Here is a 110,854-nt window from a genome sequence, read left to right as displayed (position 1 = left end):
GGGGATCAACGATCTCGATCTCCTGACCGCCGTCGAGCAGACGCCGCGCTCCCTCTTCGTTCCGCCGCAATACGCAGATCAGGCCTATTCGAGCCGTTCGATCCCGATCGAATGCGGGGCTTTCATGGAGGGGGCCGACCTGGCGGTCCGCCTGCTCGCTCATCTTCACGTAAAGCCCGGCCAGCGGGTTCTAGAAATCGGCACCGGAAGCGGCTTCATGTCGGCCGTGCTCGGCCGCTTGTCCGAGCGGGTGATGTCTATCGACCGCTACAAGACGCTCGTCACCGCGGCGCAGCGCCGGCTCGACAATCTTGGACTTCGCAATGTCGTGTTGCGTCAGGCCGACGGCAGTCATGGCCTGACGGGCGAGGGTACCTTCGACCGTATCCTTTCGACGGCGGCCTTTCCCACCATGCCGCGCTTCTTTGCCGAACAGCTGGTTTCGGGCGGCGTATTGCTTGCGCCGCTGATGACGGGCGAGGAGAGCTGCATCATCGTCCGCCTGACCAAAACCGGCAGCCGCTTCGACCGGGAGGACCTGTTCGAAGTGCCTTATCTGCCGCTCGTTCCGAAGATGGCATCGTTCCTCTGATCGCTTGCGAACGGCCGGTCTGCGGGGCCGAATGTTCGCCCTCTCGAAAATAGTTCACGGCGATTCCAGTCGGTTAACTGACCAGTAACACTAACGCGCTTTAATCATAACCACATCAAGTTGCGTAATATGTGGGTCGAGTTATGCGTAAGAGTGTATCGCCGAAATCCGGAATGCCCGTCGCCCGAATCCTTGTGGCGATGTTGCTCGCAAGCGCGGCCACCGGCTGCAGCTCTGACGCCTCGCGCTTCAGCTCCGTATTCTCCACTGACAATATCTCCACCGCGTCCATTCCGCGGCGCAGTGTCGTGGAGCAGCCGGTCCCGTCCGCTACGATCGGTGGTGGCCAAGTCGCGAGCCAGCCGGACTACACGAATCGCCAGCAGGCGATGAACCAGCCTTATCCGAGCCAGCCGGGCTATCAGCCGTCGTCGGTTGCCCGCGGTGCCGCAACTCCGGTTTCCGTGCAGCGCGCCGAGCTCGCTGCCCCGACCGGTGCTGGGCCTGCAACAGACAAGACCGCCGAACGCGCCGCCGCCCTGGCGCAGCCGTTCCCGGCTGCTCCGTCCGGCCAGCAGACCGCCGCTCTGGCGCGCCCAACGGCTGGGGATGATCTGACGACCGGTTCCACCGCCACGCAGAATGGCTGGTCAACCGGCAAGGCCGCTGCCCGCGTCACGCTTCGTCCGGGTGAGACGATCGCCAGCCTTTCGAAGCGCTACGGCGTGCCGGAGCGCGAAATCCTCAAAGCCAACGGCCTGACCCATTCCTCCGACGCGGCGGCCGGCCAGCTGGTCATCATCCCTAACCTTTCCGGCCAGACCAATGCTGCGCGGGCCGCGGCCAATGCCTCCGGCCTTCCTGATGGCAACGGCAAGCCGATGCTGCCACAGTCGCCGGAACAGAACGTCGCCGTCCTGCCGACGGTGCCGACCTCGCGTGACAAGTCGCAGGCTCCGGCCTCCAGCGCAACCGGCAAGGCTGTTGCCGGGGCAGGCGAAGGTGCGGCTCCCGGCACCTATGTTGTGAAGCCCGGCGATTCGCTCAACAAGATCGCCAAGGCGACCGGTACGCCGATCGACAAGCTCAAGGCTGCGAATGGACTGACGTCCGCGAACATCCGCGTTGGCCAGGCCCTCAAGATCCCCGCTGGTGGCTCTGCCGCCCAGACGGCCTCCGCTCCGGCGACCGATCCTCTCAAGACTGCGACGATCCCGACGGCCAAGAGCGACAAGGCCCCCGCAGGCTACAAGGCGCCGGCCGCAACCCAGTCGGTCAGCGAAGTCGCCTCCGTCGACACCAAGGAATCGGCACCGGAAGCAACCGGAATCGGCAAATACCGCTGGCCGGTCCGCGGCGCGGTCGTCGCCGGCTACGGCGCCAATGTCGAAGGAAAGCGCAATGACGGCATCGATATCTCGGTCCCCGCCGGCACTCCGGTCAAGGCTGCCGAAAACGGCGTGGTCATCTATGCCGGCAACGGCCTGAAGGAACTCGGCAACACCGTTCTGGTTCGCCATGACGACGGCACCGTCACTGTCTACGGCCATGCCGATGCGCTTTCGGTTCAGCGCGGCCAGAAGGTCCAGCGCGGCCAGCAGCTCGCCACCTCCGGCATGAGCGGCAACGTCAAGCGCCCGATGCTCCACTTCGAGGTCCGCAAGGATGCGACCCCGGTCAACCCTATGACTTTCCTGGAATAGGTATTGCGTCCCAGGCAAGCGACGAAAAGGCCCGGAAACCCCGGGCCTTTTCTCGTTTTCAGGCGCGGTTCATCGAGATTCGGAGGCGACCGGCTAGATCCTGGATATACTGCCAGGCCACGCGGCCCGACCGGCCCCCACGCGTGGTCGCCCATTCCAGCGCCTCTGCATGCAGGCTTTCACGGTCCAGCGGCAATTCGAAATGCGCGGCATAGCCGTCGATCATCGCAAGATAGTCGTCCTGGCTGCATTTGTGGAAACCGAGCCAGAGCCCGAAGCGATCCGACAGCGAGACCTTTTCCTCGACCGCTTCCGACGGGTTGATCGCCGTCGACTGCTCGTTCTCCATCATGTGGCGGGGCAAAAGATGGCGGCGGTTCGATGTGGCGTAGAAGAGAACATTGTCCGGGCGACCTTCGACGCCCCCGTCGAGCGCGGCTTTGAGCGACTTGTAGGCGGTATCGTCATGATCGAAGGAGAGGTCGTCGCAGAAGACAATGACACGCTGCGGCGTGTCCTTCAGGATGTCGAGAAGGACTGGCAGGGAGGAAATGTCCTCACGATGCACTTCGATGAGCTTGAGCGACACACCGGTCTGTGCGCGGACATCGGCATGGACCGCCTTGACCAGAGACGACTTGCCCATGCCGCGCGCGCCCCATAGCAGCACGTTGTTGGCCGGAAATCCTTCCGTGAAGCGGAGCGTGTTCTCATGCAGGATGTCGCGGACATGGTCCACGCCCCTGATGAGCGACAGCGCCACGCGATTCGGCCGCTTCACCGGCTGCAGATGCATGCGGGCCGGAGCCCAGACGAAGCAGTCGGCCGCCGACCAGTCGTTTTCGATCGGTGCCGGTCCGGCAAGCCGCTCGACCGCCAGGGTCAGGCGGCGCAGTTCGGCGAGCAGTTGCGCGTTCAAGTCGTCGGACATCGAAACCTCCTCGGCGCGCAAGAAATGCAGTCCGGACACGCGCCATTTTACCGGCGGGTAGCATGGCCTTTTGGCAGCCGAAAGGGTAAGAGGCTCTAAATCGGTACGCAGGCCCGCTGTTTCTGTTGCATTCAGGGCCTTCGTCACTATATTCCGGCGACCTGATGCGGGGGCAAGGCTGCCCGCTCACTTTGCAGTCTAGGGAGTTTTCCATGTTCGTTACGCAAGCCTTCGCCCAGGACGGCGCCGCAGCAGCTGGCGGTGCCTTCGGTTCTGGCCTCGAGATGCTGTTTCTTTTCGCGCCGCTGATGCTGATCTGGTATTTCCTCCTGATCCGCCCGCAGCGTCAGCAGATGAAGAAGCGCACCGAGACGCTTGCCGCTATCCGTCGCGGTGACCAGGTTGTCCTCGGTGGCGGCCTCGTCGGCAAGGTCAGCAAGGTGATCGACGACAACGAACTCGAAGTCGAGCTCGCCGAAGGCGTGAAGGTCCGCGCGATGCGGAGCTACATTGCCGAAGTTCGCGTTAAGGGCGAGCCGGTCAAGACCGAAACGGCCGCTTGAGTGTTCCAGCGACCGGCACTGCCGGTCGCTTCTTTCTGATGGCCTTCATCTGAATTCGAGAGTTTCATGCTGTATATTTCGCGCTGGAAGACGATCTTCATTTGGCTCACGGTCTTCGTGAGCGTGTTGGTGGCGTTGCCAAACCTCTTCAGCGACGAACAGCTCGCAAAATTCCCGTCATGGCTTCCGACCAAGCAGGTGACCCTCGGTCTCGACCTGCAGGGCGGCTCGCACATCATGCTGAAGATCGAGCGGGCCGACATCGTCAAGGAACGGCTCGAAACGACTGTGGGTGACATTCGCGCCACCCTGCGTGACGCCGGCGTCCGCTACACCGGCCTGTCCGGCGTAGGCCAGCAGGTGCAGGTCCGCATCACGGATGCCGACAAGGTCGAGGCTGCCAAGGAGGCGCTCGCCAGCTTGACGCAGCCGGTCAGCGCCGGCGGCTTGACGGGCGGCACGATCCAGGAAATCACGCTCCAGGAAGACGGTACGCTTCTCCGCTTCAACCTGACCGACGCGGGCATCGACTATCGCTCATCGTCGGCATTGACGCAGTCGATGGAAGTCGTGCGCCGCCGCGTCGACGAGCTCGGCACCACCGAGCCCATGATCCAGCGCCAGGGCACCGACCGCATCATCGTTCAGGTTCCGGGTCTCCAGGATCCGCAGCGCCTGAAGTCGCTGCTGAACCAGACCGCCAAGCTTTCCTTCCACATGGTCGATGCGAGCATGCCGGTCACGGAAGCGATCAACGGCCGCCCGCCGGCTTCCTCGGAAGTTCTCTATTCGCAGGACGATCCCGCCGTTCCCTATCTCGTTGAGAAGCGCGCGCTTGTTTCCGGCGAAAATCTGGTGGACGCGCAGGCAAGCTTCAATCAGCAGACCAACGAGCCGGTCGTCACCTTCCGCTTCGACAGCAAGGGCGCCCAGCGCTTTGCCCAGGCAACGCAGGAAAATGTCGGCCGCCCCTTCGCCATCGTCCTCGACGATCAGGTGATCTCGGCTCCGGTCATCCGTGAACCGATCATCGGCGGTTCGGGTCAGATCTCCGGCAACTTCTCGGTCGAGGGCGCAAACGATCTCGCCGTGCTGCTTCGTGCCGGTGCTCTGCCCGCTACCTTGACCGTCGTCGAGGAGCGCACCGTCGGTCCGGGCCTCGGCCAGGACTCGATCAACGCCGGTATCTTCGCAAGCGGCATCGGTGCGATCTTCGTCGTGGTCTTTATGCTCGGCTTCTACGGCACCTTCGGCGTGATGGCCAATATTGCGCTCGCCGCCAACGTGGTGATGATCCTTGCTGTCCTGTCACTGATCGGCTCCACGCTGACCTTGCCCGGCATCGCGGGTATCGTCTTGACCATGGGCATGGCGGTGGACTCCAACGTTCTCGTCTACGAGCGTATTCGTGAAGAGGTGAAGAGCGGGAGGTCATTGGTCCAGTCGATCGAGACGGGTTTCAACAAGGCCTTCGCGACGATCGTCGATGCCAACCTGACGACGCTGATCGCGGCGCTCGTGCTGTTCTTCCTTGGCTCCGGTCCGGTTCGCGGCTTCGCCGTGACGCTCGCCGTCGGTATTGTCACCACCGTCTTCACCGCTTTCACCATGACCCGCTGGCTGATGGCTGTCTGGTTCCGCTGGCGCCGCCCGAAGCACTTGCCGAAGGGTATTCGCACCGGCATCTTCGATACGCAGAACATCCGCTTCATGGCGATCCGGCGCTACACATTCGCTGTCGCCGGTGCATTGTCTCTTGCCTCGCTGATCGCCTTCACGACCGTCGGCCTCAATCTCGGCATCGACTTCCAGGGCGGTTCGATCATCGAGGTCAAGGCCCGCAGCGGCGCCGCAGACATCGGCGATATCCGCGACCGCTTGAGCGAGCTCAATCTTGGCGAAGTGCAGGCCCAGGGCTTCGGCGATCCGTCGAGTGTGCTGATCCGCATCCAGGCCCAGGAGGGTGGAGAGAACGCCGAACAGTCGGCGATCACCATGGTGCGCGGCGAGCTCGAGGACGCCTATGAGTTCCGCCGCGTAGAGGTGGTCGGTCCGGCCGTTTCGGGAGAACTGACCCAGACGGCCACGATCGGTGTCGCCGTGTCGCTGCTCTTCATCCTGATCTACATCTGGTTCCGCTTCGAATGGCAGTTCGCCCTCGGCTCGATCATCGCGACGCTTCACGACGTCATCCTGACGCTCGGCCTGTTCGTGCTGCTCGGCATCGAGTTCAACCTGACGAGTATCGCGGCGATCCTGACCATCATCGGCTATTCGCTGAACGACACAGTCGTCGTTTACGACCGAATGCGTGAAAACCTTAGACGCTACAAGAAGATGCCGCTCGATGTGTTGATCGATACCTCGATCAACCAGACGCTGTCGCGTACCGTTCTGACCGGTTCGACGACGTTGCTGGCCCTCGTCGCGCTCTATCTCTTCGGCGGCGAGGTCATTTCATCGTTCACGCTCGCCATGCTCTTCGGCGTTCTCGTCGGCACCTTCTCGTCGATCTACATCGCCGCGCCGATCCTGATCGCCTTCAAGCTGCGTCCCGATGCCTTCCAGAAGGAAGAGACGGAAGCGGCGCGTCCGGTATCCGGCAAGGTCGAGGCCTGAGCATGGCGCTCGGGCCGTCCGGCAAGGGCATCGTCGTTCGGCAGGCGCATTTTCCGGGCCGGGCTCCGATCGATGCCTATGGCGACGGCGGTTTTCGCTTTGCCGACATGTCACATCGCGGTTCGCTCCTGCTTCTGCCCTCCGGCATCTACGGATGGGACATGGAGGAGGGGGCCGCGCTGACGGTCGACAAGTTCCTCCGGGTACTCGACGACTCCTCCGGCATCGAGGTCCTCCTCGTCGGCACGGGCAGGCAATTGCGTCCGATCCCGGCCGAACTGAAGGCAGCGCTCAAGGCCAGGGGCATCGCCAGCGATCCGATGGGCACCGGTGCGGCGGTTCGAACCTACAACATCATGCTTGCCGAGCAGCGGGCGGTTGCCGCCGCCCTGGTTGCCGTGTGAAGCCGGGATACGGGTCTTGAGCGAAGCCTTGACTGCCAACCAGCATCTGGCCCTTTCCGGCCTGCGCGACACGGATCGCGACCGCTATCTCGCCTGCCTGCTCACGCCGACGGAGAAGCGCGGCGCGGTTGCCGCGCTCTATGCCTTCAATGCCGAACTCGCCCGTGTCCGCGACGTCGTGCGCGAGCCCCTGCCGGGCGAGGTGAGGCTGCAATACTGGCGCGATCTCATCGCCGGCGCTGCGCATGGTTCGACCGAGGCGAACCCGATTGCCGCGGCGCTTCTGGAGACCATCCGTGCGCACCGCTTGCCGACGGCACCGCTGGTTTCCATGATCGACGCGCGGGTGTTCGACCTTTACGACGATCCGATCGAGACGACGGCGATGTTCGAGGGCTATGCGGGCGAAACGGCTGCGGCGCTCATCCAGCTGGTGAGCCTCGTTCTCGATCCCGGCGCGGCCGCATGCTCCGCCACGATCGCCGGTCATGCCGGCGTGGCTCAGGCGATCGCGGGCGCCATCCTGCTGATGCCGGTCCACCGTGCCCGCGGCCAGGTCTACCTGCCGCTTGAGATTCTCTCCGCCACCGGCCTTGACCGCGAGAGCTTCCTAGCCGGAGGGGACCGAAACCGGATCTCGGCGGCCGTCGAGGCGTTTGCCGGGCTGGGACGTGATCATCTCGCAAAGGCGCGTGCCGCCGGTCCGATCCCCAAGATCCTCGTGCCGGCCTTCCTCCCGGTCGCGCTTTCCGAGGCGGTGCTCGTCGCAGCGGGGAAACAGGGATCGTCCGTGTTTGACAGCCCGCCGAGGCTGGCCCAATGGCGCCGTCAGCTGAAGCTCCTCGGAGCGGCGATCACCGGCCGGATTTGACTGCCGCCAAATTCGCGCAAGCCTCGTATACTAGAAATGTCCGGAGGGCCGGGTTGGACCGATCCCCATGGGAGATAGAGTGTGGCTGCGATCACTTGGGCGCTGATTTTCGGACTGGTTGTTGTGTTCGCCTATTTCTCGACGCGCATTGCCAAGCGCTCGAACGACGAAGGCCTGCACGACACTGGTCTCGCCATCGTTGAATTTGGCCGCGCCTTCCCCAACGAAGCCATTCGCAGTCTGCATGTCACCGCGGACGGCCGTGCCGTGTTCGTGCGCCTGCATGACAACAAGGCCGGCTTCATGCGCAACATGCGCAGCCACTATGCCTGCCACCTGATCGAACCCGGTACCGTCCGGGTGCGCCAGTCGGCGAACGGTCGCGGCTTTGCCATCGAATTTCTCGATGCACCCTTCCACAATGGGGAATACACGTTCGCAAGCCCCGCGGAAGCTGCCGAGGTTTCGCTGTGGCTGCTCGGAAACTATGTGAGCAGTGCGGAGCGCGACTTCGCCGGCGCTCCGCCACAGCCCAGCGTCTGACACGCATCGGCGCGTCGTCAGGCGGGGTACCCGTTCAGGCGAGGTCGAGCCACGTCCGGCAATCGGAGAGCGCCCGTTCGGCCATCAGCTGGCGCTTCATGATCGTCTTGTCCTTGCCACGGAAGCGCTTGATACCCTCCGGCTTGACGATCGAACCGGGAGCAAGCTCCGGAAACAGGCCGAAATTGATGTTCATCGGCTGGAAGGAGCGCTTGCCCGGCTCCTCGTCACTGACGAGGTGGCCGCCGGTGATGTGGTTGAGGAGCGAGCCGAGTGCCGTCGTTGCAGGCGGCAGGCGAACGTCCTCGCCCTTGCTATCGGCTGCGGCGAAGCGGCCGGCGAGCAGGCCGATCGACGCACTTTCCACATAGCCTTCGCAGCCGGTGATCTGGCCGGCGAAACGCAGGCCCGGCCGGCTCTTGAGCTGCAGCGACGGGTCAAGCAGCACCGGTGAATTGATGTAGGTGTTGCGGTGCAGGCCGCCCAGCCGGGCAAATTCCGCGTTCTCCAGGCCGGGGATCATCTTGAAGATCTCCGACTGGGCGCCGTAGCGCAGCTTCGTCTGGAATCCGACCATGTTGTAGAGGGTGCCGAGCGCGTTGTCCTGCCTGAGCTGCACGACCGCATAGGCCTTGACCGTCGGATTGTGCGCGTTGGTCAGGCCCATCGGCTTCATAGGTCCATGGCGCAAAGTCTCGCGGCCCCGTTCGGCCATGACCTCGATCGGCAGGCAGCCGTCGAAATAGGGGGTGCCTTCCCATTCCTTGAAGCCGACGGTGTCGCCGGCAATCAGGGCGTCGATGAAGGCATTGTACTGCGCCTCGTCCATCGGGCAGTTGATGTAGTCCTTGCCGGTGCCGCCCGGCCCCACCTTGTCGTAGCGGGACTGGTACCAGCAGACATCCATGTTGATCGAATCGCGATGGATGATCGGGGCGATGGCGTCGAAGAAGGCGAGCGCATCCTCGCCGGTTTCGGCGCGAATGGATTCGGCAAGATCCGGCGATGTCAGCGGGCCGGTCGCTATGACGGAAAGGCCCCATTCCTTCGGCGGAAGCCCCGTCACTTCCTCGCGGACCACGGTGATCAGCGGATGACCGTCGATGGCCGCGCTGACGGCATCGGAAAAGCCGTCGCGATCGACCGCAAGCGCGCCGCCGGCCGGGACCTGATGCTTGTCGGCGCAGGCCATGATCAGCGAACCGGCGAGGCGCATTTCCGCATGGATCACGCCGACCGCATTCGATGTCGCGTCGTCCGACCGGAACGAGTTCGAGCACACGAGCTCGGCAAGGCCGTCGGTCTTGTGCGCATCCGTGCCGCGCACGCCGCGCATCTCGTGGAGGATGACCGGGACGCCGGCCTGTGCGATCTGCCAGGCGGCTTCCGAGCCGGCGAGCCCGCCGCCGACAACGTGGATGGGGGATGTGGAGATTTTCGTCATGGGCGGCTCATTAGCATGAGCAGGCCCGCCGGCCAATCATTTATGGCACCCGTCGGCCCGGCGAGAGGGGCGGGATCGTTGCGTATGGCCGGAATCAAAAACGGCACCCGAAGGTGCCGTCTCCAAACTTTGCTGCTCGACGTCCGCTATTAGCGGAAGGAGCGCGAAGCGATGTTGCGGATTTCGTAACGGGTGATGCCGATGTCGGAGAGGGCCTGGTTGGACAGGTTGCCCAGTTCGGCCAGCGTGCGGCGGTAGCTCATCCAGTTCTTTGCAATGCGGATCGGGTTCATGGTCGTTTCCTCGGGTCAAATCTTGTGCGCCGATCTTGTGGTTCTCTCCACATCAGCGATTGACCGCTTTATACGCTCGTAAAACAAGATTGTGCAGTGCAAATAATGAGCGACTGCTATGCAAATGTGCGAGGGTCTGGTGATTGTTTGGGCGAAGCTCAAAAAGCGGGCATTCGGTGCAGAACAGGGCGTTTGCCGTGGTCGCAACGAAAAAGGCCTCCCCGAAGGGAGGCCTTTCAGAAGGTCTGAGCTGAACCGGATCAGCCGGCGACAGCGTGCCGTGCGACGCGGCGGATGTCTTCGCGGCCGATGCCGAGGTCACGAAGTTCGCGGTCCGACATGCGGCCGAGTTCGGTGACCGTCTGACGGTACTTGCGCCAATTGTTGAGCGAGCGAGCGATGTTCATGGTCTTGCCTCTTTCTTTCCGCGGCAACCTGGGAGGTGGTGCCTGCCTGAATTCGATGATCGTAATATATGCTGCGGTGCGAAAAACTTGTAGTGATGATCTCGTATGACACCTATGCGAGCTACGCATGGGGCGATGGTTAACCTGCGGTAAACTGACGCAATTTGCGGCAGTCGCCTGATCCTCGGGCGGGTGTCTGCGCGGCATGTGTGCAGAGCGCAAAATCAGCTCCAGTCGGCGAAGAGGAGGCGTTCGTCGGGGAAGATTTGGCAGGAGGCCAAAAAAATAACGCTCACCGGGGGAGGAGGATCCGGTGAGCGTCATTTTGGGAGACCAACGACTGGGAGGAGGAGTGTCGTCGGTCAGTTCGATCCTGCACTGGGAGGAGGAGCGTGCAGGATCGAAGCTCTATGTGGCGGAAGCCGCCTGAAGCCAAAACAAATTCATTTCGTTCGTGCTTCGTTGAAAGTGACTATAGCGAAATTCGCGATCTTGTGCAGTGCAATATCATCATGGAAGCCATGCGCGTCTTGCATGGGCGCCCGGAACGTGACGAAAAACGGGTCTATCCGGCTGACCTCATTGTCTTTTTTGCGCACTCGGATCAAGAATGTCGCCGATGAAAGGCCGGTGCGCGTCCTTTGGCCGCGTCGGATGAGGGGAGTGGTGCATTCATGTATCGGGGCAGACTGAAACGGGACCTGGAAATCTGGGTCGAAAAGCGCCTGATAAGTCAGACGGTTGCCGATGCGCTGCTGAAGGATGTCGATTCGCGTCGATCCTCGTTCAGCATCGGCGGCGTGCTGATGGTGCTGGCCGCGGTGCTGATCGCCGCCTCGATCCTGCTGCTCGTCGCCGCCAACTGGGAGGCCATCCCGCGCCTCGTTAAGGTCGGTGGCATCATTGCCCTCATATGGGTCTTCTACCTTTTGGCTGCCGTGATGTTCTCCCGGGGTGCCGATCGGCTGGCCGGGGCCTTGCTCCTGCTTGGTGCGGCGAGCTTCGGGGGGGCTATCGCGCTCATCGGCCAGCTCTACCACCTTTCGGGCGATGCCTTTGACGCCATGCTGCTGTGGTTCGCCATGACGGCGCTCTCGGCCGCCGCCTTCCGCTCGCAGGCGCTGACCGTCATGGCCGGGCTGCTTTCCTTCGCTGTTGCTGCGGCTTTCCTCGACCAGTTCGACGCGGAGTGGCACGGGCTCTATTCCTGGTGGCCGGTCCTGGCCGGCGTGGTGATCGGCGTACTCAGCGTCTGGACAGGCGCCGACCGCGCCCGCCATTGCATCTATCTGTTGTTCATCGGCTGGTTCTGCTGGATCTATTCGCTGTCGACCGACATCGAGGTGGCGATTGCCTTCGTCATTGCCGGTTCGCTTGCCTTCGTGGTTGCGACCTTGCCGGTTTCTCCGGTCGCGGTGTTCCTGCGCCGTCATGAACCCGCCTTCGCCTTCTATGCATTGGTGCTCGCCCTGATCGGTCTCGCACTCCTCCACGCCGAGTGGCAGGAAGGTCTGCCGCTTGCCGTCCTGGCGGTGACGACCATTGCGCTTGCCCTCGTCGCGCTGGCGCTCGAGGGGCGGGACAACGGCGCCGTGCGCTTCCTGGCCTATGGCGCCTTTGCCGTCGAGGTTCTCTATCTGTCCTACGTGACCATCGATTCCATTCTCGGCACGTCGACCTTCTTCCTGCTGGCCGGCCTTGTCGTGGCCGTACTGGCGGGCATCGTCGTCAAGCTCGAGAAACTGTTTGCCAAGCGTGCAGGGGAGACGACGCCATGACCAATCAAGCTGCCCGACCCGGCGCCCTTCGTTATCTGGCCATCGCTCTTGGGCTTGTCATCCTTCAGACGGGTATTCTCGGCTGGATGATCGAGTCGCGGGCAAGCGTCCTGCGCTCCGGCGCCGAGATCCTGCTGAAGACCGCACCTGTCGATCCGCGTGATCTGTTCCGGGGCGACTATGTGATCCTGTCCTATGACGTCTCGGCGATCCCCGCGGCGCTGGTGACCGGGCAACGTCCGGCCGAAAGCGGCTGGCAGACCATGCAGGTCCGGCTGAAGCCCGGCACGGACGGATTCTGGACCGTGGCGGAAGCGTCCTTCGGCGAGCTGGCGCCCGAAGAGGGGAGCGTCGTTCTCACCACCCAGCGCTTCCGCTACTACGCAATGCCGGATGCCGCCGACAACGGCGAGCTGCGTGTCGACTACGGCATCGAACGCTATTACGTGCCGGAAGGCGAGGGGCGCGATATCGAGATGGCCCGCAACGAAGGCGTGCTGACGGTCGCGGTTCGGGTCGGTTCGAACGGCAAGGCTCAGATCCGTGAACTCCGGATGGACGGCAAGGCACTCTATGCCGAACCGCTCTATTGAAGCCTTGGCCGGAATGCCGAAGCATCGCGACAAGTCCCCGCGGAAATTCCCGCCGGACGGCGCGGGATGGCTGTCATTTTTCCTTTGCGTGAGGGAAAACGGGTGATATAGAGACGCGCGCTCCGGAGGGGGCATGCGCAAGGGCTGCATGCGTTTTCTTGGGACGCGGGTATGGTGAAATTGGTAGACACGCCAGATTTAGGTTCTGGTGCCGCAAGGCGTGGGAGTTCAAGTCTCTCTACCCGCACCAGATTGCCGAGCGGGTCGGTGCGAGACGGACCGGGTGACCATCCCGCCACTCCTTTCACCGTTTTGCCAGGCAGAATGCTTGAGGATTGCGACGCAGCCACGTCCGGGAACAATTGAGATTCCGGCGTCGTGCTCAGTGAAACAACCGGCTGTCCGAGCACGGCCGCCACGACATGAAGGTAAGAAGATGCAGGTTATCGAAACGCTCGCTGAAGGGCTGAAGCGCGAAATCAAGGTCGTCATTCCGGCCAAGGACATGGAAGCTCGCATGAACGAGCGCCTGGCCGACGCCAAGGACAAGGTCCGCATCAACGGTTTCCGTCCGGGCAAGGTGCCGGTCGGCCACCTGAAGAAGATGTACGGCAAGTCGATCATGGCCGAGCTGGTCAACGAGATCATCCGCGAGAAGCCGAGCGCGATCCTTTCGGAGCGCGGCGAAAAGTCGGCAACCCAGCCGGAAATCGCCATGACCGAGGACGAGGCCGAAGCCGAAAAGATCCTGTCCGCTCAGGCTGACCTCGAATTCAGCTTCTCCTACGAGATCATTCCGGCGATCGAACTGAAGCCGGTCGACGGCATCAAGGTTGTCCGCGAAGTCGTCGAAGTGTCGGACGAGGAAGTCAACGAGCAGATCGAGAAGATCGCCGAAAGCGCCCGCACCTACGAAACGAAGAAGGGCAAGGCCGCTGAAGGCGACCGCGTCACCATGGACTACCTCGGCAAGGTCGACGGCGTCGCCTTCGACGGCGGCAAGGACGAGGATGCCGAACTGGTCATCGGTTCGAACCGCTTCATCCCGGGCTTCGAAGACCAGCTGGTTGGCCTCAAGGCCGGCGACGAGAAGGTCATCACCGTGACCTTCCCGGCTGACTACCCGGCTGCAAACCTTGCCGGCAAGGAAGCCACCTTCGACATCACCGTCAAGGACGTTGCAGCCCCGGCTGCCGTCGAGATCAACGACGAACTCGCTTCCAAGCTCGGCGTCGAATCGGTCGACAAGCTGAAGGAAATCGTTCGCGGCCAGATCGAGAGCCAGTACGGCAACGTCACCCGCCAGAAGGTCAAGCGTCAGATCCTCGACCAGCTGGACGCTCTCTACAAGTTCGACAGCCCGTCGAAGCTCGTCGACGCCGAGTTCGACAACATCTGGCGCCAGATCAACACCGATCTCGCCCAGTCCGGCAAGACCTTCGCTGACGAAGACACCACCGAAGAAGAAGCCCGCAACGAGTACCGCACGCTCGCCGAGCGCCGCGTCCGTCTCGGCCTCGTCCTCTCGGAAATCGGCGAAAAGGCCGGCGTCGAAGTGTCGGACGACGAAATGCAGCGCGCGCTCTTCGCCCAGCTGCAGCAGTTCCCGGGCCAGGAGAAGCAGATCCTCGACTTCTTCCGCAACACCCCCGGCGCTTCCGCTTCGCTCCGCGCTCCGATCTTCGAAGAGAAGGTCATCGACAAACTGCTCTCCGAAATCTCCGTGACCGACAAGAAGGTCTCCAAGGACGAGCTGCTCGCTGACGACGAGGACGGCGAAGACAAGCCGGCCAAGAAGGCCTCCGCCAAGAAGAAGGCCGCTGCTGAAGGCGAAGAGGCCGCTCCGAAGAAGAAGGCTGCTCCGAAGAAGAAGGCCGCCGAAGGCGACGCCGAATAATCTTCAAGAGAAGATCGCATACGAAAAGGCCGCCCACCGGGCGGCCTTTTTTTGTTGTGAGAGGGACTCCGGCTTGGGCGTTCCTGTGAGTTTTTCCATGAATGTGGATCTTTGCCTTGATGCCGGCCCTTATCCACCACCCTCTTAATTGGCGAAAGATAGATATCGTCTAGTATCGATACTCCTCGCGACCCAAAAATGGTCGGGCTTTTGAAACTTGTCTTGTGGCGGTATCTCAAAAATTCTTGCTAACACCAAGGCGTGACGTGATTCACGGTTGTTGGGAAGCATGATGAGAAATAGTTTTACTTCACTGCTGTTGTTCGGATTCGGTTTTGTCGGGTTGGCCAACGAGGCCTACGCCATGTCCGCGGGATGCACGGCGGTTAACGGATACTCCGACGCGAGCGCTACCTACGGGCCATATTACCCGATCACGACGTCTCCGCTCGACGAAGGTGAGGTCATAACGGTTTCCGGTTCTTCCGCCTCGGCAACGTGGGAGTTCTCCACGGGGGCTCAGGATTCGATCGTGGGCGTACCCAAGTACGGAATCTCCGCAGGTTCCTTCTCCTACAGTTTCACGGTTCCCGCTGGCGGAATTTCGAAGCTGGGCATTTTTGACACGGATTACAGCGGCCCCGGCACCATCACAAACCTCGCGCTGACCTGTTCTGGTGCATCGTCCGGGACGCCGGCGGCTGGCACTATTGCCGATGACCCGCAACAGGCAATGGAGTACGTCGGTTCGGTGCTCGCGCTCGAAACGACGACCATGCACGCGACGAAGATCGGCAACGTGGTCAGAAACCGCCTGGGCGGACATTCGTCGTCTGCTTCGCCGTCGAGTTCGACGTCGGGTGCCTCGTCGAGCAATTCCGCCCTGCAGTATGCACCTTCCGCCAGCGCCGGGATCGCCATGAACACGGCTGCGGGGGTCGTGAACGCAATGGCGAACAATGCGCTCGAACAGGTCTCGACGGATCGGTTCGCATTCTGGTCGTCGATTGGGTTCAGCCATCTTGAGCAAAGCGTCACGGGCGGCTCCTTCGATGGCAACATCCTGGATTTTAGCTTCGGCGGCGACTACAAGTTCAACGAGGACTTCCTGGTGGGCCTCTCCGCTCTCGGAAGCCGTTCTGATCTCGACCTCGATTTCAACGACGGAAGTCTCGATGCGACCGAGATCGGCATTGCGCCCTACATCGGCTACGACATTGCGAACAGCGTGATCTTCGATGCATCGTTTGGCTATTCGAAGCTGAGCTATGACTTGACGCGCAACAGCGGTGCGATCTCCGGTGACTTCGACGCACGACGTCTGTTCGTGTCTGCGGGGCTGAGTGGAGATGTTGCGCTCGGCGAGGTGACCTTCACGCCTGGCATCCGCACTGTCTACGCACACGAGTGGCAGGATTCCTACACCGACAGTTCAGGTCTTGCCGTCGAAAAGAACGACTTCGATCTGGGTAAGATGACGGTCTCCAGCGAGTTTTCCTATGACTTCGCTTTGGGCGACGTTCCGATCACGTCCTTCATCCGTCTTGACGGCAACTGGATGTATGACCGGCCGGACGGTGTCGTGCTGACGACGGGTGACGTTTACCGACCGGATGTCCTCTCGGCCGATGTCACGATCGGTGTCAGTGCGCGCAAGGGGGGCGTGAGCACCAGTCTCGAGGTCAGCAAGACGGGCCTGTTTGGCGCCGATCTGACGAGCTTCGGTGTCAAGGGCTCGCTCGCAGTCGCGTTCTGATCCTCTGCCTGGAAAGACAAAACGCCCCCGCACATTCTGTGCGGGGGCGTTTTGTCTTCGCGAAACAGGAAGCGCCATTTCGATCACTCGGTCGCTAGGTCCGGCGACCTCTTTTCCCGAGGCTTGCGTCAGTCCTTGTAGGACGGGTCCTTCTTGTCGAGCGTCGATTTCAGATAGTCGAAATGGGCGTAGGACATGCCACGATAGGCGTGCCAGCCTTCTGCCGTCTTCTGCGCGACTTCGTCGGAAAGCACGTTGAGCGGCTGGCCGGAGGCATAGGCGAGCATCATGGTGGTCGCCGCTTTCTCGAAGAAGTAGAGATCCTCGAAGGCTTCCGCCACGGTATCGCCGGAGCAGGAGACACCGTGATTGCCCATCAGCAGGGTCTTGTGATTGCCGAGCGACCGGGCGAGGCGCAGGCCTTCCTCGGCTTCGTCGGCAATGCCCCCGAAGCCGAGATCGATGCCGACGCCGCCATAGAAGCGGGCCGTGTTGTTGTCGAGCGGCTTCAGCGACGGATCTTTCAGCGTCGACAGCGCCGTCGAATAGGGCGGATGGCAATGCAGCAGGACCCGCACGGAGGGTCGCTCGCGATGGATCGTTCCATGCACGGTCCAGGCCGACGGATCGGGCGCATCCGGACGCTTCATCACGTCCGGATCGTCCGCGTCGAGCAGCAGCAGGTCGCTCGCCTTGATCGACCCGAAATGTTTCCACTTTGGGTTCATCAGGAACTTCTTGCCGTCGGCCGAGACCGCGGCGCTGAAGTGGTTGCTGACCGATTCGTGCCAGCCGAACTCGACGGTCAGCCGGAAGGCCGCGGCAAGGTCGATGCGGAGCTGCTGCACTTCGTCGCCGGTGAGGTCGCGGGAAAGCACCTGCATGTTCATTTGAACCGTCCTTCCGTCGTCAACGCCCGATAGGTCGAACGCATCTCCTCGCGGTCGGCATAGCAGCCGCGCAGGTAGCGGTCGCCGCTGGTGGCGGAATAGGCGAGGCGCCCGTGCACGATGCGGTGATTGTCGAAAACCATGCATTCGCCGGCCTTCATCAGGAAGCGCATCATGTACTTGTCGTCCTGCAGCATCTTCCCGAAGCGGCAGAAGGCCGGATAATAGTCGTCGAGCACGGTCTGCGGCAGATCGAAGATGTCGGCCATGTGCTGGCTGATCGTCAGACCGGACACTTCGCCATGCTTGTCGAGCTCGATCACCCGCTGGCGCGAGCGCATGTCATAGGTGTCGTGTTCGCAATAGAAGGGAATGTCGATTTCCGACAGGAGCCGGAAGCCTTCGGGGTCGATCTTGCGGAAGTCGTTGGCGACCGCCACGCCGTCGGAATAGATGCTGAGACCGCCCTCGACCGAATTGGCGCGGCAGTGCAGGAACTGGATGCCCGGGGCATGCTCCTCCGCCGGCGTGTCGGTGTGCAGTTCGAGCGCCTTGGCCGTGTAGGCGGTGTTTGTCGGGTTGATATAGGTGCGCACGTCGAAGAACTCGCCGAAGAAGGTCGAGCGCACATGCCCCATCAGCTTGACGGTTTCGGTCAGGCCCTCATTGCTGTCGGGCATGTCGGTGACGATGGTCAGACCCTCGACGATCATCGCCTTGATCCATTCGGCGACCTTTTCGGGGCTCTTCATCAGCTCCGGCTGCGAGAAGCGCGCAATGCTCGGGTAGTGGTCGCTGAACCAGGCCTTGCGCGGCAGGTCGGCGGGATCCGGGCGATGTGTCCCGTCCGCATAGCTTGCCAGCATGGTGAGCGGATACTGCGAAACATGATTCTCGTTGGCCCAGGAAACCACCAGTTTGTCGCCCTCGACGCTCGCATTGGCCGGCCGGGGCGGCTGGGACAGGTGGAAGATGTCGAACTGTCTTTCGCGGGTCGCGCTGTCGAACGAAGTCGGGCAGTTGTCGCGCAGCCAGTAGTAGTTGAAATAGGTCGCCCCGCGATCGGGCAGCGCGACCTCCAGGCCCTTTTCCTGCAGGGTGACGCGCGATGAATTGAGGACGCCGGTGTCCATGTGATTACCCTCTTTGATCTTATGTTCTGTTTCGGCATAGTCTGGCCGCGAGGCCGATTTCTGGACGATAGAGCTGACGTTTGTTATTTCAAAGATCGAAAAGCCTTTGGTTAGTATAAGCTGAGAGTTATGAAATGGCCGAACGCATCCTGCCGCCCCTGCGCCTGCTGACGGTCTTCGAGGCGGTGCTGCGCACCGGCAGCGTCCAGAAGGCGGCAAACCAGCTTAATGTGACCCAGCCGGCGGTCAGCCAAGCCTTGCGCTCGCTCGAGGATTTCGTCGGCCTGAAGCTGCTCGATCGAACCAGCCGGCCAGCAACGCTGACCGAGGCAGGTCGGATCCTGCAGGCCGGCGTTTCCGAGGGACTGGGGCGGATCGCCGAGGCGGTCGCGCAGATCCGCGCGTTGCAGAACGGGATCGAAAGCTCCGTGACGATCGCCTGCACCGTCGGCACCGCGACCTATTGGCTGATGCCGCGGCTCGCCGATTTTTATAACGCCCATCCCGACATCGCGGTGAACGTGATGACGACGATCGGCGGGCCTGAGATCCTGTCGGGCGCCGATCTGCTGATCCGCTACGGGCGAGGCGAGTGGACGGACGGGGAGGTCGTGAAGCTGTTCGACGAAAAGGTCGTTCCGGTCTGCAGCCCGAAGCTGGCCGCGCAGCTCGAGGGCGAGGGCGGCCTGCAAGCAGCAACGCTGCTCCATGTCCGCAGCGACGACAGGAGCTGGCTGACGTGGAAGGACTATCTCGATCTGAACGGCCTGCCGGAAAATCGTGTGCTGGGCCGCTACTTCACCAACTATGTACAGGCCACCCAGGCCGCGCTCTCGGGCCAGGGAGTGATGCTGGGCTGGGAATCCAACACCGGCGATCTCGTACGGGAAGGACGGCTCGTCGCGATCGGCGGGGCGCCGCTCCGCCCGAAGGAAGCCTTCTATTTGGTCATTCCCGAGCGCCGCGAGGCAAAGCCGGCCCGCCATGTGCTGATCGAGTGGATCATCGGCCAGACGCGGGCGTCCGGGGAGCCGACGACGTCACCGCCTGCCTGAGCGCGAAAGCGCTGTGTCGCGCCGACGTGCAGGGCGGGCGTTTCACAGGTTCTCCGCCGTCACGGTCAGGAAGCGGACCGGTTCGGCTGCGGTCTCGACCTCGATCAGGCCGAGTTGGCTGAGCGTCAGGTCGATCGAACGGCGCGCTTGGACCTCCGGCGCCTGGTCGATGACGATCGACATGGTCCCGTCGGCAAGGGCGCTGCGGGTCTGCTCGGTCAGTTCGTGTCCCACCCAGACGACCGGTCTGCGTCCGGGCTGGCGCAGGACCGAAGCGACGGCGCGATTGTCGCCGCCGGCGGAATAGACGCCGATGATCTCCGGATCCCGCGCGAGTGCCCCGCTCAGCAGTTCCATCGTCTTCATCTCGTCGTCGAAGTCGAACATCACCTCGGTGAAGCTCTGCCGCCGATCCTCGTGCGCAGCGAGGTAGTCGGAGAAACCGCGAACCCGTTCCCGGTGATTTTCGTAGGCGCCGCTGTGGCACAGGGCGACGAAAGACCCGGCTTTTCCGGACAGCATGTGCGCCATGAACAGCCCGGCCGTTCGGCCGGCCGCATAGTTGTCGATGCCGACATAGGGCAGTTCCGGCGCCGGCCGCGTCATGATCTGCACCACCGGAATGCCGAGATCGGCGGCCGCCCGGACGCTCTGCACGACGTCGGGATGGTCGGGCGCCACGACGATCAGCGCCGAACGATGCGCTTTCGGATGGGCGATATAATGGGCGAATTCAACGGGGTCGTTTTCGCGGGCAAATGTCCGGTGTACCGTGATGCTCTTGTCGAGCAACGCCGCGATCCGTTCGAAAGCGTGATTGAGTCGTGAATAGAAGCTGGTCTCCGGCCGGACCAGGATGACCTCGATGCGCAGGATCCCGCGATGCGTGTCGGGCAGGGCGCGACGATAGCCGAGGCGCTTGGCCGCGAGCAGCACCTTTTCCGCGGTCGTGGGTCGCACGCCGCCACGCCCGTTGAGCACCCGTTCCACCGTCGCCGTACCGACGCCTGCCGCCTCGGAGACGTCCTTCAACGTGATCCTTGCCATCCCATTCTCCTGCCTCTGCGAGAGGAACACTGCCGGCCTGTCCGGTCAATGATCAAATTTGATCAACGTAGCATTGGCGAATGATGACAAGTGCGGACTAGCCTGACAGCAATTCGGGAGGACAACCGAAGCCTGACAATCGACCGAGCCAAGCAATGGATCCGCTGCCGCGACGGGCAGGGCGGATGACGGAGGAACACGGATGAAGATCGCACTCGACCCCCATATGCACCGGCATCTCGGCCTCAATGACCTCTGCCGCAAGGCCGCCGAACTCGGTTACGAATACATCGAGCTCTCGCCGCGCGACGATTTCCTTCCCTGGTGGGTGAGGCCGCGCGCCCACAAGGAGCGCATCGCCGAGTTCAAGAAGGCCTTGAAGGACCATGGCGTGCAGCTCGCCTCGATCCTGCCGATGTATCGTTGGGCCAGCCCACATGAGGACGAGCGACAGGCTGCCGTGCGCTACTGGAAGGAGGCGATCCGGATCTCCTCCGAGATGGGCTGCGACACGATGAATTCCGAATTCGGCCGCGGCCCGTCGCCGGATCGTGGCCACCGTTCCAGCTGCTGCGGCGGCATGCACAACCACGAACACAGCGAGGCGGCCTGGTGGCGCTCGATGGAGGAACTGGTCCCGGTCTTCGAAAAGGAGGGAGTCACCCTCAACATGGAGCCGCATCCGGAAGATTGGTGCGAGACGCTGCATCCGGCGATCGACATGCTGAAGACCATCGGCTCGAACAACGTCAAGTTCCTCTATTGCGCGCCGCATACCTTCTACTTCGGTGACGACATGGCGAAGATGATCCGCGATGCCGGCCCGCTGATTGCCCATGTACACGTGGCCGATACCTATAACCACAAGGCGTCCTCGGGGCTGCGCTATATCATCAATCCACCGGGCGCGAAGGTGACGATCCACCAGCACATGAACATGTACCAGGGCGAAATCGACTGGGATGTCTTCTTCTCCTCGCTCGCCGCGGTCGGCTTCGACGGCATCGTCACGGCCTGCGTCTTCGGCTGGGAGGACAAGGCCGACCAGTCGGGTCGCTTCATGCGCGCCGAGATCCAGAAATACGTCGACAAATACTGGGGCGCAAAGGGCGCCTGAGCGTGCACCCGCCGCAGCCGTCATCAACTGCTGGCCATCGTTGAAACAGGAACCCGAACCGTGAGCATCACGATCACGACCGCCCCCTGCTGCTGGGGCGTGGACGACGTCCGAAATCCGAACCTACCCGCCTGGGAACGTGTCTTCGACGAGGCCGCAGCCGCCGGTTATGGCGGGCTCGAACTTGGACCTTATGGCTATGTGCCGCTGGACAGCGCCCTGGTCGCGAAGGCGCTGTCCGACCGCGGTCTCTTCATCGTTGCCGGCACCATCTTCGACGATCTGGTCTCTCCGGCCAATCGCGACAACCTGGTGAGGCAGACGCGCGAGATCTGCGCGGTGACGACGCAGCTGCCGCAGCCCGAGCAGTCGCCGGGGCAGCGTTTCGCAACGCCCTATCTCACGGTCATGGACTGGGGCCATGACGAGCGCGACTTTGCCGCCGGTCATTCCGATCGCGCGCCGCGCCTGTCGGACGAAGCCTGGGCCGGCATGGTCGACAACATCATGGCGATCGCCACCTGTGCCCGCGACGAGTTCGGCGTACGCGCCGTCATCCATCCCCATCCCGGCGGCTATATCGAATTCGCCGACGAGATCGACAGGATCGCCCGCGACGTGCCGAAGGAGGTCGCCGGCTTCTGCATCGACACAGGCCACACCTGGTATGCGGGCATGGACCCGGTCGATACCCTTGTGCGTTACGCCGACAGGCTCGACTACGTGCATTTCAAGGATATCGACAAGGCGGTCTTCGATCGAGTGATGGCGAAGAAGATCCGCTTCTTCGAGGCCTGTGCCGAAGGTGTCATGAGCCCGATCGGTCGCGGCGTGATCGACTATCCCGCAATCCGCCGGACGCTCACGGCGATCGGCTATCACGGCTTCATCACGGTTGAGCAGGAGCGCGACCCGAGAAGCGTCGCCGGCAGTCTCTCGGACGTCAAGGAAAGCCGCGACTACCTGCGCTCCGTTGGTTTCTGAGAGGGAAGGACGTATAATGGCAGACACAAAAAGCGGCGCGATCCGCTGGGGCATGGTCGGCGGCGGGCGAGGAAGCCAGATCGGCTCCATCCACCGCTCGGCCGCCCTGCGCGACGATGTGTTCCGTCTGGTCGCAGGCGCCTTCGACATCGATCCGGAGCGCGGCCGGGCCTTCGCCGTCGATCTGGGGCTCGACGCGGAGCGCGGCTATCCGGACTATCTTTCCATGTTCGCGGCGGAGGCAAAACGCCCTGACGGCATTCAGGCGGTCTCGATCGCCACGCCGAACAACACCCATTTCGCCATCTGCAAGGCAGCCCTGGAGCACGATCTGCACGTCGTCTGCGAAAAGCCGCTCTGCTTCACGGTGGCCGAGGCGGAGGAACTCAAGACGCTTTCCGAGGAGCGGGGCCGGATCGTCGGCGTGACCTATGGTTATGCCGGCCACCAGATGATCGAGCAGGCCCGGGTCATGGTGCGAAACGGCGATCTCGGCGAGATCCGAATCGTCAACCTTCAATTCGCCCACGGCTTTCATTCCGCTCCGGTGGAGGAACAGAACCCTTCGACGAAATGGCGCGTCGACCCGAAATTCGCCGGCCCGAGCTACGTTCTGGGCGATATCGGCACGCACCCCCTCCACCTTTCCGAAGTGATCCTGCCGCATCTGAGGATCACGCGGCTGATGTGCGCCCGCCAGAGCTTCGTCAGGAGCCGCGCGCCGCTTGAGGACAATGCCGTCACCCTGATGGAATACGACAACGGCGCGATTGGCACCGTCTGGTCGAGCGCCGTCAATGCGGGTTCAATGCACGGCCAGAAGCTGCGCATCGTCGGCGAGAAGGCAAGCATCGAATGGTGGGACGAGCGGCCCAACCAGCTCTCCTATGAGATCCAGGGCGAGCCGGTGCGCATTCTCGAACGCGGTATGGACTATCTCTATCCCGAGGCGCGGATCGACGACCGCATCGGCGGTGGCCACCCGGAAGGCCTGTTCGAGGCCTGGGCGAACCTCTATCGGCGTTTCGCATACGCCATAAACGGCAGACGCGGTCTTGCGCCTGAGGGTATGGAGAAGCTGACGTTTCCGGGGATTGATGCCGGTCTCGAAGGCGTCCGCTGGGTAGAAAACTGCGTCCGGTCCGCCGATGCCGGTGCCGTCTGGGTGGACTACCGCTAGGTGGACTACCGCTTGACGGTTATTCCTTCTTCAGTTCACCCATGCGGTTCCACGCGTCGAGGCCTGCGATCTTGTAGGCCTCGGCGAGCGTCGGGTAGTTGAAGGTGTTCTCGACGAAATATTCGACGGTGCCCTTGAGGTTCAGCACGGCCTGTCCGATGTGGACAAGCTCGGTCGCCCCTTCGCCGACGATGTGGACGCCGAGCAGGCGTCGGGTCTTCAGCGAGAAGATCATCTTCAGGAGACCGCTGTCGAGCCCCATGATATGGCCGCGCGAGGTCTCGCGGAAATGGGCGACGCCGCATTCATAGGGAATGCCGCGCTGCTGCACTTCCTCTTCGGTGAGGCCGCAGGTCGAGATCTCGGGCACGGCATAGATGCCGTAGGGGAAGTATTGCGGCGGCTCGTGTGCCGGGGCACCGACGGCATGCCGGGCGGCGATGCGGCCCTGTTCCATCGAGGTCGAGGCAAGGGAAGGGAAGCCGACCACGTCGCCAGCGGCGTAGATATTCGAAACAGAGGTCTGGAAGGTGTCCGGATTGACCTTCAGGCGGCCGCGATTGTCGGCCTCCAGCCCGCAGGCCTCGAGATTGAGGCTGTCGGTGGCGCCGACCCGTCCGGCGGCGAACAACACCATCTCCGCGATCATGGAACGGCCGTTCTGCAGCGTCACGCGACACTTGCCGGTCGGCTCCTTTTCGACCTTTTCGACAGTCTGGCCGAAGACCAGCTTCATGTTGCGGTCGCGCAGCTGGTAGGCGAAGTCCTCGACGATCTCCTTGTCGAGGAAGTCGAGCATGGTGTCGCGCGGCTCGATCACGGTGACTGCCGTGTCGAGTGCGGAGAAGATCGTTGCATATTCGATACCGATGACGCCGGCACCGATGACCACCATCGAGCGCGGAACCTCCTTGATTTCGAGGATCTCGTCGCTGTCCAGGACAGCTTCGCCATCGAAGGGGATATGTGCGGGGCGGTAGGGCTTGGTGCCCACGGCCAGCAGGACCGCGCCGGCATGGACCCGGATCAGCTCGCCGTCGTCCTTCTCGACCTCCAGCGTATGCGGATCGATGAACCGCGCGGCACCCCGTAGTTGGGACACGCGATTGCGGGCGAACTGGTGCTCCAGGACGTCCACTTCGTGGTCCAGCGTGATCAGCAGCCGCCGGCGCAGGTCGTCGGCATTGATCTCCTGCTTCACGCGGTAGCTGCGGCCGTAAAAGCCGCGCTCGCGCCATCCGGTCAGGTTGAGTGCCGTCTCGCGAAGCGTCTTGGAGGGGATGGTTCCGGTATGCACCGACACGCCGCCGACGCGCGTACCCTTCTCGATCACCAGCACCTTCTTGCCGAGCTTGGCGGCCTGGATGGCAGCACGACGGCCTGCCGGTCCGCTGCCGACGACGACGAAATCATATTGGTTCATGCCGATGTCCCCGAATGACGCGCGCGAGAACCGCACACGCTGCAAGATGTCCCGGGGGTTAGACTAGCAGTCCATCCTAACCGTTTCGTTATCGATTCCGCATTGCGACATGGACAGAAGCGACATGTCAGATCAGCCTGAGGCCTCTGAGACTTGCATGACCGTCCCGGCCGATGATGATGTGGTCATGCACCGTGATGCCGAGGGGTTTCGCCGTGTCGACGATCATCTTGGTCATGTCGATGTCGGCCCGCGACGGTGTCGGGTCGCCGGAGGGATGGTTGTGGACCAGAATGATGGCGGTGGCCGACAGCTCCAGCGCCCGCTTCACCACCTCGCGCGGATAGACCGGCGTGTGATCGACGGTGCCGCGGCCCTGCACCTCGTCGGCGATCAGCGCATTGCGCTTGTCGAGGAACAGGATGCGGAATTGTTCGGTCGATTCATAGGCCATGGCGGTGTGGCAATAGTCGATCACCGAGGACCAGGACGACAGCACCTGCTTGCCGCGGATTTCGCTCTTCAGCATGCGCTGGGCGACGCTGGCGACCAGCTTCAGGTCGAGCGCGACGTTTTCTCCGACGCCCTTCACTTCCTGAAGCAGCGCCGGGTTGGCGCCGATCACGCCTGCCAGCGTGCCGAAACGGGCGATCAGCGCCTTTGCAATCGGCTTTGTATCGCGCCGCGGGATCAGGCGGAAGAGGAGGAGTTCGAGGATCTCGTAGTCGGCGAGCGCGGTGTCGCCGCTGTCGCGAAAGCGACTGCGCAGGCGGTCGCGATGGCCGTGGTAATGGGTCTCGGGCGTTTCGACCACATCGCCGATCGCGGCCCGCTTCTTCAGGGCGCCCGCTTTCGGTGGCTGCTCGGCGAAGAAGCCTCGCTCGTCGTCGACCGGCGGCATTCCACCTCCTGCCGGCCCCGACAGGTCGAAGGCCGGAGCGTCTTCGTCGTCGTGGGGGCCGGGAGCAGGAGGCTTTGCCATGGGTCAGCCTTTGAGTGGCGGCAGGCCCGGCCGGTCGAAACCGCCCGGCGACAGGGTGAAGATCTCGCAGCCCGTCGCCGTCACGCCGACGGCATGTTCGTATTGCGCGGTCAGCGAACGGTCGCGGGTCACCGCGGTCCAGCCATCGGCGAGTACCTTCACATGCGGCTTGCCGAGATTGATCATCGGCTCGATGGTGAAGATCATGCCTTCCTTCAGTTCCGGCCCCTCGCTGGCGCGGCCGTAATGCAGGATGTTCGGGCTGTCATGGAACAGCTTACCGACGCCGTGACCGCAGAAATCGCGCACCACGGAGCAACGCTCGGCTTCGGCATAGGTCTGGATCGCTTCGCCAATTGCGCCGGTGCGGGCGCCAGGCTTCACGGCGGCAATCCCGCGCAGCAGGCATTCATAGGTGACTTCGAGCAACCGCTCGGCCGCGCGCTTGATTTCGCCGACCGGATACATGCGGCTCGAATCGCCGTGCCAGCCGTCGAGGACATAGGTCACGTCGATGTTGACGATATCGCCGTCACGCAGGGGCTTGTCGTTCGGGATGCCGTGGCAGACGACGTGGTTGATCGAGGTGCAGACCGACTTGGTATAGCCGCGATAGTTCAGCGTGGCCGGCAGCGCGCCATTGTCCATGCCGAACTCGAAGACGAAGCGGTCGATGGCATCGGTGGTGACGCCGGGTTTCACCATCGGCACGAGTTCGTCGAGACAGCGTGCCGTCAGTTGGCAGGCCTTGCGCATGCCTGCGAAATCCTCGGGCCCATAGAGCCTGATTGCACCGGTATTCTTGAGCGGGGCGGAAGCCGCGTCGATATAGGTTACCATTCGTCCGCTTTCGGTCGATTGAACTGCTGTGTTTCCCCGTTCATAAAGCAGCGAGGCGGGGTTCGTCCATTGCGATCGGCCCGAGCGGCACAATTTCCGCGGGCGTGACCCTGCATTTGACCGCATATGCCTCGACGCCGGCGGCAATCGCGGCGGCAAAATTCTCAGCATAGACGGGGTCGAGATCGCCGCAGATGCGCAGGGCGTTGCAATCCTCACGCTGCACCAGATAGAGCATGACCGCCCTTTGGCCTGCCCGGACCACTTCGACGAGTTCGGTAAGATGCCGGGCGCCGCGGGCGGTGGTCGTGTCAGGGAACTCCGCAAGTCCGACCTTCCGGGTGAAGTGGACGTTCTTCACCTCGACATAGGCGGCCGGTCGGTCGGGGCCGCTCAGCAGGAAGTCGATCCGAGACCGAGCGCCATAACGTTGCTCGCGGGCGATCGTCGGGTAGTCGGCTAGATCCGCCACGAGACCGGCCCGAATGGCTTCTTCCGCCAGCCTGTTGGCGAGCGCCGCATGGACGCCGACCACCGTGCCCGCCGCTTCAATCAGTTCGAAGGCATGGGCATGCTTGCGGTTAGGGCTGTCATGTTCCGAGAGCCAGATCCGCGAGCCCGGCTCCGTCAGCCCCAGCATCGAGCCGGTATTGGGGCAAAAGCCCGTGATTTCGCGGCCGTCTTCGAGCACTGCGTCGAACAGGAAGCGCTTGTAGCGGCGGATGAGCCGGGCAGGGACGAGCGGCGGGGAGAAGATCATGACGATCGCACGTAGCGCCTCGGTGGGCGGGCCGTAAAGCGTGGGCTGCAACGAAATGCCGACTTGTGGTCACACCCGTGCGAGAACATAGGCGCCCGGCGCATCGGCAATGGCGTTCAGTGCTCCGCCGCCCGGCTTGCGAGCCGGAACCCGCTTGTTGTCGAGCTTCTCCACCCAGGCCTGCCAGTGCGGCCACCAGGAGCCCGGCGTTTCCTTGGCAGTCGCCGCCCAGTCCTCGTAGGTTCCGGCGACGGGGCCGTTGGTCCAGTACTGGTACTTGAGCTTGTCGGGCGGATTGACAACGCCGGCGATGTGACCCGATCCGGACAGAACGTATTCGACCGGACCGCCGAACAGGGCGCTGCCGATGAAGACCGATTTTGCCGGCGCGATGTGGTCCTCGCGGGTGGCGAGGTTGTAGATCGGGATCTTGACGTCCTTGAGCGATAGCGTCTTGCCGGCAATTTCCATCTTGCCCTGGCTCAGATTGTTGTTGAGGTAGCAATTGCGCAGGTAGAACGAGTGGTTGGCCGCCGCCATCCGCGTCGAATCGGAATTCCAGTAGAGCAGGTCGAAGGGCATCGGATCCTGGCCCTTCAGGTAGTTGTTGACGAAGTAGGGCCAGATCAGTTCCGAGGCGCGCAGCATGTTGAAGGCTGCCGCCATCTTCGACCCGTCCAGATAGCCCGAGGACTTCATGCGATCTTCGATGCTTCCGATCTGCCCCTCATCGACGAACACCTTGAGGTCGCCGGCATGGGTAAAGTCGACCTGCGTGGTGAAGAAGGTCGCGCTGGCGATCCGCTTGTTCTTCTCCTGCGCGTGCAGCGCCAGGGCCGCGGCGAGCAGCGTGCCGCCGACGCAGTAGCCGATCGCATTCACCTGCTTCTCGCCGGTCGCCTTTTCCACGGTGTCGAGGGCAAAATCGATGCCTTCGCGGATGTAGGATTCCCAATCCTTGTCCGCATGGCGCTCGTCCGGATTGACCCAGGAGATCACGAAGACCGTGTGTCCCTGCTCGACGCACCACTTGATGAAGCTCTTCTGCGGGTTGAGGTCGAGGATGTAGAACTTGTTGATCCATGGCGGGCAGATCAAAAGCGGCCGCTTGAGCACGGTTTCGGTCGCCGCCTCGTACTGGATCACCTCGCAGACTTCGCTCTGCGCGATCACCTTGCCCGGAGTGACCGCCATGTTCTCGCCGACCTTGAACTTGCTGGTGTCGGTCTGGCGGATCCTGAGGTCTCCGCCGCCGGCGGCAATGTCCTCGGCGAGCATCTTCATGCCCTTGACCAGATTGGCGCCATGGCTGGCGACAGTCTCGCGATAAAGCTGCGGATTGGTGATGACGAAGTTCGTGGGGGAAAGCGCCGCCGTGATCTGCCGCACATAGAACTCGGCCTTGTGGCGTGTGTGATCGTCGAGCCCCTCGGCCTGCGTCACCATCTTCTCCGCCCATTCCGAGAGAATGACATAGGCCTGCCGCAGGAAATCGAAGAAGGGATTGCGCTGCCAGTCCTCGTCGGCGAAGCGCTTGTCCTTCAGCGGCTGGAGATTCGGCTCTTCGGTTGCGTCGCCAGAGAAGCGTGAAATGGTCTTCGTCCACATGCCGAACATGCCGGCCATCAGGTGGGTCTGGGCCTCCAGCGTCCGCTTCGGATCGGACATCCAGTATTCGGCGACCTTGGACATGGTCTTGACCAGTTCGGTCATCGGCTCGGACAAGGGGTCGACGATTTCACCGCGTTCGCGCGGCGCCAGCCAGACGGACGCGGCCTTGCCGAGGTTTTCGACAGCCTTGGCGACGTTCACTGCGAGCGTTTCTGGATCCTTGACGACATAGGGCTCGATCAGCTTCGGATCGAATGCCGAGGTTCGTGCGCCGCCCTGTCCTGCCTCTTCCTGCTTGCTCGTCAAACCGTCCTCCCCAGGATCGTTTTCTCGGCGTCTTTTGTAATTGCGCATCCTGCCTGAAAACGACTACAAGTTCCATAGATACGAAAGCACAGTCTGACATTGACCGTGTGACGAAACAAAGGCTTTTTGCATGCCGTGCCGCGTGGCCGGCGTCTGGATTCGACAATGATCGCTTATACTTGGGCTTCTGGATCAATGCGCCGCACGGCGGGCCTTGCCGCACTCGGTCTTCTGCTCGCCGCGGCCGGCTGCACGACGCGCTCCAACGAGGCCGCAAAGCCCGCAAGCCAGGCTCCGAACCTCGAGGTGACCGTCGCCGATCCGGATGCGCCCGCTCAGACGGTGACGCCTGCGACATCGCCGGACGGCTATCCGAGCTTCTCCGGCCCGCTGACGGCGGCCAACGTCCAGATGACCAACGAGGAGGCGACAGACCTCCAGTCCAGGTTGACGGCGCTCGGTGCCGCGCGCAAGGCCGGGACGATCTCGGAGGCCGAGTACCAGAAGCGCCTGCTTGCGCTGCGCAAGCTGGCCGCCGAGCACGGCGCCGAAACCCAGGCACAAATCGCTAAATAGCGCTTGCCTTTGTTCGGCTTTTTACGCAAAGCAACTCTTTAGGGCAGGCGGTTCCCGCTTCGGTGCCGCTTTGCCCCGCGGGCATGTTTGCGCCATGATTTGCCGCGACGATGCCGAATAAGCTACACTTGGCCGGTCCCGGTTTTGCGGTTCGTTGCGGGGCGGGCATTCACTAGGCAAACGAACCCGCCTGACGCGGTGCGGACCGCGCGGTTCCAGGGGTTGAAGATGGAAGAGTTTCACAAAGTCCGGCGTCTGCCGCCTTACGTTTTCGAACAGGTCAATCGTTTGAAGGCGAGCGCGCGAGCCGGTGGCGCCGACATCATCGACCTCGGCATGGGCAACCCCGACCTTCCGACCCCGCAGGCCATCGTCGACAAGCTCTGCGAAGTCGTCCAGGATCCGCGCACCCACCGTTATTCGTCGTCCAAGGGCATTCCGGGTCTGCGCCGCGCGCAGGCGGCCTATTATGCCCGCCGCTTCAACGTGAAGCTCAATCCCGACACCCAGGTCGTCGCCACGCTCGGCTCCAAGGAAGGCTTCGCCAACATGGCGCAGGCGATCACGGCGCCCGGCGACGTGATTCTCTGCCCGAACCCGACCTATCCGATCCATGCCTTCGGCTTCCTGATGACCGGTGGCGTCATCCGTTCGATCCCGGTCGAGCCGGACGAGACCTTCTTCCCGCCGCTCGAGCGCGCCGTTCGCCACTCGATCCCGAAGCCGCTGGCGCTCATCATCAACTATCCGTCGAACCCGACGGCCAAGGTGGCGAGCCTCGACTTCTACAAGGACGTCATCGCCTTTGCGAAGAAGCACGACCTGATCGTGCTCTCCGACCTTGCCTATTCCGAAATCTACTTCGACGACACGCCGCCGCCGTCAGTACTGGAAGTGCCGGGCGCGATGGACGTCGCCGTCGAGTTCACCTCGATGTCCAAGACCTTCTCGATGCCGGGTTGGCGCATGGGCTTCGCGGTCGGCAACGAGCGCCTGATTGCAGCCCTTGCCCGCGTCAAGTCCTACCTCGACTACGGCGCCTTCACGCCGATCCAGGTGGCGGCAACCCACGCGCTCAATGGCGATGGCTCCGACATCGCCGAGGTTCGCAGCGTCTACAAGCGCCGCCGCGACGTGATGGTCGACACCTTCGGCAAGGCCGGCTTCGAAGTGCCGCCGCCGGCCGCCACCATGTTCGCTTGGGCGAAGATCCCGGAAAAGTTCCGGGCTCTCGGCTCGCTGGAATTCTCCAAGCTTCTGGTCGAGAAGGCCGATGTGGCGGTCGCTCCGGGTATCGGCTTCGGCGAAATGGGCGACGAATATGTCCGTCTCGCACTCGTCGAGAACGAACATCGCATCCGTCAGGCCGCCCGCAACATCAAGAAGTTCCTGTCGACGGCGGACGAGACGATGCACAACGTCATTCCGCTGAACGCGCACCGTTGAAACTCCCGGCGGCCCGTTCGTGGCCGCCATTCCCCATGTTTTGAAATGTCAGGATTGTTTTATGGCTGATGCCCTTAAGATTGGCATTGCGGGTCTCGGCACCGTCGGTGCCTCGCTGGTCCGCATCCTCCAGCAGCGCAGCAACGAGCTGGCCGTCTCCTGCGGCCGTGCCATCCAGATCACGGCCGTTTCGGCCCGCAGCCGCAACAAGGACCGCGGCGTCGATCTTTCCGCCATCGCCTGGTTCGACGACCCGGTCGAGATGGCGGAAAAGGCCGACATCGACGTCTTCGTCGAGCTGGTCGGCGGCGCGGAAGGGACGGCAGACGCGTCGGTGCGCGCGGCGCTTTCGCGCGGCCTGCATGTCGTGACCGCCAACAAGGCACTGCTCGCCCGCCACGGCGTCGAGCTGGCGAAGCTCGCCGAGGAAAAGGGCCTGCTGCTCAACTACGAAGCGGCCGTCGCCGGTGGCATCCCGGTCATCAAGGCCGTGCGCGAAAGCCTGACGGGCAACAGCTTCAGCCGCGTCTACGGCATCATGAACGGCACCTGCAACTACATCCTGACCCGCATGGAGAAGGAAGGCCTGTCGTTCGAGGCCTGCCTGAAGGAAGCCCAGCGCCTCGGCTATGCCGAAGCCGATCCGACCTTCGACATCGAGGGCAATGACACCGCGCACAAGCTCGCCATCCTGACGACGCTCGCCTTCGGCTCCGAGATCGCCGCCGCCGATATCTATCTCGAAGGTATCAGCAACATCTCGATCGAGGACATCCACGCCGCCCGTGACCTCGGCTACCGCATCAAGCTGCTCGGCGTTGCCCAGCGGACCGAGACCGGCATCGAGCAGCGCGTGCATCCGACGATGGTGCCGCTCGATTCGGTGATCGCCCAGGTCGACGGCGTGACGAATGCCGTGGCGCTCGAATCCGACATTCTCGGCGAACTCCTGATGGTCGGCCCGGGCGCCGGCGGCAATGCGACCGCGTCTGCCGTGCTCGGCGACATCACCGACATTGCCAAGAGCCGACCGGGCGCCCAGCAGGTTCCGGTCCTCGGCCGTCCGGCCCATCTGCTCGAGCCTTATCGTCAGGCGAAGATGCAGAGCCACGAAGGCGGCTACTTCATCCGTCTCAGCGTCGTTGACCGTGCCGGCGTCTTCGCCAGCATCGCGACCCGCATGGCGGAGAACAACATCTCGCTCGAATCGATCGTCCAGCGCTCGGAACACGCCCCCGCCGGCACGCCCGTGACGATCATCCTCGTCACCCATGCGACGATGGAAGATGCGGTGCGCAAGGCCGTCGCCGCGATTAAGAACGAAGGTTACCTGGTCGGCGAGCCGCAGGTCATCCGCATCGAGCGCCCGAAGGCTGCCTGACGGCATTCCTTGCCGGGGTCTGATAGACCCCGGCACCTTTCCCCTCTCGCCGACATCGCCGACTGCCGCAGTGGCGGGGCTGTTCATTTGCCGAAGGACCTGTAGAAGGGAACGCATGGCATAACGGACAGGCTTGGCATGGAAGAACCCGTAGATCCCGTTCCCCGCGCATTCCTCGGCGTCGATCACTCCGTGACCGGGCAACGCTGGGTGTCCCGTCTCGATCAGGCGGGCCAGAACCGCGCGCTGGCGATCACCCAGCTGCATGGCCTGCCGGAACTTGTGGCAAGGGTTCTTTCGGGGCGGGGCGTCGGGGTCGACGAGGCGCCTGCCTTCCTCGATCCCACCATCCGCTCGCTGATGCCCGACCCGTCCAAGCTGACCGATTGCGAGACGGCCGCGGCCCGGCTCACCGCTGCAATTCGCGCCCGCGCCCGCGTGGCGATCTTCGGCGACTACGATGTCGACGGTGCGGCCTCCTCGGCGCTTCTCTCGCGCTTCCTGCATCATTTCGGCATCGACGCGGAGATCTATATTCCCGACCGGATCTTCGAAGGTTATGGCCCGAACCCGGCGGCGATCGGGCAACTGATCGATCGCGGCGCCCAGCTGATCGTTACCGTCGACTGCGGCTCGACCAGCCATGAGGCGCTGGCCGTGGCCCATGAACGCGGCATCGACGTGGTGGTGATAGACCATCACCAGATGGGCCACGAGATGCCGCCCTGTCTGGCGCTCGTCAATCCGAACCGCGAGGACGATCTTTCGGGGCAGGGGCATCTGTGTGCGGCGGGCGTGGTTTTCCTCGTCCTCGTGGCGACACTGCGCCAGCTGCGTGATGCCGGCCATCCCCAGGCCCGGTCGCTCGATCTGCTTGCCTGGCTCGACCTCGTGGCGCTCGCTACCGTCTGCGACGTGGTGCCGCTCAAGGGGCTGAACCGTGCCTATGTGACGAAGGGCCTGATCGCCGCCCGCCACCAGAACAATGCCGGGCTCGCGGCCCTGTTGCGGGTGGCCGGGATCGGTGGGCCGGTGACGCCCTATCATTTCGGTTTCCTGGTCGGCCCGCGCATCAATGCCGGTGGGCGGATAGGCGATGCCGCGCTTGGCAGCCGTCTTCTGACGCTGGACGATGTCGAGGAGGCCGGCCAGATTGCCGTGAAGCTTGATGAGCTCAACCGGGAGCGCCAGGCGATGGAGGCCGCGATGCTGGCCGAAGCGGAAGCCGAGGCGCTTGCCGAATACGGATTGGGCGAGGGCGCCTCCGTCATCGTCACGGCGCGCGACAACTGGCACCCCGGCATCGTCGGCCTGCTGGCCGCGCGGCTGAAGGAAAAGTTCAAGCGTCCGGCCTTTGCCATAGCCTTCGATCCGAACGGCAAGGGCACGGGCTCCGGCCGCTCGATCAACGGCTTCGACATCGGCCGGATGGTCAGGGCAGCGGTCGATGCCGGCCTGCTGATCAAGGGTGGCGGTCACGCCATGGCAGCCGGCCTCACCGTCGAACGCGCGAACCTCGGCCGGTTGCGCAGCTTCTTCGACGAGGCGTCCGCGACCCAGGTGAGTGCGCTTACCGCCAATCAGGTGCTGAAGATCGATGGTGCGCTCGGTGCCTCCGGGGCGACCATCGCCCTGATCGACCAGCTCGAATCGGCCGGCCCTTATGGCTCCGGTCACGCCCAGCCGATCTTCGCCATCCCGGCGCATCGCCTGCGCGATGCACGCCCCGTCGGCACCACCCATGTGAAGATCACGCTCGAGGCGGCTGACGGCAGCAGGCTGGAAGGCATTGCATTCCGAGCCGCCGAGACCGCGCTCGGTGACTTCCTGCTCAATGGACGTGGGTCGCAGATCCATGTGGCGGGGACGCTGAGCGCCGACCACTGGCAAGGTACACGTCGCGTGCAGATGCGCGTTCTCGACGCCGCAAAGGCGTTCTGAGCAGATGCAATTTTGAATGGGAAATAACGTAAGGTGAAGTGGCACGCCCTAGGGGAGTCGAACCCCTCTTCCCAGAATGAAAATCTGGTGTCCTAACCGATAGACGAAGGGCGCCTGCGCTTCGTTGTGGCGCCCTTATAGTCAGGGTCGCCGAAACCCGCAAGCGGAATCTTGCTGTTTTTTCATCCCAATTTCCAAAAAATCCGACCTGTGGAAAACCGGCGGATCTACGCGGTTACGGCGTCGAAATCGCGCGGAAGAAGACCGCAATCGAGCGACCGAAGCCGTCATCAAAGATCTGGAATTTTCTCGGGAGAAGAGAAGAAGTGGCACGCCCTAGGGGAGTCGAACCCCTCTTCCCAGAATGAAAATCTGGTGTCCTAACCGATAGACGAAGGGCGCCTGCGCTTCGTTGTGGCGCCCTTATAGTCAGGTGATTTTATTCCCGCAAGCGCCAATTTCTGTTTTTTGCAAAAAAATGACAGCCGGTCGGGGAAATCGGACGCTCATGATTTCCGGCAATGAATCCAGTGCCTTGCCGGCATGGCTTGAGAGCGGCGTGCAGCAGGAATCCCGAGGAGGCCGGAAAGCCCGGCATTCCGGTGGATCTACGCGAAATCCGTCGACGTCAGCGTCAAAAGGCGAAAGGTTAGTTCTTCTTCTTGCCGAAAATTTCCGAAAGCGTGGGCAGCCACTTGCGCTTCTTGGCGGGGGCGGGGTTTGGTGTCGGCACGGCCCCCGGCGCAGGCTCGGCGGCGTAGGCGACGGCCTCTTCGGACGGCGCTTCGGCTACGTCCGCGGTCGCGGCACCCGGCTGCTCGTAAACCGGCACTTCCTCGGCGCTTGCGGCCGGCGCACTTGCCGTCTCCATGACCGGCGGTTCCGCCTGGCGAAGGTCTGCGCTGAAAAGGCTTCTGCTCATCGGGTTGATCTGCCGGCTCGGCAGGTCCGACGGCACGATGCTCGAAGAAGCGGTCGCAGCCCCGTTAGTCATTTCCCCCTCGGCCATTGCCCCGTCGGTCATTGCCATGTCGGTCGGCTGTGGCGCATCCGCTGCCACCGGCTCGGACGCCGCCGGTGCCTGGGAGAAGAGACTGTTGCGGCTCGCATTGACGGCCGTCGGCTGCATGGTCAGCTCGCCGAGATCGGCAGCATTCGCTGTCTGGGTGGAAGCCGATGCAGGGGCATAGGCGGCGATCGCGCCGTCGCCGGCAGGTGCTGTTGCCGGCTGCGCGGTCTTCCGGCCGGCCATGCTGACGACGAAGGGGTCGGAGTAGCCGGCACCCGTCTTCTGGCCGGTTTTGCCGGCCTTGGCCGGGGTCGCGGCCGCGACGGCCGTATCGGCCGCCGCATCGCCCTGGGCGGCCTCCTGGGCCGTCGTCTGGCACGAGGCGAGCATCAGCGCCGCCATGGCGGGCAGGGCGGCACGGCCAAGCGTGCCGCCGGTCACTGTCTTCATCTTGCGCAACACTGGTCGAACCCCGCATCCACATCGCGGACGCCGCGCGGACCCTTTCGGCGGACCAGCGGCGATCCCGGTTTCGGCGCGCCGTGTTCCGGCGTGCCATCGATGGGTTTGTCTTAGGCGACCAATCTTGCGCGAGGCGTGAAGTGTGGCGTCTTACCAGGCACCGGTGTTCGGCATCGACGCCCAGGGCTCGGCCGGTGCCAGGCTCTCACCCTTCTGGAGTATCTCGATCGAGATCCCGTCCGGTGAACGCACGAAAGCCATGTGGCCGTCGCGTGGCGGGCGGTTGATCGTCACGCCGTTGTCCATCAGCCTCTGGCAGGTGGCGTAGATATCATCGACCTCATAGGCGAGGTGGCCGAAGTTGCGGCCTCCCGTATAGTCTTCGGTATCCCAGTTGTAGGTGAGCTCAAGGCACGGCGCGAGATCCGCTTGAGCCTTGCCGAGGTCGTCGCGGGCCGCAAGAAAGACGAGGGTGAAACGACCCCTCTCGTTTTCCATTCGCCGTATCTCGGTCAGTCCAAAAACGGTACAATAGAAGTTGAGGGAGGCGTCGAGGTCTTTGACGCGGACCATGGTGTGTAGATAGCGCATGAAGGTTCTCCGGATAGCCCGCAGGATATGGAGCGGGCAACAGCTTCGAGCAAGCATCATAGCCCAAAAAGCATCTGGGAATATGTGAAACTAGGACTTGCACAGCGCCATTGCTCGAATGTTAATCTCTTCTTCAAGAATCAGTTAACTCTGCAATGTGACGCGTTTCGAGGGGCTTTGGGAAATGGCGGACAGGATTTCATCGAAAGAGCTCGCTGGTTTCGAGGAGCTGTCCGGCGAGGCCGTCGATCTGATCGAGATCACCGGTGTCGTGAAGTGGTTCGACGTCGCCAAGGGTTTCGGCTTCATCGTCCCCGACAACGGAATGCAGGATGTTCTCCTGCACGTGACCTGCCTGCGCCGCGACGGTTATCAGACCATCCTTGAGGGCACCCGCATCGTCGCCCTGATCCATAAGCGTGACCGGGGCTACCAGGCCTTCCGCATCCTTTCCATGGACCAGTCGACGGCCGTCCATCCCTCGCAGCTGCCGCCGGTTCGCACCCACGTCCAGGTCACTGCGACGAGCGGCCTGGAGCGCGCCCTGGTCAAGTGGTTCAACCGCACCAAGGGTTTTGGCTTCCTGACGCGCGGCGAGGGCACGGAGGACATCTTCGTGCACATGGAGACGCTCCGCCGCTTCGGTCTCACCGAACTTCGCCCCGGCCAGACCGTGCTCGTCCGCTTCGGACCCGGCGAAAAGGGCCTGATGGCCGCCGAGATCCATCCGGACAATCCGAGCCCCGCCGTCCGGGCGCACTAACATCGTGGTGTCGATCATTCGCATCCTGAAAAGCGCTTTCGTGGCGCTTTTTTTGTTCGCGCTGGCGGCTTCCGCAAGTGCGGAAGGGCCGCATTTCGACAGAGGTCCGCTCACGATCCGCACAGTCGGGGGCGCCGAGCACATCCTCGATGTCGAATGGGCGACGAACCCGGAACAACGCGAACACGGCCTGATGTTCCGCGAGGACCTTGGTGAAGACCAGGGCATGCTCTTCGATTTCGGTGTAACCCGCGACGTGATGATGTGGATGAAGAACACGCCACTGTCGCTCGACATGCTGTTCATCGGCGAGGACCGCCGCGTCAGCCGGATCGCCCATCGCACGACGCCTTTTTCCGAGACGATCGTCTCCTCCGGCGGACCGGTTCATTATGTGCTGGAAATCCGCGGCGGACGGGCCGCGGCGCTCGGCATCACGGAGGGTGCGACGGTCGAGATCGTCCCGCCGAGGTCCTCTTCCCAATAATCCCGCGTCGCCGTCGCGACGGTGCTTCTTTGGCTTTTTGCTGTTGCGGGCCGGTGTCGAACCGTGTATTGCCGCTCACATCGCCGGTACGGAGTGTAGCGCAGTCTGGTAGCGCATCTGGTTTGGGACCAGAGGGTCGGGAGTTCGAATCTCTCCACTCCGACCACTTTCTTTGTAAGTAAGTGATTGAAGTTCAAGATGGTTATTGAATTTCAAGCACCTTTGTCCAAGCTGCTCCTCCAGCCGACGTGCTGGAGCAACTTGTCGAGAACGCCCGCGCGGTGAAGTATATGAGTGAGTACTTTCCCGGTGCGAAGCTCGCTGTGAATATCGAAAGTCGACTGACAATCCACGGCATTCCCGTTCCGAATGAGGCGTAACCCTCACGACTTGGAGACAGAAGCCCGCCGATGAAGGTCGGCGGGCAAAGCCCCCAAATGGACCGAAAATCGGGCCGCCTTTCAGTCATCAAATTCGCTCTTTGGTTCCCCATCGTTTGAGCATGTAATGGAGGGGTTGCTCGATGTCCGCTATAAGTTCAGCCAAAGATAGACGCGAAATATTGTCGTCGTGAAGCGCCAGCTTCAAACGCTCGACTTGCTCCGCCAGATCAAGCAAAGGTCGCCTAATTGAGATTGGGGCATGCGAGTCAAGCCGTCTGTTCTTGAGGGCGTACTCCAAATAAGCGGGCGGAAGTAATTTTTCTGGGTCTCTAATTATAAGCGTCTGAGACCTAACAAGTTCAAGAACCTCCTCAAGTATATCAGACTCTTTTTTCTTTTCCGATGCCTTTTCTTTTATGTCGGTCTTTGTTTTTGATTCTAGTTTTGAAAGATGTTCTTCCAGTTTCGGCCACCATACATCAAATATCGTTCGGAGCCGATCGATTGGGAGGCTTTTTTCTTCTGCGTCATTTATTGAGTTTAAAAGCTTAAATATGTCTTCCTTCTCGTTTATTGTTGATTGAAACTGCACGAGAGGGCCAGATACGTCCGAGCGTTTGATGTTAAAGAGAAACGGGGACACGCGACTGCTTTCAACGGACTTTGATAGAGCGCCCGCTTCAAAGTTGATCCAGGGCGCATGAATATTGGAGCCGGTAACGCAGAGAATGCCAAAGCTAGAGGTCTCAAGTTCACTGGCGATGTCGGAGCTCCATCGCGTGCCTTTGTCGATATCCTCCGATGAGACATATGGCTCGATGCTTTGTATAACCGACGGCAGCCAATCCCGGAGTACTACAGCTACTTCCCTGCTGAGATCGCCAGACCAACTAATGAATACTTTCATTTACAACCCCGAATCGCCTTGCCTGAGAGACACAACGATAGATTATGCATTCAGCAATTGGATATAAAGCAACAAAACTAAATTGCGCCAAGTTGACGGGGCAGGTCTTGACTTCGGAAGTCGAAGCGACGACACCACTTCAGCGTTCGTTACAAAGGTGCTCACCTTACAAGCTTACAAATTGGTCGAAATAAGCGTTGAAATTCAATCGCATAGCCGATTTCGAATCTCTCCGCTCCGACCACGGCAATTCTGCCGCAGCAGGCGGTTTCTCATCCTTGTTTCCGCTTCTTCTGTCATTGTAGTGTTCCGAACGTTTTCGGAACAATCACAGCCTGAGCGTCGTTTTGCCCCGATCAATGGGAGGATAGACGATGAAAGCTCTTTTTCCGCTGACAACAGTAGTTTGCCTCGCCCTTTCGGCGCCTGCCTGGGCCGCTTGCCCGGATGTTACGGGCTCTTCTATCAACGGCGACAGGTCTGCCGGGCTCGCCAAGGACGGCACTCACGCGCCGCTCGAGGCTGGCGCCACGGCAGAAAATCGGACCGAAACACCGGGCGGCACGACGACCACCGCCGGGAAGGGCGAGGCGCTTGCCAAGGACGGCCGCACCTTGCCGCTGTCGAGCGATCCGAATCTCGCCACGTCGAATCAGGACGTCGCCGCTCAACAGCAGGGTGAAAAGACGGCGGCCGCGGAGGCCGACGCCAAGACCGAGTGTGTCGAGTAGTCGTCACCGTGCCCGCGACCGTATTTCGCATCCCCGTACTTCGCATCAACACGATCGGGCATCGATCGAACCCTTGATTGGCCAAGTTGGGTGCGGTCCGTCCATGTCGGCAACCGCCCCCATCTTCCGCTTGAAAATCCCTTCAATCGTCGCTACGACGAAGCTAGGCCTGACGCGGCGCGAGGTTGCGGCAGGCGAGGCGATCACGCGGTGCGGGGAGGGATCCCGGCGCCGTTTCCTTCGGAGTTGGATGCGACAATGTCTGCCAAGATTTACCGCCCCGCAAAGACCGCAATGCAGTCCGGCAAGGCCAAGGCGCATCTCTGGGTTCTGGAATTCGACCAGGCCATCGCGCGCAAGATCGATCCGGTAATGGGGTATACGACCTCGGCCGACACCCGCCAGCAGGTCAAGCTGACCTTCGAAACGCAGGAGCAGGCCGAAGCCTATGCCCAGCGCGAAGGCATCGAATACCGCGTGCTCCCGCCCAAGGAAAGCAAGCGTCAGGTCGTCTCGTACACCGACAATTTCAAGTTCAATCGCCTGCAGCCCTGGACGCACTGACCGGCTGTCCGGCCGCGCCCATTGCATGCGCTCTTGCCCGCGCTCCAGTGCCCGGGCAGGCAAGGCCCCTTAGCTCAGCTGGATAGAGCACCTGCCTTCTAAGCAGGTGGTCGCAGGTTCGAATCCTGCAGGGGTCGCCACTTCTTCCTTTCCGCTACGCGTCATCACCCGCTGGCTTTCGGCCTGGAAAATCGGCTATCGCTCGGCAAAGGGTCGGTGGTCTGCGATTCGCGCGCAACGGGCGTCGCCGCTGCGGCCCCTGGGGAAATCCTGCCGGGTTCCGGTCTCCGAAAGGGCATTTTTGATGGCACGCACCGCTACATCCAAGGGCAAGCCGCGCAAGCGCGCCAGTTCCCGGCGCAAGGGCTCGGCCGGCGGCGGCTTCGGCTTCTGGCTGCTTGCGCTTGTGGCTGTCGCCGTGGCGATCGCCATCTACGACAATCGCGCCGATCTGCCGCGTCTCATCGCCACCTATCTGCCAGGACCGGCCCGGCATTCGGCGGCTGAAAAGCCCCCGACGTCGGCGTCGCGCGCCAAAACCGAGGCGGCGTCGAACACCGCGACAAAGCCGGCGGCCAAGCCAGCTTCAAAACCTGCAGAGGGTCCGACGCCGCCCGCCGAAATCGGTGCCGAGGCTGTCAAGGCGCCAGCCACCGTGCCGGTGCCGTCGGGACGGCCGGGCGATCCCTCCGCCGACGGCAAGGGGTTTTCCGCGACCTTCTATTTCTGCGGCACCTCGGGTCTCGACAACTGCGTCGTGGATGGCGACAGCTTCTGGTTCCGCAAGGGACGCATCGCGCTCGCCGATGTGGTCGCGCCGGCCACAGAGGGGGCGAAATGCCAGCAGGAGCGGGACCGCGGCTTTGCCGCCAAGGTCCGGCTGCGGCAGTTGCTCAATGCCGGACGTTTCGAATTCTCCGAGCTGAAGGGGCAGAATGTCCCCGAAAGTGGTCCCCCGATGCGTGTCGTGACGCGAGACGGTCGGTCCCTCGGAGCCATGCTCGTCTCCGAAGGCCTCGCCCAGCCGCGATTCGGTCAACAAAAATCCTGGTGTCCCTGAAGCGGGATTCAGTCTTCCCTAGGAAAGCTATCCGCTCCGGCATTCCGGATGAACGATGTCGGGCCGGTCGCCTCTCCGTATGGGAAGAGAATGGCGCCTCCATATCATCCATGTTGGAAGCTCTCTGTCGGCGAATGGGTGGATTGCGTCGGACGGTGATGCTGCGCGGGCAATAGTTGTCGACAGTGTGTCCGAGTATTCGATAGATAAAAATGTATATATCTTGTCTAAGATCCATATCTTTCCGCTAATATATGTTCTGAATATTTTAACTGATGAAGTTTATTGTCCTTTCTGAATTTATTGGAAAAATGGGCTCAGTTCCCGAGAGTAATATTTGCTTTCCTGTTTTGAAGGGAGAAATTCAATGATGAAAAGGCTTTATTTGATGTCCGCGCTGCTTGCGAGCACGGTGATATTTACATCAGTCATCCATGCGCCAGTCGTGGCGCAAGAGCTCGATCCCGAAGACAATGGCGGCGACCCCGGCAGCACCCCGCCTGACAGCGGCAGCACCCCGCCTGACAGCGGCAGCACCCCGCCTGACAATGGCGGCGGCTATACTCCGCCAGACAACAGCGGCGACACTCCGCCTGACGACAGCGGCACCCCCTCCGATGGCGGCTCGTCGACGCCTGATTCCGGTCAGCCGAGCAATGGTTCGGATGGCAGTGACAGCGGCGATTCCACCGACAACGACGGTCAGTCTTCGACGCGTAACGATCGCTCCGGCGATTCCGCGGGATCGTCGGCGCCTGCTGGACAGGCTTCCGCGCCGTCGACCGCATCCAATGCCGCGCCCAGTAATGCTGTCCCGCAGGTCGTCCAGCAGGCCGTGACGATTTCAGCTCCTCCGGCGACGGTCGTCCGCCAGGTGACGAGTCCGACAACAGTCAACACTGTCGTCACGTCACTGGTCAATCAGCCGATCCCCGCCGTAACGGCACCGCAGGTCGTCCAGCAGGCCTCGACGCAGGCAACGGGCCTGCTCTCTGGAAGGATCAGCCAGGCTGTATCGAATGTTACCGGTTCGGTTGGCGGCGGCTTTAGTCCCGGTTCTGGTAGCGCTTTTGGCAGGCTGACGAACTAGTCCAATGCCTTTGGCGGCGGCCTGGATCGTTCCGTCGGACAATAGACGTCGCGTCAGACCTGACGACGTAACGCGGTCGTCCGCCACGGTGGGATCTGACGCCGCACAAGACGGTCGGTCGAATTTGAGTAGCCGCACCATGTGCGGCTATCTGCCCCCTGGATGCAGCCAGCAATGCAGGCAATTCGAGCTGGCTTTCGCTGAAGTCGAATCCTGTTGCTTTGCAAGATCCCAATTAATGTTCCAGCCTTACGGATATGTGTCGGATGATGACCTTCTCGAAAACTGTACCCGCCGTGCTTCTCATTGCGGCCCTCGCCAGTGGCTGCCAGACGACCGGCGCCCAGAAATTCACGCCTCAGGAGCTCGTGGCCAAGACTTCGTATGATTATCAGGTCTGCCGCGTCGCTCTCGCCAAGGGCGGCAAGCTTCCTGCCGGCTTGAAGAACTGCGACGCTCATCTGGCCGCCTTCGAACAGGCGTCGATTGCCGGTGGCATCGCCCCGGCCAAGGCCCGAAAGCTTGCGGCGGACCTCAAGAAGAACACCACGCTCGCTCTCCGGAAGAACGGGCTTCGGTGAACGGATTGCCTGCCCTGTGGACGAATCAAAATGGCGGCCGTCGGCCGCCATTTTCGTTTCTGCACACTTGAGGTGTGGAGGATGTCCGCGCCCCCCGATGACCTTGTGGTCGCCGTGCCCTGATCGTCCTAGTGGAGGATCTGGCTGAGGAAGAGCTTCGTGCGCTCGTGCTGCGGGTTGTCGAAGAACTCGGCCGGCGAGTTCTGCTCGACGATCTGGCCCTGGTCCATGAAGATCACCCGATTGGCGACCTGGCGGGCAAAGCCCATTTCGTGGGTGACGCAGAGCATGGTCATGCCCTCTTCGGCGAGTCCGACCATGGTGTCGAGAACCTCCTTGATCATTTCCGGGTCGAGTGCCGAGGTCGGCTCGTCGAACAGCATGATCTTCGGGTTCATGCAGAGCGAACGGGCGATTGCCACGCGCTGCTGCTGGCCGCCGGAAAGCTGGCCCGGATACTTGTGGGCCTGCTCCGGGATCTTCACCCGGGCGAGGAAGTGCATGGCGATCTCCTCGGCCTTCTTCTTCGGCATCTTGCGAACCCAGATCGGCGCCAGCGTGCAGTTTTCCAGGATCGTCAGATGCGGGAAGAGGTTGAAGTGCTGGAACACCATGCCGACTTCGCGGCGCACTTCGTCGATCTTCTTGAGGTCGTTCGTGAGTTCCGTGCCGTCGACGATGATCTGGCCGGTCTGGTGTTCTTCTAGGCGGTTGATGCAGCGGATCATCGTCGACTTGCCCGAACCGGACGGTCCGGCAATGACGATGCGCTCGCCGCGCATGACCTTGAGGTTGATGTCGCGCAGCACGTGGAAATCACCGTACCACTTGTTCATGTTGATGATTTCGACAGCGACTTCCGTTTCCGAAACGGAGAGCGTCTTGAGGGGAGCGTCAGCCATGAGAGTGGTCCTGTCTAGCGTTTGTGTCCGGTGTCGAGATGCCGCTCGATGAAGGCGGAATAGCGCGACATGCCGAAGCAGAAGATCCAGAAGATGAAACCTGCGAAGATAAGCCCCGTCAACGGGGTGACGGGCGTGATCCACTTGGCGTCGCCGAAGCTGGCCTTCACGATGCCGAGCAGGTCGTACATGTTGATGATCGAGACGAGTGAGGTGTCCTTGAACATGCCGATGAAGGTGTTCACGATGCCCGGGATCACCAGCTTGATGGCCTGGGGCATGATGATGAAGACCATCTTCTGCCCGAAGCTCAGGCCGAGCGAATCCGCACCCTCGTACTGCCCCTTCGGAATGGCCTGCAGGCCGCCGCGAATGACTTCCGCCATATAGGCCGACGCGAAGATCGACACGCCGATCAGCGCGCGCAGGAACTTGTCGATGTTGTCGCCCGGCGGCAGGAACAGCGGCAGCAGCACGCTCGCCATGAACAGCACGGTGATCAGCGGCACGCCGCGGACAAGCTCGATGAAGCCGATGGATGCGGCCCGCACGATCGGCATCTGCGAGCGGCGACCGAGGGCCAGCAGGATGCCGAAGGGAAGCGATACGACGATCCCGATGAAGGACAGGATCAGCGTCACCATCAGGCCGCCCCACATCGAGGTCTCGACATGGCTGAGACCGAAACTGCCACCCAGCAACAGGATATAGGCGAGGATGGGCAGCGCGACGAGCAGCAGCAACGCGTTGAGCCCCTTGCGCGGCGCCTTGGGCATCAGGAACGGCACCAGCAGCAAGACGAACAGCGCTGCGACGGTGATCGGCCGCCAGAGCTGGTCACGCGGATAAGAGCCGACCATGAACTGGGTGAACCAGTCGCCGACATAGGCCCAGCACGCGCCGCTCCAGCCGTCCGGCTGGTTGCCGCCCTGCACCGTCGTCGCGCAGAAGGCGCGGCCGTCGCCGCTCCAGACTGCCGAGATGAACAGCCAGTCGAACACCGACAGCACGAACCAGATGATGGCGCCGCCGAACACCACGGTCATCAGGCTGTCCAGCGGGGAGGCGAACAGGTTCTTGCGGATCCAGCCGGCAGCCGACTTGTCGGAGGCCGGGGGAGGTTCGGGCGCCAGGAACTGGCGGCGGAGGAAGTAGACTTGATCGCTCATCTCAACGCTCCACCAGTGCCATCTTGGCGTTGAACCAGTTCATGAACAGCGATGTGGCGAGGCTGATCGACACGTAGATCAGCATCCATATCGCGATGATTTCGATCGAGTGGCCGGACTGGTTGAGGATGGTGCCACCGACGGCCACGAGATCCGCATAGCCGATCGCCACCGCCAGCGACGAGTTTTTCGTCAGGTTCAGATATTGCGAGGTCAGCGGCGGAATGATGATGCGCAGCGCCTGGGGAAGGATGATCAGCCGCGTCGTCAGGCCCGGGCGAATGCCGAGCGCATGGGCGGCTTCCGTCTGCCCCTTGGAGACGCCCCGGATGCCGGCACGCACGATTTCGGCGATGAAGGCGGCGGTGTAGAAGGAGAGCGCCATGTAGAGCGACAGGAATTCCGGCCCGATGACCGTGCCGCCGCGCATGTTGAACTTGCCGAGTTCGGGAACGTCGAAGGTGACGGGCATGCCCATCAGAATGAAGGCGAGAACCGGAAGCCCGACGACCAGGCCGATGTTCACGGCCAGCACTGGCGGGCGTTTGCCGGTGGCAAGCTGCTGCTTCGTTGCCCATCGGGCATAGATGATCGCACCGACGACGCCGATTGCGAAGGCCGCGAGCACGACAGACATGCCTTCGCCGAAGATCGGCGCCGGCATGTAGATGCCACGATTGCTCACGAACACCGAGAGCGGCAGCTCCAGCGACTTCTTGACGTCCGGCAGGAGCGAAAGAACGCCCTTGTACCAGAAGAAGATGACGAGCAGCGGCGGAATGTTGCGAAACACCTCGACATAGACGGTCGAGATCCGCGAGATCAGCCAGTTGTGGGACAGCCTGCCGATGCCGACGATGAGGCCGACGATGGTGGCCGTGATGATGCCCGTAACCGCGACGATGAGCGTGTTGACCAGGCCCAGGGTGAGGGCGCGCAGATAACTGGAATCGCTGGTATAGGCGATCGGCGTCTGTGCGATGTCGAAACCTGCGCGGCTGTTCAGGAAGTCGAAGCCGGCCGTCATGTTGGCCTTGGCAAGATTCTGTGCGGCATTGGAGCCGGCAAACCAGAACAACCAGACAATGCCGACGACCGTAAGGGCCTGGTAGACGAACTGGCGCAACGCCGGATTATAGAGCAATGACGTGGCAGGACGGTCGGTCCCGCCCCCGCCTGCGGTTGCAACGGCCATATATCTGTCCCCTGTACTTCAGCCCTCGTCGTGGCTGCGTATTTTTTTATTGCTTTGGGCGGGAAGGCGCATGGCGCCTTCCCGGTATGCGTCAATCCGATTAGCGGATCGGCGGTGCGTACTGCAGGCCGCCCTTCGACCACAGAGCGTTCAGGCCGCGCTGGATCTTCAGCGGGCTGCCGGTACCGACGTTGCGCTCGAAGGATTCGCCGTAGTTGCCGACGGCCTTGATGATGTTGTAGGCCCACTTTTCGTCAAGGCCGAGGTCCTTGCCGATGGTCTGGTCCTTTTCCTCGCCCAGGAAGCGCTTGATGTCCGGGTTCTCGGACTTCACCATTTCGTCCAGGTTGGCCTGGGTGATGCCGAAGTCTTCAGCCGTGACCATCGCATAGTGGGCAAAGGAGACGACGTCGAACCACTTGGAGTCGTTCTGGCGAACGGCCGGGCCGAGCGGCTCCTTGGAGATGATTTCCGGCAGGATCACGTGGTCGTCCGGGTTGGCGAGCGACAGGCGGATCGAATAGAGGCCCGACTGGTCGGTAGTGTAGACGTCGCAACGGCCGGCCTGGTAGGCGGCGTCGACTTCTTCCTGCTTTTCGAAGACGACCGGCTTGTATTCCATGCCGTTGGCCTTGAAGTAGTCGGCGAGGTTCAGTTCGGTCGTCGTGCCGGACTGCACGCAGACGGCAGCACCCGAAAGCTCGAGAGCCGATTTCACGTTGAGCGCCTTGGTGACCATGAAGCCCTGGCCGTCATAGTAGTTGATGGCGCGGAAGTCGAAACCGAGCTGGCTGTCGCGGCTGGCGCTCCAGGTCGTGTTACGGGCGAGCATGTCCACTTCACCGGACTGCAGGGCCGGAAAACGGTCCTTTGCCGAAAGGGGAGTGTACTTCACCTTGGTGGCATCGCCGAATACGGCGGCTGCGACGGCCTTGCAGAGATCGACGTCGAGGCCGGTCCAGTTGCCGGAGGAATCCTGAGCGCCGAAGCCAGCGAGATTCGAACCGTTGACGCCGCACTGCACGAAGCCCTTTGCCTTGACGTCATCAAGCGTGCCGGCATAAGCGGCCGATGCGCCCAATCCCAGGACAGCAGCGCCGATTGCGGCCAACAGAAGATTCTTGTTCATTTTTCCCAACCTTTTCCGTTGTCTTTTGTTTCGGCCGCGACGCGCCATGAAGGTCGGCGATGCTGGCCGGCTCGCTGCCCTCCCGGTGCGAGCCCGACTATCACAGTCTTAAATGGTTCGATGGTCAAGTGTTGATGACTCAAAATGCGAGGAAAAGTGGCAATTTGCTAATTCAGCTTGAAAAACAGGCATAAATCAGTGCCTTGGAGGCGTTTTTGGCTAAGAAATAGGTCGTCCGCAAGCGCTTTGGATCGTCGTTCCGGCCATTGCCATGGTGACAAATCGAGGCTTGACCATGGGCCGTGCGCCCTTCAAAAATCACGCCCTCATCTCGCATTGAAAAAGGCTTCAGGGATCATGACAGACAGGAAGGACATGCTGGTCGGCGCCGGCACGGATACGCGGCTTTGCCATATCGGGCACGACCCGTCGAGCTTCCACGGTTTCGTCAATCCACCCGTCGTTCGTGCCTCCACGGTGCTCTTCCCGGATGTCCACACGATGGAGACGGGCCAGCAGAAATACACCTACGGCACGCATGGCACGCCGACCACCGACGCGCTGTGCGAGGCGATCAACGAACTCGAAGGATCGGCCGGAACGATCCTGGTGCCGTCGGGGCTCGCGGCCATCACCGTGCCGTTCCTCGCTTTCCTGTCGGCGGGCGATCACGCCCTGATCGTCGATTCCGTCTATTTCCCGTGCCGCCGTTTCTGCGACACGATCCTGAAGCGCCTCGGCGTCGAGGTCGATTACTACGATCCCGAGATCGGGGCGGGGATCGAGGCTCTCATCAAGCCGAACACCCGTCTTGTCCATACCGAGGCGCCGGGATCGAACACCTTCGAGATGCAGGATATCCGCGCGATCGCCGATGCTGCCCACAGGCATGGTTGCGTGGTCACCATGGACAATACCTGGGCGACGCCGCTCTACTTCAAGGCGCTCGATTTCGGTGTCGACGTGACGATCCATGCGGCCACCAAATATCCGTCGGGTCATTCCGATCTGCTCATGGGCACGGTGTCCGCCAATGCGGCACACTGGAAGACGCTGGAGGAGGCCAACACCAATCTCGGCATGTGTGTCTCGTCGGACGACGCCTACCAGATCCTGCGTGGTTTGCGGACGATGGGAATTCGGCTCGAACACCACCAGAAGAGCGCGCTTGCCGTCGCACGCTGGCTCGAGGGCCGGGACGACGTCGCCCGGGTACTGCATCCGGCGCTGCCGAGCTTCCCGGGTCATGAGCTTTGGAAGCGCGATTTCAAGGGCGCGAGCGGGATCTTCTCCTTCGTGCTCGCGGTCGACGATCCGGACCAGTTCAAGCCCAAGGCACGCGCCTTCCTCGACAGCCTGAGGCTCTTCGGTCTCGGCTATTCCTGGGGCGGCTACGAAAGCCTCGCCGTGATGGTCAATCTTCAGGACCGAAAGATCCGCAAGGCTCCGTCAGAGGGGCCCGTGCTGCGTCTGCAGATCGGTCTGGAGAATGTCGAGGACATCATCGCGGACCTCGAGCGTGGCTTCAAGGCGGCGGCCGAGGTCTGACCCCGGCGCCAAAGCTTTCGCTAGCCGCGGGCGTGGTAGCCGTAGAGCCAGTCGAAATCAGCGGCCAGGCCCTCCGGCGAGCGCAGTTTCAGGACGATGTCGCGGCCGATGCGGATCGGTCCCTTGGCGTGGTAGGCGAACTTGTTGAAGGCGCCGCGATCACGCACCCGTGCCGCCCGTTTCTGGCGCGTGGCCTCGAACCCGGCGAGCGCCTCGGGCAGGGGAAGGGGGGCCGCAATCGCGCCCCCGAGCTCGAAAGCATCCTCGATTGCCATGACCGCGCCTTGCGCCGAAAACGGCATCATCGCGTGCGCGGCATCGCCGATCAGGACTGTTTCCCGCCCATTCTGCCAGCGTCCGGACGAAGCCTGGTAAAGCGGCCAGAACGTCGCCTTCTCGATCGAGGCGAGGAGTGCCGTGATTTCCGTATTCCATCTGGAGAACTGGCGTAGAAGCATGGCGCGCTGTGCGCCGCTCCCCTCGGTGGCCCATGTCTCCCCGGGATCCATGCCGGCGGCGATCGCGACGATATTGAACCCGTCGACTTCCTTGAGCGGATAGGCGACCAGATGGGTGTCCGGCCCGAGATAGGCCGTCACATTGGCCGGATCGAGGAAGCCCGGCGCCCCAGCAGCAGGGACGGTGAAGCGCCAGGCGATGTTGCCTGAAAACGTGACGATCGGGCTGTCTTCGACCAGCTTTCGTGCGGATGACCATGCGCCGTCTGCAGCGATGATCACATGCGGTTTCGAGCCGATAAGATGTTCGATGGTCGAGGGGTTGGGATCGTCGATCCGGTTGCCCAGGCGCAGCCGGCAGAGCGGGCTCTGCAGAACTTTTGTCAGCAGTGCCTGCTGCAGTGTGGCGCGATGCAGGACGCCATAGGGCGCCCCCCAGCGCCGCCGGGCAAAGTGCCCGACCGGAACGCTTGCCAGCGACTTCAACGTGACGCCGGAAACCAGACGAATCTCGTCCGGTTCGAACCAGTGTTTCTCGATTTCATCGAGAACGCCGAGTTCAGCGAGAATGCGCGAGGCGTTCGGCGAAATCTGCAGCCCCGCGCCGACTTCGCCGAGCTGCGGCGCCTGCTCGAAGATCTCGGAATGGATTCCGTGGCGGGCGAGTGACAGCGCGGTCGTCAACCCCGCCACCCCGGCTCCGATGATGGCGGCGGTCTTGATCGACATGACGTGTCCGATCAGGCGCCGCTTACGCCGCCTTCACGTGAAAGACGCAGCCGGGCGGATTGGTCTGCTCGGCCTTGAGCGACGGATTGTAGCGGAAGAGTGTCGAGCAGTAGGAGCAGACCTTTTCGTTGTCATGTCCCATGTCGATGAAGATGTGCGGATGGTCGAAGGGAACGGATGCGCCTGTGCACATGAATTCCTTCACGCCGATTTCGATCACTTGGTGACCGCCGTCGTTCTGGAAATGGGGAATGCTGTGCCCGGCCATGTTCTTCTCCGCTATGCCATTCAACGCGGCGGACCATATCGCCGTTCGGAAAGAAAGTGTAGAGCCAAACACCCGGCCCGCCCACAGAAAATCATGATCTGCGGCTTTGTTCGGTACCTTGCTTTGAATACTGTAGCCGCAATTCGATCCCGACAGGACAATCCGATGAATCTCGACGCACCGCCATTCTCGCAATTCATTCACGACGGCTTGCAGATCGCCTATTTCGACGAGGGTGATCCTGCCGGCGATCCGGTCCTGCTGATCCACGGATTCGCCTCGACGGCTTGCGTCAACTGGGTCTATCCCGGATGGCTGAGGACGCTCGGCGACGCCGGTTACCGCGTCATCGCGCTCGACAATCGCGGTCACGGTGCAAGTGACCGCCCGCATGATCCAGAGGCCTATTATCCCTCGCTTATGGCGGCGGATGCAGCAGCCTTGCTGACCCATCTCGGCATCGAGCAGGCGCATGTCATGGGCTATTCGATGGGTGCGCGAAATGCGGCTTTCCTGGCCATCGAACATGGTCACCGGGTCCGGTCGCTCGTCTTCGGCGGGCTTGGCATCGGCCTATGCGATGGCGTCGGCGACTGGGACCCGATTGCCGATGCGCTGCTGGCGCCGTCGATCGACGACGTCACCCACGCGCGGGGCCGCATGTTCCGCGCCTTCGCCGAACAGACGCATTCCGACCGCTTCGCGCTCGCTGCCTGCATCAGGACTTCGCGCGTCCTGGTCGATCGCGCCGACATCGCCAAGGTCGATATCCCGACGCTGATCGCGGTTGGCACCAAGGACGATATCGCCGGATCGCCCCAGGAACTGGCGGCACTCATGCCGGAAGCCACCGCGATCGACATTCCCAACCGCGATCACATGCTGGCCGTCGGTGACCGCGTCTTCAAGAAGGCGGTCCTCGATTTCTACCGCAGGCTTGCCGCCGAATAGCGGCAAGCAGCAAAGGTTCAGCGTCCGGTGAAGACCGGCCTGCGTTTCTCCGCGAAGGCGGCGCGTCCTTCGGCATAATCGGCGCTGTCGAAGGTTGCCGCGCCGATCACCTCCGCTTCGCGAAGCAGGTCGTCGTCCTGCTGCGTCGCGGCGCGGATCGCGATCTTGGAGGCCCGGACCGACAGCGGCGCGTTGCCGGCGATCACTTCCGCGAGCTCCATGACCTCGATCTCGAGCGTTTCGGGCGGCGTCACGTCGACCAGGAAGCCGCAGGATAGCAATTGGCCGGGCGTCATCGGCGCCCCGGTGAAGAGCGCCTTGCGCGCCATCTGCGTGCCGAGCGACTGGACGAAATCCTGGACCGCATCGGCGGGGTAGGCGAGGCCGAGCCTTGCTGCAGGGACGGCGAAGGCGGCACCTTTGGCCGCGATCCTGAGGTCCGCTGCCGCCGCGAGCCCGAAGCCGCCTCCGTAACAGATCCCGCGGATCGCCGCGATCACCGGCACGGACGCGTTGCGGATCGCCGAAAACGCCTTGCTGTTGTCGGCCTCGTAGAGGCGGGCGGTCGCCGTGTCCTTGCGCACGGTCGGGAATTCGGAAATGTCGGCGCCCGCGCTGAAATCGGTTTCGCCGTCGCCCTTAAGGACGATCACCCGGGCGCCACCTTCGCCGCACAGCCAATGGATCGCCTGCGGGATCGCCCGCCACATCGCGGCGGTGATGGCATTCTTGCGCTCGGTGTTGGCGATGACGAGGAGGCCGGTACCGTTCTGCGACACGGTACGGATTTTTCCGGCCGCGAAATCGTGGGTGCGTTTCATTAAGGGGAGCCCATTTAGTTTGAATCGGGGATGCATTATATAATGCCATCGAACAGCCAACGAGGAGACCGGCAATGGTCGTAAAGAGCGAAATCCTCAAGAGGGAGCGTATGCCGTCGATGGATCCGATCTGGGACAGTCTGCGCAGTGAAGCGCGGACCGCAGCCGATCATGATCCTTTGCTCGCCGCTTTCCTCTATTCGACGGTGCTGAACCACCGTTCGCTGGAGGATTGCGTGATCCATCGCATCTGCGAACGCCTTGATCATCCGGATCTCCAGGCGGTCCTGCTGCGTCAGACCTTCGACGAGATGCTGCGCGAATGGCCGGAATGGGGCACGATCCTGCGTGTCGACATCCAGGCCGTCTACGACCGCGACCCGGCCTGCACGCGTTTCATGGAGCCGGTGCTCTACTTCAAGGGCTTCCATGCGATCCAGACCCACCGTCTGGCCCATTGGCTGCTCAACCGCGGCCGCAAGGACTTCGCGCTCTATCTCCAGAGCCGCGCGTCGAGCGTCTTCCAGACCGACATCAATCCGGCGGCCCGGATCGGCAAGGGCATCTTCCTCGACCATGCGACCGGCCTCGTCGTCGGCGAGACGGCCCGCATCGGCGACAATGTCTCGATCCTGCACGGCGTGACGCTCGGCGGTACCGGCAAGGAAGGCGCGGACCGCCATCCGAAGATCGGCGACGGCGTGCTGATCGGTGCCGGTGCCAAGGTGCTCGGCAATATCGAGGTCGGCTGCTGCTCGCGCATTGCGGCCGGTTCCGTCGTGCTGAAGCCGGTGCCCAAGGGGTCTACAGTGGCAGGCGTTCCGGCGCGGGTGGTCGGCGAAGCCGGCTGTGCCGAGCCGGCGCGTTCCATGGACCAGATGCTCGCCGCCGACTGACCACCGGCGGGCGGGCCGGGTTTGCCCCGGCCTCTTGCCACTTTCGAAGGTCGAGGGCCCGTCCGGCAAAGAATGGTCTTTGCGTCTTTACACCGGCGGACAGCCCGTGCGACAAGCGGCCCGAATTTGAATCGCCGATGGAGACTGGATCGTGAAGCCCGAAGAAATCAAGAAACTCGACGCCTATTTCAAGCGGATGTTCAATCCGGCGATGGTCGTGAAGGCTCGCCCGCGCAAGGATGACTCCGCCGAGGTTTATGCCGGCGACGAGTTTCTGGGCGTGGTTTTCCGCGACGACGAGGACGGCGATCTGTCCTATAACTTCTCCATGGCCATTCTCGACGTCGACCTCTAATCCGAGAGTTGTATCGCGTCTGATATATGTTTTCCTTTTCAAGGAAGGCAGGGCCGACCGGCATTAGGTCGGCCTTTTTTATGGCTATGAATGCAACCTATGGAAGATAGTGCGTCGCACAAAACACTTGACCGATTTTGTGCATCTGCTATGTACGTGGGCACTAAAAGAACCGGAGCAGGAAGGAGTGATGGCATGATCAATTTCGACGAGGCCAACAAGAAGGGCAAGGAAGCCATGGACGCAGCGCTGAAGAACTATTCCGAAGTTGCCAAGGGTTTCCAGGCGATCGCCACCGAGGCGTCGGAATATTCCAAGAAGTCGTTCCAGGACGCCGCATCCTTCGTGGAAGCGCTGTCCGGTGCCAAGAGCATCGAAACCGCCTTCGAGCTGCAGTCCGGCTACGTGAAGGCGTCCTACGAGAGCTTCGTCGCTGAAGCGACCAAGCTCGGCGAAATGTATGCCGACCTGGCGAAGACCGCCTACAAGCCCTACGAGGCGCCGATTGCCAAGGCCACCGGTCTGTCGACCGCCGCCTGATATCGCGTTCTCATTGTTGGAACTTTTGAAGACCGGCCGCGGTTTCCGCGGCCGGTCTTGCCATTTCTCGGACCTTGTATAGCCTGTTAAGTCATTTTTCAGGGTGCTTCGTCTCGCGACTGCGCAATTCTGTTTGCGCAGTGCGAGGGGGGGCTTAAAATCACCGAATTATGAACTACCTTACTGAGCTGAGTGTTTGTCCGTCGCGTTGCGTCTTCGGCAGATCGGCCGGACAATTGGAGAATGAACTGAAATGATCGCCAAGCCGGTTGTCATGCAAGCCCAGCGGGACGGGGACAACGCCAATCGCGGCACCTCGGTGATCACGCGTACCAAGCCCAAGACGAAGAAGCCCAATCTGTATCGCGTCCTGCTTCTGAACGACGACTACACCCCGATGGAGTTCGTGATCCATATCCTGGAGCGTTTCTTCCAGAAGGACAGGGAAGCAGCCACCCGCATCATGTTGCATGTGCATAATCATGGCGTGGGGGAATGTGGCGTCTTCACCTACGAAGTCGCCGAGACCAAGGTGAGCCAGGTGATGGATTTTGCCCGGCAGCATGAGCATCCGCTTCAATGCGTCATGGAAAAAAAGTGAGGATCTGACGTGCCAACATTTTCTCCCAGCCTCGAAAAGGCGCTGCATCAGGCACTGACCTACGCCAACGAGCGGCATCATGAATATGCCACGCTTGAGCATCTGCTGCTTGCCCTGATCGATGACGCCGACGCCGCCGCGGTGATGGGCGCCTGCAACGTCAATCTCGAGACGCTGCGCAAGACGGTCATCGATTACGTCGACAACGAGCTCGCCAATCTGGTGACCGGATACGACGAGGATTCCAAGCCCACGTCCGGATTCCAGCGCGTGATCCAGCGCGCCGTCATTCATGTCCAGTCCTCGGGTCGCGAGGAGGTGACGGGCGCCAATGTCCTGGTCGCCATCTTCGCCGAACGCGAAAGTCATGCGGCCTTCTTCCTGCAGGAGCAGGAGATGACGCGCTATGACGCCGTGAACTACATCTCGCACGGCATCGGCAAGCGTCCCGGAACCTCCCAAACCCGACCCGCGCGCGGAGCGGAAGAGGGCGGTGACGGCGAGGCCAAGCAGGCCCGCGAGCAGGACGAGGGTGCCGCCAAGACCAAGCAGGAGGCCCTCAAGGCCTATTGCGTGAACCTCAACGAGAAGGCCAAGGGCGGCAAGATCGATCCCCTGATCGGTCGCCACAGCGAGGTCAACCGTACCATCCAGGTTCTGTGCCGCCGTTCCAAGAACAACCCGCTCTATGTCGGCGATCCCGGCGTCGGTAAGACGGCGATCGCCGAGGGTCTTGCCAAGCGCATCGTCGAGGGCAAGGTTCCGGACGCGCTCAAGGATGCGACCATCTTCTCGCTCGATATGGGCACGCTGCTCGCCGGTACCCGCTATCGCGGGGACTTCGAGGAGCGTCTGAAGCAGGTCGTCAAGGAGCTCGAGGACTATCCGGGCGCCGTGCTGTTCATCGACGAAATCCACACGGTGATCGGCGCCGGTGCCACCTCGGGCGGCGCAATGGATGCATCCAACCTCCTCAAGCCGGCGCTGTCCTCCGGGGCGATCCGTTGCATCGGCTCGACCACCTACAAGGAGTATCGCCAGTTCTTCGAGAAGGACCGGGCGCTGGTCCGCCGTTTCCAGAAGATCGACGTCAACGAGCCGTCGATCGAGGATGCCATCGAGATCATGAAGGGCCTGAAGCCTTACTTCGAGGACTATCACAAGCTGAAATACTCGAACGAGGCGATCAAGTCGGCCGTCGAACTCTCGGCGCGCTACATCTCCGACCGCAAGCTGCCGGACAAGGCGATCGACGTGATCGACGAGACCGGTGCGGCCCAGATGCTGCTGCCGGCTTCCAAGCGCCGCAAGCTGATCACCGAGCGTGAGATCGAGGCGACGATCGCTACGATGGCCCGCATCCCGGCCAAGACCGTCTCCAAGGACGACGAGATGGTTCTCGCCAATCTCGAAAAGGAATTGCGCTCGGTCGTCTACGGTCAGGACGCGGCGATCGAAGCTCTGTCCACTGCGATCAAGCTTGCCCGTGCCGGCCTTCGCGAACCCAACAAGCCGATCGGTTCCTACGTCTTCTCCGGCCCGACCGGTGTCGGCAAGACCGAGGTCGCCAGGCAGTTGGCTGCCTCGCTCGGCGTCGAACTGCTGCGCTTCGACATGTCGGAATACATGGAGCGGCACACGGTTTCGCGTCTGCTCGGTGCACCTCCGGGCTATGTCGGCTTCGACCAGGGCGGTCTCTTGACCGACGGCGTCGACCAGCATCCGCATTGCGTCGTGCTGCTCGACGAAATCGAGAAGGCCCATCCGGACATCTACAACATCCTGTTGCAGGTCATGGACCACGGTTCGCTGACGGACCACAACGGCAAGAAGATCGACTTCCGCAACGTGATCCTCATCATGACGACCAATGCGGGCGCTTCCGAAATGGCGAAGTCGGCGATCGGCTTTGGCTCGTCCAAGCGGACCGGCGAGGACGAGGAGGCGCTGAACCGCCTGTTCACGCCGGAGTTCCGCAACCGTCTCGATGCGACGATCCCGTTTGCCCCGCTGCCGACGGAAGTCATCCATCAGGTCGTGCAGAAGTTCGTCATGCAGCTCGAAGCCCAGCTCTCCGAGCGCAATGTCACCTTCGACCTGTCGGAACCGGCAATCGCCTGGCTCGCTACGCGTGGTTATGATGAAAAGATGGGGGCTCGTCCGCTGTCTCGCGTCATCCAGGAGCACATCAAGAAGCCGCTCGCCAACGAGATCCTCTTCGGCAAGCTGAAGAAGGGTGGCGTCGTCAAGGTCGGCGTCAAGAAGGACGACAGCGGTGCGGAAGTCCTCGATCTCGAGGCGCTTTCGGACGTGGCCCCCGTCAAGCCGAAGCCCGAGGCCGAGCTTGTGGCCGCCGAGGCGGATGCCCCGGCAAAACCGCGCAAGGCCAAGTCCAAGGCCAAGGATGCGGCAGTCGAGGCCAAAGGTGGAGCGGTCGCTGAAAAGGAACCTGCCAAGCGCAGTTCCGTTCCGAAGGTGCCGAAGAAGAAGTAGGTACTAGGCCGTTCCGCGGCCTTGGCTTTCGTTTCCACGGATACCTCTCGCGGCTCGGCTGCGAGGGGTTTTTCTTTGCCCGATGACGATGCCGTGATTGGTCGTCCCATTTGATCTGGACGGTTGCGCCGCCGCGCGACCCGGCGTTAGGGTCGAACGATCGAAAGGGGTGAATGGGGCCGGCAAATGGATACCGAGACGAAGGATCAGGTCGCCGCGCGCTTCGACGATGAGCAACTCGCACTTTGGGAACATGTGTCGGACCTCTGGGAAATCGCCCGCCGCCGTGAGACCGGCCCGGTGCGACGACTGCTGCATCGTGACTACACCGGCTGGGTCACGGGGCTTGAGAGCCCGCACGACTACGAGGCGGCCGTCGCCTCCGTCGGCCCCGACACGCCGCGCGTCCTGCGCTACCGGCTACGGCCGCTCACGGTCCGGATCTTCGATCATGAGGTCGGCGTCGTGCACTACGGCTACGAGGCGGAAGTGGAGGCACACGGCGAGGGGGCAAAGACGATTGCCGGACGCTGGACCGAGGTCTACAAGCGGCGCGGAGCCGATTGGTTGATGATCGCCGTCAGCGGCGGTCCCGACGGCATGCGCTGATTGACGGGGATGCCAGGCGAAAGCCTTTGTCTTGGCCCGAGGATTGGCTGTATACGTCGTGTTCGAATGTCGACGGATGGTCGCCGCCGCGCCACCCTCATTTCATGCCGGATGCCCGAAAGCCCATGAATACCGATGAAACCGCCACGCTCCATTGGTTTTTCCAGGGCGCCCGGGGCATCTTCACCTTGCCGGCCTTCATTCTCATGACATCCTTCGTCGGCTTCAGCGCCTTCGCGCTCGAATCGGGCATCAGCCGCAACGAGGCGATCTTCATGACGGCGCTGATCTGGGCGCTGCCGGCCAAGATGATCCTCATCGGCATGATGACGAGCGGCGCCAATGTGCTGGCGATGTTCCTCGCCGTCACGCTTTCCTCGATCCGGATGATGCCGATGGTCGCCTCGCTGGTGCCGGAATTGCGGGGATCCCGCACTCCGACCTGGCTGCTCCTGATCCTTTCGCATTTCGTTGCGATCACCGCCTGGGTCTTCGCCATGGGCAACCTGAAGACCGTGCCGCGCGAGGCCCGCGTCGCCTACTTCTTCGGCTTCGGAGTGACGCTGGTCACGGTCAACACGATTCTCGTGGGCTTGAGCTACGGGCTTGTCTCGACCTTTCCGCCGGCGGTTGCCGGCATCCTCTTCTTCCTGACGCCGGTCTATTTCGTCGGCTCGATCTGGGCGTCGGCCCGCCATTCCGTGGTCAAGATCGCCTTCGTCATCGGCACGGTCGGTGGGCCATTGCTGGCTTTGGTCGCCCCCGGCTTCGACATCTTGATCGTCGGGCTCGGCGGTGGAACGCTTGCCTATCTGATCGACCGCTTTTTCGTGCGCGGCCGGACGGTGCCGGCATCGGTCCCCGTGTCGGAGGGCGAGCTGTGAGCATGACCGACTACGGCCCTTATCTCGTGATCCTGTTTGCCGGCTGGTTCGCCACCGATCTCTGGCGCTGGCTCGGCGTGATTGCGGGCAACCGCCTGGTCGAGGGATCCGAGGCGCTGAGCTGGGTGAGGGCGGTCGCCACCGCCCTGGTGATGGCCGTTACCGCCAAGCTGATCGTCTTTCCGACCGGAAGCCTTGAGGCGTCCCCACTCTGGTTGAGGCTCGCGGCCGCCGGCCTCGGTTTTGCGGCCTTCCTCGTCACGGGCCAGCGCGTCGCCGTCGGTGTCGTCGTATCGCTTGCCCTCCTGTCGCTTGGTCTGGCCTTGCTGTGAGCGCCGCTGCCGTGACAGTCTTGAGGCTGAGACCCGCGTGTGCCGCCTTGCGGCCTCTCGCTTACAACCGACCTGCTCACTGAACCCCACACGACCACAGGAATCCGCCATGTCATCCAGAGAAACCGTCACAGCCCCGGCCGACGCCGCCGAACGCCGAGCCGTCAAACCCGTGGTCTGCTATCCGGTGGAAACCCTGCCGGTGCCGGACATGGATCTGCTTGCCCGCGCTCGCGAGACGCTCGTCAAGGTCGACGAGGTGATTGTTCCTCCGCGCGAAGGCGCCACCTTCTCGGTGCCGAAGGGACATTTCTTCCGTATTCTGAGCATCGACGGCCCGCAGGTCGGCGATCTGAACCTGTGGAACGCCGACGACCTCACCGAGCGCTTCTATTCCGGCAAGACCCGGGCGCTGCATGCAACGCATGTGACGACCGGCAATCGGCTGTGGAGCACCTTTCCCAATCTGCGGCCGATGGCGACGATCACCCATGATACGTTGGGCTGGTACGGTTTCGACGAATACGGTGGTAGCGTCCATGACGTCATCGGCACCCGCTGCGATCCCTACACCAACCGTCTCCTGTCGGGTGGCGACTATCACCATTGCTGCCATTCCAACCTCACCCGTGCGCTGGCCGGCGCAAAGGGCATGAGCTTCTCCGAGGCCGAGCCCTTCGTCCATGACGTGCTGAACGTCTTCATGTGCACGGGCTTCACCGCCGACACCCATCAGTATTTCATGAAGGCGAGCCCGGTCCGCCCCGGCGACTTCATCGAGTTCTTCGCCGAGATCGACCTGCTCGGCGGCCTTTCGGCCTGCCCGGGCGGTGATTGCAGCGCCAAGCACTCGAGCGACGTGGCGGTCTGCCATCCGTTGAAGGTGGAGATCTTCAAGCCGGACATGGACACGCTGAAGGACTGGCCCTTCCCGGAACGGAATGCCTATGTGAACCCGGCCTAGCGACCGCTCAGGCAGGTGACACGGCCGGCGGAGCTTCTCTGCCGGCGGCAGGCGGGAAGGCAAGCGCCATGGCGGCAGCGGCGAGGCCGACCGCCGCGGAGGCGATGTAGAGCCAATGGTAGCTGCCATAGGTGTCGTAGAGCCAGCCTCCGCCGACCGGACCGAAGGCCATGCCGATGCACGAGGTCATCGTCGCCGCTCCGAGGACGGTGCCCATGACATGCGGGCCGAAATAGTCACGCGCGAGCACGGCATAGAGAGGCATGACACCGCCATAGGCCATGCCGAGCGCCATGGCCAGCATGTAGAAGTCGGTGAGTTCCCGGACATGGACATAGGTATAGATGCCGACGGCCTGCAGAAGAAGGCCTGCGACGAGGACCAGCCGGACGCCGAGCCTGTCGGCGGCGACGCCGAAGAGCAGGCGGCCGAAAAGCCCCGCCACGCCCTCGACGCTGTAGATGCTCGCGGCCGCAAGCGGGGTCGCGCCGCAGATGACGGCGTAGCTTACCGTGTGGAAGATCGGCCCCGAATGGGCGGCACAGCAGAGGAAGAAGGTTCCCGCCAGCACGGCGAACTGCGGCGTGCGCAGCACGCCGAAGCGCGTTCCCGTCGAGGACGATGACGGTTCGGCCCCGGCGGTCTCTCCTGTCTCCGGTGCCGCAGAGGCAGGTGCACGACGAACGAGCAGCGAGGCCGGCAGCATCAGCACAAGGGCGCCGATGGAGATCGAAAGCATGGCTGTGCGCCAGCCATGGAGTTCGGTGAGATAGCTGGCGAAGGGCGTTGCCACCATGGGGGCGACGCCGACCCCGACCGTGACGAGCGAGACGGCCAGACTGCGGTGCTTGTCGAACCACCCCACGGTCACCGCCATGATCGGCGGAAAGAAAGCACCGCCGGATGCCCCGACCAACCCTCCATAGGCGAACTGGAATACGCCAAGCGATGTCGCCTGGCTGGCAATGACAAGGCCGGAACAGAGCAGGACGGACGCAACGATCAGGACAGGGATCGCACCGATCCGGTCGCTGAGCGTGCCCCAACCGAAACCGGCGACGCCCATTGTGACGAAACCGGCCGTCATGCTGGCCGAAATGCCGGCCCGGCTCCAGCCCGTATCCGCGGCGATCGGCTGGAGATAGACGGGCAGGGCGAACATCGCGCCCATCGCAACGCATGTTATGAGAGCCCCGGCCGCAACGACGACCCAGCCATAATGCCTGTTCACGCGCATTCCTCCCGCATGAGCCTTCGGCCGCTCCTCGGAGAGCCGATTGCAATGTGCAATCAGTATGCGTGAACCTGCGCCGCGTGTAAATCGTCGCCTTGGGTTCGCCTCAGAGCGCGGCCTTGATCTTTTCCGCGTTGGCCTTCAGCACCTCGATGTCTTCCATCTTTCCGGAATGCGGCTTCAGGGGCACGCCCTCGTGGCGCGGAATGACGTGGAAATGCAGGTGGTAGACCGTCTGCCCCGCCGCCGCTTCGTTGAACTGGGCGACGAACACGCCATCCGCGTCGAAGGCTTCCTTGGCGGCTACCGCAAGCTTCTGCACCACCGGGATCACCTTGGCGAGCACGGCCGGATCGGCGTCGAGAAGGTTGCGTGAGCCGACTTTGGGGATGACCAGGAGATGACCGGTCGCCTGTGGCATCACGTCCATGAAGGCGAGTGTGTCGTCATCTTCGTAGAGCTTCACCGACGGGATCTCGCCCTTCAGGATCTTGGCGAAGATGTTGTTCGGATCATAGGCGGGGCTGGTCATCGGGAATCTCCTCGGTTTGAACCGTAGTTAAGGCATCGGCGCCGCGGGGAGCAAGCGCGCTATTCGTCGCTTTCGCCGTGGTCCTGCCGCTCCCCCTTGCGGAACGGGCTGTGCTCGGCAAGGTAGTCGCCGATCTGTTCAACCTCGCGACGCTCGTGCTCCAGATAGTCGGCGACGGCCCGCCTGAGGCCGGGATGGGCGATGTAGTGGACCGAGTGGGTGGTGACCGGCAGGTAGCCGCGGGCCAGCTTGTGTTCGCCCTGCGCGCCTGCCTCGACACGGGCCAGCCCCTTGGACAGGGCGAAGTCGATCGCCTGGTGGTAGCAGACCTCGAAATGCAGGAAGGGATGGTCTTCGATGCATCCCCAGTGGCGCCCGTAAAGGGCGTCGGCGCCGATGAAGTTGATGGCGCCGGCGATGTAGCGGCCATCGCGTTTGGCCATGACGAGCAGGATGTCATCCGCCATGCGCTCGCCGATCAGCGAATAGAAGGACCGGGTGAGATAGGGTTTCCCCCATTTCCGGCTGCCGGTGTCCATGTAGAAGGCGAAGAACTGGTCCCAGACGTCCTCGGTCAGGTCGGAGCCGGTCAGCCAGTCGATCGTGATGCCGTTCTCGAGTGCTGAACGCCGCTCCTTGCGAAGCGCCTTGCGCTTGCGCGAGGCGAGCGTTTCGAGGAAAGCCTCGTGGTCGGCATATCCCGAGTTGATGAAATGGAACTGCTGGTCGGTACGGTGCAGGTAGTCGGAGGCGGAAAAGGCCGGCAATTCGTCCTCCGGAACGAAGGTGGCGTGCGCCGAGGAGACGCCAAGCTCGTCGGCCACCTGGCGCAGTCCCGCTGCAAGCAGTGGCCGGACCTCGGAGGGATTACCAGCGGCGGCCACCATCAGCCGCGGACCGGTCGCCGGGGTGAAGGGAAAGGCGCTCTGCAGCTTCGGATAATATCGCCCGCCGGCCCGCTCGAAAGCATCCGCCCAGCCCTGGTCGAACACGTATTCGCCGCGGCTGTGGCTCTTGAGATAGCAGGGAACCGCGCCGATGAGCTGTCCCGCACCGTCCTCAAGGAGGAGATGATGTCCGAGCCAGCCGGTCTCCGCGGTGGCTGATCCCGATTCCTCGAGGGCGGACAGGAAGGCATGCGATGAGAACGGGTTGTAGCCGGCAGCGCCGCGCATGGCACCGCCGAGCCTTGTCCACAGCCCGGGATCAATTGCGGAAAAGGATCTTTCGATCCGGATCGTCACATCTCCGGGCATGCGGCTCCAATCAGGCGATGGCGACCTCGCGGGGGTCGAAGCCCTCGAAGGTCATCTGGTCCGCATGATTATAGGTATGCGCGCGCATGGTTTCATCCCTGACCGTCCAGGTAATCACAGGAATGCCGCGTGCCTGCTGTGCCGAGACGAAGCTGTTGGGCAGATGCGGCACGCAATAGGAGATGAAGTCGAGGCCGAGCTGCATGGCTTCGTCATGGGCGAAGAACTGCTCCGGCTTGACACCCTCGGCGGTCAGTCCGACCGGATAGGGGCAACCAAGCTGCTTCAGGTTCCGCAACAGCCAGAAGTCGAAACTCATCAGCGCCACCTTGCCCTGATAGCCTTCAAGGACTTCGAGGACGGCTTCTGCCAGACCGTCGTCCTGCTCCGCGTCGATGCCCTTCAGCTCGATCACCAGCGGAACCTGTCCCTTCACCAGGGCGAGCATCTTTTTGAGCGTCGGGATCTTGTCCGCCGTGCCGCCGATCGAAAGCAGGCCAAGCTCGGCCGCGGTGCGCTCGCGAACCTCTCCGGCGATGCCGCAGAGGCGCTGCAGGTCATGGTCATGGAACACCATCGGCACGCTGTCGGCCGAAAGCTGTATGTCGCATTCGATGGCGAAACCCGCGTCGATCGCGCGCTGGAAGGCCGAGAGGGTGTTTTCCCAGACCGTCTTGTTCATGTCGTGATAGCCGCGATGGGCGACCGGCAGATCCTTGATCCAGCTGGCATCGCTCACAGGGCGATCTCCAGGATCGCGTCGATCTCCACCGCAGCGTTGAGCGGCAGGGCCGCCATGCCGACCGCCGCGCGCGCATGCTTGCCGGCCTCGCCGAGCACGCCGGCAATCAGGTTCGAAGCGCCGTTGATGACGAGGTGCTGTTCGACGAAACCCGGTGCCGAGGCGACGAAGCCGTTGAGCTTGATGACGCGCACGATCCGCGAAAGGTCGCCGGCGAGGGCGGACTTGGCCTGGGCGAGAATGTTGATGGCGCAGAGTTCGGCGGCGCGCTGGGCGTCGGCGAGCTGGACGTCGCTGCCAACCAGCCCGGTGACGGCGACCTTGCCGCCTTCGATCGGCAGCTGGCCCGAGAGATAGAGCAGGTTGCCACTGATGACATAGGGGACATAGTTGGCGGCGGGGGCGGCGGCCTCGGGCAGGGTGATTCCCATCGCCTGCAGGCGGCTGTCGATCGTATCGGACATGTGTGTTTCCCAGGTCTGCAAAAAATAGTTGAGAGAATCTCGTGTCGGCGAAAAGCTTGTCTCGCTTTTGCCGGATCTGTTCTTATAACATCGCGGTTCCGTGCAACAGGAGAATGTCGATGTTTCGTTCCAGTCTGGCCGTGGTCGTTTTCGCAGCCGGGGCGTCCTTGACGACCGCAGCGATCGCCAACGCCGCGGCGGCCGGAGGGCTGGTGCCGCACCGTGCGGTCTACGACATCCAGTTGAAGCAGGCATCGGAACGGTCCGGCATCGAGGGCATGCGCGGCCGCATGGTCTACGAGTTCAACGGTTCGCAATGTGCGGGCTATACGACGAATTTCCGCTTCGTCACCCGCATCGACACCGGCGAGCAGATCCGCGTCACCGACCAGCAGAGCATGACCTTCGAAGATCTGGCGAGCGGCAAGTTCCGCTTCGAGACCAAGTCCTTCACCGACGACCAGATGGACAAGGACGTGAGCGGGGCTGCGGCCGACGAAAACGGCAAGGTCAAGGTCGAGATCAAGGCGCCGGCGCCGCGCGCCGTCGAGATCGCCGACAGCCGCTTTCCGGCGGAACACATGCTCGAGGTGATCGAGAACGCCCGCAAGGGCAAGAAGTTCTTCGAGGCGCGTATCTTCGACGGGTCGGAAGATGGTGACAAGAGCTATCTGACAACCACCTTCGTGGGCCCGTCGCGCAAGTCCACCGGCACCGACGCCGAGGATAAGTCCGCCGGTGCGATGGCCGGCGCGTCCTATTGGCCGGTCTCGATCGCCTATTATGACGAAAAGGCCGCCGGCGACCTGCTGCCGATCTACACGCAGTCGTTCAAGCTCTACGAGAACGGCATCACCCGCGACCTGACGCTCGACTACGGTGACTTCGTCCTGAGCGGCAAGCTGACGAAGCTCGAAGTACTCGGCACCGGCGACTGCCGGTAACGCCATCGGGCGGGCAGGGCGAGAAATCGCCCTTTTCCGGCAAATGCCCTTGATTTCCTCAGGAAGTCGCTATAAGGCCAGCACCATTCCACACGCGAGGCTTGGGAGCGACCGGGAGAAATCCGGCCGGTTCCGCCGGTGGCATCCTCGAAAGAGGTGCTGTTTGTCTCGCGGGGGTTCAACCGGAAAGGATAACAAGGCATGGCATTGCCCGATTTCTCTATGCGCCAGCTCCTCGAAGCAGGCGTCCACTTCGGCCACCAGACTCACCGCTGGAACCCGAAGATGAAGCCGTACATCTTCGGCGATCGTAACAACATCCACATCATCGACCTGGCCCAGACCGTTCCGATGCTGTCGCGCGCCCTTCAGGTCGTGTCCGACACCGTCGCACGTGGTGGCCGCGTTCTGTTCGTCGGCACCAAGCGCCAGGCGTCTGAACTGATCGCTGATTCGGCCAAGCGTTCGGCCCAGTACTACGTCAACTCCCGCTGGCTCGGCGGCATGATGACCAACTGGAAGACCATCTCGAACTCGATCGCTCGCCTGCGCAAGCTCGACGAGATCCTGAACTCGGAAGCCCAGGGCTATTCGAAGAAGGAACGCCTGAACCTCGAGCGCGAACGCGAAAAGCTGGACAAGGCTCTCGGCGGTATCCGTGACATGGGCGGTACCCCGGACCTGATGTTCATCATCGACACCAACAAGGAAAAGATCGCGATCGACGAAGCCAAGCGCCTCGGCATCCCGGTCGTCGCGATCATCGACTCGAACTGCGATCCGGACCTCATCGACTACCCGATCCCGGGTAACGACGACGCTTCGCGCGCAATTTCGCTCTACTGCGACCTGATCGCCCGCGCTGCCATCGACGGCATCGCGCGCCAGCAGGGTGCTTCCGGTCGTGATCTCGGCGCTTCCGCCGAAGCTCCGATCGAGCCGGCTCTCGAAGAAGAAGCCGGCGCCTGATGGCGCCGCCCGGCGGGATCGTAAGGTCCTGCCGGTGTTTCCCGATTGGGATCGGCCGCCCGGAAGCCACGCGCTTTCTGGCGGCCTTGCCCCTTTGAAGATCTGCCTGCGCATCCGCGCGGCGAGCTGCAAAGCGGGCCGACCGTTTCCGTGATGGCACTGCTTCATCACGCTGTCACATTTCCGGGTACATTTCGTCCCCCAAAACAGGGCGCAGGCCGCACTCAGTTGCATCAGGCTGGCGCACCGATTGAACCGACAAGAGGCACACAATGGCTGAAATCACTGCAGCACTGGTTAAGGAACTGCGCGAGAAGTCCGGCGCAGGCATGATGGATTGCAAGAAGGCGCTCACCGAGAACAACGGTGACATCGAAGCCGCGATCGACTGGCTGCGCGCCAAGGGCATCGCCAAGGCCGACAAGAAGTCGGGCCGCACCGCCGCCGAAGGCCTGATCGGCATTGCCAGCGCCGGCACCAAGGCTGTCGTCGTCGAAGTCAACTCGGAAACCGACTTCGTTGCCCGTAACGACGCCTTCCAGGAACTCGTCCGCGGCGTTGCTTCGGTTGCCCTCACCACCGACGGCTCGGTCGATGCCATCGCTGCCGCCACCTATCCGGCTTCCGGCAAGCCGGTTTCCGACACCATCAAGGACGCGATCGCCCACATCGGCGAGAACATGACGCTCCGCCGGGCATCGCTGCTGTCGGTCGAGGACGGCGTCGTCGCCACCTACATCCACAACGGTGTTGCTGACGGTCTCGGCAAGCTCGGCGTTCTCGTCGCGCTGAAGTCGACCGGCAACAAGGACGTGCTCTCGGCAATCGGCCGCCAGGTCGCCATGCACATCGCAGCGACCAACCCGCTCGCGATCCGCGCCGAAGAAGTCGACGCTGCCGTCGCCGAACGCGAACGCAACGTCTTCATCGAGCAGTCGCGCGCTTCCGGCAAGCCGGACGCCATCATCGAAAAGATGGTCGAAGGCCGCATGCGCAAGTTCTTCGAGGAAGTCGCCCTGCTGAGCCAGGCCTTCGTCATCAACCCGGACCAGACTGTCGGCGACGCTGTCAAGGCTGCCGAAAAGGAAGCCGGCGCACCGATCGAAGTCACCGGCATGGCACGCCTCCTGCTCGGCGAAGGCATCGAGAAGGAAGAGAGCGATTTCGCTGCCGAAGTCGCTGCTGCCGCCAAGGGCTGATCGCCTTTCCGGTCCACGGACTTGTTAGGGAAAAATCGGGGCATCGCGTGACAACGCGATGCCCTTCGTGTATCCGGCTTCAGACATATCCCGAGGAAAAAGCATGACTTCCAAGCCCATCTACAAGCGCGTCCTTCTCAAAGCATCCGGCGAAGCCCTGATGGGCAGCCAGGGCTTCGGCATCGACGTCGCCGTCGCCGACCGGATTGCCTCCGACATCGCCGAAGCGCGGGCGATGGGCGTCGAAGTCGGCGTCGTGGTCGGTGGCGGCAACATCTTCCGCGGCGTGGCTGTCGCCTCCAAGGGCGGCGACCGGGTGACCGGCGACCACATGGGCATGCTGGCGACCGTCATCAACGCTCTGGCGCTCGCAACCTCGCTGCGCAAGCTCGACATCGACACGGTCGTCCTGTCGGCGATCGCCATGCCGGAAATCTGCGAGAGCTTCTCGCAGCGCGCCACCTTGCATCATCTCGGGCAGGGCCGGGTCGTGATCTTTGCCGGCGGCACCGGCAATCCGTTCTTCACCACCGATTCCGCCGCGGCGCTCCGCGCAGCCGAAATCGGCGCCGAGGCAATCTTCAAGGGCACCCAGGTCGACGGTATCTATTCGGCCGATCCGAAGAAGGATCCGACCGCGACGCGCTTCGACCGCCTGACCCATGGCGAGGTTCTGGAAAAGGGCCTGGCCGTCATGGACGTCGCCGCGGTCGCACTGGCGCGCGAAAATTCCATCCCGATCATCGTCTTCTCGATCCACGAGAAGGGCGGGTTCTGCGAAATTCTTTCAGGCGGTGGCCGCATGACCATCGTCAGTGACAATTGAGGACAAGCGGCCTAGACATTCCGCCGCCAGTCCGGATCAAAGGGAGTTCATCATGAGCGAAGGTATCGACCTCAACGATCTCAAGCGCCGCATGGACGGCGCGATCAACGCGTTCAAGCACGACATCGCGTCGCTGCGCACCGGTCGTGCATCGGCCAACATTCTCGACCCGGTGACGGTCGAAGCCTATGGTTCGCGCATGCCGCTGAACCAGGTCGCCAACGTCACGGTGCCCGAGCCCCGCATGCTCGGTATTTCCGTCTGGGACAAGTCGATGGTCAATGCCGTCGACCGCGCCATTCGCGAGGCAAATCTCGGCCTTAACCCGATCATCGACGGGCAGAATCTGCGCATCCCGCTTCCCGAATTGAACGAGGAACGCCGCAGGTCGCTGGTCAAGATTGCCCACGAATATGCGGAGAAGGCGAAGGTCGCGATTCGCCACGTTCGCCGCGACGGCATGGACGGCCTTAAAAAGGCCGAGAAGGATGGCGTAATCGGTCAGGACATCAGTCGCGCGACGTCCGACAAGGTGCAAAAGATGACCGATGACACGATTTCCGATGTCGACCGCTTGCTCGTCGAGAAGGAAAAGGAAATCATGCAGGTATAAGACGCGCGTTTCGTTTTGCCCGCCGATGACGCTTTGAACCGGACCGAATATGTCGACAGCTGAAAACCGCGCCGTACCCGAGCATGTTGCGATCATCATGGATGGCAATGGTCGCTGGGCGAATGCGCGGGGCCTGCCGCGAACCTTCGGTCACCGCAAGGGCGTCGAGGCGGTGCGCGAAACGGTGCGTGCTGCCGCGGAGGCCGGCATCGGCTACCTGACGCTGTTCGCCTTTTCCTCGGAAAACTGGCGGCGTCCGGAAGCCGAGATCAACGATCTCTTCGGCCTGCTCAAGTCCTTCATCCGCCGGGACCTCGCGGAATTGCACCGCGAGAATGTGCGCATCCGCATCATTGGCGATCGCGCGAGCCTGCGCGACGACATCCGCTCCCTTCTGGAGGAAGCGGAAGAGACCACCCGCAACAATACGTCGCTGACGGTTGTCATCGCCTTCAACTATGGTGCGCGGGACGAGATCGCCCGCGCGGCGGCGAGCCTCGCCGCCGATGTCGCGGCCGGCCGTCTGCAGCCGTCCGACATCGATGCCCAAAGACTGAACGACCGCCTCGACACGGCCGGAATGCCGGACCCGGACCTGATCATCCGCACCAGCGGGGAGGAGCGGCTGTCCAATTTCCTGCTCTGGCAGGCAGCCTATTCCGAACTGATGTTCGTGCCGGACCTGTGGCCGGATTTCAGCCGTGACGTCTTCTTTGCGGCCCTCGAGCGCTTCCGTGCGCGAGATCGGCGTTTTGGCGGCCTGTCGTCCGCCAAGGCCGCGGCGAACGGCGCTTAAGGCGGGATCATGAGCCGGGAACTTACGCTTCGCATCTATTCCGCCATCGTCATGGTCGCTGTCGTCCTGGTGGCGACCTGGCTCGGTGGCATGGCCTTCCGCATCCTTGCCGGCGGCATCGGCCTGCTCGTCTATTACGAGTGGTCGACGATGACGCGGCTGGCCGAAAAGAGCATCCGCGGTCATGCCTTCGGGTGGGTCTCGATGGTGGCGATCGTCGCCAACCTGCTGTTCGGTTCGCCGGACATGACGGTTCCGCTCTTCGCCGGTCTGGTGCTGACTGCGGTACTCCCGGCGCTCGCCGGGCGCTGGAGCTGGTGGCAGCCGAGCGGCATTTTCTATTCGGGGCTCAGCGCCATTTCTCTTTCTGCCATCCGGGGCGAGGACCAGCTCGGCTTTGCCGCCATGCTGTTCGTCTTCGCAGTTGTGTGGGCGACGGACATCCTCGCTTATTTCGTCGGCCGCGCGATCGGCGGGCCGAAGCTCGCACCGCGCATCTCGCCCGGCAAGACCTGGTCCGGAGCGATCGGCGGGACGATCGCCGGTGTGCTGGGCGGTGTCGGCGTGTCGCTGTGCTATTTTCAGACGGTCGACCTCTGGGTTCCGTTCGTTGCCTTCTTCCTTTCGGTCGCGGGCCAGATCGGTGACCTGTTCGAATCCTTCATCAAGCGCCGTTTCGGCGTCAAGGATTCCAGCCATCTGATCCCCGGCCATGGTGGGGTGATGGACCGTGTCGATGCACTGGTATTTGCCTGTTTCGCCGCATTCTTTCTTGCGGTAGGTTTCTCCGCCGTCGGCATGGGGGCTGTCGACTCTCTCGGCGCCTTCCTTTTCGGTTTCTAGGACCGCCTGGCGCCCCTCTATAGGATCGGACGATGGAACACGTGACCGCCTTCTTCGGATTTCTGGCCGGCTACATCCTGCCTTACGTGGTGGTGCTTTCGCTGCTCGTCTTCGTGCATGAGCTCGGCCACTATCTCGCCGGCCGGCTGTCGGGGATCCGCGTGCTTGCTTTTTCCGTCGGCTTCGGCCCCGAGTTGATCGGCTTCACCGATGCCCATGGTACGCGCTGGAAGATTTCGGCGATCCCGCTCGGTGGCTATGTCCGCTTCTTCGGCGATGCCGATGCCTCGAGCCTGGCCGACGGCAATGAGCTTGCCGAGCTGTCGCTGGCCGAACGGGCGCAGACGCTCGCCGGCGCCAAGCTGTGGAAGCGCGCCGTCACCGTGGCAGCCGGACCGATCGCGAACTTCCTGCTCGCCATCGTCATCTTCGCCGTGCTGTTCGGTACGCAGGGCAAGCCGGTTGCCGATCCGGTCGTCTCCGAGGTCAAAGCCGGAAGCGCCGCCGAAGTTGCCGGCGTTCGGGCGGGCGACGTGCTCGTCGCGCTCGATGGCTCGCGGGTCGAGACCTTCGATGACGTGGTGCGTTACATCAGCATGCGGCCGGAAATCCCGGTCGTCGTCACCGTGCGCCGCGAGGGCAGCGAAATCGGCCTCGACATGGTGCCGCGCCGTGTGGTCACCACCGACCGTTTTGGCAACGAGATGGAAGTCGGCCAGATCGGCATCGTGACCAACCAGCAGAGCGGCAATTTCCGCATCGTCGAGCTGACGCCGCTCCAGGCGGTAGGCGAGGGAGCACGCCAGACCTGGCATATCGTCACCGGGACCTTTGACTATCTGTCGAACATGGTGGCCGGCCGGATGAATGCCGACCAGCTGGGCGGGCCCGTCCGCGTGGTGCAGGCCTCAGGCCAGATGGCGACGCTCGGCGTTGTGGCGCTCCTCAATCTTGCGGCCGTTCTCTCCGTTTCCCTGGGGCTTCTCAATTTGATGCCAGTTCCGGTCCTTGACGGCGGCCATCTGGTCCTCTACGCGCTTGAGGCAGTGCGTGGGAAGCCGGTCGGGCAGACCGCGCAGGAGATCGCTTTCCGGATCGGGCTCGCCATGATCCTTTCGCTGATGGTGTTCGCTACATGGAACGACATCAGCCGGTTAATAGGTTGAGCCCCGGGTTGATAATCTGGGAAGGATTTGTTTACGATGTTTCAAACTCATAGTGGCGATTGGGCCACTCCTGCAAATGAAGTAAATAGAAATTAACGTCCGCCCTTGCTTGTAGGGTAAAACCCGTTAAAACCACACACGGGTCGGAGTCGGGGACGACTGCGGGGCAATGGAAGAAGGTTGAGAATACACATGAAGGCTGGTTCAAGATTTTTGAACGCGGTGTCGGCGGTCGCGCTGTCTGCTGGTGTTGTTTCTTCGGGCGCAGGCGTTGCTGTTCTCGCATCGGCCGCAGTCGCCGAAGCTGCTGTGATCCAACGCATCGACGTTCGCGGTGCCCAGCGTGTGGGTGTTGAGGCGGTTCGCTCCAACATCACCATCAAGCCCGGCCAGAGCTTCTCCAATGCCGACATCGATGAATCGGTCAAGCGTCTTTACGCGACCGGCTTCTTCTCGGATGTCCGTATCTCCGTTTCGGGCGGTACGCTGGTCGTCAGCGTTTCGGAAAACCAGCTCGTGAACCAGGTTGTCTTCAACGGCAACCGCAAGATCAAGGACGACAAGCTCGTCGGCGCCGTGCAGACCCAGGCCATGGGTCCGTACAGCGAGAGCCTTGTTGCAGCCGATATCGAGCGCATCAAGGAAGCCTATGCTGCCATCGGTCGCAGCGACGTCGAAGTCACGACGCAGGTCGTTCCGGTCGCCGAAGGCCGCGTCAACCTCGCTTTCGTCATCAACGAAGGCGAGCGCACGAAGATCGACCAGATCAATTTCGTCGGTAACAACGCCTACAGCGACAGCCGCCTGGCCGCCGTCATCCAGACGAAGCGTTCGAACATGCTGTCGTTCCTGACCCGCAAGGACGTCTACAACGAGGACAAGCTGCGCGCTGACGAAGAAGCGCTGCGCCAGTTCTACTACAATCACGGCTACGCCGACTTCCGCATCGTCTCTTCTGATGTTGCGATGAACGACGCCGGCAATGAATACACCATCAACATCACGGTTGACGAAGGCGAGCGCTACAAGTTCGGCGCCGTTTCCGTTGAATCGACCGTCGAAGGTATCGATGGCAAGGAACTTGAGCGTCTGCTCGAATCCCGTACCGGCAATACCTACAGCGCTCGTGACGTGCAGAAGTCGATGGAAGCGATTTCCCGCCGCGTTTCGTCGGGTGGCTATCCCTTCGCCCGCGTCGTCCCGCGCGGCGACCGCAACTTCGAAAACAACACGATCGGCGTGACCTATCTGGTCGACCAGGGCGAGCGCGCCTATGTCGAGCGCATTGAGATCCGCGGCAACACCCGTACGCGCGACTACGTCATTCGCCGCGAATTCGACATTTCCGAAGGCGATGCCTTCAACCAGGAAGTCGTCTCGCGCGCCAAGCGTCGTCTTGAGGCTCTGGGCTACTTTACCACGGTCAACATCTCGACTGCGCCGGGCAGTGCGTCCGACCGCGTCGTCCTGATCGTCGATGTCGAGGATCAGCCGACCGGTTCGTTCGGTATCGGTGCCGGCTACTCGGTTGGTGGCGACGGCCTCGTCGTCGAAGCTTCGGTCGAAGAAAAGAACTTCCTCGGTCGCGGCCAGTTCATCCGTGTTGCTGCCGGTGGCGGCCTGGAAGACAGCCGCACCTATAACTTCTCCTTCACGGAGCCGTATTTCCTCGGTTACCGCATTGCCGCCGGTTTCGATCTGTTCAAGAACCAGACCAGCAGCAACAGCGATTACGACTATGAGGAACAGGGCGGCACGCTCCGCTTTACGGCGCCGATCACCGAGGATCTGGCGACGACCGTTCGCTACACCTACAAGGAACTGAAGTACACCGACGATGGTGCCTTTGGTGCCAATGGTGTTGCCGGTGGTGGCGACGACACGCTTTCCCAGCCGTATATCGACATGATCAGCGGCAGCCCGTGGAAGCAGTCGATCATTGGTCATTCGCTGGTTTACAACACGCTGGACGATCGCACGATGCCGCGTGACGGCATCTATGCTTCCTTCACCCAGGAATATGCCGGCATCGGCGGCGATTCCGAGTTCTACAAGGTGTATGGCAAGTTCCGTTACTTCCACACCCTGTCGGATGAAATGGACATCATTGGTTCGGTCGCGGCCAGCGCCGGTCACGTCGTCTCGACGGGTGACTCGCTCAACGTCTTCGACCAGTTCCAGATCGGCGGCAAGGAGCTTCGCGGCTTCGACACCAACGGTATCGGTCCGCGCCTGAACGGCGATCCGCTCGGCGGCACGACCTACATGACGGTTTCCGCGGAAGCCAGCTTCCCGCTGCCGCTCTTCCCGCAGGATCTCAACATCCGCGGTGCGGTCTTTGCCGACGCCGGCACGCTCTACGGTAACGAAGTTGCCAACAGCGCGGGTGCTCTCGGAACCGACATGACCTGGCGTTCGTCGGTTGGTGCCGGCATCGTCTGGCTGTCGCCGTTCGGTCCGCTGCGCTTCGACTATGCTGTTCCGGTTGCCAAGGAATCGTATGACGAAGTTCAGAACTTCCGCTTCAGCATGGCGAACCAGTTCTAAGATCTGCAGTCCAGAGCTGCTCGTTTAGTCACGTTCTGGAGCTTTGGCTGATGGAGCATAACCACTTCTTTCCGCCCCGTGACGGGGTCTCCTTAGCGTCGCTTGCGGCGCAAATCGGGGCGGAACTTCTGGATGCGAGCGCGGGCGAGCGGGTTATCCGCTCGGTCGCGCCGGTCTACCGGGCCAAGCAGGGCGAGATCTGCTATATCCTGTCCCGGCGGAGCAAGGACGAGCTGAAGACCTGCGAGGCTTCCGCCATCGTTTGCGACAAGGCCCTGAAATCCCTCATCCCTGATCATATCCCGGTCCTGCTGGCGGCGTCGCCCGCGACTGCGTTTGCCCTTGCCGGGCAGATCCTGTTTCCAAAGGCGATGCAGCCTGTCTCGGTTTCGCCCACTCTGTCTGGCGTTTCTCCGGCCGCCTATGTCGATCCGACGGCGCGGCTCGAGGCGGGCGTGCTGGTCGAGCCGATGGCCGTGATCGGCGCAGGCGTCGAGATCGGCGAGGGAAGCCGGATCTGCGCGGGGGCGGTGATCGGCGAGGGCGTCAGGATCGGACGTGGCTGCACCATTTCCGCCGGCGCGACCCTGCAGTCGGCGCTCGTCGGCAACAATGTCATCATTCACAACGGTGCCCGCATCGGCCAGGACGGCTTCGGCTATGCGCCGGGCTCGCGCGGCATGCTGAAGATCGTTCAGATCGGGCGTGTCATCATCCAGGACCATGTGGAGATCGGCGCAAACACCACGATCGACCGCGGCACCATGGACGACACGGTCATCGGCGAGGGCACGAAGATCGACAACCTGGTCCAGATCGGACACAACGTGCGGATCGGCCGCCATTGTGGCATCGTCAGCCAGGTCGGCATCGCCGGAAGCACCAAGGTCGGTGACGGCGTCATGATCGGCGGCGCGGTCGGGGTGAATGGTCACATCACGATTGGCGACGGCGCCCAGATTGCCGCCATGAGCGGCGTTCTGTCGGACGTCCCGCCGGGCGAGCGTTACGGCGGCGTTCCTGCCCGTCCGATGAAGGACTTCCTCAAAGATGTCGCGGCCGCGCTGAGCCAGTCGGAGAGCCGCAAGCAGAAGGGTGGAAAGAATGACTGATCAGGTCAAGAGTGAGCTGGGATCAGCCGATATTCTCGAAATCATGAAGTTCCTGCCGCATCGTTATCCGTTCCTTCTGGTGGACCGGATCATCGAGATCGATGGCGACAATTCCGCGATCGGCATCAAGAACTGCACGGCCAACGAGCCGCATTTCACCGGTCATTTCCCGGAGTCACCGATCATGCCGGGCGTCTTGCTGATCGAAGGCATGGCCCAGACCGCTGGCGCCATCTGCGCCCGCAACCAGGGGCAGGGCGGCAATCTCGTCTACTTCATGACGATCGACAACGCCCGCTTCCGCAAGCCGGTCGTTCCCGGCGACCGTGTCGAGTATCACGTTGTCAAGCAGAAGCAGCGCGGCAACATCTGGAAGTTCCATTGCGATGCCAAGGTCGACGGTTCGCTCGTCGCCGAGGCCGACATCGGCGCGATGATCATGCGCAAGGAAGACAAATGAGCAAGATCGCCGCTTCTGCCGTGATCCATCCCATGGCCGTCATCGATGACGGCGCGGTGATCGGTGAGAACGTCAGCATTGGACCGTTTTGCCGAGTCGGACCCCGTGTCACGTTGAAGGACGGTGTCGAGCTCCTGTCGAATGCGGTGGTCACCGGTCTCACCGAGATCGGCCCCGGCACCAAGATCCATCCCATGGCGGTGATCGGCGGCGTCTCGCAGAGCCTTCATGAGGCGGGCGAGGAGTCCTGCCTCGTGGTTGGTGCGAACTGCACCATTCGCGAAGGCGTGACGATGAATTGCGGCACCGTCGGCGGTGGCGGCATCACGCGTGTCGGCGACAACTGCCTATTCCTCGCCAATTCGCATGTGGCGCACGACTGCATTCTCGGCAACAACATCATCCTGTCCAACAATGTGATGCTGGCCGGCCATGTGCGGGTAGGCGATCACGTCATCCTGAGTGGCGGCTGCGCGGTGCACCAGTTCACCCGCATCGGGCGTCAGGCCTTCATCGGTGGTCTGTCCGCCGTGAGCTATGACGTCATTCCTTACGGCATGCTCAACGGCAATCCGGGCGTGCTGGGTGGCCTGAATGTCGTCGGCATGACCCGCGCGGGCATCGAGCGCTCCGTGATCCATCAGGTTCGCCGCGCCTTCAAGCAGATCTTCGAGGGCGAGGCTTCGGCGCGTGTAAACGCCGCGGCCATCCGCGATGAGTATCTGGACTGCCCGCAGGTCATGGAAATTCTCGATTTCATCGCGGCCGAAAGCGACCGCGCGCTGTCTTCGCCGTTCCGTGGCAAGAGCTGACCGCCATGGTGCCGACCGGGGCAGGTGGCGGCCGTCTGGCGATCATTGCCGGCAGCGGCAGGCTGCCGCTCTTCCTGGCCGAGGCGGCCCGTTCTGCCGGCGAAGATCCATTCATCCTGCGTCTCAAGAACGAGGCTGACCCGATCTGGGACGGTTTCGAATCCGCCGTCATCGGCGTCGGCGACATGGCGGGGCTGTCGGCCCTTTTCCAGAAACACCGCATCGATCGGGTCGTCATGTCCGGGGCGGTCAAGAAACGGCCCGCTTTCAACGAGATCCACGTCAACTGGAAGTCCATCCTCAAGCTGCCGATGGCGGTGCGCACGCTGCTCGCCGGCGGCGACGACACCGTTCTGAAGATGGTGATCTCGCTCATCGAGGCGCAGGGTTGCCACGTCATCGGGGCCCACGAGATCCTGCCGAATCTGTTGGCGACCACCGGCCCGATGGGCGCGATCGAGCCGTCGGCGGATGACTGGCGGGATATCGAACGCGCAGCCGATGCCGCGGAGACCCTTGGCCGCCTCGACGTCGGGCAGGGCGCGGTCTGCGTCGGGGGCCGGATTGTTGCTCTTGAGGGCGTGGAAGGGACCGATGCCATGCTCGGCCGCGTCGCCGATCTGAGGGCCGAGGGGCGGATTTCGGCGCGCCGCAAGGGCGTGCTGGTCAAGCTCTGCAAGCCTCAGCAGGACGTTCGGGCCGACCTGCCGTCCATCGGCCGCTCCACGGTCGAGAACGCTAGGCGCGCAGGCCTTGCCGGTGTTGCCGTCGAGGCCGGTCGTGCCTTGGTGATCGAGCGGGAGGAAATGGTCAAGGCGGCAAACGAGGCGGGTCTGTTTGTGATCGGCATCGATCGCGGCCTGTCGGGAGGGCGTTCATGAGCGCGAGGCCGTTGAAGATCGCCGTGATTGCCGGCGAGGTCTCCGGCGACCTTTTGGGTGGCGACCTGATCGAGGCGCTCAAGGGGCTCTACGATGGCCCTATCGAGCTGGTCGGCGTCGGCGGGGAGGCGCTGGAGCGCCAGGGGCTGCGCTCGCTCTTCGATTTCTCCGAGCTCTCGGTCATGGGGTTGACCCAGGTGCTGGCGCGCCTGCCGCGTTTCATCCGGCTGATCGGTCGGACGGCGGCGGCGATCGTCGAAGCGAAGCCCGATCTGCTCCTGATCATCGACAGTCCGGACTTCACTCATCGCGTAGCGAAGAAGGTGCGCAAGGCGCTGCCCGACCTCCCGGTGATCGATTACGTCTGCCCGAGCGTCTGGGCCTGGAAGGAGTATCGCGCCAAGGCGATGCTTGCCTATGTCGACGCGGTTCTGGCGGTCCTGCCCTTCGAACCGAAGGTGATGCGTGATCTCGGCGGCCCGGCGACCCATTTCGTCGGCCATCGTCTGGCCTCGCATGCCAAGATCATCGAGACCCGTCGTCGGCGTATCGAGCGAGGCGTCCCCGCGACCGGTGCGCCGCGCACCCTCCTGCTGCTGCCCGGTTCACGGGGGGCGGAGATCTCGGCCCTGCTGCCGATCTTCGGCGAGGCGATGAAGGAATTCGTCGCGCGCAACGGTGCGACGCGCTTCCTGCTCCCGACCGTCCCGCGGCAGGAGGCCCGCGTCCGCGAGATGATCGCGGGCTGGGATCTCAGGCCCGAGGTACTGATCGGCGAAGAGGCGAAGTGGCAGGCCTTTGCTGAGGCGGACGCAGCGATCGCCGCATCAGGCACGGTCATCCTCGAACTGGCGCTCGCCACGGTCCCGGTGGTGTCGGCCTACAAGACCGACTGGCTGATGACGATGATCGCTCATCGCATCAAGACGTGGACGGGCGCGCTTCCCAACCTGATCGCCGACTATCCGATCGTGCCGGAATATCTTAACGACTATCTCCGCCCGGGCAATCTCCTGCGCATGGCCGAGCGCCTGTCGTCGGACACGCTGCAGCGTCAGGCCATGCTGGAGGGCTATGAGCTCGTCTGGCAACGCCTGCAGACCGAGCGTTCGGCAGGCGAAAAGGGCGCGTCGATCCTCCTCGACCTGCTGCGCGAAAAGGGCCGGCTTTAGGGCAATGTAGAATCGGAGATGCTCTGGACCTTCACCGCCACGGTGCCATCGGGTCCGCGATGCCTTTCCACCTTTCCGGAACGAACATGTCCTCCGCGACGAGGCAAGCGTCCAGTTCGCCGCGAATTCGCGCCTCGTCCATCGGATCGGCGCCGATGAACACGATCTCCTGCCGGCGGTCGCCCCACACAGGATCGAGATAGGGACGCATCAGGTCGAGGAAAGCGGGATCTTCGGGCCAACGCTGCCGAGGCACCGCAGCCCACCACAAGCCCATCTTTCTGGTACGCACGATCGCGCCGGCCTGGCTGATTTCGCCGACATGGTCCGGGCGCGTTGCGAGCCAGAAGAAGCCCTTGGCGCGCACGACACCGGGCCAGGCGCGATCGATGAATGCCTGGAATTTCTGCGGATCGAAGGGCTGCCTCGCGCGATAGACGAAGGAGCGGATGCCGCATTCCTCGGTTTCCGGAATGTGATCCTTGAAGCCGTGCAGTTCCTTGAACCACAGCGGATGGGTTTCGGCCTTGGCGATGTCGAACAGGCCCGTGCCGAGAATGTCGCGTGGCTGGACGTTACCGAAATCCGCTTCGATCAGGCGGGCATCGGGATTGAGGCCTGTGATGATTTTGCGGGCTGCGTCGCGTTGTTCTGCCGTGGCAGTACCCACCTTGTTGAGCACCACCACATCGGCGAATTCGATCTGCTCGACAAGGAGATCGACCAGCGTGCGGTGATCGCCTTCGCCGGCCGTCTCGCCGCGGTCGGAGAGAAAATCGACCGACGAATAGTCTGCCAGCAGATTTGCCGCGTCAACCACGGTCACCATGGTGTCGAGTCGCGCGACATCGGAGAGGCTGAAACCCTCCTCGTCACGAAAATCGAAGGTCGTGGCGATCGGTAGCGGCTCGGCGATCCCGGTCGCCTCGATCAGCAGGTAGTCGAAGCGGCCTTGCGCGGCGAGATCGCGCACGCCTTTCAGCAGATCGTCGCGCAGCGTACAGCAGATGCAGCCGTTGCTCATTTCGACCAGCTGTTCATCCGTGCGGGAAAGGGCCGCTTCCCCGCCACGCACCAGCGCCGCGTCGATGTTGACCTCGCTCATGTCGTTGACGATGACCGCGACCTTCAGGCCGCTGCGGTTGGAAAGCACGTGATTGAGCAGCGTGGTTTTTCCGGCGCCGAGGAATCCGGAAAGCACGGTAACGGGAAGCTTGTTCATCGAACAAACCTTTCTTTGTGTTGTAATAGTATTACATTGATCGATCTGAAAAAGGCGGGCGCAGGAGCCCGCCTTCAGAGGTGACGCGATTTCAGCGCGGCAGGCAGTCCGCCAGGGACTTCGCCAGGTTGCGCATCAGCGCTGGATAGAGGGCTGGGCCGGCATCAAGTGCGCCCCCCTCGGGGTCGAGCACGCCGGACTTGGCGTCCGTTCCCTCCGTGACGACCGAGATCAGCTTCGGTTCGAATTGCGGCTCGGCAAACACGCAGGCCGCCTTGAGCTCCTTCACCTTGGCATGGATCTCGGCGATCCGCTCCGCCCCGGGCATCGTCTCGGGGCTGACCGTGATCGAACCGGCCACCCGGACATCGTAGCGCTTTTCGAAATATTGGTATGCGTCGTGGAAGACGACGAAAGGCTTGTCGAGGACCGGCGCCACCATCGAGGCGACCTCCTTGTCGAGCGCGTCGATCTCTGCCGCAAGCGCGGCACCGTTCGCCTTGTAGCGGGCTGCATTGGCAGGGTCGGCTGCAACCAGTGTCGCCTCGATCTGCGCAGCCATCGCCTTTGCATTCATCGGATCGAGCCAGAGATGCATGTCGAAGCCGCCATGCTCGTGGTCATGATCTTCGCCGGCATGCTCGTCCGCCGCGTGTTCGTCATGTCCCGCATGATCTTCACCTTCGGCGTGCTCGTCCCCATGGTCGTGGGCCTCGAACGCGCCGCCCTCGCGAAACGGCAGACGGACGAGACCGGGGGCATCCTCCAGTTCGACCACCTTCGCCTTGCCGGCGAGCGCGTCGAGCGGCTTTTCCAAGAAGGCCTCGAGGCCGGGACCGACCCAGAACACGACATCGGCGTTCTCGAGCGCGCGGGCATTGGAGGGCTTGAGGCTGTAGGTGTGCGGGGAGGCTGCGCCTTCGACGATGAGCGACGGGTCGCCGACGCCCTGCATGATGGCGGCCACCAGGGAGTGAACCGGTTTGATCGACACGACGACCTGCGGAGCCGCAAGTGCCAGTGTCGGGGAAAGGAAAAGGGCGGCTGTCGAGGCTGCGAGGCCGAACCGGCGTGGTGTCATGGTGTGATGCTCCCTATTGCGATCGTAATGTAATAATATTACATCAATTGCGTAATGCTATAACGTGTGCCATAGGATCATGCAACACCAAATTTCCGGGTCTCCGATGACCGAACCGATGATCAGTTCACAGCCACCCCTCGTCACCCTTTCCAATGCTGGCATAAGGCGCAACGGCCGCTGGCTGGTGCGCGGCGTCGACTTCTCCGTCCGCCGTGGCGAGATCGTCACCTTGATCGGACCGAACGGGTCCGGCAAGTCGACAAGCGCCAAGATGGCGATCGGCGTGCTGTCGCCGGACGAGGGCAGGGTGGAGCGTCATTCCGGTTTCCGCGTTGGCTATGTGCCGCAAAAGCTCTCGGTCGACTGGACCATGCCGCTCACCGTCCGGCGGCTGATGACTCTGACAGTCCGGCTGAGCGATGCAGAGATTTCCGCAGCTTTGGATTCTGTGGGCATTGCTCATCTGGCAGGCGCCGAAGTGCAGCATCTTTCCGGAGGTGAATTCCAGCGCGCGCTTCTGGCCCGCGCCATTGCCCGCAAGCCGGACCTGCTGGTCCTCGACGAACCGGTCCAGGGTGTCGACTTCACCGGCGAGATTGCGCTCTATGATCTCATCACCTCGATCCGCAACAAGACGGGCTGCGGCATCCTGCTGATCTCGCACGACCTGCATGTGGTGATGGCCGAGACCGACACCGTGATCTGCCTCAATGGCCATGTCTGCTGCCGCGGCACGCCGGCATCCGTCAGCCGCAGTCCGGAATATATGCGGTTGTTCGGAGCCAATGCCGGCCGAACCCTCGCGGTCTACAGCCATGATCATGATCACACCCATCTGCCCGACGGACGTGTGCGCCACGGCGACGGAACCATCACGGATCACTGTCACCCCGACGACGGCCACCACCATCACGACCACGACCACGATCATGGAAGCCACGGCCATGATCACGCGACCCATGACCACGCGGGTGGCCACGATCACCACGGCGCGCACGATCATGCGGCTCACGCTCACGCGACGGGCGCGTCCGGAGATCACCATCATGAACCCGGCGACCATGCTCACGGCACTCCGCAGAAGGCCGCGCAAGGCGTGATGACAGGGGCAGGAGCCGAGCGCGATGTTTGACGATTTCTTCCTGCGTGCCATCTTCGCCGGCATCGGCCTTGCGCTGACCACCGGCCCGCTGGGCTGCTTCGTCATCTGGCGCCGGATGGCCTATTTCGGCGATACGATGGCCCATTCGGCCTTGCTGGGTGTCGCGCTTTCGCTGCTCTTCTCGCTCAATCTCATGGTCAGCGTGTTCGTCGTCGCGGCCGTGGTGTCGCTGCTGCTGCTGGTGCTTCAGAAGCGGCAGGCGCTGTCCGCCGACGCGCTGCTCGGCATCCTCAGCCATTCGACGCTTGCTATCGGCCTCGTGCTGGTTGCCTTCATGAGTTGGGTACGCATCGACCTCATTGCCTTCCTGTTCGGTGATATTCTTGCCGTTACGTCAACCGATATCGCGGTCGTCTGGGGCGGCGGCGCATTGGTCCTTGGCCTGATCGCCTGGCTCTGGCGTCCCTTGTTGGCAGCCACAGTGAACGCCGAGCTCGCCGAGGCGGAGGGCCTGCACCCCGAACGGGCGCGCTTGGCCTTTATGCTGCTGATGGCGCTCGTCATCGCGATCGCCATGAAGATCGTCGGCATCATGCTGATCACGTCGCTGCTGATCATCCCGGCCGCCGCCGCCCGCCGCTTTTCCGCGACGCCGGAGGTCATGGCGCTGCTTGCTGCCGTGATCGGCGCCGTCGCCGTCGTGATCGGCCTTTTCGGATCTCTGACCTACGACACGCCGTCCGGACCCTCGATCGTCGTCGCCGCCCTGATCCTGTTCCTGTTCAGTCTTCTGCCGTCGCCGCGCCGACAGCAGCACGACAAGCCTGCCGCATGAGGATGCCATGACCCAGCCGCAACTGACGAAGAACCAGTCGCTCGTCTTCGACGCGCTTTCCGCCTCGCACGCGCCGCTGTCTGCCTACGGTATTCTTGACCTACTGCGGGACAAGGGTTTTCGCGCCCCGCTTCAGGTCTATCGCGCGCTCGACAAGCTGGTGGAATTCGGTCTCGTGCACCGTCTGGAGAGCATCAATGCCTTTGTCGCCTGCGCGCATCCGCAAAGCGACTGCTGCGCCCATGGCACGGTCGCCTTCGCCATCTGCAACAAGTGCGGTCAGGTCGAGGAATTCCACGACCACGCGATCGATCACCGTCTCGCCGACTGGGCCAAGGGTAGGCGCTTCAAGGCTGAAAAGACGACGATCGAGATCCGCGGGCTCTGCGCCGGGTGTGCTGCCTGATCGACGCGCGATCGGTTGGAACTGCCCGAGTCGCTCTCAGATTTCCTTGAGATCGCGTGCAAAGCGCTGCCAGTTGCGCACATAGCTCTCGGCCGATCGACCGAGGCCGGCGGCGGCAACGTCGTCGAGCGTGCGTACGACGCGTGCCGGTGAACCGACGATCAGCGAATTGTCGGGAAATTCCTTGCCCTCGGTGATCAGCGCATTCGCCCCGACGAGGCAGTTGTTGCCGATGCGGGCGCCGTTGAGGATCGTCGCCCCCATGCCGACCAGCGAATTGTCGCCGATCGTGCAGCCGTGCACGATGGCGTGGTGGCCGATCGTGCAGCCCTTGCCGATGGTCACCGGAAAGCGCGGATCGGTATGGATCATCACGCCTTCCTGGATGTTCGTGGCTTCGCCGATCACGATCGGTTCGTTGTCGCCGCGCAGCACGGCGCCGAACCAGATGCCGACATCGAGACCGAGTTCGACCTGGCCGATCACATGCGCATCGGGTGCGATCCAGAACCGGTCGGCGGCCGGCGTCTTCGGCGTCAGGTTGCCGAGCGAATAGAGAGGCATCGGGTGCTCCGGGTAGTGCTTCAGCGGAGCCGCAGGACGACGGGGAAACGGCCACCATGCGACGAGACGTGCAGGTGGATGTTCGCCTCCGGCTGCGAATAGCGCCAGGCGCGCGCGCCGTGGCTGAGCAGCAGGCCGATCAGATCCTTGGTGCGCGAGCCGCGCTTCCGGTTAAGGCCTAGATCGGCAATCCGGTAGGCGGCCTCGTGCAGCGGATGCAGCGCGTAGGGCGCGCCGCTGCTGCCGTTGTCCTGCGTCGGCGCGAGTTCGTAGTGCTTCTCGTTCGATGCCATGTTCATTACCTCGTACGCGATAAAAATCGAGGTTGGCTTCTGAGCCTTACTGCGAAGCAGCCCAGCAGCCGATTCCCTTTTTCTTCAGAGACTTGCATGCATTGACGGCGGTCTTCTGGTCGTCGAAACCACCGAATCGGGCGCGGTAGAGCTTCTCCGAACCGGTGTTGAAGGCGACCGTGAAGGGGGTGGCGGAACGCAATACCTTGCCGCCTTTGTCCTGCGCCTTGCGCAGAAGGTCCATGGCCTGGTCCCGATCCGGCGACGTGCCGATCTGGATGACCCATCCGGAAGCGGATGCGGGGGTGGAGGCCGTCGTCGTTTCGTCGACTTCGACAGGAGCAGCCGACGCCGTCTCGACGTTCTTGTTCTTGCTGGATTCAGCCGGAGCTACTGACGCCTCGGTGTCGGGCATGTATGCCGGGGCCGGCTGCGGAACGGGCGCGGTCAGCAAGCGCGGCGGTTCGCCCCGCGCAGACTTAAGCGCAGCTCCGGCGGCATTGTCGTTGGCCGGTGCAGCATAGGCGGAGGCGAGCGGGGCAGTCTCGTAGCGGGTTTCCGGCAGCGGGCCGGTCGACGGCAGCGAGGAAACGGACGCGACGGACGCTGGGACCTCAGGAGCCTCGGCGGCTTCTGCTGCTGCGGCGGGAGCAACGGAGGTGTTCATCTTGGCAATCAGGTCGCCACCACCCGAACGGGACGCCTTGGGCAGGTAGGCTTCGACCAGCTTGGTCATCCTGGCATTGCGGTTCGCGCCAGACGGGGCGCCCATCACGACACCGACGATCGAACGCCCGTCGGCCTGGGCGGAAGTCACGAGGTTGAAGCCGGCGGCCCGGGTGTAGCCGGTCTTGATGCCGTCGACACCGCGCACGACGCCGAGCAGGCGATTGTGGTTGCCGATCACCTGCTTGCCGAACTTGAAGCTGCGGGTGGAGAAATAACCGTAATACTGCGGGAAGTGCTGGCGAAGGGCGATACCGAGGCGGGCCTGATCACGAGCCGTCGTCATCTGCGCCGTGTTCGGCAGGCCATGCGCATTTCGATAGGTCGTCTTGGTCATGCCGAGGCTGCGGGCCTTTGCCGTCATCATCTGCGCGAACCGCGCTTCCGAGCCGCCGAGATATTCGCCGAGGGCCGTCGCCATGTCGTTTGCCGACCGCGTGACGAGTGCGAGGATCGCCTGTTCGACGGTGACCGAACGGCCGGCGCCGACGCCGAGCTTCGACGGAGGTTCGGCCGCCGCGTTCTTCGATACCGGCACCCTGCTGTCCAGGCGGACACGGCCGGCCTCGAGCGCTTCGAAGGTCAGGTAGAGCGTCATCATCTTGGTGAGAGATGCGGGGTAGCGCAACGAGTCGGCATTGTCGCTGTAGAGCACCTTGCCGGTCTTCGCGTCGACGACGATGGCCCCGTAGGTCGGCTTTGCTGAGGCCGTCGAGACATTCATGCCCAATGCAGTCACCAGTACCAGAGCGGCGACGGCCAGTGTGCGCATCTGGGAAGCGAGGTTAAGGCGTCGGATTGTATTTTTCACCGCGAGACTCTTCACATGCTGTAATTTCGGATCGGACGCACCCCCACGCGACCACTTCAGGCGAAGATACGGAAACAGCCTTACCAAGAGGTTTATGATGAATGCTTCGTTGCCGAACTGGGCGGCATTTGTTTCAGTTTCGACGGCGCAGCGCCGGTGACCCGGGCGTTCACATAGGCTTCGATGGCGGCGTCGATAGCCTGCCAGTCGCCAAGCAGCGTGCTGGAGAAGCGGTAGAGCACGGTGAGGTCCCGTCCGACATGAATATCACGCTGGCAGTCGCCGCCGTTTGCCTCGTCGGGCGATTTCGGCAGGATGCAGCGCACGGCATAATCCGGTTTTCCGTCGCGTGTGGCGGTAAGCAGGACCTCTCCATCGTAGCCGGTCCCCGCCTTGAAACGGTGCAGGCTGAGGCCGTGCGGTCCCGGCTCCGGCGGGCCGTCGAAGAGAAGCGAATAGATCGGATCGAGCCGGCCTGACATATCGCGCGACATGGTGCTTTGCGACAACTGCAGGAAGAGGAGGGTGTCGGCGCGGCTGACGTCATCGAACCGGCGCCGGTTCTCCTTCGTGTACCCGGTCATCTCAGGCCACAGGAGCGAGAGGTCGAGCCGCTCCGTCGGGCCGCTTGCGCGCTGTTCTTCGAATCGGACGGTATTCGCCGGCAGTTGCAGGCGGTCGAGGCCGATGGTGATGTCGAGAGGGGAAGGGCTGTCGGTGTGCCCTCCGAGCGACCACCGCTCGCCGAAGGTCTGGCCGATGATGCTGATTCCGACGGAAAGAAGCGCCAGCATGCCGACGGCCGCCATGGCGATGGTGATGAAACGGTTCGAGATGAGGGGCGCATGCTCGTTCGGGCTGCTTGCCTGATCTGTCATCCGCATCGCTCCGCTCCCGTTGATCCGTGAGATCCCGCGCTCCGGCCGGCGGCACGAAGCACCGCGCGGATCGATTCCAGCGCGCACGACAGGGCTGAAACTCGGATATTATGGTTAATGTGGCGTTAAGCGGCGTGTGGCTCTGGCGTGCTGGATGCCGACGGGTCGTGCGGGAAGAAAAAGAGGAGCCGGTCCCGGTTGGACGGGACCGGCTCGGTGGCTCCGGTCGGGGACGGGGTATGCGGGGGACGGACCGGGCCAGAAGCTTGTCGGTCTTCGCGACGTCGCGAAGGCCTAGTTTGTGCCGACGCTACCCACTGCGGTTGCGCGGCCGTCCTGAAGCTTGACCCATCGACCCGGATCGTCGGACGATTGGCGCTTCAGATAGGTGTATTCGGTATCCGACCACAGCAGCACCTTGTTGCGCATGTTGTCGAGAATGAAATCGCCATGGTCGGTGCGGACGGTCAGCACGGCATGTCCTTCGCCGTTGGGTTGCAGAACCACCGTCATCAGCAGGTCGGAAGGCGAGAAGCCGCGGTCGATGAGGATCTTGCGCTTCAATAGCGCGAAGTCTTCGCAGTCGCCGACGGAGCGCGGGTAGGCCCAACGTTCCTCCACGCCGTAGATGTCCTGGTCGGTGAGCGGCGTGATCGAACTGTTGACCGTGTAGTTGACGTCGAGCAGCGCCTTCCAGTTCTGTTCGTCCAGCGCGGCTGGGCCGGCGTCGCCACCGTTCGCGGCGCATTCGCCGCTATAGGTCTTGCAGAATTCATAATGTCCGATGGGCGGATTGGCCTTGCCGACGATACGCATGTTCGCCGGTACCGCCATCGCCGGCAGCGCAAGAGCGCCGGTCAGTGCGATGGTCAAGAGTCCAATCCCCAGAGTTTTTCTTGTTGTCATTGGTCGTCTCCCCGTGTTGGAGAGACATTGCCATCGATCTTTTTATCGCTCGCAAAATACCGAAGTAAAAAACGCGCTTTAATCGAGTAAAAACAACGGAAAACAAGAATAAAACAAGTATAAAATTAGATTTGTATTTGGCGAAAATTCTCGGAAAATTTGTCTCGAATTTTACCGATCAGCTTCCGGTTCTCTGGTGGGGAGGCGACAAAACGCAATTCAAGTCATTGGAATCGCGTAATTTTATCTGAACATTCGAGGCCTGGCCCGATGGGCTGCTGTGATCGCTCAGGCTTCGCGTGCAAGGCGTGATACGTCCGCCGGAAGACCTCGCTTGAACCGATCAGCCGTTGGTTTCCGCTCGCCGACGGCCGCAAGACTGCAGATTCCGAGGCCAAAAAAATTTTTGAGAAGGTACATTTTTTTCCGCCGAAGGACGCGCAATGTCCGAATTTGGGCCAGTGGTGGACGGTAGGCCACAAAAAAGCGGCCCGGATGAAGCCGGGCCGCCTTGAAAAATCGCTCCGTCGGGATCAGATCGCGCGGATCAGGATATGCTTCTTCTTGCCGAGCGAAAGCTTGATGACGCCATCGGCGGACATCTGCCCAGTGCCGACCGACATGCGCTCGTCGCTGACCGCGGCATCGTTGATTTTGACCGCGCCACCCTGGACGTGACGGCGAGCCTCGCCGTTCGAAGCGGCAAGACCGGCGCGGACGATCAGCGAAAGGAGACCGATCCCGGCGTCGAGTTCGCCGGCGGGAACCTCGACCGACGGGAGATTTTCCGAAAGCGCGCCTTCCTCGAAGGTCTTGCGGGCGGTCTCGGCTGCCTGCTCGGCTGCCTCGCGGCCGTGCAGCATCGCGGTGATCTCGGTCGCGAGGATCTTCTTCACTTCGTTGATTTCGGAGCCGCCGAGCTGCGCCAGCCGGCCGATCTCCGCCATCGGCAGCGTCGTGTAGAGCTTGAGGAAGCGCACCACGTCCGCGTCTTCCGTATTGCGCCAGTACTGCCAGAAGTCATAGGCCGACAGCATGTCCGGGTTGAGCCACACGGCGCCGTTGACGGACTTGCCCATCTTGGCGCCCGAAGACGTGGTGAGCAGCGGCGACGTCATCGCGTAGAGCTGCTGCGTGCCCATGCGGTGGCCGAGGTCGATACCGTTGATGATGTTGCCCCACTGGTCCGAACCGCCCATCTGCAGCCGGCAGTCGTAGCGCTTGGCCAGTTCGACGAAGTCATAGGCCTGCAGGATCATGTAGTTGAACTCGAGGAACGACAGCGACTGTTCGCGGTCGAGACGCGTCTTTACGCTGTCGAAGGACAGCATCCGGTTGACGGAGAAATGACGGCCCACGTCGCGCAAGAATTCAAGATAGTTGAGCGAACGCAGCCACTCGGCGTTGTTGATCATCAGGGCGCCACCCTTCGGGCCCTTGTCGTAGTCGAGGTAGTTGGAGAAGACCTTCTTGATCGAGGAGATGTTGCTCTCGATCGTATCGACCGTCATCAGCTGGCGGGCCTCTTCCTTGAAGGACGGATCGCCGACCATGCCGGTGCCGCCGCCCATCAGCGAGATCGGCCGGTGACCGGTCGCCTGGAACCAGTGCAGCAGCATGATCTGGATCAGGCCGCCGGCATGGAGCGACGGGGCCGTCGGGTCGAAGCCGATATAGGCCGTCACGGTTTCCTTGGCGAGCAGGTCGTCGAGGCCGCTTTCATCGGAGATCTGATGAATGAAGCCGCGCTCGTGCATGGTGCGGAGGAAATCGGACTTGAACTTCGTCATGGCCTTCAGGCTTTCTTACTCGTGCAAAACGGGAAATCGCCGGGGCTTTAGCATTGTTTTTTGAAAAGTGCACCCGTTTCGGCCATGAATGTTGGTCATCGGGATCATTCGAATCGGAGATGCGAGACCTTGGGCCAGCGGATGAGAGTGATCGGACTGATGAGCGGCACGTCGATGGACGGCATCGATGTTGCGATGTTGACCACGGACGGGGAGGCTCTGGTCGAGCGGGGGCCGTTTCTCGCCGTGCCCTACGAGCCCGCCTTTCGCGATCGCCTGAAGAAGGGTCTCGAGGACGCCCGGGGGATTGCCGAGCGCAGCCAGCGGCCGGGTAGCCTCGCGGACCTGGAACGCGAACTGACCCTCCGCCATGCCGAGGCGGTCAAGACATTCCTGGCGAAGTTCGACATTTCCTCCGGCGATGTGGATGTGGTCGGTTTCCACGGCCAGACCGTGTTGCACCGGCCGGAACAGGCCCTGACCGTCCAGATCGGCGACGGGCCGCTGCTGGCGCGCGAAACCGGGATCGACGTCGTCTTTGACATGAGGGCCGAAGACATGCGCCGGGGTGGCCAGGGTGCGCCGCTGGTGCCGGCCTATCACCGGGCACTTGCCGCAACCCTTCGCGACCGCGAGGGTGGCATCTGCTTCGTCAACATCGGCGGTATCTCCAATCTGACGGCAATCGACGACGAGGGCGGCTTGCGGGCCTATGACAGCGGCCCGGGCAACACGCTGATCGATCAGTGGGTCGAGGCCGAGGCCGGCGTGCCCTACGATCAGGGCGGTCGGATCGCAGCGGAGGGCACTGTTCTGGTGCCACTCGCCGAACGTTATCTCGACCATCCCTTCTTCACCGTGGAAAAGCGCCGCTCGCTGGACCGCAACGACTTCCGTCCGCCGGCGTCCGACGAGGCGGAACTGCACGACGGCGCGCGCACGCTCGCTTATGTCACGGCCGCCGCGATCATCCGTTCCGCCGGCCATCTCGAACACATGCCCAAAACCTTCGTCATCTGCGGCGGGGGACGTCACAACCGGGTAATCATGAAGGACCTCGAAACGCTGGCCGCTCGCTCCGGATCGGTCGTGCTCTCCGCCGAACAGGCGGGTTTCGACGGCGATGCGATGGAAGCCGAGGCCTGGGCCTATCTCGCCGCGCGGTCTCTTCGCCGCTTGCCGCTGACCTTTCCGGGAACGACCGGCGTCCGCGAACCCGTCACCGGCGGTGTGCTGGCGCGGGCTCCTAGGCTGACCGGCGACGCGGGACGATGAGCGCCGACGGGCCAATCCTGTTGTCCGCGCGGCTCGACGTTCTGAACTGGCGGTTAGACGATGCCGGTCTGGTGCAGAGGTTGCACGGCACGGCGGAGACGTCGCGCTACCTGTCGGGCGGAAAACCGTGGGACCTGAAAAAGGCCGAAGCCCGTCTCGCTTCCTGGATCGAAGAATATCGGCAGCATGGCGTCACCAAGTTCAAGCTGGTCGCGCGCGACAGCGGGGATTTTGTCGGCCGGGCCGGTTTCTCCTGGTTTGCCGAAACCGAAGGCTTCGAACTTGGCTATTCCTTCTGCCGCGAGGCCTGGGGCAGGGGCTATGCGACCGAGATTGCCAGAACTCTCACCGGCTGGTTTTTCGACAAGGGTTTCGCCGACCGATTCACGGCCTTTGCCCAGGCCGAAAACGGCGCTTCGATCCGCGTGATGCAAAAGATCGGCATGCGGGAGTGCGAGCCGATCGTCATCGATGACGTTCCCTGCCGGCGATTTGAGATCGACCGATCGATGTGGATGCCGGTCAGAACGCCCAATTGAATGTTCGCGTCAAGCGTCGAACAGGTCCGGCAACTTCTTCGCGAAGGCTTCGCCGTCGCGCAAGCCCGTTTCGTAGGCGTGGCGAAGCCCGGCGGCATCGCCGACCGTGAACTTGTTGACCGGGATGTCCGTGCTCGGCCCGATCACGATCCGGCCGGGTGACGGCGGGGGCAGGCGGCCGGGCCGCGTGGTGATCAGCAGCGTGCGCTTGCCGGCTTCTTCGCTCTGCCGGAGCCGGATCGTCGGCGGGTTGTCGACGAGGCCGCCGTCGAGATGGGTGCGCCCCGAAAGCCGGCCCACCGGCATGAAGGGAGGGACCGACGAGGTCGCCATGATCGCGTCGACGAGATCTTCTGCCGTCGCAAGGTCGTGCGTGGAGACCCAGGCGGGTTTCAGTCCGAGATAGCGGCCGGCCTTGGAATGCGCCCCGCCGGTCAGGCGCTTTTCGATCTGGTAGGCCGCGATCGACCCGAGCGCGGCGATCCCGCCGGGCATCCACGCCGGCGGGCAGGAAAGCTGGATCAGCATCGGCGGCGCGGCCTTGAGCGCCTTGAGTTCCGCCTCCCCGAACTGCTGGGTGAGAAAGGCGCGGAAAAGGCCACCGACGACCAGCGGCGAACGCCCAAGCCGCAACTGCGACCAGTCGATGTCCGGCGTGTTGCGTTCGGCAAAGGTAAAGGCGGCCTCACGCACCCGGTCGCCCACGCCGGCGAGGTTCATCGCGCCGTGATACGCGCCCGCCGACACCGCAACGTAATAGCCCGGTCGTTGGGGATGATGTTCGGTAAAGGCCTTGAAGAAGCCGCTCTGCCAGTAGCAGCGGTTGCCGCCGCCGGCAAAGCCGATCGCATCGAAGGAAAAGGTGTCGGACATGGCAACCGGATCGACAATCTGACGGAAAGGAATAAATCAATTGTTCAACTCAGAACGATCTGCCGTCCTTTGTCAACGCCTGGAATGTCTTGGGCAGCCGCTGGCCCAGCGCCAAAAAAGAAACGCCGTCCTTTGGGGACGGCGTTAAGCAAGCATTCGGTGAACGGCACTCAGCGGATCCGCTTGGCGGCCGGTTCCGGGACCAGATCGCCTTCGAGGCGGCGGTCGAGATACTCTTCGCATTCGGCCATCAGCGTTTCGACCTGGCCGTTGAAGAAGTGGTTGGCGCCCGGCACGGTCTTGTGCGTGATCAGGATGCCCTTCTGGGTCTTGAGCTTGTCGACGAGGCCCTGGACGTCCTTTTCCGGAGCAACCTTGTCCGAATCCCCGTGGATGATGAGGCCGGACGACGGGCAGGGGGCGAGGAAGGAGAAGTCGTAGGTGTTCGGCTGCGGCGCGATCGACATGAAGCCTTCGATCTCCGGACGGCGCATCAAAAGCTGCATGCCGATCCAGGCGCCGAAGGAATAGCCGGCGACCCAGCAGCTCTTGGAATCCGGATGCAGGCTCTGCACCCAGTCGAGCGCCGACGCGGCATCGGAAAGCTCGCCGGCACCGTGGTCGAATTCACCCTGGCTGCGGCCGATGCCGCGGAAGTTGAAGCGAAGCGTCGTGAAGCCGCGCTTCTGGAACATGTAGAAGAGCTGGTAGACGATCTGGTTGTTCATCGTGCCGCCGAACTGCGGATGCGGATGCAGGATGATCGCGATCGGCGCGCTCTTTTCCTTTGAAGGCTGGTAACGTCCCTCGAGGCGGCCCGCCGGGCCGTTAAAAATCACTTCGGGCATTGAAACTCCGGTCCCTGCAGGTTTTTGGGGTTCTTCGAAACGCATTTCAGTTCGTTGACTTGACGAGTCCAGTCAACTTTCATAAAACGCAATTTAGAACCGTTCGAAACTGGATTGGCTGTCCATCCATGGTCGAACGTGTCATAGGACAAGCCCGACGGAAATTTCAAGGAAAATGCGCTTTCCCGCGACGGGGACTGCGTCGCTAGTGTGACATGGCCAAGGACCGCATCTACCTCGACTGGAATGCGACCGCCCCTCTTCTGGAGGGCGCGCGGCAGGCTATGATCTCCGCCCTGGCTTTGACCGGCAATCCGTCTTCCGTCCATGCCGAGGGGCGCGCCGCCCGCGCGGTGATCGAGGCGGCACGGCGCGAGGTCGCCGCACTTGTCGGCGCGACGGCCCCCAATGTCGTCTTGACCGCGAGCGCGACCGAGGCGGCCAATCTGGTGCTGTCTCCGGTGTTCCGGATGGGCAAGGCGCCGCTGGCGATCGGCCGGCTTTATGTATCGGCCATCGAGCATCCGGCGGTTCGCGAAGGTGGACGTTTCGCCCCGGGCCAGGTCGGCGAGATCCCGGTGACGCCCTCGGGCCTTATCGATCTTGCGGCCCTCGAAGCGCTTCTCGCGGCCCATGACGGCACGGCCGGCCTTCCGATGGTCGCCGTCATGGCGGTCAACAACGAGACGGGCATCGTTCAGCCGGTCCGGGAGGCAGCTCGCCTCGTTCACGCCCGTGGCGGTCTCATTCTCGTCGACGGCGTTCAGGCCGCCGGCCGGATTGCCCTCGACATCGACGATCTCGGCGCCGATTTCCTCATCCTGTCGGCCCACAAGATCGGCGGACCGAAAGGGGCGGGCGCCCTGATCGCCCGTGGCGAGACCCTGATGCCGTCTCCGCTGGTGCGCGGCGGAGGCCAGGAAAAGGGTCATCGCGCCGGAACGGAAAACGTGGCCGCGATCGCCGGTTTCGGAGCCGCCGCCGCCTGGGCGCGGGACGGCCTCGACGAACGGAATGCGGCAATCGGCGCCTTGCGCGACCGCCTCGAAGCAGGCATGCGAAACGCGGCTCCGGACCTTGTCGTCCACGGGGCGGGTGTAGCGCGGGTGGCAAACACGAGTTTTTTCACCCTGCCGGGGCTGAAGGCGGAGACCGGGCAGATCGCCTTCGATCTGGAAGGCGTCGCCCTCTCGGCGGGCGCTGCCTGTTCGTCGGGCAAGGTCGGTGCGAGCCATGTGCTGACCGCCATGGGCCAGGATGCCAAGACCGGCGCCTTGCGCATCTCGCTGGGGGCTGCGACCACGGTCGAGGAAATCGATCGCGCAGTCGAGATATTTACAAGGATTGCCGCACGCCGGAAGATTTCCGGCGCGGCGGCATGAAAGACAGGGAAAAATTGGCAAAACCCAATTTTCTCCTTGCCATAAGGGGTGAAAAACACGCCTTTGGCGACTACATAAGGGCGGGTTTCCGCTTCAAACGTTGACAAGCTGCCGGACTTTGACCCGGCAAGATTGGAGAACGCGAATGGCTGCTGTGCAGGAAACGATCGATCAGGTCCGCCAGATCGATGTCGACCAGTACAAGTATGGTTTTGAGACGATGATCGAGGTCGACAAGGCTCCGAAGGGCCTGTCGGAAGATATCATCCGTTTCATTTCCGCGAAGAAGAACGAGCCGGACTGGATGCTGCAGTGGCGTCTCGATGCCTATAAGCGTTGGCTCACCATGGAAGAGCCGACCTGGGCACGGGTGAACTATCCGAAGATCGATTTCAACGACATCTATTATTATGCCGCGCCGAAGGGCACTGAGGGCCCGAAGTCGATCGACGAGGTCGACCCGGAACTGCTGAAGGTCTATGAAAAACTCGGCATTCCGCTGAAAGAGCAGGAAATCCTCGCCGGCGTGCAGACCTCCAAGATCGCCGTCGACGCGGTCTTCGACTCGGTCTCCGTCGTCACGACCTTCAAGGAAGAGCTGAAGAAGGCCGGCGTGATCTTCATGTCGATTTCCGAGGCGATCCGCGAATATCCGGAACTCGTGCAGAAGTATCTGGGCTCCGTCGTTCCGGTGACCGACAACTATTATGCGACGCTGAATTCCGCGGTGTTCACCGACGGGTCGTTCGTTTTCGTTCCGAAGGGCGTTCGCTGCCCGATGGAACTTTCGACCTATTTCCGCATAAACGAGAAGAACACGGGCCAGTTCGAGCGCACGCTGATCATTGCCGAGGAGGGCGCATATGTGTCCTATCTCGAGGGCTGCACGGCGCCGCAGCGCGACGAGAACCAGCTGCATGCAGCCGTCGTCGAACTCGTCACCCTCGATGATGCCGAGATCAAGTATTCGACCGTCCAGAACTGGTATCCGGGCGACAAGGACGGCAAGGGCGGCATCTACAACTTCGTCACCAAGCGTGGCGATTGCCGTGGCAAGAATTCGAAGATCTCCTGGACCCAGGTCGAGACCGGCTCGGCGATCACCTGGAAATATCCGTCCTGCATCCTGCGCGGCGACAATTCCCAGGGCGAGTTCTACTCGATTGCCGTCTCCAACGGCCATCAGCAGGTCGACAGCGGCACCAAGATGATCCATCTCGGCAAGAACACCAGAAGCCGCATCATCTCGAAGGGCATCTCGGCCGGTGTGTCGCAGAACACCTATCGCGGCCAGGTCTCGATGCACCGCAAGGCCGAGAACGCCCGCAACTTCACCAACTGCGACTCGCTCCTGATCGGTGATAGCTGCGGCGCCCACACCGTGCCCTATATCGAGGTGAAGAACTCGACCGCCAAGGTGGAACACGAGGCGACGACCTCGAAGATCTCCGAGGACCAGAAGTTCTACGCCATGCAGCGCGGCATCCCGGAAGAAGAGGCGATCGCGCTGATCGTCAACGGCTTCGTCCGCGACGTCATCCAGCAGTTGCCGATGGAATTTGCGGTTGAAGCGCAGAAGCTGATCAGCATCTCGCTGGAAGGTTCGGTCGGCTGATGTCGGCTTGAAACGCCACTGATGGAAACGGAGACGTCCGAGACGAAGAAGCAGGAGCATAAGTATCTCAAGAAGAGGATGCAGGCCATTGGCAGGCGATCCTCGCAGGTTTTCCTGATTTCTTGGGTCCTCCTAATTCTCTTCGTCGCCTTCTATTCCAACAACTGGTTGGAAATGATCTGGCGGGGGCTGCTCATCATTCTTACACGCGGTCGAAGTGATCCGGCTGCCTGAAACAGGAACACAGACATGCTTGAAATCAGAAACCTCCATGCCCGCATCGCCGAAGACGGCACCGAGATCATCCGCGGCCTGAACCTGACCGTGAAGGCCGGCGAAGTCGCTGCCATCATGGGGCCGAACGGCTCCGGCAAGTCGACGCTCTCCTACATCCTGTCGGGCCGCGAGGACTACGAAGTCACCGAAGGCGACATTCTCTACAACGGCGAGAGCATTCTCGAGCTCGATCCGGCCGAGCGCGCCGCCAAGGGCATCTTCCTCGCCTTCCAGTATCCGGTCGAAATCCCGGGCGTCGCCACCATGCAGTTCCTGAAGGTTGCGATGAACTCGCAGCGCAAGGCCCGCGGCGAGGACGAACTGACGACGCCGGAATTCATGCGTCGTGTCAAGGAAGCGGCTGCCGAACTGAAGATCAACCCGGACATGCTGAAGCGTCCGCTCAACGTCGGCTTCTCCGGCGGTGAGAAGAAGCGCGCCGAGATCCTGCAGATGGCGCTGCTCGAGCCGAAGCTCTGCATCCTCGACGAAACCGACAGCGGCCTCGACATCGACGCCCTGAAGATCGTCGCCGACGGCGTCAACGCGCTGAAGCGCCCGGATCGCGCAACCGTCGTGATCACCCACTACCAGCGCCTGCTCGACTACATTGTGCCGGATACGGTCCACGTCCTCTACAAGGGCCAGATCGTCAAGACCGGCGACAAGTCGCTGGCACTCGAGCTGGAAGCCAATGGTTATGCCGACATCACCGGGCAGGCCGCCTGAGTTCGGGCCGAGTTTGAAGGAGTTGCAACGATGACCTTGCAAGCGGCCAACCGGCTCACCGCAGCCGAGACCCAGCTCATCGACGCCTATGCCAGCCAGATTGGCAGCCTGCCGGGCGACGGCGCCGTGATCTCGAAGCGAGACGATCTCTTCGATGCGCTGAAGCGCCAGGGCCTGCCGACGCGCCGCGTCGAGACCTTCCACTACACCGACCTGAAGACGCTTCTGCGCGCTCTGCCGGCCGACGCACCGCAGGCCGTGGCCGACGGCGTTTCCCCGCTCGTTACCGGAGCGACCGTGCTGCAGGTCCTGCAGGGCGTCGCCAAGGCGCCGGCCGCGCTGCCGGAAGGCCTGAGCGTCTCGCTCTACCGCGACGCACTGTTGAGTGGTGAGGCGGCGGAAGGCCTGACCGCCTTCAACGGTGACGACACCATCGGCCGCATCAACGGCGCCTTCGTGCGCGACGGCTATGTTCTCGACATCGCCGCCGATGCGGAGATCGAGGCTCCGATCGAATTGCAGTCGGTTCACGCGGCCGGCCACGTCCACCTGCGCTTCCCGACCGTGTTCGGCAAGGGCTCGAAGGCGACGGTGATCGAGCGCCACATCGGCCAGAGCGACGCTGCCGCACTCGCCTCCGTCGTTGCCGACCTGAAGGTCGAAGACGGCGCGGAAGTGACCTGGATCATCCTCCAGGGCGAAGGCGATGCCGACAGCCATCTCGGCCAGATCCGCGCCGATCTTGGCGCGGATGCGAAGTTCCGGCTGTTCGTCATCAATGCCGGCGGCAAGCTGGTGCGCCAGGAAGTGCATGTGAAGACGGTCGGCGAGGGGGCGGATTTCACGCTCCGCGGCGTCAACCTCCTCGGCGGCGAGAGCCACACCGACGTGACGATGACGCTCGGCCACGACGTGCCGAACACGACCTCGACGGAAATCATCCGCAGCGTCGTGTTCGACCGCGCCCGCGGCGTCTTCCAGGGCATGATCCGGGTTGCGCCCGATGCCCAGAAGACCGATGCCCGCATGGCCTGCAACACGCTGCTGATGTCGGACGATGCCGAGTTCTCGGTCAAGCCCGAGCTGGAAATCTTCGCCGACGACGTGCAGTGCGCCCATGGCGCGACGGTTGCCGATATTCAGAAGACCCACCTCTACTACCTGATGTCGCGCGGCATTCCGGAGAAGAAGGCGCGGGCCCTGCTGATCAACGGTTTCGTCGCCGAGATCGTCGAGGAACTGGAAGACGAGGCGCTGGTCGAAGCACTTGAAGCGCTCATCACCGACTGGCTGGAACATCATGGCTGATCATCTGCCCGCACAGGCTGGATATGACGTCGCGGCCGTCCGCCGCGACTTCCCGATCCTGTCGCGTGAAGTCTACGGCAAGCCGCTGGTCTACCTCGACAATGCCGCCTCGGCGCAGAAGCCGAAGCTGGTGATCGATGCGGTGGCGCATGCCTATTCGAACGAATATGCCAACGTTCATCGCGGCCTGCATTTCCTGTCGAATGCCGCGACGGACGCCTATGAGGCGGCGCGCGAAAAGGTGCGCCGTTTCCTGAACGCGGGTTCGCTCGACGAGCTCGTCTTCACCAAATCGTCCACCGAGGCGATCAACACGGTCGCCTATGGCTGGGGCATGACCCATATCGGCGAGGGCGACGAGATCGTGCTCTCCATCATGGAGCATCACTCCAACATCGTGCCCTGGCACTTCATCCGGGAACGGCAGGGTGCCAAGCTGGTCTGGGCTCCGGTTCATGACGATGGTTCCTTCGATCTCGAGGCCTTCGAGAAATGCCTGACGGAGCGCACCAAGCTCGTCGCGATCACCCACATGTCGAACGCGCTCGGCACCGTCGTGCCGATCAAGGAAGTCTGCCGGATCGCCCATGCACGCGGCATTCCGGTGATGGTCGACGGGTCGCAGGGTGCCGTCCACATGCCGGTCGACGTCCAGGATCTCGATTGCGACTGGTATGCGATCACCGGCCACAAGCTCTACGGTCCCTCCGGCATCGGCGTGCTCTACGGCAAGAAGGAACGGTTGGCTGAGATGCGGCCCTTCATGGGCGGTGGCGAGATGATCGTCGAGGTGACGGAAGACAATGTCACCTACAACGACCCGCCGCATCGCTTCGAGGCTGGCACGCCGCCGATCGTCCAGGCGATCGGGCTTGGCTATGCGCTAGACTACATGGAAGGTCTGGGTCGTGCCACGATCGCTGCCCATGAGGAAGGCCTGCGCGCCTATGCTCATGAAAGGCTTTCGGCGATCAACTCCCTGCGGATCATCGGCAATGCCCCCGACAAGGGCGCGATATTCTCCTTCGAGCTTGCCGGCATCCACGCCCATGACGTGTCGATGCTGATCGACCGCCGCGGCGTTGCCGTTCGCGCCGGAACCCATTGTGCCCAGCCGCTGCTCGCCCGCTTCGGGGTCACTTCGACCTGCCGGGCCTCCTTCGGTCTCTACAACACCCGTGCGGAAGTCGATGCGCTCGCTGATGCGCTCGACCATGCCCGCACCTTTTTCGCGTGAGGAAACGTCGATGAGCGTCAACGAAAGCGAAATGAAGCCGGACGTCCGCGACGGGATCGTCCACACTGCGATTCCCCAGGACGAGGTGGCACGCCTCAGCGACGACATCATAGCGGCGCTGAAGACGGTCTACGACCCGGAAATTCCGGCCGACATCTTCGAGCTCGGGCTGATCTACAAGATCGACATCGACGACGATCGCATGGTCAAGATCATGATGACGCTGACGGCCCCCGGATGCCCGGTCGCCGGCGAGATGCCGGGCTGGGTGCAGAATGCCGTCGGTGCGGTCGAAGGTGTTTCCGGCGTCGAGGTCGAGATGACCTTCGATCCGCCGTGGACCCCCGACCGCATGTCGGAAGAAGCGCAGGTCGCCGTCGGCTGGTATTGATAGAAGACAAGTCGCCCACTACATTTGGTAGACTCGCGAAACCACGGGCCTTGAACCCGGAGGCGATTGGAGAAACGAAATGGGCTTTCAGGTGATGACCATGACGGATGCGGCAGCAGCCCGCGTCCGCGCGATCATTGAAAATTCCGGACCGGACGCCAGGGGTGTGCGTGTCGGCATCAAGAAGGGTGGTTGCGCCGGGATGGAGTACACCATCGATCTGGTGACCGAGCCGAACCCGAAGGACGACCTGATCGAGCGCGATGGCGCAAGCGTCTGGGTCGATCCGGCCGCAGTCCTTTATCTGCTCGGAACGCAGATGGATTTCGAGACCACCAAGCTGCGGTCCGGCTTCACCTTCAGCAATCCTAACCAGACCTCGGCCTGCGGCTGCGGCGAATCGGTCGAGCTGAAGGCCGCCGATCTCGCGGAACTCGCCCGCCAGAAACAGGACGCCGCGCTCGCCGGCTAGTTCACATCGAACCCAATCGGAAGCACAAGCCCGGTCTTTGACCGGGCTTTTTTTGTGCGGTTCCGGAGGGTGTCGACAGAAAATAATGTGGCTGACTACATATATTCAGCAAAATATGTTGATTACGCGAGGTTCGACGCATATCTTGCGGTCATGGATATCATTGACAAGAAAATCACTGCCCTTCTTGCGGAAGACGCCCGCCGCTCGCTCGCCGATATCGGTGAAGCGGTCGGGCTGTCGGCTTCCGCCGTCAACGAACGGATACGCCGGCTGACCACCTCGGGTGTCATCCGGCGTTTCACCGTCGATGCCGATCATGCGGCGCTCGGCCTCGGCGTGACCGCTTTCGTGCTGGTCGCGCTTGACTACGAGGCGGGTGAGCCGGCCTTCAAGGCTTTCGTGGCGCAGCATCCCTCCGTTGCGGAATGCCATCACGTTACGGGAGGTTGGTCCTACATGCTCAAGGTCCGGATTCCCGACCTGGCGGCGCTCGAGGCCTTTCTCGGCGAGCTGAAGGCGCATCGCTTCCTTGCCCGCAGCGAGACCATGATCGCGCTTTCGACGGCGGTCGAGCGCGGCTTTACCCCGGCGGAGGAGAGGTCATGAGCCTGCTTTTCTTCGGCAAGGGCATGCTGCTCGGCCTCGCCATCGCCGCTCCGCTGGGGCCGATCGGCGCCCTTTGCATTTCCCGCACGCTTGAGCGCGGCTTCTGGGCCGGTGTCGCGGGCGGCCTCGGAACGGCGCTGGCCGACGGCGCCTATGCGCTGATGGCGGCGGCCGGCTTTGCGGCCTTTGCCGTCCTCCTCGACACGATCGCGCTGCCGCTGCAACTCGTCGGCGGCGCCTTCCTGCTGTGGCTCGGCTTCCAGAGCTTTCGCCCGCGCGGCGAGGTGACCGCGGCGAGGACCGGCGCGCGGGGGCTTTTGGCAACGACCGCAGCGACTTTCGTCCTGACCATCGCCAACCCGGCGACGATCCTTTCGTTCGCCGCGATCTTCGCCGGCCTCGGCCTCGCGGGAGAGGGAGAAGGCGTGGGGATGCTGGTTGCCGGTGTCTTCGTGGGTTCCATGTCGTGGTGGATCTTCCTGTCGGGGCTGGTCGCGGTGCTCCATCATCGTTTGCCAGCGGCCTTTTCTCTCTGGGTATCGAGGGTTTCGGGCGTCGTTCTGCTGGTCTTCGGCGTGTTGGCGATTGCCATGGGGCTCCCCAACCTCGTCGGCTGACGGCCAATTCCGGGAGGATCCTGACCCGCCCGGTTTTGGCCGATGACAGCCAATTCCGTCCGGTGCAGCGTCGAGCCGGCCGCGCTCGGGAGGACGCGGGCTAGATCGTCACTCCCTCCCCAGGATAAAGTCGCTTGCGCAAATTCTTGTGCTCCACCGCCATCGCCCTGCAACTCGCCAGCGCGCTGGTCGCCATTCCGTATAATGGGGCGACCGCCGCGACGCATCGTGTCCACAAGCTGCGTTCGCCGCATTTCATCGTCGACGCTCTCGACCATCGCGGCATCAAGGTGCTCGACATGCGCCGCTTGGCCCAGGTCTACTTCCTTCACGTTGCCGACGGCTTCGGCACCGAGGCGCTGATGGCCGTCGACGGTTACAGTTCGGAAATCATCGGTCTTGTGGTGCTGAAGCTCGGCAAGGGGGTGACGGCGATTACTGGTGGTTCGCGCGGTCGCCACTTCGTCGACCTGAGCTACAGCTTCGGCTACACGATCGAATGGTCGGTCTACGAAAGCTACACCGTCATCACCACCGAGGAGATCTCTGTTACCGAGGAATATGTCGAGGTCACTTACGAGGAAACCGAGGAGGTGGTCTACGAGGAGGTCGAGGACTATGTCGAGGCGGACCTTGACGAGGGGTCGGCGGAAGATGCCGCAGGTGACCAGCTTGCCGAGGACGTGGTCGATGACGTCGACGACGGGTTCGTCGATACGTCCGATGACCAGCAGGTTGACGATGCCGACCAACCGGACGATGCGGACGACCAGGACCAGGGCCAGGTCGATGACGGCCAGGATGAACAGGTCGACGACGGTGGTGCAGATGACGCGGATGTCGATGACGGCGGTGCCGACGATGACGCTGCGGACGATGGTGAAGCAGATGACGGCGGCGAGGAAGTCGTCGACGAGGGCGATGCCGGTTGATCGTCTGCGTGGGATCGGGAGGCACGACCTCCCGGTCTGATCGTCAGCATTGAAATTGGCGTAGGGTGCGATCAGGCGCCAGAAAATGCGGCAGCTGGTTCAGCCGTCGCCTTGCGTTTTGGCGGCAGCGCGTCAGGAGAGCGCCTTGTCGTCGGATCGGCGATTGCTCAGTCGCGCTTGATGCTCATGAGAACGTCCCAGATCTCTGCACCGGTTTCCCATACGGCGGCATTGGCCTTGAAGCCGACCTCGGCGCTCGTCGCATCCATGATCTCGGAAGCGAGGTCGACATTCGAGCCGCCGTCTGGCGTGGCTTCGCCCGATGGGCGCACGGAAGCGAAGACGCCGCCGCTCTCGGTGGTGGAAAACGATGTGACGCGGCGGTCATAGGCTGGCGTCAGCGCGTTCGCTACATTGCTCGCGGCGGCCGACAGACGCGTTGTCTGGGCCTGCATGCCGGATGCGGCAACGCCCATGATCGCGGAAATTCCCATGCTTTTGCCTCGGTGCTTGTTCGAATGGCGCAAACTTATCCCGGCCGTTGTTAGGGAAGGGTGAAGGGGCTGGGTTCACGAGAGCTCACCGGGGAGAGGACAGTTGTCCCGAAACAGTACGCCGCCTCACGCATCGCAGCCTACAGGAGCGGTCTGCGTAATTTGGCAAGGTAATTAGTTTAATAGCTAAATAGAAGAATAGGAAAATCGGGAATAGGCATTTTTGGCCCTTGCGAGCGCTTCGCCGCAGCGCCACCGCGCCCCGATCAGTCCGGCGAGACAAAGGGGGACAAGAAAAAGCCCGCCGGTGGGGCGGGCTTTCGAGGCTCCTGGAGAGGTGTCGCGACGCTTACTCGGCCGCTTCCGCGTATTCGCTCATCGGCGGGCAGGTGCAGACCAGGTTGCGGTCGCCATAGACGTTGTCGACGCGGTTGACCGAGGACCAGTACTTGTCGACCCTGAAGGCGCCGGGCGGGAAGCAGGCTTGCTCGCGGCTGTAGGGACGGGTCCACTCGCCGACGAGATCCTCCACCGTGTGCGGCGCGTTCTTGAGCGGGTTGTTGGTCTTGTCCATGCGGCCCTCCTCGATGTCGCGGGCTTCCTCGCGGATTGCCAGCATCGCATCGCAGAACCGGTCGATCTCGGCCTTGGTCTCCGATTCCGTCGGCTCGATCATCAGCGTACCGGCAACCGGCCAGCTCATGGTCGGCGCATGGAAGCCGCAGTCGATCAGCCGCTTGGCGACGTCGTCGACGGTGACGCCCGAGCTTTCGGCCAGCGGGCGGGTGTCGATGATGCATTCATGCGCGACCCGTCCGGCTTCGGACTTGTAGAGCACGTCATAGGCACCGCTCAGCCGCGCGGCGATGTAGTTGGCGTTGAGGATCGCCACCTTGGTCGCCTGGGTCAGGCCTTCGCCGCCCATCATCAGGCAGTAGGACCAGCTGATCGGCAGGATCGAAGGCGAGCCATAGGGTGCCGCCGACACGGCGCCCGGGCGACCGTCGGTCTCGACGTGGCCGGGAAGGTAGGGAGCGAGATGGGCCTTGACCCCGATCGGCCCCATGCCCGGACCGCCGCCGCCATGCGGAATGCAGAAGGTCTTGTGCAGGTTGAGGTGGGAAACGTCGGAGCCGATGTCACCGGGGCGGGCAAGCCCGACCATGGCGTTCATGTTGGCGCCGTCGAGATAGACCTGTCCGCCGTGCCGGTGGGTGATCTCGCAGATCTCGCGCACCGTCTCCTCGAACACGCCATGCGTCGAGGGATAGGTGACCATGCAGCACGAAAGCGTGTCGGCATATTGCTCGGCCTTGGCGCGGAAGTCGTCGAGATCGACGTCGCCATTGTCCTTGGCCTTGACCGGCACCACCGTCATGCCCGCCATCTGTGCCGATGCGGGGTTGGTTCCGTGCGCGGAGGTCGGGATCAGGCAGACGGTGCGATGGGTGTCGCCCTTCGCCAGGTGGTAGTTGCGGATCGTCAGAAGCCCCGCATACTCGCCTTGCGCACCGGAGTTCGGCTGCATCGAGATCGCGTCGTAGCCGGTCACGGCACACAGCTTCTCCGACAGGTCGTCGATCATCTGCTTGTAGCCGAGTGCCTGGTCGGCGGGCGCGAAGGGATGGATCTCGGAGAATTCCGGCCAGGTGATCGGCAGCATTTCCGCAGTGGCGTTGAGCTTCATCGTGCACGAGCCGAGTGGAATCATCGCCCGGTCGAGCGCGAGGTCGCGGTCGGAGAGCCGGCGGATGTAGCGGGTCATCTCGCTTTCGGCGCGGTTCATGTGGAAGATCGGATGCTCCAGATAGTTGGTCTGACGCAGCAGATCCTTCGGTAGGCGGTAGCCGGGCTCGAAATCCGAGACCTGGAACGTGCCGCCGAAGGCCCGCCAGACCGCTTCGAGCGTCGCCGGGCGGCTGCGTTCGTCGAGCGACATGCCGATCTTCGTCGTGCCGACCTTGCGCAGGTTGACGCCCTCGGCGACGGCTGCCCGCAGGATCAGCCCCTGCATGTGGCCGACCTCGACGGTGATGGTGTCGAAGAAGGTTTCGGGTTCGACCGTGTATCCCAGCTTTTCCAGTCCCTTGGCCATAAGGACGGCCTTCTGGTGAACCTGCTGGGCAATAGCCTTGATGCCCTTCGGTCCGTGGAAGACCGCATACATCGAGGCCATGACGGCGAGCAGGACCTGGGCGGTGCAGATGTTCGACGTCGCCTTTTCGCGGCGGATGTGCTGTTCGCGGGTCTGCAGGCTGAGGCGGTAGGCGCGGTTGCCCCTGGCATCGACCGAGACGCCGACCAGGCGGCCCGGCATCGAGCGCTTGTGGGCGTCCTTGACCGCCATGTAGGCCGCATGCGGGCCACCATAGCCGACCGGCACGCCGAAACGCTGGGTCGAGCCGATGGCGATGTCGGCGCCCATGTCGCCCGGCGACTTGAGCAGCGTCAGCGCCAGGATGTCGGCTGCGACGGTGGCGATGGCGCCGGTCTGGTGAAGCCGTGCGATCAGCCCGGAAAAGTCATGGCAATGGCCATGCGTGCCCGGATACTGGAAGATCGCCCCGAACACTTCGGTCGGGTCGAGGTCGGTGAAGGGATTGCCGACAATGACGGTCCAACCGAGCGGCGCGGCGCGCGTCTCGATCACCGCGATGGTCTGCGGATGGCAGGCTTCGTCGACGAAGAAGGCCTTGGCCTTCGACTTCGCAGTGCGCTCCGCCATCGCCATGGCCTCGGCCGCCGCGGTTGCCTCGTCGAGCAGCGAGGCATTGGCGACGTCGAGCCCGGTCAGGTCACAGACCATGGTCTGGTAGTTGAGCAGCGCTTCGAGGCGCCCTTGGGAAATTTCCGGCTGGTAGGGCGTGTAGGCCGTGTACCAGGCCGGGTTTTCCAGGATGTTGCGCTGGATGACCGGCGGAGTGATCGTCCCGTAATAGCCCTGGCCGATCAGCGAGACGAGCGCCTTGTTCTTGTTGGCGGTTTCGCGCAGCGTGTCGAGCGCTTCCCGTTCCGTCATCGGTGCGCCCCAGATGAGCGGCGCCTTCTGCCGGATCGAGGACGGCACGGTGGCGTCGATCATCGCGTCGAGGCTCTTGTAGCCGACGACCTTCAGCATCTCCTCCATTTCGGCCGGCGAGGGGCCGATGTGGCGCCGGTTGGCGAAATCGTATGGCTGGTAGTCGGTGAACTGGAATTCTGTGGAGGTGGTCATGCGATCAGCTCGTTGTAGGCGGCTTCGTCGAGAAGGACGTCGGCATCGGAGGCGGTCTTGAGCTTCAGCTTGAAGAACCAGCCGGCGCCCTGCGGGTCGGAATTGACCAGCGACGGATCGTCGACGATGGCCTGGTTGATCTCGGTGATCTCCCCGTCGAGCGGGCAATAGACCTCGGACGCGGCCTTGACCGATTCGACCGTCGCGGCGTCGGCGCCCTTGTCGAAGGTCGCGCCGACTTCCGGCAGTTCGACGAAGACCAGGTCGCCCAGCTGCTCGGCGGCATGCGTGGTGATGCCAACGGTCGCGACATCGCCCTCGAGCTTCAGCCATTCGTGTTCAGCGGTGAATTTCAGCATGTGATGTTCCTCTCGTGTATCGTGTCTGGGTTGGCTCTGCCGATTGTTCCTCACCCTGACCCTCTCTCCGCAGGCGGGGAGAGGGGACCGGTCGGGCATTTGCGACATGCGTTCCTCTCCCCGTCAGAACGGGGAGAAAGTGGCGGCAGCCGGATGAGGGGCAATCGCGGTCATCGGTTTACCGCTTGTAGGTCGGCGTGATGAAAGGCATGGCTGCGACGGTGACCGGAAGGTACTTGCCGCGAACCTCGGCAAAGACCTGGGTACCCGGTTCCGAAAAGGCGGTCGGCAGGTAACCCATGGCGACAGGGGCTTCGACGCTCGGGCCGAAACCGCCGGACGTCACTTCGCCGAGCTCCGTCTTGCCTTCGTCATCCGCATAAAGCTTGGCATGGGAACGAACCGGAGCCTTGCCTTCGGGCCTGAGCCCGACCCGGCGGCGGGCCGTGCCGTTCTCCAGTTCGCCCAGAATGCGCGCCGCCCCGGGGAAACCGCCTTCGCGTGCGCCGCCCTTGCGGCGGGCTTTCTGGATTGCCCATTCGAGACCCGCCTCGACCGGCGACGTCGTCGTGTCGATGTCGTTGCCGTAGAGACAGAGCCCGGCTTCCAGGCGAAGCGAATCGCGGGCGCCGAGCCCGATCGGTTCGCAGTCCGGATGGTCGATCAGGATGCGGGCAAGCTCCTCGGCCTTGGCGGCCGGCACGGAGATCTCGAAGCCGTCCTCGCCGGAATAGCCGGAGCGCGAGACGATGGCCGGAATGTCGTGCAGCGCGACCTCGCGGACGTCCATGAACTTCATCGCGAAGAGCCCGGCCCAGAGTTCGGTCAGGACCTTCTCGGCCTTCGGTCCCTGGAGTGCGAGCAATGCACGATCCTCCAGGTAGGTCACCTCGACCCGGTCGGAAAGGTGCTTCTTCATGTGGGCGATGTCGGCCTGCTTGCAGCCGGCATTGACGACCACGAGCAGATGGTCGCCGCGATTGGCGAACATCAGGTCGTCGAGGATCCCGCCGTTCTCGTCGGTGAAGAAGCCGTAGCGTTGGCGGCCTTCCTTCAGTCCGAGGATATCGACCGGAACCAGGGTCTCGAGCGCCAGCGCCGCATCTTCGTAAGTGCCCGACTTGGCCCGGATCGTCACCTGTCCCATGTGCGAGACGTCGAACAGACCGCAATGCGTGCGGGTGTAGAGATGCTCCTTCAGCACGCCGGCCGGATATTGCACCGGCATGTCGTAGCCGGCGAACGGCACCATGCGCGCGCCAAGCGCGACGTGAAGGTCGTAGAGGGGAGTTCTGTGCAGTTCAGCGGATTGGTCCAAGAGGCGCCTCCGGTTCTTGGCGCTAACGCGCCGGCTCAAGTCGTGGCACAGTCGTGCCGGTGTCATGAGCCCCCTCTGTCCGTTTGCCTGAGATTGTTATCCCTTCGGCGCACCCTTCCCTTGGGGGGAAGGTTTCTCTCCAGAGTTCCAGTCGACGCCCTGCGGTCCTTTTGCCTGAGAGTTTCCGGGGCGGTTGCTCCTTCGGCACCGGAGTGAACCGGTTTCTCCCTGCAGGGTCGGCGGCAATTATCGGGGAAGAGGGGCTGTTGGCAAGAGCAAACGTCGCCACCGAGCAAATAATTGTCGCTGTCATCCAATTCGCGCCATGAATGGGATCCCGATGGCGGCAATTCCGCCGATGTTTGCGGTGCATCAATGAAGGGCATGACCGAACGGTGCATTGTCGCCGCATGGTTCAAACCGGCTTTGATTTTCGCTTTGAAAGGCGATAAGCAGACGTCCGGACCGGAGGTTGGTATGTCGAAGGCAGTATGGAAGGGAAGCGGCTTGTTGCGCATGCTTTGCGCCTTCGCACTGCTGTCGCTCGCCTTCGCCCACAAGCCGCCGCAAGTGATGGCGGCTGTCTATCAGACTGCGCAGCTCCAGCTGCCCGACGGGACCTATGCCGACATCTGCCTGAACGACATGGCGACGAAGCACCCGTCGATGAGCCGGTTCTGCGAGGCCTGCGCGCTGTCGTCCGCGACTATGCTGCCGGTGCCGCCGGCTGAGAGCTGGCTGGTCACCCGTTTTGCCAGCCTCGAAAACGCCGCTGTCTCCAAGATCGAACAGATCTCCGTCTCATCGATCGAGCGTCCGCGCTCGCGCGCGCCGCCGTCCTTCTCCTGATTCCCTCTCTCGACGATTGAATCAACAGCCGTATCGCGGCGCATGCCGGCCACCTCCGAAGGCGGAGGACCGGACAGGAGAAGACCCATGAAAATCACCACTTCGCTTTTGACCGCTGCCGTCGCCTCGCTCGCTGCAGGCTCGGCCCATGCCCATGCCACTTTCGCCAATGCTCCGGCCAAGCCGGAGTCCTATGTCGCTGCCGTCCTGCAGGTGCCGCATGGCTGCGACGGGAAGGCGACCAACGAAGTGCAGATCAAGCTTCCGGAAGGTTTCATCTCGGCAAAGCCCATGGTGAAGCCCGGCTGGCAGATCGAGGTCATCAAGGGCGACTACAAGAAGACCTACGACAATCACGGCAAGAAGATCACCTCCGGCCCGGTCGAGATCCGTTTCAAGGGCGGTGAGCTGCCGGACGACTTCTACGACACGTTCACGGTCTACGGTAAGATTTCGGGCGTCGACGGCCAGTCCGGTCTCGCTTTCCCGACGGTGCAGCTGTGTGGCGCTGACGGAAAGGTTGCCTGGGACGAGATCGCCGGCGAAGGCGTCGATCCGCACTCGCTGAAGAGCCCCGCGCCGGTCTTGAAGATCGCTGCCGCCGAAGGTGAGATGATGATGGGGCACGGCGCGATGCATGGTGACGGCCACCAGATGCAGGGCCATGGTGCCATGGACGGCTCCGGTATGGCTGGCGCCAATCCCGGTACCATGGAGCCGGTCAAGGTCGGCGATCTGGATCTGACGGCCGGCTTTACCCGTGCGATGCTGCCGGGTCAGCCCGTGGGCGGCGGCTTCATCACGATCACCAACAACGGCCATCACGAAGACACGCTCGTTTCGGCCGAATCGTCGGTTGCAGGCCATATGGAACTGCATGAGATGGCCATGGTTGGCGACGTCATGAAAATGCGTCCGCTCAAGGACGGCATTCAGATCCCTGCCGGTCAGACGGTCGAACTTAAGCCGGGCGGCCTGCACATGATGTTCATGGAAGTCAAGGAACCCTTCGTCGAAGGCAACAAGGTCACGGTCAAGCTGACCTTCGCAAAGGCCGGCACCGTCGAGGTCGTGCTTCCGGTCGGACCGGCCAAGGGCAAGTGACGCCCGCCTGATTGGAATGCGGCAAGGGCCGTGACCGGAGATCGGTCACGGCCCCTTCGTCTTGGGAGTAAGACGCGAGGAATTTATCAGGTGGCCGAGCTCTTGTAGGCCTCGATCGTTTCCTTGAGGCTCGCCTGGCCGAGCGCCTTCTGGCTTGCCGTCAGGAAATAGAGCGCGAGCGCGGGAGGCTGCACCACGCTCACGAGGGCGCGGAGCTGGAAATCGTCGCCGGCCGCTGCCTTCTCGGCGAGCAGGCGGGTATTCTCCTCGACCATCGTGGCCTTGGAGGCGCGTTGCGGCGGCTTGATGCTGTCGCTCGCATAGCCCGCCGTGGTGGCGGAGACTGTAAGGACCTGGGTCATCTGGGCTTCACCAATAGACTTTAGATCGGTGGATGTTACAGCAGGCGCCTGACCGCATCTTTAAATCGGAGGATGGCGTTTTAGTAAAATCTGAATGGTCGCCCGTCGATTTGTTCAATGATGAATTATTTGCGTTCCGGGGGGCTTCGAGGGGTCTCCTCGGCTTGCAATTGCGGTGCAATCTGTCATTTTCCAGCTGAATTCGCCGCCGGCGCAATCATTTTGACAGACAACATTTTTTGGGCTCCGGCGACGGGGGATGTCGCTGGTCCTGGGACGGAGGAAAGCATGATTATTCTCGTCGGTTACGTCAGCATCGAAGGTCAGT

111 protein-coding genes, 5 tRNA genes and 2 riboswitches (2 of these 118 running past the window's edge) are annotated in these 110,854 nt (G+C 62.6%); of the genes, 72 read left to right on the top strand and 44 right to left on the bottom strand.

The features are described 5' to 3' along the window. Both HHL25_RS06795 and HHL25_RS06790 read left to right on the top strand, forming a co-directional pair. Positions 1-592, top strand: the 3' portion of a protein-coding gene (locus tag HHL25_RS06795) for a protein-L-isoaspartate(D-aspartate) O-methyltransferase (protein WP_390624498.1). The gene continues 50 nt to the left of window position 1, outside the view; only the last 592 of its 642 coding nucleotides appear in the window; its start codon lies beyond the left edge, outside the window; it ends in the stop codon at positions 590-592. A gap of 143 nt (positions 593-735) precedes the next feature. Next, the gene (locus HHL25_RS06790) at positions 736-2,295 is read left to right on the top strand and encodes a LysM peptidoglycan-binding domain-containing M23 family metallopeptidase (protein WP_169588471.1); all 1,560 of its coding nucleotides are present in this window, start codon (positions 736-738) and stop codon (positions 2,293-2,295) included. Positions 2,296-2,353: 58 nt separating this feature from the next. Here HHL25_RS06790 and HHL25_RS06785 read toward each other — a convergent pair whose 3' ends face one another. Further along, positions 2,354-3,226, bottom strand: a complete 873-nt coding sequence (locus HHL25_RS06785) for an ATP-binding protein (protein ID WP_169588469.1) — start codon at positions 3,224-3,226, stop codon at positions 2,354-2,356. 212 nt (positions 3,227-3,438) lie between these two features. Here HHL25_RS06785 and yajC point away from each other — a divergent pair, with 212 nt between their 5' ends. From yajC to HHL25_RS06760, 5 genes are all read left to right on the top strand, one after another. Then, a complete protein-coding gene (yajC, locus tag HHL25_RS06780; protein WP_169588467.1) occupies positions 3,439-3,789 on the top strand; it encodes a preprotein translocase subunit YajC in 351 nt (116 codons plus the stop codon). A 66-nt stretch (positions 3,790-3,855) separates the two neighbouring features. Further along, on the top strand, positions 3,856-6,408 hold the full coding sequence (gene secDF, locus HHL25_RS06775) for a protein translocase subunit SecDF (protein WP_169588465.1): 2,553 nt from the start codon (positions 3,856-3,858) through the stop codon (positions 6,406-6,408). A 2-nt stretch (positions 6,409-6,410) separates the two neighbouring features. Further along, positions 6,411-6,812 (top strand): Mth938-like domain-containing protein, encoded by a 402-nt coding sequence (locus HHL25_RS06770; RefSeq protein ID WP_169588463.1) that lies wholly within the window; start codon positions 6,411-6,413, stop codon positions 6,810-6,812. Positions 6,813-6,828: 16 nt separating this feature from the next. Then, entirely contained in the window at positions 6,829-7,683 is an 855-nt protein-coding gene (locus HHL25_RS06765) for a phytoene/squalene synthase family protein (RefSeq protein WP_169588461.1), read from the top strand. A gap of 81 nt (positions 7,684-7,764) precedes the next feature. Next, positions 7,765-8,226, top strand: a complete 462-nt coding sequence (locus tag HHL25_RS06760; RefSeq protein WP_169588459.1) for a hypothetical protein — start codon at positions 7,765-7,767, stop codon at positions 8,224-8,226. A 34-nt stretch (positions 8,227-8,260) separates the two neighbouring features. Here the strand turns inward: HHL25_RS06760 and trmFO are convergent, their stop codons facing one another. The 3 genes from trmFO to HHL25_RS06745 form a co-directional block, all read right to left on the bottom strand. Beyond that, positions 8,261-9,670, bottom strand: coding sequence for a methylenetetrahydrofolate--tRNA-(uracil(54)-C(5))-methyltransferase (FADH(2)-oxidizing) TrmFO (trmFO, locus tag HHL25_RS06755; RefSeq protein WP_169588457.1), 1,410 nt, complete (start codon positions 9,668-9,670; stop codon positions 8,261-8,263). A gap of 149 nt (positions 9,671-9,819) precedes the next feature. Continuing rightward, positions 9,820-9,963 carry a DUF1127 domain-containing protein gene (locus HHL25_RS06750; RefSeq protein WP_169588455.1) on the bottom strand — a complete coding sequence of 48 codons (144 nt, stop codon included), beginning with the start codon at positions 9,961-9,963 and terminating at the stop codon, positions 9,820-9,822. Positions 9,964-10,223: 260 nt separating this feature from the next. Continuing rightward, positions 10,224-10,370, bottom strand: coding sequence for a DUF1127 domain-containing protein (locus tag HHL25_RS06745; protein ID WP_115670237.1), 147 nt, complete (start codon positions 10,368-10,370; stop codon positions 10,224-10,226). Between the two features lie 674 nt (positions 10,371-11,044). On the opposite strand from HHL25_RS06745, the gene HHL25_RS06740 reads away from it, so the two are divergent. The 5 genes from HHL25_RS06740 (at position 11,045) to HHL25_RS06720 (ending at position 16,394) form a co-directional block, all read left to right on the top strand. Next, positions 11,045-12,148 (top strand): DUF2157 domain-containing protein, encoded by a 1,104-nt coding sequence (locus HHL25_RS06740; protein WP_169588453.1) that lies wholly within the window; start codon positions 11,045-11,047, stop codon positions 12,146-12,148. Then, positions 12,145-12,741, top strand: a complete 597-nt coding sequence (locus HHL25_RS06735; protein ID WP_169588451.1) for a GDYXXLXY domain-containing protein — start codon at positions 12,145-12,147, stop codon at positions 12,739-12,741. The genes HHL25_RS06740 and HHL25_RS06735 overlap by 4 nt, the downstream gene beginning before the upstream one ends. 165 nt (positions 12,742-12,906) lie before the next feature. Then, positions 12,907-12,991: transfer RNA gene (locus HHL25_RS06730), tRNA-Leu, on the top strand. Between the two features lie 186 nt (positions 12,992-13,177). Then, on the top strand, positions 13,178-14,638 hold the full coding sequence (gene tig, locus HHL25_RS06725) for a trigger factor (protein WP_169588449.1): 1,461 nt from the start codon (positions 13,178-13,180) through the stop codon (positions 14,636-14,638). A 292-nt stretch (positions 14,639-14,930) separates the two neighbouring features. Next, positions 14,931-16,394 (top strand): autotransporter outer membrane beta-barrel domain-containing protein, encoded by a 1,464-nt coding sequence (locus tag HHL25_RS06720; RefSeq protein ID WP_169588447.1) that lies wholly within the window; start codon positions 14,931-14,933, stop codon positions 16,392-16,394. A 128-nt stretch (positions 16,395-16,522) separates the two neighbouring features. Here the strand turns inward: HHL25_RS06720 and HHL25_RS06715 are convergent, their stop codons facing one another. Further along, positions 16,523-17,284, bottom strand: coding sequence for a class II aldolase/adducin family protein (locus tag HHL25_RS06715; RefSeq protein ID WP_169588445.1), 762 nt, complete (start codon positions 17,282-17,284; stop codon positions 16,523-16,525). Further along, a complete protein-coding gene (locus HHL25_RS06710; protein WP_169588443.1) occupies positions 17,281-18,417 on the bottom strand; it encodes a TauD/TfdA family dioxygenase in 1,137 nt (378 codons plus the stop codon). Before HHL25_RS06710 ends, HHL25_RS06715 begins: the two co-directional genes overlap by 4 nt. 134 nt (positions 18,418-18,551) lie before the next feature. Between HHL25_RS06710 and HHL25_RS06705 the strand changes: the two genes are divergently transcribed. After that, on the top strand, positions 18,552-19,472 hold the full coding sequence (locus HHL25_RS06705) for a LysR substrate-binding domain-containing protein (protein ID WP_169588441.1): 921 nt from the start codon (positions 18,552-18,554) through the stop codon (positions 19,470-19,472). 42 nt (positions 19,473-19,514) lie between these two features. On the opposite strand, the gene HHL25_RS06700 is transcribed toward HHL25_RS06705, so the two are convergent. Then, positions 19,515-20,519, bottom strand: a complete 1,005-nt coding sequence (locus HHL25_RS06700) for a LacI family DNA-binding transcriptional regulator (RefSeq protein ID WP_169588439.1) — start codon at positions 20,517-20,519, stop codon at positions 19,515-19,517. 202 nt (positions 20,520-20,721) lie between these two features. On the opposite strand from HHL25_RS06700, the gene HHL25_RS06695 reads away from it, so the two are divergent. The 3 genes from HHL25_RS06695 to HHL25_RS06685 are packed head-to-tail and all read left to right on the top strand — an operon-like array spanning position 20,722 to position 23,800. Beyond that, positions 20,722-21,636, top strand: coding sequence for a sugar phosphate isomerase/epimerase family protein (locus tag HHL25_RS06695; RefSeq protein ID WP_169588437.1), 915 nt, complete (start codon positions 20,722-20,724; stop codon positions 21,634-21,636). A gap of 60 nt (positions 21,637-21,696) precedes the next feature. Further along, positions 21,697-22,620, top strand: a complete 924-nt coding sequence (locus HHL25_RS06690; protein ID WP_169588435.1) for a TIM barrel protein — start codon at positions 21,697-21,699, stop codon at positions 22,618-22,620. A 16-nt stretch (positions 22,621-22,636) separates the two neighbouring features. Further along, positions 22,637-23,800, top strand: a complete 1,164-nt coding sequence (locus tag HHL25_RS06685) for a Gfo/Idh/MocA family protein (protein WP_169588433.1) — start codon at positions 22,637-22,639, stop codon at positions 23,798-23,800. Between the two features lie 19 nt (positions 23,801-23,819). On the opposite strand, the gene sthA is transcribed toward HHL25_RS06685, so the two are convergent. The 5 genes from sthA to HHL25_RS06660 form a co-directional block, all read right to left on the bottom strand. Beyond that, positions 23,820-25,223 (bottom strand): Si-specific NAD(P)(+) transhydrogenase, encoded by a 1,404-nt coding sequence (sthA, locus tag HHL25_RS06680; RefSeq protein WP_169588431.1) that lies wholly within the window; start codon positions 25,221-25,223, stop codon positions 23,820-23,822. Between the two features lie 127 nt (positions 25,224-25,350). Next, complete coding sequence (radC, locus tag HHL25_RS06675) at positions 25,351-26,205, bottom strand: RadC family protein (RefSeq protein ID WP_390624497.1); 855 nt, start codon at positions 26,203-26,205, stop codon at positions 25,351-25,353. 3 nt (positions 26,206-26,208) lie between these two features. Continuing rightward, complete coding sequence (map, locus tag HHL25_RS06670; RefSeq protein WP_169588429.1) at positions 26,209-27,045, bottom strand: type I methionyl aminopeptidase; 837 nt, start codon at positions 27,043-27,045, stop codon at positions 26,209-26,211. Between the two features lie 40 nt (positions 27,046-27,085). Next, a complete protein-coding gene (gene sfsA / locus HHL25_RS06665; RefSeq protein ID WP_169589634.1) occupies positions 27,086-27,805 on the bottom strand; it encodes a DNA/RNA nuclease SfsA in 720 nt (239 codons plus the stop codon). A 69-nt stretch (positions 27,806-27,874) separates the two neighbouring features. Continuing rightward, positions 27,875-29,770 (bottom strand): PHA/PHB synthase family protein, encoded by a 1,896-nt coding sequence (locus HHL25_RS06660; protein WP_169588426.1) that lies wholly within the window; start codon positions 29,768-29,770, stop codon positions 27,875-27,877. Positions 29,771-29,887: 117 nt separating this feature from the next. Between HHL25_RS06660 and HHL25_RS06655 the strand changes: the two genes are divergently transcribed. The 4 genes from HHL25_RS06655 (at position 29,888) to recJ (ending at position 35,066) form a co-directional block, all read left to right on the top strand. Next, positions 29,888-30,298 carry an SHOCT domain-containing protein gene (locus tag HHL25_RS06655; protein WP_169588425.1) on the top strand — a complete coding sequence of 137 codons (411 nt, stop codon included), beginning with the start codon at positions 29,888-29,890 and terminating at the stop codon, positions 30,296-30,298. A gap of 228 nt (positions 30,299-30,526) precedes the next feature. Beyond that, positions 30,527-31,744, top strand: a complete 1,218-nt coding sequence (locus HHL25_RS06650) for an LL-diaminopimelate aminotransferase (RefSeq protein WP_169588423.1) — start codon at positions 30,527-30,529, stop codon at positions 31,742-31,744. 61 nt (positions 31,745-31,805) lie between these two features. Further along, positions 31,806-33,125 (top strand): homoserine dehydrogenase, encoded by a 1,320-nt coding sequence (locus tag HHL25_RS06645; protein ID WP_169588421.1) that lies wholly within the window; start codon positions 31,806-31,808, stop codon positions 33,123-33,125. 138 nt (positions 33,126-33,263) lie between these two features. After that, complete coding sequence (gene recJ / locus HHL25_RS06640; protein WP_169588419.1) at positions 33,264-35,066, top strand: single-stranded-DNA-specific exonuclease RecJ; 1,803 nt, start codon at positions 33,264-33,266, stop codon at positions 35,064-35,066. 39 nt (positions 35,067-35,105) lie between these two features. On the opposite strand, the gene HHL25_RS06635 is transcribed toward recJ, so the two are convergent. From HHL25_RS06635 to gloA, 4 genes are all read right to left on the bottom strand, one after another. Beyond that, positions 35,106-35,180: transfer RNA gene (locus HHL25_RS06635), tRNA-Glu, on the bottom strand. Positions 35,181-35,393: 213 nt separating this feature from the next. Next, positions 35,394-35,468, bottom strand: a tRNA-Glu gene (locus HHL25_RS06630). Between the two features lie 247 nt (positions 35,469-35,715). Next, positions 35,716-36,525 (bottom strand): hypothetical protein, encoded by an 810-nt coding sequence (locus tag HHL25_RS06625; protein WP_169588417.1) that lies wholly within the window; start codon positions 36,523-36,525, stop codon positions 35,716-35,718. Positions 36,526-36,687: 162 nt separating this feature from the next. Further along, positions 36,688-37,128, bottom strand: coding sequence for a lactoylglutathione lyase (gene gloA / locus HHL25_RS06620; protein WP_169588415.1), 441 nt, complete (start codon positions 37,126-37,128; stop codon positions 36,688-36,690). Positions 37,129-37,312: 184 nt separating this feature from the next. Between gloA and HHL25_RS06615 the strand changes: the two genes are divergently transcribed. The 3 genes from HHL25_RS06615 (at position 37,313) to HHL25_RS06605 (ending at position 38,544) form a co-directional block, all read left to right on the top strand. Next, the gene (locus HHL25_RS06615) at positions 37,313-37,891 is read left to right on the top strand and encodes a cold-shock protein (RefSeq protein ID WP_169588413.1); all 579 of its coding nucleotides are present in this window, start codon (positions 37,313-37,315) and stop codon (positions 37,889-37,891) included. A gap of 40 nt (positions 37,892-37,931) precedes the next feature. Further along, the gene (locus HHL25_RS06610; RefSeq protein ID WP_315853033.1) at positions 37,932-38,378 is read left to right on the top strand and encodes a DUF192 domain-containing protein; all 447 of its coding nucleotides are present in this window, start codon (positions 37,932-37,934) and stop codon (positions 38,376-38,378) included. Between the two features lie 89 nt (positions 38,379-38,467). Further along, a tRNA-Pro gene (locus HHL25_RS06605) sits at positions 38,468-38,544 on the top strand. A 302-nt stretch (positions 38,545-38,846) separates the two neighbouring features. Here HHL25_RS06605 and HHL25_RS06600 read toward each other — a convergent pair. Further along, complete coding sequence (locus HHL25_RS06600; RefSeq protein ID WP_169588409.1) at positions 38,847-39,668, bottom strand: TIR domain-containing protein; 822 nt, start codon at positions 39,666-39,668, stop codon at positions 38,847-38,849. Positions 39,669-40,042: 374 nt separating this feature from the next. Between HHL25_RS06600 and HHL25_RS06595 the strand changes: the two genes are divergently transcribed. The 6 genes from HHL25_RS06595 to HHL25_RS06570 all read left to right on the top strand — a co-directional run bounded on the left by HHL25_RS06595 (position 40,043) and on the right by HHL25_RS06570 (position 43,694). Next, the gene (locus HHL25_RS06595; RefSeq protein WP_169588407.1) at positions 40,043-40,399 is read left to right on the top strand and encodes a hypothetical protein; all 357 of its coding nucleotides are present in this window, start codon (positions 40,043-40,045) and stop codon (positions 40,397-40,399) included. 258 nt (positions 40,400-40,657) lie between these two features. Then, on the top strand, positions 40,658-40,963 hold the full coding sequence (locus HHL25_RS06590; protein WP_169588405.1) for an ETC complex I subunit: 306 nt from the start codon (positions 40,658-40,660) through the stop codon (positions 40,961-40,963). 63 nt (positions 40,964-41,026) lie between these two features. After that, a tRNA-Arg gene (locus HHL25_RS06585) sits at positions 41,027-41,103 on the top strand. 164 nt (positions 41,104-41,267) lie between these two features. Next, the gene (locus HHL25_RS06580) at positions 41,268-42,023 is read left to right on the top strand and encodes a thermonuclease family protein (RefSeq protein ID WP_169588403.1); all 756 of its coding nucleotides are present in this window, start codon (positions 41,268-41,270) and stop codon (positions 42,021-42,023) included. 367 nt (positions 42,024-42,390) lie between these two features. Then, positions 42,391-43,113 (top strand): hypothetical protein, encoded by a 723-nt coding sequence (locus tag HHL25_RS06575; protein WP_169588401.1) that lies wholly within the window; start codon positions 42,391-42,393, stop codon positions 43,111-43,113. A 269-nt stretch (positions 43,114-43,382) separates the two neighbouring features. After that, entirely contained in the window at positions 43,383-43,694 is a 312-nt protein-coding gene (locus HHL25_RS06570; protein ID WP_169588399.1) for a hypothetical protein, read from the top strand. A 128-nt stretch (positions 43,695-43,822) separates the two neighbouring features. On the opposite strand, the gene HHL25_RS06565 is transcribed toward HHL25_RS06570, so the two are convergent. The 4 genes from HHL25_RS06565 to HHL25_RS06550 all read right to left on the bottom strand — a co-directional run bounded on the left by HHL25_RS06565 (position 43,823) and on the right by HHL25_RS06550 (position 48,089). After that, a complete protein-coding gene (locus tag HHL25_RS06565) occupies positions 43,823-44,596 on the bottom strand; it encodes an amino acid ABC transporter ATP-binding protein (RefSeq protein ID WP_169588397.1) in 774 nt (257 codons plus the stop codon). 14 nt (positions 44,597-44,610) lie between these two features. Next, positions 44,611-45,765, bottom strand: a complete 1,155-nt coding sequence (locus tag HHL25_RS06560; RefSeq protein WP_169588395.1) for an amino acid ABC transporter permease — start codon at positions 45,763-45,765, stop codon at positions 44,611-44,613. A gap of 1 nt (position 45,766) precedes the next feature. Next, a complete protein-coding gene (locus tag HHL25_RS06555) occupies positions 45,767-46,960 on the bottom strand; it encodes an amino acid ABC transporter permease (protein WP_169588393.1) in 1,194 nt (397 codons plus the stop codon). A 100-nt stretch (positions 46,961-47,060) separates the two neighbouring features. Further along, a complete protein-coding gene (locus HHL25_RS06550; protein ID WP_169588391.1) occupies positions 47,061-48,089 on the bottom strand; it encodes an amino acid ABC transporter substrate-binding protein in 1,029 nt (342 codons plus the stop codon). A gap of 357 nt (positions 48,090-48,446) precedes the next feature. On the opposite strand from HHL25_RS06550, the gene HHL25_RS06545 reads away from it, so the two are divergent. Next, positions 48,447-49,637: a cystathionine beta-lyase gene (locus HHL25_RS06545; RefSeq protein WP_169588389.1), complete on the top strand. Its 1,191-nt coding sequence runs from the start codon at positions 48,447-48,449 to the stop codon at positions 49,635-49,637. A 20-nt stretch (positions 49,638-49,657) separates the two neighbouring features. On the opposite strand, the gene HHL25_RS06540 is transcribed toward HHL25_RS06545, so the two are convergent. Then, positions 49,658-50,824 (bottom strand): FAD-dependent monooxygenase, encoded by a 1,167-nt coding sequence (locus HHL25_RS06540; RefSeq protein WP_169588387.1) that lies wholly within the window; start codon positions 50,822-50,824, stop codon positions 49,658-49,660. A 22-nt stretch (positions 50,825-50,846) separates the two neighbouring features. Beyond that, the gene (locus tag HHL25_RS06535; protein ID WP_169588385.1) at positions 50,847-51,092 is read right to left on the bottom strand and encodes a zinc-finger domain-containing protein; all 246 of its coding nucleotides are present in this window, start codon (positions 51,090-51,092) and stop codon (positions 50,847-50,849) included. A gap of 165 nt (positions 51,093-51,257) precedes the next feature. On the opposite strand from HHL25_RS06535, the gene HHL25_RS06530 reads away from it, so the two are divergent. Beyond that, the gene (locus HHL25_RS06530; protein ID WP_169588383.1) at positions 51,258-52,043 is read left to right on the top strand and encodes an alpha/beta fold hydrolase; all 786 of its coding nucleotides are present in this window, start codon (positions 51,258-51,260) and stop codon (positions 52,041-52,043) included. Between the two features lie 17 nt (positions 52,044-52,060). Here HHL25_RS06530 and HHL25_RS06525 read toward each other — a convergent pair whose 3' ends face one another. Then, positions 52,061-52,864, bottom strand: coding sequence for an enoyl-CoA hydratase-related protein (locus tag HHL25_RS06525; RefSeq protein WP_169588381.1), 804 nt, complete (start codon positions 52,862-52,864; stop codon positions 52,061-52,063). A 74-nt stretch (positions 52,865-52,938) separates the two neighbouring features. Here HHL25_RS06525 and cysE point away from each other — a divergent pair, with 74 nt between their 5' ends. From cysE to HHL25_RS06480, 9 genes are all read left to right on the top strand, one after another. Beyond that, positions 52,939-53,760, top strand: coding sequence for a serine O-acetyltransferase (cysE, locus tag HHL25_RS06520; RefSeq protein ID WP_169588379.1), 822 nt, complete (start codon positions 52,939-52,941; stop codon positions 53,758-53,760). 151 nt (positions 53,761-53,911) lie between these two features. Continuing rightward, entirely contained in the window at positions 53,912-54,115 is a 204-nt protein-coding gene (locus HHL25_RS06515; protein ID WP_147179696.1) for a DUF3126 family protein, read from the top strand. 195 nt (positions 54,116-54,310) lie between these two features. After that, positions 54,311-54,655, top strand: coding sequence for a phasin family protein (locus HHL25_RS06510; RefSeq protein ID WP_169588377.1), 345 nt, complete (start codon positions 54,311-54,313; stop codon positions 54,653-54,655). A 253-nt stretch (positions 54,656-54,908) separates the two neighbouring features. Then, on the top strand, positions 54,909-55,256 hold the full coding sequence (gene clpS / locus HHL25_RS06505; RefSeq protein ID WP_169588375.1) for an ATP-dependent Clp protease adapter ClpS: 348 nt from the start codon (positions 54,909-54,911) through the stop codon (positions 55,254-55,256). A 9-nt stretch (positions 55,257-55,265) separates the two neighbouring features. Continuing rightward, on the top strand, positions 55,266-57,749 hold the full coding sequence (gene clpA / locus HHL25_RS06500) for an ATP-dependent Clp protease ATP-binding subunit ClpA (protein WP_169588373.1): 2,484 nt from the start codon (positions 55,266-55,268) through the stop codon (positions 57,747-57,749). A 186-nt stretch (positions 57,750-57,935) separates the two neighbouring features. Beyond that, positions 57,936-58,358, top strand: coding sequence for a nuclear transport factor 2 family protein (locus HHL25_RS06495; protein ID WP_169588371.1), 423 nt, complete (start codon positions 57,936-57,938; stop codon positions 58,356-58,358). A gap of 125 nt (positions 58,359-58,483) precedes the next feature. After that, complete coding sequence (locus HHL25_RS06490) at positions 58,484-59,242, top strand: AzlC family ABC transporter permease (protein WP_169588369.1); 759 nt, start codon at positions 58,484-58,486, stop codon at positions 59,240-59,242. 2 nt (positions 59,243-59,244) lie between these two features. Further along, complete coding sequence (locus tag HHL25_RS06485; protein WP_169589632.1) at positions 59,245-59,574, top strand: AzlD domain-containing protein; 330 nt, start codon at positions 59,245-59,247, stop codon at positions 59,572-59,574. A gap of 109 nt (positions 59,575-59,683) precedes the next feature. Then, the gene (locus HHL25_RS06480; RefSeq protein ID WP_169588367.1) at positions 59,684-60,538 is read left to right on the top strand and encodes an urea carboxylase-associated family protein; all 855 of its coding nucleotides are present in this window, start codon (positions 59,684-59,686) and stop codon (positions 60,536-60,538) included. A 7-nt stretch (positions 60,539-60,545) separates the two neighbouring features. Here the strand turns inward: HHL25_RS06480 and HHL25_RS06475 are convergent, their stop codons facing one another. The 5 genes from HHL25_RS06475 to HHL25_RS06455 all read right to left on the bottom strand — a co-directional run bounded on the left by HHL25_RS06475 (position 60,546) and on the right by HHL25_RS06455 (position 64,766). Continuing rightward, entirely contained in the window at positions 60,546-61,775 is a 1,230-nt protein-coding gene (locus HHL25_RS06475; protein WP_205927728.1) for an MFS transporter, read from the bottom strand. Between the two features lie 103 nt (positions 61,776-61,878). Further along, the gene (locus tag HHL25_RS06470; protein WP_169588363.1) at positions 61,879-62,304 is read right to left on the bottom strand and encodes an HIT family protein; all 426 of its coding nucleotides are present in this window, start codon (positions 62,302-62,304) and stop codon (positions 61,879-61,881) included. A gap of 59 nt (positions 62,305-62,363) precedes the next feature. Next, entirely contained in the window at positions 62,364-63,560 is a 1,197-nt protein-coding gene (locus HHL25_RS06465) for a GNAT family N-acetyltransferase (protein WP_169588361.1), read from the bottom strand. A 10-nt stretch (positions 63,561-63,570) separates the two neighbouring features. Then, positions 63,571-64,299 carry a glycerophosphodiester phosphodiesterase gene (locus tag HHL25_RS06460; protein WP_169588359.1) on the bottom strand — a complete coding sequence of 243 codons (729 nt, stop codon included), beginning with the start codon at positions 64,297-64,299 and terminating at the stop codon, positions 63,571-63,573. Further along, a complete protein-coding gene (locus tag HHL25_RS06455) occupies positions 64,296-64,766 on the bottom strand; it encodes a RidA family protein (protein ID WP_169588357.1) in 471 nt (156 codons plus the stop codon). Before HHL25_RS06455 ends, HHL25_RS06460 begins: the two co-directional genes overlap by 4 nt. Positions 64,767-64,885: 119 nt before the next feature. On the opposite strand from HHL25_RS06455, the gene HHL25_RS06450 reads away from it, so the two are divergent. The 14 genes from HHL25_RS06450 to lpxB all read left to right on the top strand — a co-directional run bounded on the left by HHL25_RS06450 (position 64,886) and on the right by lpxB (position 79,106). Next, the gene (locus HHL25_RS06450) at positions 64,886-65,710 is read left to right on the top strand and encodes a cell envelope integrity EipB family protein (RefSeq protein WP_169588355.1); all 825 of its coding nucleotides are present in this window, start codon (positions 64,886-64,888) and stop codon (positions 65,708-65,710) included. 201 nt (positions 65,711-65,911) lie between these two features. Beyond that, positions 65,912-66,679 (top strand): 30S ribosomal protein S2, encoded by a 768-nt coding sequence (gene rpsB / locus HHL25_RS06445; RefSeq protein ID WP_169588353.1) that lies wholly within the window; start codon positions 65,912-65,914, stop codon positions 66,677-66,679. Positions 66,680-66,951: 272 nt separating this feature from the next. Then, the gene (gene tsf, locus HHL25_RS06440; protein WP_169588351.1) at positions 66,952-67,878 is read left to right on the top strand and encodes a translation elongation factor Ts; all 927 of its coding nucleotides are present in this window, start codon (positions 66,952-66,954) and stop codon (positions 67,876-67,878) included. A gap of 103 nt (positions 67,879-67,981) precedes the next feature. Further along, positions 67,982-68,704, top strand: coding sequence for a UMP kinase (gene pyrH, locus HHL25_RS06435; RefSeq protein WP_169588349.1), 723 nt, complete (start codon positions 67,982-67,984; stop codon positions 68,702-68,704). 52 nt (positions 68,705-68,756) lie between these two features. Next, positions 68,757-69,317 (top strand): ribosome recycling factor, encoded by a 561-nt coding sequence (frr, locus tag HHL25_RS06430; RefSeq protein WP_169588347.1) that lies wholly within the window; start codon positions 68,757-68,759, stop codon positions 69,315-69,317. A gap of 49 nt (positions 69,318-69,366) precedes the next feature. Then, positions 69,367-70,113: an isoprenyl transferase gene (locus HHL25_RS06425; protein ID WP_169588345.1), complete on the top strand. Its 747-nt coding sequence runs from the start codon at positions 69,367-69,369 to the stop codon at positions 70,111-70,113. A 9-nt stretch (positions 70,114-70,122) separates the two neighbouring features. After that, positions 70,123-70,956: a phosphatidate cytidylyltransferase gene (locus tag HHL25_RS06420; RefSeq protein ID WP_169588343.1), complete on the top strand. Its 834-nt coding sequence runs from the start codon at positions 70,123-70,125 to the stop codon at positions 70,954-70,956. Between the two features lie 32 nt (positions 70,957-70,988). Next, complete coding sequence (rseP, locus tag HHL25_RS06415; protein WP_169588341.1) at positions 70,989-72,122, top strand: RIP metalloprotease RseP; 1,134 nt, start codon at positions 70,989-70,991, stop codon at positions 72,120-72,122. A 192-nt stretch (positions 72,123-72,314) separates the two neighbouring features. After that, on the top strand, positions 72,315-74,669 hold the full coding sequence (bamA, locus tag HHL25_RS06410; RefSeq protein ID WP_169588339.1) for an outer membrane protein assembly factor BamA: 2,355 nt from the start codon (positions 72,315-72,317) through the stop codon (positions 74,667-74,669). Between the two features lie 50 nt (positions 74,670-74,719). Further along, on the top strand, positions 74,720-75,781 hold the full coding sequence (gene lpxD / locus HHL25_RS06405; RefSeq protein ID WP_169588337.1) for a UDP-3-O-(3-hydroxymyristoyl)glucosamine N-acyltransferase: 1,062 nt from the start codon (positions 74,720-74,722) through the stop codon (positions 75,779-75,781). Then, a complete protein-coding gene (fabZ, locus tag HHL25_RS06400; protein ID WP_169588335.1) occupies positions 75,774-76,241 on the top strand; it encodes a 3-hydroxyacyl-ACP dehydratase FabZ in 468 nt (155 codons plus the stop codon). The genes lpxD and fabZ overlap by 8 nt, the downstream gene beginning before the upstream one ends. Further along, positions 76,238-77,053 carry an acyl-ACP--UDP-N-acetylglucosamine O-acyltransferase gene (gene lpxA, locus HHL25_RS06395; protein WP_169588333.1) on the top strand — a complete coding sequence of 272 codons (816 nt, stop codon included), beginning with the start codon at positions 76,238-76,240 and terminating at the stop codon, positions 77,051-77,053. The genes fabZ and lpxA overlap by 4 nt, the downstream gene beginning before the upstream one ends. A 5-nt stretch (positions 77,054-77,058) precedes the next feature. Continuing rightward, positions 77,059-77,934 carry an LpxI family protein gene (locus HHL25_RS06390; protein ID WP_169588331.1) on the top strand — a complete coding sequence of 292 codons (876 nt, stop codon included), beginning with the start codon at positions 77,059-77,061 and terminating at the stop codon, positions 77,932-77,934. Continuing rightward, on the top strand, positions 77,931-79,106 hold the full coding sequence (lpxB, locus tag HHL25_RS06385; RefSeq protein ID WP_169588329.1) for a lipid-A-disaccharide synthase: 1,176 nt from the start codon (positions 77,931-77,933) through the stop codon (positions 79,104-79,106). Before HHL25_RS06390 ends, lpxB begins: the two co-directional genes overlap by 4 nt. 31 nt (positions 79,107-79,137) lie before the next feature. Here lpxB and HHL25_RS06380 read toward each other — a convergent pair whose 3' ends face one another. After that, a complete protein-coding gene (locus tag HHL25_RS06380) occupies positions 79,138-80,328 on the bottom strand; it encodes a GTP-binding protein (protein ID WP_169588327.1) in 1,191 nt (396 codons plus the stop codon). 91 nt (positions 80,329-80,419) lie between these two features. Next, positions 80,420-81,409 carry a zinc ABC transporter substrate-binding protein ZnuA gene (gene znuA, locus HHL25_RS06375; protein ID WP_169588325.1) on the bottom strand — a complete coding sequence of 330 codons (990 nt, stop codon included), beginning with the start codon at positions 81,407-81,409 and terminating at the stop codon, positions 80,420-80,422. Positions 81,410-81,515: 106 nt separating this feature from the next. On the opposite strand from znuA, the gene HHL25_RS06370 reads away from it, so the two are divergent. Genes HHL25_RS06370 through HHL25_RS06360 form a run of 3 tightly spaced genes read left to right on the top strand, consistent with a single transcriptional unit; the run spans position 81,516 to position 83,755 of the window. Continuing rightward, positions 81,516-82,544: an ATP-binding cassette domain-containing protein gene (locus HHL25_RS06370; protein WP_169588323.1), complete on the top strand. Its 1,029-nt coding sequence runs from the start codon at positions 81,516-81,518 to the stop codon at positions 82,542-82,544. Continuing rightward, complete coding sequence (locus HHL25_RS06365) at positions 82,537-83,349, top strand: iron chelate uptake ABC transporter family permease subunit (protein ID WP_169588321.1); 813 nt, start codon at positions 82,537-82,539, stop codon at positions 83,347-83,349. Before HHL25_RS06370 ends, HHL25_RS06365 begins: the two co-directional genes overlap by 8 nt. A gap of 7 nt (positions 83,350-83,356) precedes the next feature. Continuing rightward, on the top strand, positions 83,357-83,755 hold the full coding sequence (locus HHL25_RS06360) for a Fur family transcriptional regulator (RefSeq protein ID WP_169588319.1): 399 nt from the start codon (positions 83,357-83,359) through the stop codon (positions 83,753-83,755). 36 nt (positions 83,756-83,791) lie between these two features. Here the strand turns inward: HHL25_RS06360 and HHL25_RS06355 are convergent, their stop codons facing one another. The 6 genes from HHL25_RS06355 to tyrS all read right to left on the bottom strand — a co-directional run bounded on the left by HHL25_RS06355 (position 83,792) and on the right by tyrS (position 89,723). Beyond that, complete coding sequence (locus HHL25_RS06355; protein WP_169588317.1) at positions 83,792-84,319, bottom strand: gamma carbonic anhydrase family protein; 528 nt, start codon at positions 84,317-84,319, stop codon at positions 83,792-83,794. Positions 84,320-84,339: 20 nt separating this feature from the next. After that, a complete protein-coding gene (locus HHL25_RS06350) occupies positions 84,340-84,612 on the bottom strand; it encodes a hypothetical protein (RefSeq protein WP_169589630.1) in 273 nt (90 codons plus the stop codon). A 46-nt stretch (positions 84,613-84,658) separates the two neighbouring features. Continuing rightward, the gene (locus tag HHL25_RS06345; protein ID WP_169589628.1) at positions 84,659-86,110 is read right to left on the bottom strand and encodes an SPOR domain-containing protein; all 1,452 of its coding nucleotides are present in this window, start codon (positions 86,108-86,110) and stop codon (positions 84,659-84,661) included. Positions 86,111-86,241: 131 nt separating this feature from the next. Then, the gene (locus HHL25_RS06340) at positions 86,242-87,027 is read right to left on the bottom strand and encodes a hypothetical protein (protein WP_169588315.1); all 786 of its coding nucleotides are present in this window, start codon (positions 87,025-87,027) and stop codon (positions 86,242-86,244) included. A 294-nt stretch (positions 87,028-87,321) separates the two neighbouring features. Beyond that, a complete protein-coding gene (locus HHL25_RS06335) occupies positions 87,322-87,933 on the bottom strand; it encodes a transglutaminase-like cysteine peptidase (RefSeq protein ID WP_169588313.1) in 612 nt (203 codons plus the stop codon). 533 nt (positions 87,934-88,466) lie between these two features. Continuing rightward, on the bottom strand, positions 88,467-89,723 hold the full coding sequence (gene tyrS, locus HHL25_RS06330; RefSeq protein WP_169588311.1) for a tyrosine--tRNA ligase: 1,257 nt from the start codon (positions 89,721-89,723) through the stop codon (positions 88,467-88,469). 129 nt (positions 89,724-89,852) lie between these two features. On the opposite strand from tyrS, the gene HHL25_RS06325 reads away from it, so the two are divergent. Both HHL25_RS06325 and HHL25_RS06320 read left to right on the top strand, forming a co-directional pair. Next, positions 89,853-90,998, top strand: a complete 1,146-nt coding sequence (locus tag HHL25_RS06325) for an anhydro-N-acetylmuramic acid kinase (protein WP_169588309.1) — start codon at positions 89,853-89,855, stop codon at positions 90,996-90,998. After that, complete coding sequence (locus tag HHL25_RS06320) at positions 90,995-91,537, top strand: GNAT family N-acetyltransferase (protein ID WP_169588307.1); 543 nt, start codon at positions 90,995-90,997, stop codon at positions 91,535-91,537. The genes HHL25_RS06325 and HHL25_RS06320 overlap by 4 nt, the downstream gene beginning before the upstream one ends. 9 nt (positions 91,538-91,546) lie before the next feature. Here HHL25_RS06320 and HHL25_RS06315 read toward each other — a convergent pair whose 3' ends face one another. Continuing rightward, a complete protein-coding gene (locus tag HHL25_RS06315; RefSeq protein ID WP_169588305.1) occupies positions 91,547-92,410 on the bottom strand; it encodes a patatin-like phospholipase family protein in 864 nt (287 codons plus the stop codon). Between the two features lie 170 nt (positions 92,411-92,580). Continuing rightward, positions 92,581-93,258, bottom strand: coding sequence for an alpha/beta hydrolase (locus HHL25_RS06310; protein ID WP_169588303.1), 678 nt, complete (start codon positions 93,256-93,258; stop codon positions 92,581-92,583). Positions 93,259-93,473: 215 nt separating this feature from the next. Between HHL25_RS06310 and HHL25_RS06305 the strand changes: the two genes are divergently transcribed. The 10 genes from HHL25_RS06305 (at position 93,474) to HHL25_RS06260 (ending at position 102,826) form a co-directional block, all read left to right on the top strand. Then, a complete protein-coding gene (locus HHL25_RS06305; RefSeq protein ID WP_169588301.1) occupies positions 93,474-94,640 on the top strand; it encodes a cysteine desulfurase family protein in 1,167 nt (388 codons plus the stop codon). Between the two features lie 145 nt (positions 94,641-94,785). Continuing rightward, positions 94,786-96,255: a Fe-S cluster assembly protein SufB gene (gene sufB / locus HHL25_RS06300; RefSeq protein ID WP_169588299.1), complete on the top strand. Its 1,470-nt coding sequence runs from the start codon at positions 94,786-94,788 to the stop codon at positions 96,253-96,255. A gap of 249 nt (positions 96,256-96,504) precedes the next feature. Further along, entirely contained in the window at positions 96,505-97,260 is a 756-nt protein-coding gene (gene sufC / locus HHL25_RS06295; RefSeq protein WP_169588297.1) for a Fe-S cluster assembly ATPase SufC, read from the top strand. A gap of 30 nt (positions 97,261-97,290) precedes the next feature. Further along, positions 97,291-98,568 carry a Fe-S cluster assembly protein SufD gene (gene sufD / locus HHL25_RS06290; RefSeq protein ID WP_169588295.1) on the top strand — a complete coding sequence of 426 codons (1,278 nt, stop codon included), beginning with the start codon at positions 97,291-97,293 and terminating at the stop codon, positions 98,566-98,568. Then, positions 98,561-99,805 (top strand): cysteine desulfurase, encoded by a 1,245-nt coding sequence (locus HHL25_RS06285; protein ID WP_169588292.1) that lies wholly within the window; start codon positions 98,561-98,563, stop codon positions 99,803-99,805. The genes sufD and HHL25_RS06285 overlap by 8 nt, the downstream gene beginning before the upstream one ends. Positions 99,806-99,815: 10 nt before the next feature. Then, positions 99,816-100,196 (top strand): SUF system Fe-S cluster assembly protein, encoded by a 381-nt coding sequence (locus HHL25_RS06280; RefSeq protein ID WP_169588290.1) that lies wholly within the window; start codon positions 99,816-99,818, stop codon positions 100,194-100,196. A gap of 79 nt (positions 100,197-100,275) precedes the next feature. Beyond that, positions 100,276-100,668: a Fe-S cluster assembly scaffold SufA gene (gene sufA / locus HHL25_RS06275; RefSeq protein WP_169588289.1), complete on the top strand. Its 393-nt coding sequence runs from the start codon at positions 100,276-100,278 to the stop codon at positions 100,666-100,668. A gap of 153 nt (positions 100,669-100,821) precedes the next feature. Beyond that, positions 100,822-101,277 carry an Lrp/AsnC family transcriptional regulator gene (locus HHL25_RS06270; protein WP_169588287.1) on the top strand — a complete coding sequence of 152 codons (456 nt, stop codon included), beginning with the start codon at positions 100,822-100,824 and terminating at the stop codon, positions 101,275-101,277. After that, entirely contained in the window at positions 101,274-101,894 is a 621-nt protein-coding gene (locus HHL25_RS06265) for a LysE family translocator (RefSeq protein WP_169588285.1), read from the top strand. Before HHL25_RS06270 ends, HHL25_RS06265 begins: the two co-directional genes overlap by 4 nt. A 134-nt stretch (positions 101,895-102,028) precedes the next feature. Then, complete coding sequence (locus tag HHL25_RS06260; RefSeq protein WP_169588283.1) at positions 102,029-102,826, top strand: hypothetical protein; 798 nt, start codon at positions 102,029-102,031, stop codon at positions 102,824-102,826. Between the two features lie 167 nt (positions 102,827-102,993). Here the strand turns inward: HHL25_RS06260 and HHL25_RS06255 are convergent, their stop codons facing one another. The 4 genes from HHL25_RS06255 to gcvT form a co-directional block, all read right to left on the bottom strand. Next, on the bottom strand, positions 102,994-103,320 hold the full coding sequence (locus HHL25_RS06255) for a flagellar basal body protein (protein WP_169588281.1): 327 nt from the start codon (positions 103,318-103,320) through the stop codon (positions 102,994-102,996). A 349-nt stretch (positions 103,321-103,669) separates the two neighbouring features. Continuing rightward, positions 103,670-106,534: an aminomethyl-transferring glycine dehydrogenase gene (gcvP, locus tag HHL25_RS06250; RefSeq protein WP_169588279.1), complete on the bottom strand. Its 2,865-nt coding sequence runs from the start codon at positions 106,532-106,534 to the stop codon at positions 103,670-103,672. Next, positions 106,531-106,893, bottom strand: a complete 363-nt coding sequence (gene gcvH, locus HHL25_RS06245) for a glycine cleavage system protein GcvH (RefSeq protein ID WP_169588277.1) — start codon at positions 106,891-106,893, stop codon at positions 106,531-106,533. The genes gcvP and gcvH overlap by 4 nt, the downstream gene beginning before the upstream one ends. Positions 106,894-107,071: 178 nt before the next feature. Continuing rightward, the gene (gene gcvT / locus HHL25_RS06240) at positions 107,072-108,211 is read right to left on the bottom strand and encodes a glycine cleavage system aminomethyltransferase GcvT (RefSeq protein WP_169588275.1); all 1,140 of its coding nucleotides are present in this window, start codon (positions 108,209-108,211) and stop codon (positions 107,072-107,074) included. Between the two features lie 65 nt (positions 108,212-108,276). Next, a riboswitch (glycine riboswitch) is annotated at positions 108,277-108,361 on the bottom strand. Between the two features lie 2 nt (positions 108,362-108,363). Then, positions 108,364-108,452: riboswitch (glycine riboswitch) on the bottom strand. Between the two features lie 236 nt (positions 108,453-108,688). Between gcvT and HHL25_RS06235 the strand changes: the two genes are divergently transcribed. Both HHL25_RS06235 and HHL25_RS06230 read left to right on the top strand, forming a co-directional pair. Beyond that, the gene (locus HHL25_RS06235; RefSeq protein ID WP_169588273.1) at positions 108,689-109,060 is read left to right on the top strand and encodes a hypothetical protein; all 372 of its coding nucleotides are present in this window, start codon (positions 108,689-108,691) and stop codon (positions 109,058-109,060) included. A gap of 87 nt (positions 109,061-109,147) precedes the next feature. Beyond that, entirely contained in the window at positions 109,148-110,164 is a 1,017-nt protein-coding gene (locus HHL25_RS06230) for a DUF1775 domain-containing protein (RefSeq protein WP_169588271.1), read from the top strand. Between the two features lie 86 nt (positions 110,165-110,250). Here the strand turns inward: HHL25_RS06230 and HHL25_RS06225 are convergent, their stop codons facing one another. After that, a complete protein-coding gene (locus tag HHL25_RS06225) occupies positions 110,251-110,526 on the bottom strand; it encodes a hypothetical protein (RefSeq protein WP_169588269.1) in 276 nt (91 codons plus the stop codon). A gap of 288 nt (positions 110,527-110,814) precedes the next feature. On the opposite strand from HHL25_RS06225, the gene HHL25_RS06220 reads away from it, so the two are divergent. Continuing rightward, on the top strand, positions 110,815-110,854 hold the 5' end (the start) of the coding sequence (locus HHL25_RS06220; protein WP_169588267.1) for a flavodoxin domain-containing protein. Its footprint extends 497 nt past the window's final position; only the first 40 of its 537 coding nucleotides appear in the window; the start codon lies at positions 110,815-110,817; the stop codon falls past the right edge of the window.

The organism is Rhizobium terricola (assembly GCF_012927355.1).
Lineage (GTDB): Bacteria > Pseudomonadota > Alphaproteobacteria > Rhizobiales > Rhizobiaceae > Allorhizobium > Allorhizobium terricola.
This window is presented reverse-complemented; position numbering and strand designations above follow the sequence as displayed.

Excerpts from the sequence above, each read along its gene's own strand:
- HHL25_RS06790 (WP_169588471.1), top strand. The coding sequence starts at position 736 with ATGCGTAAGAGTGTATCGCCGAAATCCGGAATGCCCGTCGCCCGAATC.
- HHL25_RS06785 (WP_169588469.1), bottom strand. The coding sequence starts at position 3,226 with ATGTCCGACGACTTGAACGCGCAACTGCTCGCCGAACTGCGCCGCCTG.
- yajC (WP_169588467.1), top strand. The coding sequence starts at position 3,439 with ATGTTCGTTACGCAAGCCTTCGCCCAGGACGGCGCCGCAGCAGCTGGC.
- secDF (WP_169588465.1), top strand. The coding sequence starts at position 3,856 with ATGCTGTATATTTCGCGCTGGAAGACGATCTTCATTTGGCTCACGGTC.
- HHL25_RS06770 (WP_169588463.1), top strand. The coding sequence starts at position 6,411 with ATGGCGCTCGGGCCGTCCGGCAAGGGCATCGTCGTTCGGCAGGCGCAT.
- trmFO (WP_169588457.1), bottom strand. The coding sequence starts at position 9,670 with ATGACGAAAATCTCCACATCCCCCATCCACGTTGTCGGCGGCGGGCTC.
- HHL25_RS06750 (WP_169588455.1), bottom strand. The coding sequence starts at position 9,963 with ATGAACCCGATCCGCATTGCAAAGAACTGGATGAGCTACCGCCGCACG.
- HHL25_RS06745 (WP_115670237.1), bottom strand. The coding sequence starts at position 10,370 with ATGAACATCGCTCGCTCGCTCAACAATTGGCGCAAGTACCGTCAGACG.
- HHL25_RS06740 (WP_169588453.1), top strand. The coding sequence starts at position 11,045 with ATGTATCGGGGCAGACTGAAACGGGACCTGGAAATCTGGGTCGAAAAG.
- HHL25_RS06735 (WP_169588451.1), top strand. The coding sequence starts at position 12,145 with ATGACCAATCAAGCTGCCCGACCCGGCGCCCTTCGTTATCTGGCCATC.
- tig (WP_169588449.1), top strand. The coding sequence starts at position 13,178 with ATGCAGGTTATCGAAACGCTCGCTGAAGGGCTGAAGCGCGAAATCAAG.
- HHL25_RS06720 (WP_169588447.1), top strand. The coding sequence starts at position 14,931 with ATGAGAAATAGTTTTACTTCACTGCTGTTGTTCGGATTCGGTTTTGTC.
- HHL25_RS06715 (WP_169588445.1), bottom strand. The coding sequence starts at position 17,284 with ATGAACATGCAGGTGCTTTCCCGCGACCTCACCGGCGACGAAGTGCAG.
- HHL25_RS06710 (WP_169588443.1), bottom strand. The coding sequence starts at position 18,417 with ATGGACACCGGCGTCCTCAATTCATCGCGCGTCACCCTGCAGGAAAAG.
- HHL25_RS06705 (WP_169588441.1), top strand. The coding sequence starts at position 18,552 with ATGGCCGAACGCATCCTGCCGCCCCTGCGCCTGCTGACGGTCTTCGAG.
- HHL25_RS06700 (WP_169588439.1), bottom strand. The coding sequence starts at position 20,519 with ATGGCAAGGATCACGTTGAAGGACGTCTCCGAGGCGGCAGGCGTCGGT.
- HHL25_RS06695 (WP_169588437.1), top strand. The coding sequence starts at position 20,722 with ATGAAGATCGCACTCGACCCCCATATGCACCGGCATCTCGGCCTCAAT.
- HHL25_RS06685 (WP_169588433.1), top strand. The coding sequence starts at position 22,637 with ATGGCAGACACAAAAAGCGGCGCGATCCGCTGGGGCATGGTCGGCGGC.
- sthA (WP_169588431.1), bottom strand. The coding sequence starts at position 25,223 with ATGAACCAATATGATTTCGTCGTCGTCGGCAGCGGACCGGCAGGCCGT.
- radC (WP_390624497.1), bottom strand. The coding sequence starts at position 26,205 with ATGGCAAAGCCTCCTGCTCCCGGCCCCCACGACGACGAAGACGCTCCG.
- map (WP_169588429.1), bottom strand. The coding sequence starts at position 27,045 with ATGGTAACCTATATCGACGCGGCTTCCGCCCCGCTCAAGAATACCGGT.
- sfsA (WP_169589634.1), bottom strand. The coding sequence starts at position 27,805 with ATGATCTTCTCCCCGCCGCTCGTCCCTGCCCGGCTCATCCGCCGCTAC.
- HHL25_RS06660 (WP_169588426.1), bottom strand. The coding sequence starts at position 29,770 with ATGCGCAATTACAAAAGACGCCGAGAAAACGATCCTGGGGAGGACGGT.
- HHL25_RS06655 (WP_169588425.1), top strand. The coding sequence starts at position 29,888 with ATGATCGCTTATACTTGGGCTTCTGGATCAATGCGCCGCACGGCGGGC.
- HHL25_RS06650 (WP_169588423.1), top strand. The coding sequence starts at position 30,527 with ATGGAAGAGTTTCACAAAGTCCGGCGTCTGCCGCCTTACGTTTTCGAA.
- HHL25_RS06645 (WP_169588421.1), top strand. The coding sequence starts at position 31,806 with ATGGCTGATGCCCTTAAGATTGGCATTGCGGGTCTCGGCACCGTCGGT.
- recJ (WP_169588419.1), top strand. The coding sequence starts at position 33,264 with ATGGAAGAACCCGTAGATCCCGTTCCCCGCGCATTCCTCGGCGTCGAT.
- HHL25_RS06625 (WP_169588417.1), bottom strand. The coding sequence starts at position 36,525 with ATGAAGACAGTGACCGGCGGCACGCTTGGCCGTGCCGCCCTGCCCGCC.
- gloA (WP_169588415.1), bottom strand. The coding sequence starts at position 37,128 with ATGCGCTATCTACACACCATGGTCCGCGTCAAAGACCTCGACGCCTCC.
- HHL25_RS06615 (WP_169588413.1), top strand. The coding sequence starts at position 37,313 with ATGGCGGACAGGATTTCATCGAAAGAGCTCGCTGGTTTCGAGGAGCTG.
- HHL25_RS06600 (WP_169588409.1), bottom strand. The coding sequence starts at position 39,668 with ATGAAAGTATTCATTAGTTGGTCTGGCGATCTCAGCAGGGAAGTAGCT.
- HHL25_RS06595 (WP_169588407.1), top strand. The coding sequence starts at position 40,043 with ATGAAAGCTCTTTTTCCGCTGACAACAGTAGTTTGCCTCGCCCTTTCG.
- HHL25_RS06590 (WP_169588405.1), top strand. The coding sequence starts at position 40,658 with ATGTCTGCCAAGATTTACCGCCCCGCAAAGACCGCAATGCAGTCCGGC.
- HHL25_RS06580 (WP_169588403.1), top strand. The coding sequence starts at position 41,268 with ATGGCACGCACCGCTACATCCAAGGGCAAGCCGCGCAAGCGCGCCAGT.
- HHL25_RS06575 (WP_169588401.1), top strand. The coding sequence starts at position 42,391 with ATGATGAAAAGGCTTTATTTGATGTCCGCGCTGCTTGCGAGCACGGTG.
- HHL25_RS06570 (WP_169588399.1), top strand. The coding sequence starts at position 43,383 with ATGACCTTCTCGAAAACTGTACCCGCCGTGCTTCTCATTGCGGCCCTC.
- HHL25_RS06565 (WP_169588397.1), bottom strand. The coding sequence starts at position 44,596 with ATGGCTGACGCTCCCCTCAAGACGCTCTCCGTTTCGGAAACGGAAGTC.
- HHL25_RS06560 (WP_169588395.1), bottom strand. The coding sequence starts at position 45,765 with ATGAGCGATCAAGTCTACTTCCTCCGCCGCCAGTTCCTGGCGCCCGAA.
- HHL25_RS06555 (WP_169588393.1), bottom strand. The coding sequence starts at position 46,960 with ATGGCCGTTGCAACCGCAGGCGGGGGCGGGACCGACCGTCCTGCCACG.
- HHL25_RS06550 (WP_169588391.1), bottom strand. The coding sequence starts at position 48,089 with ATGAACAAGAATCTTCTGTTGGCCGCAATCGGCGCTGCTGTCCTGGGA.
- HHL25_RS06545 (WP_169588389.1), top strand. The coding sequence starts at position 48,447 with ATGACAGACAGGAAGGACATGCTGGTCGGCGCCGGCACGGATACGCGG.
- HHL25_RS06540 (WP_169588387.1), bottom strand. The coding sequence starts at position 50,824 with ATGTCGATCAAGACCGCCGCCATCATCGGAGCCGGGGTGGCGGGGTTG.
- HHL25_RS06535 (WP_169588385.1), bottom strand. The coding sequence starts at position 51,092 with ATGGCCGGGCACAGCATTCCCCATTTCCAGAACGACGGCGGTCACCAA.
- HHL25_RS06530 (WP_169588383.1), top strand. The coding sequence starts at position 51,258 with ATGAATCTCGACGCACCGCCATTCTCGCAATTCATTCACGACGGCTTG.
- HHL25_RS06525 (WP_169588381.1), bottom strand. The coding sequence starts at position 52,864 with ATGAAACGCACCCACGATTTCGCGGCCGGAAAAATCCGTACCGTGTCG.
- cysE (WP_169588379.1), top strand. The coding sequence starts at position 52,939 with ATGGTCGTAAAGAGCGAAATCCTCAAGAGGGAGCGTATGCCGTCGATG.
- HHL25_RS06510 (WP_169588377.1), top strand. The coding sequence starts at position 54,311 with ATGATCAATTTCGACGAGGCCAACAAGAAGGGCAAGGAAGCCATGGAC.
- clpS (WP_169588375.1), top strand. The coding sequence starts at position 54,909 with ATGATCGCCAAGCCGGTTGTCATGCAAGCCCAGCGGGACGGGGACAAC.
- HHL25_RS06495 (WP_169588371.1), top strand. The coding sequence starts at position 57,936 with ATGGATACCGAGACGAAGGATCAGGTCGCCGCGCGCTTCGACGATGAG.
- HHL25_RS06490 (WP_169588369.1), top strand. The coding sequence starts at position 58,484 with ATGAATACCGATGAAACCGCCACGCTCCATTGGTTTTTCCAGGGCGCC.
- HHL25_RS06485 (WP_169589632.1), top strand. The coding sequence starts at position 59,245 with ATGACCGACTACGGCCCTTATCTCGTGATCCTGTTTGCCGGCTGGTTC.
- HHL25_RS06480 (WP_169588367.1), top strand. The coding sequence starts at position 59,684 with ATGTCATCCAGAGAAACCGTCACAGCCCCGGCCGACGCCGCCGAACGC.
- HHL25_RS06475 (WP_205927728.1), bottom strand. The coding sequence starts at position 61,775 with ATGCGCGTGAACAGGCATTATGGCTGGGTCGTCGTTGCGGCCGGGGCT.
- HHL25_RS06470 (WP_169588363.1), bottom strand. The coding sequence starts at position 62,304 with ATGACCAGCCCCGCCTATGATCCGAACAACATCTTCGCCAAGATCCTG.
- HHL25_RS06465 (WP_169588361.1), bottom strand. The coding sequence starts at position 63,560 with ATGCCCGGAGATGTGACGATCCGGATCGAAAGATCCTTTTCCGCAATT.
- HHL25_RS06455 (WP_169588357.1), bottom strand. The coding sequence starts at position 64,766 with ATGTCCGATACGATCGACAGCCGCCTGCAGGCGATGGGAATCACCCTG.
- HHL25_RS06450 (WP_169588355.1), top strand. The coding sequence starts at position 64,886 with ATGTTTCGTTCCAGTCTGGCCGTGGTCGTTTTCGCAGCCGGGGCGTCC.
- rpsB (WP_169588353.1), top strand. The coding sequence starts at position 65,912 with ATGGCATTGCCCGATTTCTCTATGCGCCAGCTCCTCGAAGCAGGCGTC.
- tsf (WP_169588351.1), top strand. The coding sequence starts at position 66,952 with ATGGCTGAAATCACTGCAGCACTGGTTAAGGAACTGCGCGAGAAGTCC.
- pyrH (WP_169588349.1), top strand. The coding sequence starts at position 67,982 with ATGACTTCCAAGCCCATCTACAAGCGCGTCCTTCTCAAAGCATCCGGC.
- frr (WP_169588347.1), top strand. The coding sequence starts at position 68,757 with ATGAGCGAAGGTATCGACCTCAACGATCTCAAGCGCCGCATGGACGGC.
- HHL25_RS06425 (WP_169588345.1), top strand. The coding sequence starts at position 69,367 with ATGTCGACAGCTGAAAACCGCGCCGTACCCGAGCATGTTGCGATCATC.
- HHL25_RS06420 (WP_169588343.1), top strand. The coding sequence starts at position 70,123 with ATGAGCCGGGAACTTACGCTTCGCATCTATTCCGCCATCGTCATGGTC.
- rseP (WP_169588341.1), top strand. The coding sequence starts at position 70,989 with ATGGAACACGTGACCGCCTTCTTCGGATTTCTGGCCGGCTACATCCTG.
- bamA (WP_169588339.1), top strand. The coding sequence starts at position 72,315 with ATGAAGGCTGGTTCAAGATTTTTGAACGCGGTGTCGGCGGTCGCGCTG.
- lpxD (WP_169588337.1), top strand. The coding sequence starts at position 74,720 with ATGGAGCATAACCACTTCTTTCCGCCCCGTGACGGGGTCTCCTTAGCG.
- fabZ (WP_169588335.1), top strand. The coding sequence starts at position 75,774 with ATGACTGATCAGGTCAAGAGTGAGCTGGGATCAGCCGATATTCTCGAA.
- lpxA (WP_169588333.1), top strand. The coding sequence starts at position 76,238 with ATGAGCAAGATCGCCGCTTCTGCCGTGATCCATCCCATGGCCGTCATC.
- HHL25_RS06390 (WP_169588331.1), top strand. The coding sequence starts at position 77,059 with ATGGTGCCGACCGGGGCAGGTGGCGGCCGTCTGGCGATCATTGCCGGC.
- lpxB (WP_169588329.1), top strand. The coding sequence starts at position 77,931 with ATGAGCGCGAGGCCGTTGAAGATCGCCGTGATTGCCGGCGAGGTCTCC.
- HHL25_RS06380 (WP_169588327.1), bottom strand. The coding sequence starts at position 80,328 with ATGAACAAGCTTCCCGTTACCGTGCTTTCCGGATTCCTCGGCGCCGGA.
- znuA (WP_169588325.1), bottom strand. The coding sequence starts at position 81,409 with ATGACACCACGCCGGTTCGGCCTCGCAGCCTCGACAGCCGCCCTTTTC.
- HHL25_RS06370 (WP_169588323.1), top strand. The coding sequence starts at position 81,516 with ATGACCGAACCGATGATCAGTTCACAGCCACCCCTCGTCACCCTTTCC.
- HHL25_RS06365 (WP_169588321.1), top strand. The coding sequence starts at position 82,537 with ATGTTTGACGATTTCTTCCTGCGTGCCATCTTCGCCGGCATCGGCCTT.
- HHL25_RS06360 (WP_169588319.1), top strand. The coding sequence starts at position 83,357 with ATGACCCAGCCGCAACTGACGAAGAACCAGTCGCTCGTCTTCGACGCG.
- HHL25_RS06355 (WP_169588317.1), bottom strand. The coding sequence starts at position 84,319 with ATGCCTCTCTATTCGCTCGGCAACCTGACGCCGAAGACGCCGGCCGCC.
- HHL25_RS06350 (WP_169589630.1), bottom strand. The coding sequence starts at position 84,612 with ATGGCATCGAACGAGAAGCACTACGAACTCGCGCCGACGCAGGACAAC.
- HHL25_RS06345 (WP_169589628.1), bottom strand. The coding sequence starts at position 86,110 with ATGCGCACACTGGCCGTCGCCGCTCTGGTACTGGTGACTGCATTGGGC.
- HHL25_RS06340 (WP_169588315.1), bottom strand. The coding sequence starts at position 87,027 with ATGACAGATCAGGCAAGCAGCCCGAACGAGCATGCGCCCCTCATCTCG.
- HHL25_RS06335 (WP_169588313.1), bottom strand. The coding sequence starts at position 87,933 with ATGACAACAAGAAAAACTCTGGGGATTGGACTCTTGACCATCGCACTG.
- tyrS (WP_169588311.1), bottom strand. The coding sequence starts at position 89,723 with ATGACGAAGTTCAAGTCCGATTTCCTCCGCACCATGCACGAGCGCGGC.
- HHL25_RS06320 (WP_169588307.1), top strand. The coding sequence starts at position 90,995 with ATGAGCGCCGACGGGCCAATCCTGTTGTCCGCGCGGCTCGACGTTCTG.
- HHL25_RS06315 (WP_169588305.1), bottom strand. The coding sequence starts at position 92,410 with ATGTCCGACACCTTTTCCTTCGATGCGATCGGCTTTGCCGGCGGCGGC.
- HHL25_RS06310 (WP_169588303.1), bottom strand. The coding sequence starts at position 93,258 with ATGCCCGAAGTGATTTTTAACGGCCCGGCGGGCCGCCTCGAGGGACGT.
- HHL25_RS06305 (WP_169588301.1), top strand. The coding sequence starts at position 93,474 with ATGGCCAAGGACCGCATCTACCTCGACTGGAATGCGACCGCCCCTCTT.
- sufB (WP_169588299.1), top strand. The coding sequence starts at position 94,786 with ATGGCTGCTGTGCAGGAAACGATCGATCAGGTCCGCCAGATCGATGTC.
- sufC (WP_169588297.1), top strand. The coding sequence starts at position 96,505 with ATGCTTGAAATCAGAAACCTCCATGCCCGCATCGCCGAAGACGGCACC.
- sufD (WP_169588295.1), top strand. The coding sequence starts at position 97,291 with ATGACCTTGCAAGCGGCCAACCGGCTCACCGCAGCCGAGACCCAGCTC.
- HHL25_RS06285 (WP_169588292.1), top strand. The coding sequence starts at position 98,561 with ATGGCTGATCATCTGCCCGCACAGGCTGGATATGACGTCGCGGCCGTC.
- HHL25_RS06280 (WP_169588290.1), top strand. The coding sequence starts at position 99,816 with ATGAGCGTCAACGAAAGCGAAATGAAGCCGGACGTCCGCGACGGGATC.
- sufA (WP_169588289.1), top strand. The coding sequence starts at position 100,276 with ATGGGCTTTCAGGTGATGACCATGACGGATGCGGCAGCAGCCCGCGTC.
- HHL25_RS06270 (WP_169588287.1), top strand. The coding sequence starts at position 100,822 with ATGGATATCATTGACAAGAAAATCACTGCCCTTCTTGCGGAAGACGCC.
- HHL25_RS06265 (WP_169588285.1), top strand. The coding sequence starts at position 101,274 with ATGAGCCTGCTTTTCTTCGGCAAGGGCATGCTGCTCGGCCTCGCCATC.
- HHL25_RS06255 (WP_169588281.1), bottom strand. The coding sequence starts at position 103,320 with ATGGGAATTTCCGCGATCATGGGCGTTGCCGCATCCGGCATGCAGGCC.
- gcvP (WP_169588279.1), bottom strand. The coding sequence starts at position 106,534 with ATGACCACCTCCACAGAATTCCAGTTCACCGACTACCAGCCATACGAT.
- gcvH (WP_169588277.1), bottom strand. The coding sequence starts at position 106,893 with ATGCTGAAATTCACCGCTGAACACGAATGGCTGAAGCTCGAGGGCGAT.
- HHL25_RS06235 (WP_169588273.1), top strand. The coding sequence starts at position 108,689 with ATGTCGAAGGCAGTATGGAAGGGAAGCGGCTTGTTGCGCATGCTTTGC.
- HHL25_RS06230 (WP_169588271.1), top strand. The coding sequence starts at position 109,148 with ATGAAAATCACCACTTCGCTTTTGACCGCTGCCGTCGCCTCGCTCGCT.
- HHL25_RS06225 (WP_169588269.1), bottom strand. The coding sequence starts at position 110,526 with ATGACCCAGGTCCTTACAGTCTCCGCCACCACGGCGGGCTATGCGAGC.